The sequence below is a fragment of the Phyllobacterium calauticae genome, assembly GCF_019991125.1.
Taxonomy (GTDB): Bacteria; Pseudomonadota; Alphaproteobacteria; order Rhizobiales; family Rhizobiaceae; genus Phyllobacterium; species Phyllobacterium calauticae.
Genome location: NZ_JAGENB010000002.1, coordinates 855,077 through 969,484 on the forward strand (window position 1 = coordinate 855,077; position 114,408 = coordinate 969,484).

The 114,408-nt window shown below is 59.4% G+C and carries 108 protein-coding genes and 4 tRNA genes (2 of these 112 only partly in view); 62 read left to right on the top strand and 50 right to left on the bottom strand.

Annotated elements, in window-relative coordinates:
• Together J1W56_RS10060 and J1W56_RS10065 are read right to left on the bottom strand one after the other, a co-directional pair.
• Positions 1–21 carry the beginning of a LysE family transporter gene (locus J1W56_RS10060; protein WP_223613139.1) on the bottom strand. The gene continues 597 nt to the left of window position 1, outside the view, so the window shows 21 of its 618 coding nt (coding positions 1–21); the start codon lies at positions 19–21; the stop codon falls past the left edge of the window.
• 154 nt (positions 22–175) lie between these two features.
• Positions 176–250: transfer RNA gene (locus tag J1W56_RS10065), tRNA-Asn, on the bottom strand.
• A gap of 244 nt (positions 251–494) precedes the next feature.
• Between J1W56_RS10065 and J1W56_RS10070 the strand changes: the two genes are divergently transcribed.
• Entirely contained in the window at positions 495–740 is a 246-nt protein-coding gene (locus J1W56_RS10070; RefSeq protein ID WP_223613489.1) for a hypothetical protein, read from the top strand.
• A gap of 37 nt (positions 741–777) precedes the next feature.
• Here J1W56_RS10070 and J1W56_RS10075 read toward each other — a convergent pair whose 3' ends face one another.
• Complete coding sequence (locus J1W56_RS10075; RefSeq protein ID WP_223613140.1) at positions 778–1,674, bottom strand: LysR family transcriptional regulator; 897 nt, start codon at positions 1,672–1,674, stop codon at positions 778–780.
• A 117-nt stretch (positions 1,675–1,791) separates the two neighbouring features.
• Between J1W56_RS10075 and J1W56_RS10085 the strand changes: the two genes are divergently transcribed.
• From J1W56_RS10085 to J1W56_RS10100, 4 genes are all read left to right on the top strand, one after another.
• Complete coding sequence (locus tag J1W56_RS10085; RefSeq protein WP_319025534.1) at positions 1,792–2,520, top strand: GNAT family N-acetyltransferase; 729 nt, start codon at positions 1,792–1,794, stop codon at positions 2,518–2,520.
• A 215-nt stretch (positions 2,521–2,735) separates the two neighbouring features.
• A tRNA-Cys gene (locus tag J1W56_RS10090) sits at positions 2,736–2,809 on the top strand.
• A 279-nt stretch (positions 2,810–3,088) separates the two neighbouring features.
• Positions 3,089–3,427, top strand: a complete 339-nt coding sequence (locus tag J1W56_RS10095) for an ArsR/SmtB family transcription factor (RefSeq protein WP_404928127.1) — start codon at positions 3,089–3,091, stop codon at positions 3,425–3,427.
• Positions 3,424–3,915 (top strand): SRPBCC family protein, encoded by a 492-nt coding sequence (locus J1W56_RS10100; RefSeq protein ID WP_223613142.1) that lies wholly within the window; start codon positions 3,424–3,426, stop codon positions 3,913–3,915. The genes J1W56_RS10095 and J1W56_RS10100 overlap by 4 nt, the downstream gene beginning before the upstream one ends.
• 99 nt (positions 3,916–4,014) lie before the next feature.
• Here J1W56_RS10100 and J1W56_RS10105 read toward each other — a convergent pair whose 3' ends face one another.
• The 4 genes from J1W56_RS10105 to J1W56_RS10120 all read right to left on the bottom strand — a co-directional run bounded on the left by J1W56_RS10105 (position 4,015) and on the right by J1W56_RS10120 (position 6,675).
• Positions 4,015–4,764 (bottom strand): SDR family oxidoreductase, encoded by a 750-nt coding sequence (locus tag J1W56_RS10105; RefSeq protein ID WP_223613143.1) that lies wholly within the window; start codon positions 4,762–4,764, stop codon positions 4,015–4,017.
• 499 nt (positions 4,765–5,263) lie between these two features.
• Positions 5,264–5,425, bottom strand: a complete 162-nt coding sequence (locus J1W56_RS10110; RefSeq protein WP_223613144.1) for a hypothetical protein — start codon at positions 5,423–5,425, stop codon at positions 5,264–5,266.
• A gap of 217 nt (positions 5,426–5,642) precedes the next feature.
• On the bottom strand, positions 5,643–6,080 hold the full coding sequence (locus J1W56_RS10115; protein ID WP_223613145.1) for a hypothetical protein: 438 nt from the start codon (positions 6,078–6,080) through the stop codon (positions 5,643–5,645).
• Positions 6,081–6,123: 43 nt separating this feature from the next.
• The gene (locus J1W56_RS10120) at positions 6,124–6,675 is read right to left on the bottom strand and encodes a GGDEF domain-containing protein (RefSeq protein ID WP_223613146.1); all 552 of its coding nucleotides are present in this window, start codon (positions 6,673–6,675) and stop codon (positions 6,124–6,126) included.
• 573 nt (positions 6,676–7,248) lie between these two features.
• On the opposite strand from J1W56_RS10120, the gene J1W56_RS10125 reads away from it, so the two are divergent.
• The 3 genes from J1W56_RS10125 (at position 7,249) to J1W56_RS10135 (ending at position 10,507) form a co-directional block, all read left to right on the top strand.
• Entirely contained in the window at positions 7,249–7,923 is a 675-nt protein-coding gene (locus J1W56_RS10125) for a protein-L-isoaspartate O-methyltransferase family protein (RefSeq protein ID WP_223613147.1), read from the top strand.
• 160 nt (positions 7,924–8,083) lie between these two features.
• Complete coding sequence (locus J1W56_RS10130; RefSeq protein ID WP_223613148.1) at positions 8,084–9,463, top strand: TolC family outer membrane protein; 1,380 nt, start codon at positions 8,084–8,086, stop codon at positions 9,461–9,463.
• 216 nt (positions 9,464–9,679) lie between these two features.
• On the top strand, positions 9,680–10,507 hold the full coding sequence (locus tag J1W56_RS10135; protein ID WP_223613149.1) for a DUF2497 domain-containing protein: 828 nt from the start codon (positions 9,680–9,682) through the stop codon (positions 10,505–10,507).
• 14 nt (positions 10,508–10,521) lie between these two features.
• Here J1W56_RS10135 and J1W56_RS10140 read toward each other — a convergent pair whose 3' ends face one another.
• On the bottom strand, positions 10,522–10,863 hold the full coding sequence (locus tag J1W56_RS10140) for a hypothetical protein (protein WP_223613150.1): 342 nt from the start codon (positions 10,861–10,863) through the stop codon (positions 10,522–10,524).
• Between the two features lie 168 nt (positions 10,864–11,031).
• Between J1W56_RS10140 and J1W56_RS10145 the strand changes: the two genes are divergently transcribed.
• The 4 genes from J1W56_RS10145 (at position 11,032) to J1W56_RS10160 (ending at position 16,910) form a co-directional block, all read left to right on the top strand.
• Positions 11,032–13,818 (top strand): valine--tRNA ligase, encoded by a 2,787-nt coding sequence (locus J1W56_RS10145; RefSeq protein WP_223613151.1) that lies wholly within the window; start codon positions 11,032–11,034, stop codon positions 13,816–13,818.
• A 397-nt stretch (positions 13,819–14,215) separates the two neighbouring features.
• On the top strand, positions 14,216–15,505 hold the full coding sequence (locus J1W56_RS10150; protein ID WP_223613152.1) for an OmpP1/FadL family transporter: 1,290 nt from the start codon (positions 14,216–14,218) through the stop codon (positions 15,503–15,505).
• A 234-nt stretch (positions 15,506–15,739) separates the two neighbouring features.
• The gene (locus J1W56_RS10155) at positions 15,740–16,129 is read left to right on the top strand and encodes a hypothetical protein (protein ID WP_223613153.1); all 390 of its coding nucleotides are present in this window, start codon (positions 15,740–15,742) and stop codon (positions 16,127–16,129) included.
• Positions 16,116–16,910: a tetratricopeptide repeat protein gene (locus J1W56_RS10160; RefSeq protein WP_223613154.1), complete on the top strand. Its 795-nt coding sequence runs from the start codon at positions 16,116–16,118 to the stop codon at positions 16,908–16,910. Before J1W56_RS10155 ends, J1W56_RS10160 begins: the two co-directional genes overlap by 14 nt.
• A gap of 48 nt (positions 16,911–16,958) precedes the next feature.
• Here the strand turns inward: J1W56_RS10160 and xth are convergent, their stop codons facing one another.
• Both xth and erpA read right to left on the bottom strand, forming a co-directional pair.
• Entirely contained in the window at positions 16,959–17,738 is a 780-nt protein-coding gene (xth, locus tag J1W56_RS10165) for an exodeoxyribonuclease III (protein ID WP_223613155.1), read from the bottom strand.
• A gap of 52 nt (positions 17,739–17,790) precedes the next feature.
• Positions 17,791–18,126, bottom strand: coding sequence for an iron-sulfur cluster insertion protein ErpA (gene erpA / locus J1W56_RS10170; RefSeq protein WP_162800193.1), 336 nt, complete (start codon positions 18,124–18,126; stop codon positions 17,791–17,793).
• 159 nt (positions 18,127–18,285) lie between these two features.
• On the opposite strand from erpA, the gene J1W56_RS10175 reads away from it, so the two are divergent.
• The 13 genes from J1W56_RS10175 to J1W56_RS10235 all read left to right on the top strand — a co-directional run bounded on the left by J1W56_RS10175 (position 18,286) and on the right by J1W56_RS10235 (position 32,940).
• Positions 18,286–19,494, top strand: a complete 1,209-nt coding sequence (locus tag J1W56_RS10175) for a deoxyguanosinetriphosphate triphosphohydrolase (RefSeq protein ID WP_223613156.1) — start codon at positions 18,286–18,288, stop codon at positions 19,492–19,494.
• A 63-nt stretch (positions 19,495–19,557) separates the two neighbouring features.
• Complete coding sequence (argS, locus tag J1W56_RS10180) at positions 19,558–21,315, top strand: arginine--tRNA ligase (protein ID WP_223613157.1); 1,758 nt, start codon at positions 19,558–19,560, stop codon at positions 21,313–21,315.
• Positions 21,316–21,414: 99 nt separating this feature from the next.
• A complete protein-coding gene (locus J1W56_RS10185; protein ID WP_223613158.1) occupies positions 21,415–24,021 on the top strand; it encodes an SPOR domain-containing protein in 2,607 nt (868 codons plus the stop codon).
• A gap of 75 nt (positions 24,022–24,096) precedes the next feature.
• A complete protein-coding gene (gene nagZ / locus J1W56_RS10190) occupies positions 24,097–25,116 on the top strand; it encodes a beta-N-acetylhexosaminidase (RefSeq protein ID WP_223613159.1) in 1,020 nt (339 codons plus the stop codon).
• Positions 25,117–25,174: 58 nt separating this feature from the next.
• Positions 25,175–26,005 carry a segregation and condensation protein A gene (locus tag J1W56_RS10195; protein ID WP_223613491.1) on the top strand — a complete coding sequence of 277 codons (831 nt, stop codon included), beginning with the start codon at positions 25,175–25,177 and terminating at the stop codon, positions 26,003–26,005.
• Positions 25,998–26,729, top strand: coding sequence for an SMC-Scp complex subunit ScpB (gene scpB / locus J1W56_RS10200; RefSeq protein WP_223613160.1), 732 nt, complete (start codon positions 25,998–26,000; stop codon positions 26,727–26,729). Before J1W56_RS10195 ends, scpB begins: the two co-directional genes overlap by 8 nt.
• Positions 26,730–26,919: 190 nt before the next feature.
• A complete protein-coding gene (locus J1W56_RS10205; protein WP_223613161.1) occupies positions 26,920–27,141 on the top strand; it encodes a twin-arginine translocase TatA/TatE family subunit in 222 nt (73 codons plus the stop codon).
• A 64-nt stretch (positions 27,142–27,205) separates the two neighbouring features.
• Entirely contained in the window at positions 27,206–27,856 is a 651-nt protein-coding gene (gene tatB, locus J1W56_RS10210; RefSeq protein ID WP_223613162.1) for a Sec-independent protein translocase protein TatB, read from the top strand.
• A complete protein-coding gene (gene tatC, locus J1W56_RS10215; RefSeq protein WP_105732590.1) occupies positions 27,853–28,683 on the top strand; it encodes a twin-arginine translocase subunit TatC in 831 nt (276 codons plus the stop codon). The genes tatB and tatC overlap by 4 nt, the downstream gene beginning before the upstream one ends.
• A gap of 69 nt (positions 28,684–28,752) precedes the next feature.
• Complete coding sequence (serS, locus tag J1W56_RS10220) at positions 28,753–30,036, top strand: serine--tRNA ligase (RefSeq protein WP_223613163.1); 1,284 nt, start codon at positions 28,753–28,755, stop codon at positions 30,034–30,036.
• A gap of 9 nt (positions 30,037–30,045) precedes the next feature.
• Positions 30,046–30,804, top strand: a complete 759-nt coding sequence (gene surE, locus J1W56_RS10225) for a 5'/3'-nucleotidase SurE (protein ID WP_223613164.1) — start codon at positions 30,046–30,048, stop codon at positions 30,802–30,804.
• Positions 30,801–31,454, top strand: coding sequence for a protein-L-isoaspartate(D-aspartate) O-methyltransferase (locus J1W56_RS10230; protein ID WP_223613165.1), 654 nt, complete (start codon positions 30,801–30,803; stop codon positions 31,452–31,454). Before surE ends, J1W56_RS10230 begins: the two co-directional genes overlap by 4 nt.
• A 145-nt stretch (positions 31,455–31,599) precedes the next feature.
• Positions 31,600–32,940, top strand: a complete 1,341-nt coding sequence (locus J1W56_RS10235) for a M23 family metallopeptidase (RefSeq protein WP_223613166.1) — start codon at positions 31,600–31,602, stop codon at positions 32,938–32,940.
• A 56-nt stretch (positions 32,941–32,996) separates the two neighbouring features.
• Here J1W56_RS10235 and J1W56_RS10240 read toward each other — a convergent pair whose 3' ends face one another.
• Positions 32,997–33,860 (bottom strand): ATP-binding protein, encoded by an 864-nt coding sequence (locus J1W56_RS10240; protein WP_223613167.1) that lies wholly within the window; start codon positions 33,858–33,860, stop codon positions 32,997–32,999.
• A 163-nt stretch (positions 33,861–34,023) separates the two neighbouring features.
• Between J1W56_RS10240 and yajC the strand changes: the two genes are divergently transcribed.
• The 4 genes from yajC to J1W56_RS10260 are packed head-to-tail and all read left to right on the top strand — an operon-like array spanning position 34,024 to position 37,938.
• Complete coding sequence (yajC, locus tag J1W56_RS10245; RefSeq protein ID WP_223613168.1) at positions 34,024–34,362, top strand: preprotein translocase subunit YajC; 339 nt, start codon at positions 34,024–34,026, stop codon at positions 34,360–34,362.
• A 56-nt stretch (positions 34,363–34,418) separates the two neighbouring features.
• Entirely contained in the window at positions 34,419–36,680 is a 2,262-nt protein-coding gene (gene secD, locus J1W56_RS10250) for a protein translocase subunit SecD (protein WP_223613169.1), read from the top strand.
• Between the two features lie 4 nt (positions 36,681–36,684).
• Positions 36,685–37,074, top strand: coding sequence for an Mth938-like domain-containing protein (locus tag J1W56_RS10255; RefSeq protein WP_223613492.1), 390 nt, complete (start codon positions 36,685–36,687; stop codon positions 37,072–37,074).
• A 27-nt stretch (positions 37,075–37,101) separates the two neighbouring features.
• Positions 37,102–37,938 carry a phytoene/squalene synthase family protein gene (locus J1W56_RS10260; protein WP_223613170.1) on the top strand — a complete coding sequence of 279 codons (837 nt, stop codon included), beginning with the start codon at positions 37,102–37,104 and terminating at the stop codon, positions 37,936–37,938.
• A gap of 134 nt (positions 37,939–38,072) precedes the next feature.
• Here the strand turns inward: J1W56_RS10260 and trmFO are convergent, their stop codons facing one another.
• The 3 genes from trmFO to J1W56_RS10275 all read right to left on the bottom strand — a co-directional run bounded on the left by trmFO (position 38,073) and on the right by J1W56_RS10275 (position 40,952).
• Positions 38,073–39,482 (bottom strand): methylenetetrahydrofolate--tRNA-(uracil(54)-C(5))-methyltransferase (FADH(2)-oxidizing) TrmFO, encoded by a 1,410-nt coding sequence (trmFO, locus tag J1W56_RS10265; RefSeq protein ID WP_223613171.1) that lies wholly within the window; start codon positions 39,480–39,482, stop codon positions 38,073–38,075.
• An 81-nt stretch (positions 39,483–39,563) separates the two neighbouring features.
• On the bottom strand, positions 39,564–40,508 hold the full coding sequence (locus tag J1W56_RS10270) for an aldo/keto reductase (protein WP_223613172.1): 945 nt from the start codon (positions 40,506–40,508) through the stop codon (positions 39,564–39,566).
• Positions 40,509–40,805: 297 nt separating this feature from the next.
• Complete coding sequence (locus J1W56_RS10275; RefSeq protein ID WP_091878374.1) at positions 40,806–40,952, bottom strand: DUF1127 domain-containing protein; 147 nt, start codon at positions 40,950–40,952, stop codon at positions 40,806–40,808.
• A 269-nt stretch (positions 40,953–41,221) separates the two neighbouring features.
• On the opposite strand from J1W56_RS10275, the gene J1W56_RS10280 reads away from it, so the two are divergent.
• Entirely contained in the window at positions 41,222–42,334 is a 1,113-nt protein-coding gene (locus tag J1W56_RS10280; RefSeq protein WP_223613173.1) for a DUF2157 domain-containing protein, read from the top strand.
• A complete protein-coding gene (locus J1W56_RS10285) occupies positions 42,331–42,888 on the top strand; it encodes a GDYXXLXY domain-containing protein (protein WP_223613174.1) in 558 nt (185 codons plus the stop codon). Before J1W56_RS10280 ends, J1W56_RS10285 begins: the two co-directional genes overlap by 4 nt.
• Before the next feature lie 62 nt (positions 42,889–42,950).
• On the opposite strand, the gene J1W56_RS10290 is transcribed toward J1W56_RS10285, so the two are convergent.
• The 4 genes from J1W56_RS10290 to J1W56_RS10305 form a co-directional block, all read right to left on the bottom strand.
• Positions 42,951–43,033 (bottom strand) — tRNA-Leu (locus J1W56_RS10290).
• 89 nt (positions 43,034–43,122) lie between these two features.
• Complete coding sequence (locus tag J1W56_RS10295; protein ID WP_223613175.1) at positions 43,123–45,204, bottom strand: prolyl oligopeptidase family serine peptidase; 2,082 nt, start codon at positions 45,202–45,204, stop codon at positions 43,123–43,125.
• 142 nt (positions 45,205–45,346) lie between these two features.
• The gene (locus J1W56_RS10300) at positions 45,347–48,520 is read right to left on the bottom strand and encodes an efflux RND transporter permease subunit (RefSeq protein WP_223613176.1); all 3,174 of its coding nucleotides are present in this window, start codon (positions 48,518–48,520) and stop codon (positions 45,347–45,349) included.
• Positions 48,517–49,623 (bottom strand): efflux RND transporter periplasmic adaptor subunit, encoded by a 1,107-nt coding sequence (locus tag J1W56_RS10305; RefSeq protein ID WP_223613493.1) that lies wholly within the window; start codon positions 49,621–49,623, stop codon positions 48,517–48,519. The genes J1W56_RS10300 and J1W56_RS10305 overlap by 4 nt, the downstream gene beginning before the upstream one ends.
• A gap of 696 nt (positions 49,624–50,319) precedes the next feature.
• Here J1W56_RS10305 and tig point away from each other — a divergent pair.
• Entirely contained in the window at positions 50,320–51,744 is a 1,425-nt protein-coding gene (gene tig / locus J1W56_RS10310; RefSeq protein WP_223613177.1) for a trigger factor, read from the top strand.
• 117 nt (positions 51,745–51,861) lie between these two features.
• Positions 51,862–52,506, top strand: a complete 645-nt coding sequence (locus J1W56_RS10315; RefSeq protein ID WP_223613178.1) for an HD domain-containing protein — start codon at positions 51,862–51,864, stop codon at positions 52,504–52,506.
• A gap of 6 nt (positions 52,507–52,512) precedes the next feature.
• On the opposite strand, the gene J1W56_RS10320 is transcribed toward J1W56_RS10315, so the two are convergent.
• From J1W56_RS10320 to phaC, 9 genes are all read right to left on the bottom strand, one after another.
• The gene (locus J1W56_RS10320; protein WP_223613179.1) at positions 52,513–53,229 is read right to left on the bottom strand and encodes a 3-keto-5-aminohexanoate cleavage protein; all 717 of its coding nucleotides are present in this window, start codon (positions 53,227–53,229) and stop codon (positions 52,513–52,515) included.
• A gap of 80 nt (positions 53,230–53,309) precedes the next feature.
• Positions 53,310–54,143 carry an AraC family transcriptional regulator gene (locus tag J1W56_RS10325; RefSeq protein ID WP_223613180.1) on the bottom strand — a complete coding sequence of 278 codons (834 nt, stop codon included), beginning with the start codon at positions 54,141–54,143 and terminating at the stop codon, positions 53,310–53,312.
• A gap of 84 nt (positions 54,144–54,227) precedes the next feature.
• A complete protein-coding gene (gene radC, locus J1W56_RS10330; protein ID WP_223613181.1) occupies positions 54,228–55,019 on the bottom strand; it encodes a RadC family protein in 792 nt (263 codons plus the stop codon).
• A 14-nt stretch (positions 55,020–55,033) separates the two neighbouring features.
• Positions 55,034–55,864 (bottom strand): type I methionyl aminopeptidase, encoded by an 831-nt coding sequence (gene map / locus J1W56_RS10335; protein WP_223613182.1) that lies wholly within the window; start codon positions 55,862–55,864, stop codon positions 55,034–55,036.
• A gap of 18 nt (positions 55,865–55,882) precedes the next feature.
• Positions 55,883–56,584, bottom strand: a complete 702-nt coding sequence (gene sfsA / locus J1W56_RS10340) for a DNA/RNA nuclease SfsA (RefSeq protein WP_223613183.1) — start codon at positions 56,582–56,584, stop codon at positions 55,883–55,885.
• Between the two features lie 56 nt (positions 56,585–56,640).
• On the bottom strand, positions 56,641–56,763 hold the full coding sequence (locus J1W56_RS25975; RefSeq protein ID WP_264319114.1) for a hypothetical protein: 123 nt from the start codon (positions 56,761–56,763) through the stop codon (positions 56,641–56,643).
• Positions 56,764–57,448: 685 nt separating this feature from the next.
• Positions 57,449–57,523 (bottom strand) — tRNA-Glu (locus J1W56_RS10345).
• A 145-nt stretch (positions 57,524–57,668) separates the two neighbouring features.
• The gene (locus J1W56_RS10350) at positions 57,669–58,895 is read right to left on the bottom strand and encodes a YcbK family protein (protein WP_223613184.1); all 1,227 of its coding nucleotides are present in this window, start codon (positions 58,893–58,895) and stop codon (positions 57,669–57,671) included.
• A gap of 322 nt (positions 58,896–59,217) precedes the next feature.
• Positions 59,218–61,038, bottom strand: coding sequence for a class I poly(R)-hydroxyalkanoic acid synthase (gene phaC, locus J1W56_RS10355; protein ID WP_223613185.1), 1,821 nt, complete (start codon positions 61,036–61,038; stop codon positions 59,218–59,220).
• A gap of 248 nt (positions 61,039–61,286) precedes the next feature.
• On the opposite strand from phaC, the gene J1W56_RS10360 reads away from it, so the two are divergent.
• The 7 genes from J1W56_RS10360 (at position 61,287) to J1W56_RS10390 (ending at position 69,628) form a co-directional block, all read left to right on the top strand.
• Positions 61,287–61,631, top strand: a complete 345-nt coding sequence (locus tag J1W56_RS10360; RefSeq protein WP_223613186.1) for a flagellar basal body L-ring protein FlgH — start codon at positions 61,287–61,289, stop codon at positions 61,629–61,631.
• Positions 61,632–61,817: 186 nt separating this feature from the next.
• Complete coding sequence (locus J1W56_RS10365) at positions 61,818–63,035, top strand: LL-diaminopimelate aminotransferase (RefSeq protein ID WP_223613187.1); 1,218 nt, start codon at positions 61,818–61,820, stop codon at positions 63,033–63,035.
• 74 nt (positions 63,036–63,109) lie between these two features.
• On the top strand, positions 63,110–64,426 hold the full coding sequence (locus J1W56_RS10370) for a homoserine dehydrogenase (protein WP_223613188.1): 1,317 nt from the start codon (positions 63,110–63,112) through the stop codon (positions 64,424–64,426).
• 214 nt (positions 64,427–64,640) lie between these two features.
• Complete coding sequence (gene glpX, locus J1W56_RS10375; protein ID WP_223613189.1) at positions 64,641–65,630, top strand: class II fructose-bisphosphatase; 990 nt, start codon at positions 64,641–64,643, stop codon at positions 65,628–65,630.
• A gap of 151 nt (positions 65,631–65,781) precedes the next feature.
• On the top strand, positions 65,782–66,423 hold the full coding sequence (locus tag J1W56_RS10380) for a hypothetical protein (protein WP_223613190.1): 642 nt from the start codon (positions 65,782–65,784) through the stop codon (positions 66,421–66,423).
• Between the two features lie 71 nt (positions 66,424–66,494).
• Positions 66,495–68,285 carry a single-stranded-DNA-specific exonuclease RecJ gene (recJ, locus tag J1W56_RS10385; RefSeq protein ID WP_223613191.1) on the top strand — a complete coding sequence of 597 codons (1,791 nt, stop codon included), beginning with the start codon at positions 66,495–66,497 and terminating at the stop codon, positions 68,283–68,285.
• Between the two features lie 98 nt (positions 68,286–68,383).
• The gene (locus J1W56_RS10390) at positions 68,384–69,628 is read left to right on the top strand and encodes a Y-family DNA polymerase (RefSeq protein ID WP_223613192.1); all 1,245 of its coding nucleotides are present in this window, start codon (positions 68,384–68,386) and stop codon (positions 69,626–69,628) included.
• Positions 69,629–69,703: 75 nt separating this feature from the next.
• Here the strand turns inward: J1W56_RS10390 and J1W56_RS10395 are convergent, their stop codons facing one another.
• From J1W56_RS10395 to J1W56_RS10420, 6 genes are all read right to left on the bottom strand, one after another.
• A complete protein-coding gene (locus tag J1W56_RS10395) occupies positions 69,704–69,961 on the bottom strand; it encodes a YjhX family toxin (RefSeq protein ID WP_223613193.1) in 258 nt (85 codons plus the stop codon).
• 211 nt (positions 69,962–70,172) lie between these two features.
• The gene (locus tag J1W56_RS10400; RefSeq protein ID WP_223613194.1) at positions 70,173–70,796 is read right to left on the bottom strand and encodes an ATP-dependent Clp protease proteolytic subunit; all 624 of its coding nucleotides are present in this window, start codon (positions 70,794–70,796) and stop codon (positions 70,173–70,175) included.
• A gap of 36 nt (positions 70,797–70,832) precedes the next feature.
• Positions 70,833–71,213, bottom strand: a complete 381-nt coding sequence (locus J1W56_RS10405) for an SRPBCC family protein (RefSeq protein ID WP_223613195.1) — start codon at positions 71,211–71,213, stop codon at positions 70,833–70,835.
• The gene (locus J1W56_RS10410) at positions 71,210–71,524 is read right to left on the bottom strand and encodes an ArsR/SmtB family transcription factor (RefSeq protein WP_223613196.1); all 315 of its coding nucleotides are present in this window, start codon (positions 71,522–71,524) and stop codon (positions 71,210–71,212) included. The genes J1W56_RS10405 and J1W56_RS10410 overlap by 4 nt, the downstream gene beginning before the upstream one ends.
• Before the next feature lie 137 nt (positions 71,525–71,661).
• Positions 71,662–72,147 (bottom strand): anthrone oxygenase family protein, encoded by a 486-nt coding sequence (locus J1W56_RS10415; RefSeq protein ID WP_223613197.1) that lies wholly within the window; start codon positions 72,145–72,147, stop codon positions 71,662–71,664.
• Between the two features lies 1 nt (position 72,148).
• A complete protein-coding gene (locus J1W56_RS10420) occupies positions 72,149–73,009 on the bottom strand; it encodes a Rossmann-fold NAD(P)-binding domain-containing protein (RefSeq protein WP_223613198.1) in 861 nt (286 codons plus the stop codon).
• Positions 73,010–73,116: 107 nt separating this feature from the next.
• Between J1W56_RS10420 and J1W56_RS10425 the strand changes: the two genes are divergently transcribed.
• A complete protein-coding gene (locus J1W56_RS10425) occupies positions 73,117–73,764 on the top strand; it encodes a TetR/AcrR family transcriptional regulator (RefSeq protein WP_223613199.1) in 648 nt (215 codons plus the stop codon).
• 630 nt (positions 73,765–74,394) lie between these two features.
• Here the strand turns inward: J1W56_RS10425 and J1W56_RS10430 are convergent.
• Positions 74,395–75,030, bottom strand: coding sequence for a cysteine hydrolase family protein (locus J1W56_RS10430; protein WP_223613200.1), 636 nt, complete (start codon positions 75,028–75,030; stop codon positions 74,395–74,397).
• A gap of 201 nt (positions 75,031–75,231) precedes the next feature.
• On the opposite strand from J1W56_RS10430, the gene gatB reads away from it, so the two are divergent.
• From gatB to J1W56_RS10455, 5 genes are all read left to right on the top strand, one after another.
• Positions 75,232–76,734: an Asp-tRNA(Asn)/Glu-tRNA(Gln) amidotransferase subunit GatB gene (gene gatB, locus J1W56_RS10435; RefSeq protein ID WP_223613201.1), complete on the top strand. Its 1,503-nt coding sequence runs from the start codon at positions 75,232–75,234 to the stop codon at positions 76,732–76,734.
• Positions 76,735–76,737: 3 nt separating this feature from the next.
• Positions 76,738–77,247 carry a GNAT family N-acetyltransferase gene (locus tag J1W56_RS10440; RefSeq protein WP_223613202.1) on the top strand — a complete coding sequence of 170 codons (510 nt, stop codon included), beginning with the start codon at positions 76,738–76,740 and terminating at the stop codon, positions 77,245–77,247.
• Positions 77,244–77,732, top strand: a complete 489-nt coding sequence (locus tag J1W56_RS10445; RefSeq protein ID WP_223613203.1) for a GNAT family N-acetyltransferase — start codon at positions 77,244–77,246, stop codon at positions 77,730–77,732. Before J1W56_RS10440 ends, J1W56_RS10445 begins: the two co-directional genes overlap by 4 nt.
• A 70-nt stretch (positions 77,733–77,802) precedes the next feature.
• Positions 77,803–78,201: an NADH:ubiquinone oxidoreductase subunit NDUFA12 gene (locus J1W56_RS10450; RefSeq protein ID WP_223613204.1), complete on the top strand. Its 399-nt coding sequence runs from the start codon at positions 77,803–77,805 to the stop codon at positions 78,199–78,201.
• An 84-nt stretch (positions 78,202–78,285) separates the two neighbouring features.
• Positions 78,286–78,723 (top strand): DUF2155 domain-containing protein, encoded by a 438-nt coding sequence (locus J1W56_RS10455; protein WP_404928114.1) that lies wholly within the window; start codon positions 78,286–78,288, stop codon positions 78,721–78,723.
• Positions 78,724–78,767: 44 nt separating this feature from the next.
• On the opposite strand, the gene J1W56_RS10460 is transcribed toward J1W56_RS10455, so the two are convergent.
• The 8 genes from J1W56_RS10460 to J1W56_RS10495 form a co-directional block, all read right to left on the bottom strand.
• Positions 78,768–79,175 carry a VOC family protein gene (locus J1W56_RS10460; protein WP_223613205.1) on the bottom strand — a complete coding sequence of 136 codons (408 nt, stop codon included), beginning with the start codon at positions 79,173–79,175 and terminating at the stop codon, positions 78,768–78,770.
• Between the two features lie 159 nt (positions 79,176–79,334).
• Entirely contained in the window at positions 79,335–79,949 is a 615-nt protein-coding gene (gene aat, locus J1W56_RS10465) for a leucyl/phenylalanyl-tRNA--protein transferase (RefSeq protein WP_404928115.1), read from the bottom strand.
• Entirely contained in the window at positions 79,946–81,310 is a 1,365-nt protein-coding gene (accC, locus tag J1W56_RS10470) for an acetyl-CoA carboxylase biotin carboxylase subunit (RefSeq protein WP_223613206.1), read from the bottom strand. Before accC ends, aat begins: the two co-directional genes overlap by 4 nt.
• A 12-nt stretch (positions 81,311–81,322) precedes the next feature.
• Positions 81,323–81,793: an acetyl-CoA carboxylase biotin carboxyl carrier protein gene (gene accB / locus J1W56_RS10475; protein WP_223613207.1), complete on the bottom strand. Its 471-nt coding sequence runs from the start codon at positions 81,791–81,793 to the stop codon at positions 81,323–81,325.
• Positions 81,794–81,831: 38 nt separating this feature from the next.
• On the bottom strand, positions 81,832–82,275 hold the full coding sequence (gene aroQ / locus J1W56_RS10480) for a type II 3-dehydroquinate dehydratase (RefSeq protein ID WP_105732638.1): 444 nt from the start codon (positions 82,273–82,275) through the stop codon (positions 81,832–81,834).
• Between the two features lie 239 nt (positions 82,276–82,514).
• Positions 82,515–83,303, bottom strand: a complete 789-nt coding sequence (locus J1W56_RS10485) for a DsbA family protein (protein ID WP_223613208.1) — start codon at positions 83,301–83,303, stop codon at positions 82,515–82,517.
• A 52-nt stretch (positions 83,304–83,355) separates the two neighbouring features.
• Positions 83,356–84,750 carry a M48 family metalloprotease gene (locus J1W56_RS10490; protein WP_374042643.1) on the bottom strand — a complete coding sequence of 465 codons (1,395 nt, stop codon included), beginning with the start codon at positions 84,748–84,750 and terminating at the stop codon, positions 83,356–83,358.
• 185 nt (positions 84,751–84,935) lie between these two features.
• The gene (locus tag J1W56_RS10495; protein WP_223613210.1) at positions 84,936–87,863 is read right to left on the bottom strand and encodes an Rne/Rng family ribonuclease; all 2,928 of its coding nucleotides are present in this window, start codon (positions 87,861–87,863) and stop codon (positions 84,936–84,938) included.
• 767 nt (positions 87,864–88,630) lie between these two features.
• Between J1W56_RS10495 and J1W56_RS10500 the strand changes: the two genes are divergently transcribed.
• The 5 genes from J1W56_RS10500 to J1W56_RS10520 all read left to right on the top strand — a co-directional run bounded on the left by J1W56_RS10500 (position 88,631) and on the right by J1W56_RS10520 (position 95,308).
• Positions 88,631–89,899: an N-acetylmuramoyl-L-alanine amidase gene (locus J1W56_RS10500; RefSeq protein ID WP_223613211.1), complete on the top strand. Its 1,269-nt coding sequence runs from the start codon at positions 88,631–88,633 to the stop codon at positions 89,897–89,899.
• 289 nt (positions 89,900–90,188) lie between these two features.
• Positions 90,189–92,648, top strand: a complete 2,460-nt coding sequence (locus tag J1W56_RS10505) for a penicillin-binding protein 1A (protein WP_223613212.1) — start codon at positions 90,189–90,191, stop codon at positions 92,646–92,648.
• A gap of 113 nt (positions 92,649–92,761) precedes the next feature.
• Positions 92,762–93,890 (top strand): peptide chain release factor 2 gene (gene prfB / locus J1W56_RS10510; RefSeq protein ID WP_223613213.1). Its coding sequence is split into 2 segments (ribosomal slippage): positions 92,762–92,830 and positions 92,832–93,890, totalling 1,128 coding nucleotides; the frame shifts between segments, so codons are not numbered across the junction.
• A 244-nt stretch (positions 93,891–94,134) separates the two neighbouring features.
• A complete protein-coding gene (locus J1W56_RS10515) occupies positions 94,135–94,578 on the top strand; it encodes a hypothetical protein (RefSeq protein WP_223613214.1) in 444 nt (147 codons plus the stop codon).
• A 163-nt stretch (positions 94,579–94,741) separates the two neighbouring features.
• Positions 94,742–95,308 carry a GNAT family N-acetyltransferase gene (locus J1W56_RS10520; protein WP_223613215.1) on the top strand — a complete coding sequence of 189 codons (567 nt, stop codon included), beginning with the start codon at positions 94,742–94,744 and terminating at the stop codon, positions 95,306–95,308.
• On the opposite strand, the gene J1W56_RS10525 is transcribed toward J1W56_RS10520, so the two are convergent.
• The 3 genes from J1W56_RS10525 to bcp all read right to left on the bottom strand — a co-directional run bounded on the left by J1W56_RS10525 (position 95,275) and on the right by bcp (position 97,548).
• Entirely contained in the window at positions 95,275–95,598 is a 324-nt protein-coding gene (locus J1W56_RS10525) for a nucleoside triphosphate pyrophosphohydrolase family protein (protein ID WP_223613216.1), read from the bottom strand. The genes J1W56_RS10520 and J1W56_RS10525 overlap by 34 nt on opposite strands.
• A gap of 83 nt (positions 95,599–95,681) precedes the next feature.
• Positions 95,682–96,974, bottom strand: a complete 1,293-nt coding sequence (locus tag J1W56_RS10530) for a M23 family metallopeptidase (RefSeq protein WP_223613217.1) — start codon at positions 96,972–96,974, stop codon at positions 95,682–95,684.
• A gap of 106 nt (positions 96,975–97,080) precedes the next feature.
• The gene (gene bcp / locus J1W56_RS10535; RefSeq protein ID WP_223613218.1) at positions 97,081–97,548 is read right to left on the bottom strand and encodes a thioredoxin-dependent thiol peroxidase; all 468 of its coding nucleotides are present in this window, start codon (positions 97,546–97,548) and stop codon (positions 97,081–97,083) included.
• 208 nt (positions 97,549–97,756) lie between these two features.
• Here bcp and J1W56_RS10540 point away from each other — a divergent pair, with 208 nt between their 5' ends.
• The gene (locus J1W56_RS10540; RefSeq protein ID WP_223613219.1) at positions 97,757–101,095 is read left to right on the top strand and encodes a YhdP family protein; all 3,339 of its coding nucleotides are present in this window, start codon (positions 97,757–97,759) and stop codon (positions 101,093–101,095) included.
• A gap of 165 nt (positions 101,096–101,260) precedes the next feature.
• On the opposite strand, the gene tyrS is transcribed toward J1W56_RS10540, so the two are convergent.
• Complete coding sequence (gene tyrS, locus J1W56_RS10545; protein ID WP_223613220.1) at positions 101,261–102,514, bottom strand: tyrosine--tRNA ligase; 1,254 nt, start codon at positions 102,512–102,514, stop codon at positions 101,261–101,263.
• Between the two features lie 109 nt (positions 102,515–102,623).
• Between tyrS and J1W56_RS10550 the strand changes: the two genes are divergently transcribed.
• A complete protein-coding gene (locus tag J1W56_RS10550) occupies positions 102,624–103,754 on the top strand; it encodes an anhydro-N-acetylmuramic acid kinase (protein ID WP_223613221.1) in 1,131 nt (376 codons plus the stop codon).
• Positions 103,755–103,802: 48 nt separating this feature from the next.
• Here the strand turns inward: J1W56_RS10550 and J1W56_RS10555 are convergent, their stop codons facing one another.
• Positions 103,803–104,546: an alpha/beta hydrolase gene (locus tag J1W56_RS10555; protein WP_342588452.1), complete on the bottom strand. Its 744-nt coding sequence runs from the start codon at positions 104,544–104,546 to the stop codon at positions 103,803–103,805.
• Between the two features lie 138 nt (positions 104,547–104,684).
• Here J1W56_RS10555 and J1W56_RS10560 point away from each other — a divergent pair, with 138 nt between their 5' ends.
• The 7 genes from J1W56_RS10560 to J1W56_RS10590 all read left to right on the top strand — a co-directional run bounded on the left by J1W56_RS10560 (position 104,685) and on the right by J1W56_RS10590 (position 111,822).
• The gene (locus tag J1W56_RS10560) at positions 104,685–105,860 is read left to right on the top strand and encodes a cysteine desulfurase family protein (protein WP_223613222.1); all 1,176 of its coding nucleotides are present in this window, start codon (positions 104,685–104,687) and stop codon (positions 105,858–105,860) included.
• Positions 105,861–106,028: 168 nt separating this feature from the next.
• Positions 106,029–107,558 (top strand): Fe-S cluster assembly protein SufB, encoded by a 1,530-nt coding sequence (sufB, locus tag J1W56_RS10565; RefSeq protein ID WP_223613223.1) that lies wholly within the window; start codon positions 106,029–106,031, stop codon positions 107,556–107,558.
• 93 nt (positions 107,559–107,651) lie between these two features.
• Positions 107,652–108,407, top strand: coding sequence for a Fe-S cluster assembly ATPase SufC (gene sufC / locus J1W56_RS10570; protein WP_223613224.1), 756 nt, complete (start codon positions 107,652–107,654; stop codon positions 108,405–108,407).
• Positions 108,408–108,418: 11 nt separating this feature from the next.
• Positions 108,419–109,690 (top strand): Fe-S cluster assembly protein SufD, encoded by a 1,272-nt coding sequence (gene sufD / locus J1W56_RS10575; protein ID WP_223613225.1) that lies wholly within the window; start codon positions 108,419–108,421, stop codon positions 109,688–109,690.
• 78 nt (positions 109,691–109,768) lie between these two features.
• A complete protein-coding gene (locus tag J1W56_RS10580) occupies positions 109,769–111,010 on the top strand; it encodes a cysteine desulfurase (RefSeq protein ID WP_223613226.1) in 1,242 nt (413 codons plus the stop codon).
• The gene (locus J1W56_RS10585) at positions 111,010–111,423 is read left to right on the top strand and encodes an SUF system Fe-S cluster assembly protein (RefSeq protein ID WP_404928116.1); all 414 of its coding nucleotides are present in this window, start codon (positions 111,010–111,012) and stop codon (positions 111,421–111,423) included. The genes J1W56_RS10580 and J1W56_RS10585 overlap by 1 nt, the downstream gene beginning before the upstream one ends.
• A gap of 144 nt (positions 111,424–111,567) precedes the next feature.
• Complete coding sequence (locus tag J1W56_RS10590) at positions 111,568–111,822, top strand: hypothetical protein (protein ID WP_223613228.1); 255 nt, start codon at positions 111,568–111,570, stop codon at positions 111,820–111,822.
• Positions 111,823–111,829: 7 nt separating this feature from the next.
• On the opposite strand, the gene J1W56_RS10595 is transcribed toward J1W56_RS10590, so the two are convergent.
• Entirely contained in the window at positions 111,830–112,435 is a 606-nt protein-coding gene (locus tag J1W56_RS10595) for a hypothetical protein (protein ID WP_223613229.1), read from the bottom strand.
• Positions 112,436–112,560: 125 nt separating this feature from the next.
• On the opposite strand from J1W56_RS10595, the gene sufA reads away from it, so the two are divergent.
• Positions 112,561–112,935 (top strand): Fe-S cluster assembly scaffold SufA, encoded by a 375-nt coding sequence (gene sufA, locus J1W56_RS10600; protein WP_223613230.1) that lies wholly within the window; start codon positions 112,561–112,563, stop codon positions 112,933–112,935.
• 79 nt (positions 112,936–113,014) lie between these two features.
• A complete protein-coding gene (locus J1W56_RS10605) occupies positions 113,015–113,338 on the top strand; it encodes a TfoX/Sxy family protein (protein WP_223613231.1) in 324 nt (107 codons plus the stop codon).
• A 37-nt stretch (positions 113,339–113,375) separates the two neighbouring features.
• Here J1W56_RS10605 and J1W56_RS10610 read toward each other — a convergent pair whose 3' ends face one another.
• Positions 113,376–113,777, bottom strand: a complete 402-nt coding sequence (locus J1W56_RS10610) for an NUDIX domain-containing protein (protein WP_223613232.1) — start codon at positions 113,775–113,777, stop codon at positions 113,376–113,378.
• A gap of 9 nt (positions 113,778–113,786) precedes the next feature.
• Positions 113,787–114,408, bottom strand: the final stretch of a protein-coding gene (locus tag J1W56_RS10615; protein ID WP_223613233.1) for a DEAD/DEAH box helicase. 908 nt of this gene lie beyond the right edge of the window; 622 of the gene's 1,530 nt are visible here — the last part of the coding sequence; its start codon lies beyond the right edge, outside the window; it ends in the stop codon at positions 113,787–113,789.

Genomic DNA, 114,408 nt, shown 5'->3' on the forward strand with positions numbered 1-114,408 from the left:
GGCAACGGTGAGCAGGAACATAATGTCTCCACGGGGATGTTTGGCTTGGCTATTCATAGCACTGATTGGCTTCCGGCCGTAAGAGCATTGGCAGCGCTGGCGCACGATGACCACAGGCGGGAAGGCAGAAAAGCAAAAGGCTCAGCAGCGTCAGCTGCTAAGCCTTTGAGGTGACTGGCTCCCCGGGCCGGATTCGAACCAGCGACCAACCGGTTAACAGCCGGTTGCTCTACCACTGAGCTACCGGGGAAGAGCTACTCAGTCATCAGCGAAGTGGCCTATAGCAAAAGGGTTTCGCTTTTGCAAAGGACCATTTCGTTTTTTTTCATCTAATGTGCACAACAAATGATGACATGCCGCTTTTGCATTCCTACATCCGGGGTCTGTTGAACACGGAAAGGACGAGCAACCGCGTGACCGAACGCCCCGAAAACGCCAGTAATCATGGGCCTAATGCTGCCCACGAGCATTCTGCCGCGCCAAAGCGCCGGCATATGCGCATCTTTGGCCGCCATGTGCCCATTCCACAATCGGTGGCAATGCGTCGCACGCTCGGCGGCGCGCTCATTGCCGGGGGAACACTCGGTTTTCTGCCGATTCTGGGTTTTTGGATGATTCCGCTGGGGCTTGTGGTGCTGTCACATGATTCTGCGCTGGTCCGGCGCAAGCGCCGGCAGCTGGAAGTGAAGTTTGGCCGCCGCTGGAAAGGCAGCCGGGCTGCGGCGAACAGCAAAGCCTGATTCGCCTGGAACCAGCATGCCCTTGCGAGGCTGTCCGTCAGAGGCGTCGGCGCGTCCCGGCTTCGGTGATGGCGGCGATCAGTGCGCGCAGACCGCGTGTGACCGTCTTGTCCTGGCGAATGATCAGCGCGAGTTCCCGGTGCAGGTGCGGCATCAGCGGACGCACGGTAAAAGGCCGCCGCTGTTCCGGGTCTCGCACCGACATGGCGGGCAAGATGGCCCATCCCAGCCCCGCTCGCACCAGTTCCTTGATGGCCTCGACGCTGCCCAGCGACATGACCGGCTGCAGGCTTACACCACTTTGTTCGAACCAGCGGTCGATGATCCGCCGGGTATTGCCTGACGGTTCAAACAGAATCAGCGGATTCTTCGACAGTTCCGCCGCCGTCACCTCCGGCGGCATGACCACGCCGGCGGGGGCGACGGCAACGAATTCGTCGCGCAGGATCGATTTTATTTCCAGCATCCGGCCCGAGGCGGGCATCGTCACCAGCGCAATGTCGAGCACATTGTCCTCCACCGCCTTGACCATGTCCGGCGTGTTGCCGGTGCTGACGGTGATATCCAGCGACGGAAACCCTTGCCGCAGGCTGCGCAGGAGCGGCGGGAGCAGATAGATGCAGGCCGTGGCTCCGGTTCCCAGCCGCACCCGCCCGATGGTCTCGGTCGTGTATCTGGCCATGGCATCCAGGGCGCCCGAAACCTCCCTGTTGATACGCCCCGCATGGGCAAGAAGCTCGGTACCGGCGGCAGTGGGGGTGGCTTTGCGGCCGATTCGTTCGATCAGGCGGACGCCAAGCCGCTTTTCCAGCTGGCGCACCTGCAGGCTCACAGCCGGTTGGCTGATGTTCAGCCGGTCGGCGGCGGCGGAAAAGCTGCCGAGCTCGATGACTTCGACGAAGGTGGCCAGTTGATCGAGGCTGAGGGAAGACACAAAGCTTTCCTTATAGTTCGTATAGGCGTTCAAAGCTTCTTTTATATCTCCTCAGATGCAGAATGCCACCGGGTTCCTTGGCAAACAGGGGCAAAAACCAGGCGCAGGAGACAGGATGTGAGCATTCGAGCAGGCAGAATCCGCACAATATTGCATCGGGTGGACTGCTATCTCACGGCCGCGCCACAATCGCGACGCCATCAGCTTGAGGCGCTGCGGGAGCTCGAGCCCCACTTGCTGCGGGATATCGGCCTGACGCCGACCGATGTCCGGCGCGGAAAACCGGAGAATCATTCATTGGATAATCAATTGCTTGCAGAAAAAACCTCGCCTCTTGATTCCGCCTCCGTGCATGTGCGCACTGCGGAAGACCGCGATATGATGCCGATACAGGCCATCTATGCCTATCACGTGCTCAATGGCATCGCTTCCTTTGAACTGGAGGTGCCTGCGGTGGACGAGATGGCGGCGCGCAGGGCGGGCGTGCTCGCTGCGGGGCTGCCGTATCTGGTGGCCGAAGCGAATGGACGCGTCGTGGGCTACTGCTATGCAACGCTCTACCGGCCACGCGCTGCCTACCGCTTCACGGTGGAAGATTCGGTTTATATCGCCAACGGCATGGCCGGCCACGGGATAGGGTCGCTGCTGCTCGGCGAGCTGATCCGGCGGTGCGAGGCGGGCAATTGGCGGCAGATGGTGGCCATCATCGGCAATAGCGGCAATACGGGGTCGCTGAAGCTGCACGAGCGGCTTGGTTTCGAGCCGGTCGGCACGCTGCGCTCCGCCGGCTTCAAGTTCGGCCAATGGGTCGACACGGTGCTGATGCAAAGGCCGCTGGGGGGGTGACGGGACTTCTCCGGCTTAGAATGGGTGCCAGTGTGCGAGCGCCGATGAACCAGAATGGGTATGCGGCGGCGGCATTGCCGATTCGTTGGATCACGACGATGTTTCGAATTGCGGTCGCGCGAGGATTTTGTCCGGAATGACTTGACGCCGCTGGCTTCGTCTCATAGAGAACGGCACCGGAGATTCACAGGATTGTGTCTTGTCTCCAGTGACGAGGCCTCGTGGCGGAGTGGTTACGCAGAGGACTGCAAATCCTTGCACCCCGGTTCGATTCCGGGCGAGGCCTCCAATACTTCCAGCCACTTCGCTATTTATTTGCTCCTGCTGATTTTTTCGGCAGGTGAGGCAGTTCGTTCCCGATTTCACCCCAGCTGATCCTTGAAGCGACCCGTCATGCTGTTTCGAACACCGCCCCGTGCAGGGCGGCTTTTGAATGACGCAATACTAAGGGATTGACCTAAGTTTTGATCCGACCTATAACCCGTTTCCATTCAGATGGACACGGGTGCTTTCAAAGGAGGGGGCCATGATACCACAGACCGGCGGCGGCATGCCGCCACGCCAGCCCATGCCCGATCCGGCTGTCGTGGATCATATTTTCCGCGCGCTGTCTGACGCGACGCGGCGTGATGTGCTCGAACGGCTTACCGTCCGCCCCGCTTCGGTATCCGAGCTCGCAGCGCCCTACGGCATGGCGCTGCCGTCCTTCGTCGAGCACCTGAAAGTGCTGGAGGGAAGTGGCCTGGTACGGTCACACAAGACCGGACGCGTCCGGACCTACGAACTCGAGGCGGAACGGCTCAAGCTTGCGGAAGACTGGCTTGGGCGCCAGCGCGTGCTGTGGAAACGCCGCCTCGATCAACTGGACAGCTATCTCATGAAACTCAAGGAGGAGGAATCCAAATGAAGCTACCCGACATCACGATCAATCCCAAACTCGATCTCGTGCTTGAACGCGACCTCGACGTCCCGGTGGAGCTCGTATGGCGCGCCTGGACGACACCGGAGCATCTGCGCCAGTGGTTCGCGCCAAAACCATGGACGATCACGGCCTGTGACATTGACCTGCGGCCCGGCGGGACGGTCAATTTCACGATGCGCTCGCCCGATGGCCAAGAGTATCCGAATACCCATTGCTATCTGGAAGTGAAACCGCACGAACGACTGGTCATCACCGACGCGCTGATCGGCGGTTACCGGCCGTCAGCCAATCCGTTTTTCACAGCCACACTGGACCTGGCGCGCAACGGAAACGGCACGCTCTACCGTGCGATTGCCATTCATGGTGATGAATCCAACCGCAAGAAGCATGAAGAGATGGGTTTTCACGAAGGCTGGGGCACCGTGGTCAGCCAGATGGTGGAATACATCAAGACCGGACGCATGCACTCCTGAGGGAGTTTTGACCATATCGGCGTTCACAGGGCCGCGAGCAGTACGCGGCCCGGCTTTCATGAGATGCCGGGCCTCTCGTTTCAATCTCCTGCAGGTGCCTTAAGACGGGTTCATTGCGGCAAAAGTCTCCTCGTAGCGGCCCTCCCGCTCCGCCGAGCGCCGGGCACGGTCGCGTTCGACCAGAACTTCGCCTCTCGGATGGTTTTCCGCCTCCAGCAATTGCATGACCTCGGTTACATAGGCGGCAACCGGCATGGCGCGGGGATCGGATGCCTGCCGGTCGCCGGTCAATTCCGTCTGGACATAAGGCGGCGCCAGCTCAAGCACGCAGACCGGAATATTGCGGAGTTGGTGACGCAGCGACTGCAGCCACGAGTGCAGGAAGGCCTTGCTGGCGCAATAGGTCGGAAAGTCTGCGCGGGGAATGAAGGCGAGGTTTGAACTGGTCGCGAGGATCGTCGCGCCGGGCCGGGTTTTAAGCAGCGGCAGGAACGCCGCCGTCACGCGCAGCACGCCCAGGATGTTCGTCTCGACGATCGACTGAGCGGCCGAAATGTCCCAGTCATCCGTCGTCATGACCTCCGGCCGCGAGATGCCGGCATTCGCGATGAGCATGTTAAGCGCGGGAAAGCGCGTGCGAACCTCGCTGACAAGATGAGCCAACGAGTCCGGATCACCGAGATCAAGCGGGAGTCCCACCAGACCCGGCCGGGCGGCTGTAATCTCTTCAAGCAGAGATACGCGCCGCCCCGTGATGATGACGCGGTTGCCGCGGTCGTGGAACGCTTCAGCCAGTGCGCGCCCGATGCCGCTGGTGCCGCCGGTGATGAGGATCGTATTGCCAGTCATTTGCATATCATGTTGCTCCTTGGGTTCAATCCGGACGCGAGGCCGACGGTTTGACCGTGTCCCGGCCTCTGTCTCGAGGTGTTGGCGCCCATGGGAGAAAGGGTTTTGCCGAACGGCTCCCCGTTGCTCGGACCGCACGACATTACGCCACAGCATGCCCGATGCCGGGAACACAGCTGGAGCCGTCGAACGGCGGGAAATGGGAGGTGGGAAAACGATGTCATACCATAAGCGCCTCTTGGATCGAGAACTCCCTGCTGGGATCCTCTCGACAAAGGACGCGTTGGATGACGGTAACGCCTACGACAGCTGGCTGCACGCGCAACTGTAATTTGCCAACTAGGCCCGCATACCGTGCTTGTCAAGACACTGCTGGACGCCTGGCATGCGGATGCTCGCTCCTCGGATAGCACATTGCGGTATCTGGCCCGCATGCCGGCAAAGCAAAACCCGCACGGCCATTGCTGCGGGCCATGCGGGTTCGATCCAAAAGACGGGGTTATTGAGGGAAGGCGCCGGGAACCAGATCTGCGGGGCGACTGGACGCAGCGATCGGTTGGGATTCGCTTGCGGATTTGTTCTTGGCCAAAGCCTCGCGAAGCAACTGCCATTCGCGCTCGTGGCGCTGGTAGACTTCCTGTGGAACGGTCTTGATCGTCATTCTCTCATGCTCCGAATTGAATTGCCGGACGTGATAACGATCCAAATAGGCAAGAGTTCCGCAGTTCAAATCAACAATTGCGACGGTCTATTACAAAATTAGCGGAGATGACGGAGATTTTAATTTCAATTTTCAACAAGTGATGTGATGCCATTTGCACTCCACTGCAAAATGGTCAGTAAAATCGATTTAAAGTATTGTTACTGCACCGCTTATTTCAGTTTTCATCATCTGATGAGAGCGCATTGCGGATATTTTCCGCCTCTGAATCTTTGAACGCCGGGAATATATCATTGCCGATCAGGCTGTGGATTTCGCGCAGATACGGGCGCGCAGTCGCGGTCTGGCCGAGGGCGAGATAAGACCGCGCGATGGAAAGCGATGCCAGCGGTTGTCCGTGGCCGAGGCACCATTGACGGGCAATTTCGGATGTTGCGATGCTTTCGTCATATTGATCGACGTCGAAGAGCGCGGCGCCATAGCCGCTTTTGATCCAGAAGTTGATATCTGTCCCTTGCAGATGCTCGTCCGCGATGCGCGAAGCCTTTTCCCAGTGTTTGACCGCGTGCAGATGGTCGCCGGCTGCGCCGAGACGAATGCCTTCATTGGCCTGATCGAAAGCTTCCCGTTCCCTTGGGTGCATGGAGTGGGTCATTGCTGGAGCACCCCTATGAAAGCTGCCGGGCCGGTGCGCACAGCTAACTGGAGCGGCGTTCGGAATAGCGGCGATAGACACCTCTGCCGGCGTTCTTGGCGATGTAGAGCGCCGCATCGCCACACCAGAGCAGGCTCTCCGGCGTCTGCCCGTCACGCGGGGCCAGAGCCGCGCCGATCGTTGCGGTTATCCGGATCGGGGCATCGCCGCCCAAATCATAGGGCTGCGAGATCGATCCGATGATCCGGTCGGCAACGCGGGCAGTTTCTTCAGACGTTACCTGGACCAGCACAATTGCAAACTCGTCGCCACCAAGACGATACACAACATCGTTCTTGCGCAGACAGGACTGAAGCCGGTCAGCAACCAGTTTTAGAAGATTATCGCCTTCGCTGCGGCCATGTTGTTCATTGATGATCTTGAAGTTGTCAATATCGATGCAGAGAATGGCAAATTCAATGCGGTCAACGAAGTCACTTTCGCCGTACGATGCGCAAAGACTATCAAGATGTTCTTCGAGCGCATCCCTGTCGGCCAGTCCGGTGAGTTCGTCGTGACTGACGGGGAAATCGCCTAGTCCTTTGAAATCAATCATTTACGCATAATTCCTATCGCCGCTTACCGATTCCTTCTGCCTGCTTGTGACAATGGCAGGTGCTTGCTGTCAGTTCAATAACAGAATTGGGTGCATGCGTGAGCGGAAAACAATGGCAAGGTAAATAAAACTGACTTTACTTTCGCTACTTTACCACGAATTTTCGATCAATTCGACACCTCTTTCTTGCGCTGCAACAGGACACCCTCTTTCAATGCCGCGCGGGGCCAATCCTGCGGTTGCCGGGCCTTTGCCGGGGGGTATCGGTCGTTGCGAATCTCATGTCCGCCACGGTGAAAGAATCGCCTGATTACAGGCTGTTGCCGGTGATTTGCCCGTGAAAAAATGCGACAAGAGTTGCACAAAGATTACGCTGCGCGAGAAAGATGCGATATTTGCGTGCAAATGGCCCGTGTGTTGCCTCGCCACGGCAGACATTGATTGACGGTGGCTTAATTTTTTGCCACATCCTGTCCTAAATTATTGCTTCTGCTGAAATCATCCAGCAGGAGCCAGTTACGCGCTTGCAAGCGCTCTGTGTTGCAAGTGCCTTGCCAGGAAAGCTTGTGGACCATGACGCTGAACTTTGAAGATCTTCGCATCAAGATGGTCGACAATCAGTTGCGTACGACTGATGTGACCGACAAACCGTTGCTTCAGGCCTTCCTCGATGTTCCCCGTGAAAAATTCGTGCCAAGCGTCCGTCAGCCACTCGCCTATATCGACGAGGATGTTCTGGTGTTGGGTGCAACCGCGGAATCGGGTGCGCGTTACCTGATGCAGCCTTCGCCTTTCGCCAAGCTTGTGCAATTGGCCAATGTCCAGCCCGAGGATGTGGTTCTCGATGTCGGTTGCGCAACCGGATACTCGGCCGGGGTGCTTTCGCGCATCGCCGGATCGGTGATCGCGATTGAAAACGACCAGACTCTTGCCGAGCAGGCGACTGCCACATTGGCGCAGCTTGGTTATGATAATGTGGTGGTGGTTAGCACGCCGCTGCAAAAAGGGTATGCTGCGGAAGCGCCCTATGATGTGATTCTGTTTGAGGGTGGCATTGATCATGTTCCTGGTCCATTGTTTGACCAGCTGAAGGATGGGGGACGCCTCGTTGCCGTTGAAGGCGCGGGCAATTCCGGTCAGGCCATGATTTATGTCAAGAATGACGGGGTAGTATCGGGCCGTCCTGCTTTCAACTCTGCCGTGAAGCCGCTTCCCGGTTTTGAGAGGGTGCCTGAGTTCGAGTTTTGAGTGTCGCACATGAGACAAAAGTGCAACGGTTGACCACTTTGTTCGCATATCGAAAAATGTGCCGGTGGGTCATCTTGCAAATTGAAAGCGAATGAACGACATGTGGTCGAACCAATCGGTTCGGTCTGGGGTTTCCAAGTTTTAGAGAATGAAGGGGTTTATGGTGTTCATACCGGGTAAGCGAGTACTCACCGCAGCACTGCTGTCGGCGACGGTCTTGACCTCTGCGCCTTCAATGGCAGAAACGATCTTTGGCGCGATGTCCAAGGCGTATGACAACAATTCGACCCTCAATGCTGATCGCGCCGGTGTGCGGGTGACGGATGAGGGCGTTGCGATCGCCAAATCCGGCTATCGCCCGACAGTTTCGGCGACAGCCGGTTTGACGGCTACGTCACGCCGAATTGATGGGGGCAACACCAGCAACTCGAATGTCGGTACGTTCGGCATCTCCCTCAATCAGACGCTGTTTGACGGTTTCCAGACCAAGAACAACGTCGCGTCGGCCAAGACCCAGGTTCTGGCCGCCCGTGAAAACCTGCGCAACAACACACAGAATCTGCTGTTCAGCGCTGCACAGGCCTATATGGATGTGTACATGTTCCGGCAGATTGTGGTTCTGCGTCAGAAAAACCTGGAATTCCTTGACGAGCAGCTGCGCGCCGCCCGTGCGCGTTTCGATGTCGGTGAAGGCACCCGCACGGACGTTGCCCAGGCCGAAGCACAGAAGGCCTCGGCAGTGGCCACGTTGAACGTCGCCCGTTCAGACGTCAAAACCGCTGAAGCCACCTATATCCAGATTGTCGGTGCAGCGCCGACAGGGCTGAAGCCAGCGAGCATTGCCTCAAAGCACCTGCCGAAATCGATGGACTCCGCCTTTGCCATTGCAGCAAAGGATCATCCGGGAATTCTCGCAACGCAGTACGCTCTTGACGCCGCGGGCTATTCGGTGAAGTCGAATGAAGGCGCCTTGCTGCCGCAGATCGGCCTGAGCGGCGGTGTGACCCGCACGGATGTGTTTTCGGGCAATGACTCGTCGCAGAACGACGGAACGGCAGCATCGGCCGGCATTACGCTGACCATTCCGATCTATAGCGGCGGCCGTACGCCGGCACTTGTCCGTCAGGCCAAGGAAACCGCCGCACAGCGCCGGATCGAAGTGGATGTGACCCGCGACAGCGTGCGTCAGGCGATTGCCAAGGCATGGTCGCAGCTGGAAGCCGCCAAGGCATCCATTGTTGCACAGAAAGCCGTGATCTCGGCTGCCCAGCTCGCCTTGAACGGCGTCATCGAGGAACGCAAGGTTGGTCAGCGCACCACGCTCGATGTCTTGAACCAGCAGGCTCAGGTTTTGTCCGGGCAGATTGCCCTGGCTCAGGCTGAACATGACAGTGTTGTCACAAGCTATGCCGTTCTGCTTGCGGTCGGCCGCCTGCTGCCGGAACAGATCGGCCTGCAGGTCGCCCAATACAAGCCGGAAGAGCATTACGACGCCGTCAAGGACAAGTGGTTCGGATTGCGCACGCCGGACGGCCGCTAGGCCTCGAACCTGTTGTTGGAACTATTCCCATGCCGCCGGTGTCATCACGCCGGCGGCATTTTCACGCGCGGATGGCCGGTTGCGTGCCGTTCCAGAAAAGTCTGTGGGTTAGGCCGTATTCTCCGCCGCAGGGATTCTCAAAGACAATGTAAGCCTCTACACTGAATGCAGATTCGTTGCTCGGCAGCGAAACAAGATGTAGTAGGCGAGAGTATCATGGCACAATCCTCCAGCGTGGCGCGTGAACCTTCTATGGAAGAGATTCTCGCCTCGATCCGTCGTATCATTGAAGAGAGTGATACAACGCGGACAGAGGCTGGTGTGCCGACGCCGGTCAATTCCGATGTTCCAGTTCCTGCCAGCGCAATCCAGACGCCGCTTTACGCCCATGATGCAAGCGAAGAGGAGGCGGAATTGCCGCCGCGCGAAGGCATTGCCGTTTCGCATCCGCTGCCGCATGCCTACGAAGCGCCATTGGGCAGGCCGTTCTCGTCGCTGCAGTCCAAGCTTGTCGAGCGCGAAGCGGTCGTAACGCCGCCGGAACCGCAGCCGGAGGTATTGAAGGCCCCGTTTGCCCCCGAGCCCGTCATTGACGAACCGGCGGATTATGCCGTGCCCGAGCCCGAGGCTTTTGCAGCGCCTGAACCTTTGATTGAAATTCAAACGCCTGTTGTCCCCGTGCCGCCGCAGATACCGGTTGTCGAACGGGAGGCTCAGGCCGAAGCATTGGATCCGGCGCCGGAAGTCGAACCGGTTGTACCGGCACCTGAAGCATCCGAGGCTGCCATCGGCGACGAGGTTTCTCTCGATCTCGAGCGTGCGCTGGAGCCGATCCTGTCGGAAGCGACGGAACGTCAGGTCAGTGCCGCGTTTGACGATCTTTCCTTTGCCGTACAGCACGAGCAGCGCCGGTCCTTCGATGACATCGCGCAGGAAATCATGCGGCCCTTGCTGCAGGACTGGCTCGACAACAATCTTCCCAATCTGGTCGAGCGGCTGGTGCGTGAGGAAATCGAGCGCGTGGCGCGGGGCGCCAAGCGCTGATTTCATTCCAGCGGCTATCTGCCCTGAATCACCTTGAACGCACCCGGCGTAAGGTTGCCATTGCTCACGGAATTGACATCAGCACGGGTGAGCTTGCCGCTGACAATGCCTTGAACCAGTCGTTTGCACAGGATCGTTGGCATGCTCGAAACGCTCAGTCCTGATATGACGGCTATGTTCTGGCGACTTTTCATCGGCATGTTGCCGAACATATTGGAGCAGTGTCCTATTTCGGCTTTTTGCCTCTCGGGTTTTGCCAGGAGGCCTTGTACTTCCTTATACCGGCCTTCAGATACCCCGCAGCCAGCCAGAATTGTCACAGCAGTGCATGCTGCGATGAGCTTGTAAAATTTCATGCTTTCCCCCTGAACAGTCGGCGATGTGCGACAGTTCATTCGGTAGCGTCCCGATCTTCTAAGTCAAGATTGCATCGTCGACATTCGCCAAGTCATCATTGACTTATGTCCAGCCATTCGGTTTACACCGTAGCTAACCTTTTTCCGCAAAAATGACGGACTATTCGCATGCTTGAGAAGACCTATGATGCCGCGGCCATAGAGCCGAAGATCGCAGAACGCTGGGATGACGCTGGCGCATTCAAGGCCGGAGCCGGTTCGAAGCCCGGCGCGGATCCCTTCGCCATCGTCATTCCGCCGCCGAACGTGACCGGTTCGCTGCACATGGGCCATGCGCTGAACAACACGATTCAGGACATTCTCGTGCGCTTCGAGCGTATGCGCGGCAAGAACGTGCTGTGGCAGCCGGGCATGGACCATGCGGGTATTGCGACGCAGATGGTTGTCGAGCGCCAGCTGATGGAGCGCCAGCAGCCGGGCCGCCGCGCCATGGGCCGCGAGAAGTTCGTGGAGCGGGTGTGGGAATGGAAATCCGAGTCCGGCGGCATCATTGCCGGCCAGTTGAAGCGTCTGGGCGCGTCCTGCGACTGGTCGCGCGAACGCTTCACCATGGACGAGGGGCTGTCGAAGGCGGTTCTGGAAGTTTTCGTGACGCTCTACAAGCAGGGGCTGATCTACAAGGACAAGCGGCTGGTCAATTGGGATCCGAAGCTGCTGACCGCAATTTCAGACATTGAAGTCGAGCAGCGCGAAATCAAGGGCCATCTCTGGCATTTCCGCTATCCGCTCGAGAACGTGGCTTTCGATCCGGAAAACCCGCATACCTATATCGTTGTTGCGACCACCCGGCCGGAAACCATGCTGGGCGATACGGGCGTTGCCGTTAATCCGGCCGATGAGCGCTATCATGCCGTCCTCGATAATAATGTCCTGCTGCCGCTGGTTGGCCGTCTCATCCCCATCGTTGCGGATGATTACGCTGATCCGGAAGCCGGGTCTGGCGCGGTCAAGATCACACCCGCGCATGACTTCAACGATGCGGAAGTCGGCAAGCGCAACGATCTGCGGCAGATCAATATTCTCAATACCGACGCCTCGATCTTCTTGAAGGATAACAACGACTTCCTCGAAGGATTGGAGAAATCGAGTCATCTCGATCAGCTGATTCATGCGCTCGATGGCAAGGATCGCTTTGCTGCGCGCAAGCTGATTGTCGCGATGATGGAAGAGGGCGGCTATCTCGAAAAGATAGAAGATCACACGCATATGGTCCCGCATGGCGACCGCGGTGACGTGCCGATCGAGCCTTATCTCACGGACCAGTGGTATGTGAACGCGGCGGAACTGGCCAAACCAGCCATTGCCAGCGTGCGCGAGGGCCGCACCAATTTTGTGCCGAAGAACTGGGAAAAGACCTATTTCGAGTGGATGGAAAACATCCAGCCCTGGACGATTTCCCGCCAGCTCTGGTGGGGGCATCAGATTCCGGCGTGGTATGGCCCGGATGGCCAGGTCTTCGTTGAAAAGACTGAGGAAGAAGCGCTCAGCGCTGCGATTCAGCATTATCTGGCGCATGAGGGGCCGATGAAGGCCCATGTGCAGAACCTTCTCGAAGACCTGAAACCCGGCGATATTCTCACGCGCGACGAAGACGTGCTCGACACCTGGTTCTCGTCGGCGCTGTGGCCGTTCTCGACGCTGGGCTGGCCGGACAAGACACCGGAGCTTGCCACCTATTATCAGACCGATGTGCTGGTCACCGGTTTTGACATCATCTTCTTCTGGGTCGCCCGCATGATGATGATGGGCCTGCATTTCATGAACGAGGAGCCGTTCCACACCGTCTATGTCCACGCGCTGGTGCGCGACAAGAACGGCGCCAAGATGTCGAAGTCGAAAGGCAACGTCATCGATCCCCTGGATCTGATCGACGAATATGGCGCCGATGCCCTGCGGTTCACGCTTGCCATCATGGCGGCACAGGGCCGCGACGTGAAGCTCGATCCGAGCCGCATTGCCGGATATCGCAATTTCGGGACAAAACTCTGGAATTCGACACGTTTCGCCGAGATGAACGGCGTTGCGCGCAATCCGGCTTTCCGGCCGCAGGACGCAAAGCTCACGGTCAACCGCTGGATATTGACGGAGCTGACCAATGCGGTGCGCGACGTCACCGACGGCATCACGAGCTATCGCTTCAACGAAGCCGCCGGTGCGGCATACCGGTTCGTCTGGAATCAGTTCTGCGACTGGTACATTGAATTGCTGAAGCCGGTGTTCAATGGCGAGGATGCGGAAGCCAAGGCGGAAGCACAGGCCTGCGCCGCTTATGTCCTCGATGAAATCTACAAGCTGCTGCATCCGTTCATGCCGTTCATGACGGAAGAGCTCTGGGCGCATACGGCCGGCGAGGGACAAATGCGCGATACCTTGCTTTGCCATGCCGGCTGGCCGGAGCCGGATTTCCTCGACGGGGAAGCCGCTGCGGATATCAACTGGCTGATCGATCTGGTGACGGGCATCCGTTCGGTCCGGGCAGAAATGAATGTTCCTGCCTCTGCCACGGCGCCGCTGGTGGTCGTCGGGGCGCGTGACGTGACCAAGGAGCGATTGGTGCGCCATGAAGCTTCGATCAAATGGCGCGCGCGTGTTGAAACGATCGAGCTCGCCGATGAAGCCCCCAAGGGCTCGGCGCAGTTTGTTATCGGCGAGGCGACGGCATGCCTGCCGCTTGGCAGCCTGATCGACGTGAAGGCGGAAGTTGCCCGCCTTGGCAAGGAAGCCGGGAAAATCAACGAGGAAATCGACAAGATCGGCAAGAAGCTTGGCAATGAAAAATTTGTTGCCAATGCAAAGCCGGAAATTGTCGAGGCGGAGCGCGAGCGGCTGGTCGAGCTGCAGGCATCCATCGAAAAGATTACAACGGCTATACGTCGCGTCAGCGAAGCCGGCTGATCAAACTAATCATTTTGGGCTAATTGATTCTCAATTTGATTGAATTATTCCGTGCTCCCCTTGAATGACGGGGGAGCACACCCCATTTTCGACAGTCATTCGCCCCAATTCGGTCATTTTTGGCCGCCGTTGCATTTGAGCAACATTGCCGTTTTTTTGCTGAAAATCAGCTGTTTCCGACCTCAAGCAAGGGTCTGCCGCTGAAAAAATCAGGGAAACCCTGGCGAAAAGTCACGAAATTTCGATGTTTTAAAAATTTGTGCTTCGGACCTGTTCACAAGCCCTCTCGCAAACAAGTTGCACGATTCGCCCGCTTTGTTACCTATTACGTATTGGTAACAATTTTGCTGGACTTTGATCGCGGGTTCAGAGGTTTTCAGGTCTCGGGGAGGACTTAATGACTAAGACTATTTCCACAATCATCGGCAGCGCGCTTCTTTTGACAAGTGTTGCTACTGCTGCACAGGCCGGGGGTCTTGAGCGCGGTGGTTACAACTGGGACCTTCTTTTCAGCGAAGAGCGTTTTGTGACCGAAGGTGGCGTGATTTACGTTATGCCTGATCGCAAGATCAAGAATGCCAAGGACACATCCGTTACCAAAAACCCTGGTAAGGATGGATTGGATAACGAGAACTACAAAAAATCCACAGCAAGCGAGACGCCTGACTATACCGTTTTCAAATATGGTGCGAAGGTCGGCATCACCCCTGATCTGGACTGCCTGGGCACATACAGCCAGCCTTGGGGCGTTCACACTAAGCCGGGCTCAAAATGGGCTGGCGACAACTCAAACATCGAAACCAAGATCAATTCTGACGACTGGGGTCTGACCTGCTCCTACAAGTTCCACATTACGGACAAGGGTTCGCTGCGCATCATCGGCGGCGTTTCCTATCAGGAGCTCGATGGCTTCAAGACGCGTATGGTGAACGGTCTAGTTCCGCTTGCAACAAATGGCGCCCTGGATGGCACCGGCAGGCTGAACCTGAGTGCTGACGGCGTCGGCTGGCGCGTTGGTGCTGCTTATGAAATCCCTGAAATCGCGTTCCGTGCCAGCCTTATGTACAATGCGGCTGTTGACCTCGGCGAAATCGGCGGCACGCTCGATCTGACCCAACTGCCCAAAACGCCTACGAACCCGCTTTCCGGCCGGATCACGGACGTTTATGGCACTGCTACGATGCCGCAGTCCGTTGAACTCAAGCTTCAGACCGGTATTGCACCGAACTGGCTGGCCTATGGCTCGGTCAAGTGGGTCGACTGGAGCGTTCTCGACGTTATCGCCTTCTGCCCCACCGCAACCAAGGGCAAGGTTGCCTGCGGAGCATCGTCTCCGGTCCGCGCAACGTCGCTTGACCTGATGTTCCAGGACGGCTGGACGGTTACAGGTGGTGTTGGTCACAAGTTCAACGATCAGTGGAGCGGTCAGCTGCAGGTCAGCTGGGACAAGGGCACGACAACCGGCCTGACTACGCAGACAGACACCTACCTTCTGTCCGGCGGTCTCGCATACTCGCCGAACAAGAATGTTGAACTTCGTTTGGGCGGCGCTATCGGCATCCTCAAGTCCGGATCCTACGGCCCGACGAAGTGCACAGGCAACCAGCCTTGTGGTGTGGATGCTTCCTATGACTTCGGCAACGATCTCGTCACCGCCGTATCGCTTTCCGGCAAGATGAAATTCTGATCCGACCAGGATCGAACAGAAAAGCCCGGTATTCGTACCGGGCTTTTTCAGTATTTGGACGTTGGTTTATTGTGCACTGCAATGCCGGCAATCCGAAAGTAAGAGTTTCTCCATTACGTTTTGTGACGATTCAGCAACACTTCTGAGCGATGATTTGCAAGGCGGAGGCAAGGGGCAATTTTGCCCATTTTGCGCCACAAACCCGGAGCACCTCGATAGGGCGGCGACCGATAAGTGGTTGAAGAAATGTCGTGCAATGGTGCCGATGTTCCGCCCGGGGCAATGATGGACGCAAAACCGATCTTACTGGCTTACACCAACAGCCTTTATGCGATGTCGGAACTGACGCGCTGCCCCGACGATTCCATTTTTGCAGGCACATCCCATTCCCTGGTATCTGGCCGTACTATTGCCGGAAAGCGGTCAAACGATCGCTGGAATGATGCGTCATATTCATCGTCAACAACATCCGCAGCGCAAACGATATGCGCTCAAAACGGGGTGGCAGGCGGCGTTTTCGCCGGTGTCGCCGTCAATCGTGTCCTGACAGGGGGTGCCGGGCGCAGCAAGGCTGCGACGCATCCGGTCCGGGCAAAGGAAGTGTATTGCCATGCTCATTGTTGATCGCTTCGCCGCTCCGTTTTTCGGGATCGGGCTTGCTTTGAGTGTCATGACGCTGCCCTGCCACGCGTTCGACACCAGCAATGAGATGAACGAGGATTCCAGTCCTTTCGCCCTCTTCAAGTTCGGATTTTCCGCCTACAAGAAGGGCGACAAGGATGAAGCCGTCAAGGCGTTGAGGTTTGCCGCGGAAAAGGGCCATCAGGGCGCCAACTGGAAGCTCGGCCGCATGTATGCGGAAGGCGACGGCGTCAAGGAAGATGACTACGAAGCCTACAAGATGTTCGAGCAGGTCGTGCACGAGGGCGCCGAACAGGGCACGCAGAACGAGAGTTATGTTGCCGATGCGCTCGTGGCCCTTGCCGGTTATGTGAAACGCGGCATCCCGAACTCACCGATCAAGTCCAATCCGAGCGCCGCGCGCGATCTCTATCTGCAGGCCGCCTCGAATTTCGGCGACTCCGATGCACAGTTCGAACTCGGCAAGATGCTGATGAAGGGTGAGGGCGGCCAGCCGAATCCCAATCAGGCGGCGCGATGGTTCCGCCTTTCGGCCCAGAAGGGCCATGCCGGTGCGCAGGCCATGCTGGGCAATCTGCTGTTCCAGGCCGGAAAGACCGTGCGCGGGCTGGCCATGATGACCGCCGCATTCGAGCGGGCATCCAAACAGGATCGCGTCTGGATCGGCGATATTCAGGAACAGGCGTTTTCCATTGCCAACGAGGCCGATCGCCGGACGGCCATCGTGCTTGCCGAAGACATTATCAAAACGGGCGATTTCTGATCGGGAAGAGCCAGCCTGAGCTGACCCGGTAGGGTCTTCAGCCGCAAATCATGCCAAGGCGATTGCCACAGGGACGTGATCCGACGGCTTTTCCCAGGCGCGGACATGTTTTTCGATGCTGGCGGAGGTGAGACGATTGGCGGCCTCGGGCGACAGCATCAGGTAGTCGATGCGGATGCCATTGTTCTTCTGCCAGGCTCCGGCCTGATAATCCCAGAATGTATATGTCCCCGCCTCATCCGTGACGGCACGGGTCGCATCGGTGAAGCCGAGGTTTTCCAGCCGGCGCAGTGCCTGGCGCGATTCCGGCTGGAACAGCGCGTCATTCAGCCATGCTTCGGGGTGTTTGGCGTCCTTCGGCTGGGCAATGACATTGTAGTCGCCCGCCAGGACAAGCGGTTCTTCCAGGGCAAGCCGGTCTTCCGCCCAACGTTCCAGACGCTCCATCCAGCGCAGCTTGTAGGGAAATTTTTCCGTATCGATGGGATTGCCATTGGGCAGATACAGCGAAACAACGCGAATGGCGCCGGTTTCCGTCGAAAATACCGCTTCGATGAAGCGCGACTGCTCGTCGGTATCCTCGCCGGGCAGGCCGCGGATTACTTCGTCCGGGCTCTTCTTCGACAGGATGGCAACGCCATTGAAGCCCTTCTGGCCGTGGGTTTCGACGTGATAGCCGAGGGCTTCGATCTCGGCTCGCGGAAATTGCTCGTCGACGGACTTGATTTCCTGCAGGCAGACGATGTCCGGATTGGATTCCCGCAGCCACGCTGTCAGAACTTCGATCCGCGCTTTCACACCATTGATGTTCCAGGTGACAATTTTCATGGGAAACAACGACTTTGCTGAGTTTTTGATTGCGCGAAATCTGAAACGCCGGTCAGACGGAAAAACTGGTTCCGCAGCCGCAGGACGAGGTGGCGTTGGGATTGCGGATCTGGAAAGACTGTCCCATCAGGTCATCGACAAAGTCGATTTCGGAACCGCCGATATAGGGCAGGGATATCGAATCGATCAGCACCTTTGCGCCGAGTTTCTCGATGACGATGTCATCGGCGTCCTGCGCATCGACCAGATCATATTTGTAGGAAAAGCCCGAGCAGCCGCCGCCTTCGACGGAAATGCGCAGGGCGGTCTTCTCGGGATCGGACTTCAGAATTGCCGAAATGCGCTTGGCAGCAGCATCGGATACGGAAACATTCATTGCATCGCTCATTTCTTCACGCTCCAAATGCGAACCAGTTCGCAGCGCTCCGGCTTAAGTTGACATTGCCATGTCACACCTTGCCATTCATCATACACCATAGCTAAGAATTGGCGACCGCGAAGTCAACGACCGGCGCGGCCGCAAAGTGGGAAGGCATTCAATTCAATCATGTCGATGCAGGGAATTGGCTTCGGATACAGGGAGAGGGCGCCCTATGCCTGCGATCCGCAACGCAGTCGCGGTCGCCTCGTACCGGAAAATGAGAGTCCGACACGCACGGTTTTCCAGCGTGATCGCGACCGCATCATCCATTCCACCGCCTTTCGGCGCCTGAAGCACAAGACACAGGTGTTCATCGCCCATGAGGGGGATCACTACCGCACCCGGCTGACCCACACGATCGAAGTGGCGCAGATTGCCCGGGCATTGGCACGGTCGATGCGGCTCGATGAAGATCTGGCCGAGGCGATTGCCCTGGTGCATGACTTCGGTCACACGCCGTTCGGCCATACGGGCGAAGATGCGCTCAACGAAAAAATGAAGGAGTTTGGCGGGTTCGACCACAATGCCCAGTCATTGCGTATCGTGACCAGCCTTGAAAGGCGCTATGCGGAGTTCGACGGGCTGAACCTGACCTGGGAGACGCTTGAAGGGCTGGTGAAGCACAACGGTCCGCTGACGGGAGCGGATGGCGTGGGACTGAAGCACCCCGTGCCGGCCGCCATTGTCGAGTACAACAGCCAATATGACCTCGAACTCAGCCGTTATGCCTCGCTTGAGGCGCAGTGCGCGGCAATTGCCGATGATATCGCCTACAACGCGCATGATATAGACGATGGCCTGCGTTCCGGGCTGCTGTCGCTGGAGGCATTGGAGGAGGTTCCGCTGACGGGCGACATCCTGCGCGCAGTGCGGCTGAAATATCCTGTTCTCGATGATGTCCGTACATCGCACGAAATCGTGCGGCGGCAGATCACCATCATGGTCGAAGACGTTATCCGCACGGCCCAAACCAACATCGAAGCGCTGCAACCGCAATGCGTGGACGATATTCACAATGCCGGACGCATGCTGATCGGGTTTTCCGCTGCCATGCGTGACAAGGAAAAACGGCTGAAATCATTCCTTTACAAGAATCTCTATTTCCACGAGAGCGTCATCCGCATCAGAAAGTCCGCCGATCAGATCGTGCGTGATTTGTTCGATGCCTATATGGCCGACGAGCAGACGATGCCGGAAGGCTGGCGCGAGGGGCCAAAACACGACGGTTTGGCGCCGCGCGCACGGCTTGTGGCGGATTTCCTGGCGGGCATGACCGACACTTATGCTGTGCGCGAGCATCGCCGCTTGTTTGACCATACGCCCGAATTGGCTTAAGCGAAGGGCCAATCGCGGTCACACGACCGCACCAACGTGAAAAACCCGATCGAGTATAACGTCATGAACATCTTCGCCGATTTCGATGCGCGGATTAAAAAAGCCCTGCAAGCGCTTGAATTGAAAACCATTGATGGCGCCGATGTGGATCTGTCCCGCGTTGGCGTTGAGCCGCCGCGCGATCCGAGTCACGGTGATATCGCAACGAATGCCGCGATGGTTCTGTCGAAAGCCGTTGGCCAAAACCCGCGCGAACTGGCGATCCGGATCGGCGACGCGCTGAAAAATGACCCGGAGGTCGGCTCTGTTGACGTTGCCGGACCGGGTTTTATCAACCTGCGCTTGAAGGATACGTACTGGCACGGGCAACTGGCCGGCATGCTGGGCGCCGGTCTCGACTATGGCCGGTCGAAGCTGGGCTATGGCCATAGGGTCAATGTCGAGTTCGTTTCAGCCAATCCGACCGGGCCGATGCATGTGGGGCATTGCCGGGGCGCCGTTGTCGGCGATGCCCTGGCCAATCTCCTGTCCTTCGCCGGTTACGACGTGACCAAGGAATATTATATCAACGATGCGGGCGCGCAGATCGATGTGCTTGCCAATTCGGTGATGCTGCGTTACCGCGAAGCGCTGGGTGAGCATATCGGCGAGATTCCGGCTGGCCTTTATCCCGGCGACTATCTTGTTCCGGTCGGGCAGGCGCTTGCCGCCGATTACGGTACGAAACTTCTGGCAATGCCGGAAGAAGAGGCAACCGCAATCATCAAGGACCGGACCATTGATGCCATGATGGTGATGATCCGCGACGATCTTGCCTCGCTCAACGTGCATCACGATGTGTTTTTCTCCGAGCGGACGCTGCATGCGGACAACGCCAAGCAGATCAGGTCGGCGATCAATGACCTGACGCTGAAGGGACATGTGTACAAGGGCAAGCTGCCGCCGCCCAAGGGCCAGCTGCCGGAGGACTGGGAAGATCGCGAGCAGACCCTGTTCCGTTCGACCGACGTGGGTGACGATATCGACCGGCCTTTGGTGAAGTCTGACGGACAGTTCACCTATTTTGCCGCCGACGTTGCCTATTTCAAGGACAAGTACGACCGGCACTTCGATGAGATGATCTATGTGCTCGGGGCCGATCATGGCGGGTACGTCAAGCGGCTTGAATCGCTGGCACGCGCTGTTTCCGGCGGTACGGCCAAGCTGACGGTTCTCATCTGCCAGCTCGTCAAGCTCTATCGCAATGGCGAGCCGGTGCGCATGTCGAAACGCTCGGGCGAATTCGTCACCCTGCGCGATGTGGTGGAAGAAGTCGGGCGCGATCCCGTCCGGTTCATGATGCTGTACCGGAAGAATGACGCGCCGCTGGATTTCGACTTCGCCAAGGTCACCGAACATTCCAAGGACAATCCGGTCTTCTACGTCCAGTATGCCTCCGCGCGGTGCCATTCCGTGTTCCGGCAGGCGATCGAACAGCTTGGGCTGGGCGAAGAATCACTGGCGGCCAGTGCCCAGCACTTCGGTTTGCTGACGGACGAAAGCGAAATTGCGCTCATCCGCAAGCTTGCCGAATACCCGCGTTTGATTGAAACGGCGGCCGTCCATCAGGAGCCGCACCGCCTTGCTTTCTACCTCTACGACCTGGCAAGTTCGCTGCACGCGCAGTGGAATAAGGGGACCGAAAACGCGGACTTACGTTTTATTAAGGTTAACGATCCAAACTTGTCCCAAGCCAGGCTAGGGCTGGTGCAGGTTGTTTCTAAGGTTTTGGCGTCCGGATTGTCTATCATTGGTGCGGACGCCCCAACCGAAATGCGCTGAAAGGCGCGGAAATCCTGTCAACTTTTGCCCACATTGCGCTGGTATGGCCAATGCGTGACGTCTTTTGACGTCCATAGTTGAGAGTACAGGATTAACGCCATGGCGGACAACTATCTTCAGCGTTCTCACCGGCAGGATGATTCGCGATTCGGTAATGACGACCCTCTGATGGAGCTTTCCCGTATCATGGGAACGCCTGTCGAAGAGGAGCACGCGGCAACCGGATCGGGCGAGGATCTTGCTATGGATCTGGAGCGCGAGCTCATGGGCGATTTTGAGGAGCATCCTCAGCGTGCCGCCCCGGCGGCAGCCCCGGAGCCCGTGCACAGTCATGCTGAGCCGGATCGGTTTGCTCACTTCGATCTTCAGGATGCGGTGGAACGGGAATTGATGTCGAATGCGGATTATGCGCATGCCGCAGCCGAGCCCGTCGCGATCTATGAGGAACCCGACTACGCCGACTACGAGCCGGACGCCGTTTATGCCGACGGCGAAACGGGCGAGGGGCGCGATGGGCACGAGCCTGTCAGCTTTGTACCCGAACCGGCGCAGCCGGAACGCGCTGTCGTTGCGGCGCCGTCCTTAAGCCTTGAAGATGAACTTGAGACGCTTCTTGCCGGTGCGGCGAAGCCTGTGGTTCAGCGTTCGGCAAACGCTTCCTGGGGTTATGGTTCGCAAGCGCCGGTCATCGGCCGTACGGAAGCTGCTCCCATTATCAGCCGCGCAACCTCCTATGCGCCGTCCGTCACCCAGCCGGTGGCCGAGGCGAAGCCGGCCTATGTGCCGGAACCTGCGGCCTATCAGGCCGCGCCTGTCCCGGCTTCGGCTGCTTACGCGCCGGCTCCGGTGCACGAAGAGGCGGCAGCGGTCCAGGGCGATCCGCTTGAAGATTTCGACACGGAAGAACTGATGGCCGCCTTCGACGATTTCGAAGTGCCGCTGGATGTGGAAGACGAAGCTGTTCCGGCGCACGCGCTGGAAGCAGAGCTGCCCCGTTACCAGAGCCCCGTGCATTCCTATGCGGCCGTTCGCGAGCCGGAGCTTGCTCCCGTTGCGCCCTTGGCTGCTGTAGAAACCCACCATCTGCCGGAGCCGCAGGATTTGAGCGGCTATGCGGATGAGCTGGATCGCGCGGCCTCGTCAATCTCCTCTGCGCCCGATGTTCACACCGTGGCGGTCACCGAGAACCGGGTCGAGTACACGGAGTCGCTCGATCTGCCTGAAGTGCACTACGAAGACGATGTTCCGCAGCACAATGGCCTGGGCGAGCTTGAAACCGAATTTGCTGAAGTCTTCGGCTCGATCGAGGCTGATGATACCCGTGCGGCCTATACGGCACCGCAGGAGGAGCCGCAGCAACCGGCGCCAGCCGCGAAGGATGAATATGCCGATATTTTTGCCGATGTCTTCGGCAATGAGGCTGAGCAGGGACATTATACCCCGGCAAACTATGCGGCTGCCGGAGCCGGTGTCGCCGCAGCGGCGGCTGTCGGAGTAGCTGCTGCCAGCGCGCATCAGTCCCGCCCGGTTGCCAGCAGCTACAGCAACGGTCCTGAAGACGACATGGATTTTGGCTACGATCCAAAACGCGACGATGTCGGCATGGCTGCAACGACCTATGCCCAGCCGATGAGCCGCAAACGCAGCTTCGTTGTACCGGGTGCCGTAGCGGCAGCCGTTCTTCTCGCCGTTTCCGGTGCCGTTGCCTATAAATGGACCAGCGGATCGGGTGGCGCGCCTGTGGTGATCATGGCCGACAAAACCCCGATCAAGGTTCAGCCGGAAAGCGCGGCGAACACGACTGCGCCTGTCCAGGACAAGATCGTTTATGAAAAGGGTGCGACGGCGGATACATCGCCGCCAAAGCAGCAGCAGCTTGTCACGACCCAGGAAAAACCGGTCGATCTGACTGCCGATACGGATGAGGATATTGCCGGGACCAAGGCCGAGGAGAGGGTCGATCCCGCCGCTGCGAACATGGCTTCGAGCGAGGAGCAGGCCCAGCCGAACGGCGCCATCGCACCGCGCAAGGTTCAGACCATGGTCGTGAAGCCCGATGGTACAATGGTAGCCGCCATTCCGCAGGCTGCCGATCCCGTCGCTTCGGGTCCTGCCGCCGCGCCCATGGCGCGTCCCGCCCCGGCGGCTCCGGCACCGGTCAGCGCGATGCCCGACGGCAACGATCAGATCGGCTCGCTTGCGGCAGCCAGCAATCCTGCAACGCCAAAACCGGCGGTTGAGCCCCTGGTTGCCAAGCCGCAGGCTCCGGCAACCGGCAAGCTGCCGGCCAAGGCGGTCGAGACGAGGAAGATCACGGCAGAGACGGTTGCCTCCGTTGCGCCGAAGAATGTCCCGATTGTCGACTCCCGTCCGGCCGATCAGCCCTTGAACGTTGTTGATCGCGTCGCGCCGCAAAAGCCGGCCGGTCAGCCGCAGCAGCAGGTTGCTTCTGCCGTGGCACCGGGCACTTATCTGATCCAGGTTGCTTCGCAGCCGACGGCGGAAGGCGCGCAGAAGACCTATGCTTCGCTCGCCCAGCGCTATCCCGGCGTGATCGCCGGTCGCGGTGTCGATATCAAGCAGGCCGAGATTGCCGGCAAGGGTACATTCTACCGTGTTCGTATCCCGGCCGGTACAAAGGACGCTGCAGTCAATCTGTGCACCAAGTTCAAGTCGGCGGGCGGCAGCTGCTTCGTGACGCAGTAAGCCCGCCACATAACCAGACAAAGGCGGCCAATGGCCGCCTTTTCCTTTTTTGCATCACCGCAGTAGACTTTACCCATGAGCGAATCAAAAGCATGGATTGCCGGCACGTCCGGTCTGAAACTGACCCCCGACGAAATCGCGTTCTTCCGCGATGAACGCCCGTGGGGTTTTATCTTGTTTGCCCGCAATGTCAGCGAAGCGGCACAGGTCGAGGATCTGACGGCGCATCTGCGCGATCTGGTGCGGCGTGACGAAGCCCCGGTGCTGATCGATCAGGAAGGCGGGCGGGTGCAGCGTCTGCGGCCGCCGCTGGCGCCCAATTATCCCGCCGGATCGGCGCTGGGTGCCCTGTTCAAGCAGGACGAGGAGGCGGGATTGCGCGCGGCCTGGCTGCTTTCGCGCCTTCACGCGTTCGATCTCATGAAACTCGGCGTCAATGTCGATTGTCTTCCGGTTCTCGATGTTCCGGTTGAGGGCGCCAACGAGGTCATCGGCAGCCGTGCGTACGGCAAGCATCCGGAAATTGTCACGGCGATGGGCAAGGCTGCGGCCGAAGGTCTTCTGGCGGGCGGCATGCTGCCTGTGATGAAGCACATTCCCGGCCATGGCCGCGCATTTGCCGACACCCATCACGAATTGCCGACCGTGACAACGCCGCTCGACGAATTGGCGGAACACGACTTTGCCCCGTTCCAGGCTCTTGCGCATCTGCCCATGGCGATGAGCGCCCATGTCATCTTCTCGGCCATCGACCCGAAGCATCCGGCGACGACATCCGGCAAGGTTGTGGAAGAGATCATTCGCGGCCATATCGGCTTTGACGGGCTGCTGATGAGCGACGACGTGTCGATGAACGCACTTTCTGGGGATTATTTTGACCGGACCAAAGCAATCTTTGCGGCGGGCCTCGATATCGTGCTTCACTGCCACGGCATTATGGAACAGATGACGGCGGTTGCTTCCTGCACACCCGAGCTGAACGGCAAGGCGCTGGAGCGGGCACAGCGGGCAATCCAATATGCGAGAAAGCCGGATGCTTCGGATGAAGCGGAAATCCGGGAAGAATTCCAGCGTTTCTTCGAAGCGGTGGCATAGAAGCGAGAGAGAGTTGACGGCGACGGAACAGAAAACGAATGGCAAGACCACGGCACCCATGGAGGCGCTGTGGGAAAGTGCATCCGATCGCGGTGTCAGCGAGCCATCGCTTCTGATCGACATCAAGGGTTTTGAAGGCCCTCTCGATCTGCTTCTGCATCTGGCGCGCAACCAGCGGGTCGATCTGGCCCGCATTTCCGTGCTTGCCCTTGTCGAGCAGTATCTGATCTTCATCCGTCAGGCCCAAGCGCTGCGGCTGGAGCTTGCCGCCGACTATCTGGTCATGGCGGCCTGGCTGACCTACCTCAAGTCCAAGCTGCTGATCCCGAAGACCCCCGGCGACGAGGGCGAGAGCGGCGAGGAGCTGGCGGCGACGCTGCAATTCCGCTTGAAGCGGCTGGAAGCCATGCGCGATGCGGCCACGAAGCTGGTCAACCGCAATCGCCTTGGCCGTGATGTCTTTGCCCGCGGCATGCCCGAAGCCGTCATTGTCGATCAGACCAACATCTATTCGGCAACGCTGTACGAACTCCTGACCGCCTATGCCTCGCAGCGGCAGAAGCAGGCGATTTCCCACGTACAGATCGCGCGCCGCAGCGTCTGGTCACTGAAGGAAGCACGTACCATTCTCATGCGCCTCGTCGGCGAGATGAAAGACTGGACCGCATTGGATCAATACCTTCTCGACTTCATCGCGTCGCCCAGCGAGCGCGCCACCGTGCTTGCCAGCTCCTTTGCCGCCAGCCTTGAAATGGTGCGGGAAGGGCATATGGAAATCCAGCAGACCGGTGCGTTCAAGCCGATTTTCCTGCGGGATCGTCCGCCAAGGCCGGCCGAAAAGACGGATCAGCCGCCGCTGACAACGATGAGGGACGTGGTCAATGGCTGAAACCGGTCCTCTGCATATCCAGCCCGACAACGATGAAAGCGACAACCGCGAGGCGGACTGGAAATCGACGATCTCCGTATCCGATGCGTTGCGCATGGCCGAGGCCATCCTGTTTGCCTCAGCCGAGCCGGTGACGGTGAGGGCGCTGGAGGAGCGGCTGCCGTCCGGGATCGACGTTCCGGCACTGCTCGGCGAGTTGCAGTCGGTGTATTCCAAGCGCGGCATCAATCTCCTGCAGGTTGGCGGCGCATGGGCCTTCCGCACCGCAGCCGATCTTGCCTTCCTGATGAACCGCGAGGCGGTGCAGCAGAAGAAGCTTTCGCGCGCCGCACTCGAAGTGCTCGCCGTGATTGCCTATCACCAGCCGGTGACGCGGGCGGAGCTTGAAGATATTCGCGGTGTGGAGACGTCAAAGGGCACGCTGGATGTGCTGATGGAGACGGGCTGGATCAAGTTCCGCGGGCGCCGGCGCACGCCGGGGCGGCCGATCACCTATGGCACGACATCCTCGTTCCTCGATCATTTCGGCCTGCAGGAAGTGCGCGATCTGCCGGGGATCGACGAATTGCGCGGCGCCGGACTGTTGTCCGCGCGCATGCCCGCCAATTTCGCCATTCCCATCCCGGTCAATGATCCCGATGAATTGACCGAAGACGAAGATCCGTTGACCGATATCGATCTGGAAGAACTTGGACTTTTGACGCCGCGTGTAGAACACGATTGAATTTTTATTTGCCATATTTGTGCGCAATGGTGGCGCAGACGATGCCGGTTCGGAAAATTCGTGCTGAAGATTTCAATTCGCACTTGCGCCGAACTTACATGAATGTGAAACAACAATATGCACTTGTGTTTGAAAAGCACGGGGAAAAGGCATAGATGAGCTCAAACTGTTGAGCGAATGCGAGGGTAAAATGGGTAGTTTTTCAATCTGGCACTGGCTGATCGTATTGGCGATCGTGCTTCTGGTTTTTGGTCGCGGCAAGATTCCCGAACTGATGGGCGACGTTGCCAAGGGTATCAAGAACTTCAAGAGCGGCATGGCCGATGATGATGCGGCTGACAATTCCAAGACGATCGATAATCAGCCGAACCAGCCGGTGAATTCCGTCAAGGAAAAGACAACGAAGTCCTGAGCGGCTTGATTTAGTTTTTTCCTGCGCGGGGCTTTGCTGTCTCGCTGCGGCCGGAGCATGATGAATGTTTGATGTTGGTTGGTCGGAAATCCTGGTGATCGTGATCGTTGTGATCGTGGTGGTCGGGCCAAAAGATTTGCCGAAAATGCTGCGCGCCTTTGGCAAGGCGACGGCCAAATTTCGCGCGACTGCGGGTGACTTCCGGCGTCAATTCGATGAAGCCCTCAAAGAGGCCGAGCTCGATGACGTGCGCGATATCATCAACGATGCCAAAAGCCTCGATCCGCGCAACGATATCCGCAAGGTTTTCGATCCCGTCCGCACGATTGGCGAGGAAATCCGCTCAAGCCTGAAGGATGGCGGTACGACCGGCAAAGACAACATTGCCGTACCCGATCCCTCCGCTCCCGGCGCGACGCAGCTGCAGCCGCAGACGATGGAGCCCGTCGCTCCGCTGATGACGGCCGCGGCGCCAAAGAAAACCAGCCGGGCCAGCAAGCCCAAGGCTGCGGCTGAGACGCCGGCTTCCGCCGCTGTATCCGGGAAGGCGGCACCAGCCAAGGCAACGGCCAAGGCCGCTGCGCCTGCCAAAGTTGCGGCCAAGTCATCTGCCGCCAAAACACCGGCCGAAGCGCCTGCACAGACTGCACCAGCAAAACGAACGGCCAAGCCGCGCGCCAAGGCCAAAGCTGGCGATACGGGGACAAAATCTTGAGCAAGACCGACGACGACATTGATAAGAGCTCGGCCCCGCTGATCGAACACCTCATCGAATTGCGCCGCCGGCTGATCTGGGCATTGGTGGCGTTTTTCGTGGCTTTCCTGATCTGCTTCCATTTTGGCCGGCAGTTGTTCAATGTTCTGGTCATCCCGTATCAGTGGGCCGTGTCCTGGGCCGGCTTTGATCCGGCAAAGGCGCAATTGATCTATACGGCGCCGCAGGAGTTTTTCTTCACGCAGGTCAAGATCGCCATGTTCGGCGGCATTGTTCTGGCCTTTCCCGTCATTGCCTCGCAGATTTATAAGTTTGTCGCGCCGGGTCTGTACAAGAATGAACGGATGGCATTTCTGCCATTCCTGATCGCGTCGCCGGTGTTGTTCCTGATGGGCGGCGCACTGGTGTTCTTCTTTTTCACCCCCATGGTGATGTGGTTCTTCCTTGCCATGCAGCAGACAGGCGGCGCTGGCGAAGTGCAGATTTCGCTTTTGCCCAAGGTTTCGGAATATCTGAGCCTGATCATGACGCTGATTTTCGCGTTTGGCTTGGTGTTCCAGTTGCCGGTGGTGACATCGCTGCTCGCGCGGGTTGGGCTTGTCAGCTATGAAGGCCTGCGCTCGAAGCGCAAATACGCCATCGTCATTGCCTTTATCGTCGCGGCGGTGATCACACCGCCGGACCCCCTCAGCCAAATCGGTCTTGCACTCCCGACGATCCTTCTCTACGAGGTTTCCATCTGGATGGCGCGTCTGATCGAGAAAAAGCGTGAGGCAGCTGAAGCCGAAGCACAATCAGGGTCCAGCGATAGCGATATCTCGTCCTGACGCAGCTCCAGCTTTCGCCGGACAATCACGTCCTCAATCCAACGAACACTTCAAGACGGCTTTATTACCATGCTCGACATCAAATGGATCCGCGAGAATCCTCAGGCGCTTGACGCAGCTTTGGCGAAACGGAGCGTCGAGCCGCAGTCGTCCCGCCTGATCGAGCTGGATGAAAAGCGTCGACAGCATATTGCCAAACTGCAGGACGCGCAGGAACGCCGCAACGCCGCCTCCAAGGAGATCGGCAAGGCCATGGGCGCCAAGGACCAGGCCACGGCCGACCGTCTGAAGGCCGAAGTCGCCGAAATCAAGGTCTTCCTGCAGAGTGCTGAAGAAGAAGAGCGCCAGCTCGACCGTGCGTTGAACGATGCGCTGGCTGTGCTTCCCAATCTTCCCCTCGACAGTGTCCCGGTCGGCAAGGACGAGGGCGGCAACGTCGAGACGCGCCGCGTCGGTCATCTCAAGAACTTCTCCTTTGAACCCAAGGAGCATTTCGAGATTGGCGAAAACCTTGGCTACATGGATTTCGAGCGTGCAGCAAAGCTGTCCGGCAGCCGGTTTACCGTTCTGAAGAGCCAGCTGGCGCGGCTGGAGCGTGCTCTCGGCCAGTTCATGATCGATCTGCACACGACCGAGCATGGCTATACCGAGGTCAATCCGCCGCTTCTGGTCAATGCGGATGTGCTTTATGGCACCGGCCAGCTGCCGAAGTTCGAAGAGGATCTCTTCAAGACAACCGATGGCCGCTATCTCATTCCAACGGCCGAGGTGCCGCTGACCAATCTGGTGCGCGAAGAAATCCTCGACATTCGCGATTTGCCGATCCGGATGACGGCGCTGACAGCCTGCTTCCGCTCCGAGGCCGGTTCGGCCGGCCGCGACACGCGCGGCATGCTGCGCCAGCACCAGTTCATGAAGGTCGAGCTGGTGTCGGTGACCGATGCCGAGAGCTCCATTGCCGAGCACGAGCGCATGACCGCCTGCGCCGAGGAAGTGCTGAAGCGCCTCGACCTGTCGTTCCGCACGATGACGCTGTGCACGGGCGACATGGGCTTTGGCGCGCAGAAGACCTACGATCTGGAAGTCTGGCTTCCCGGCCAGAAGGCCTATCGCGAAATCTCCAGCTGCTCCGTCTGCGGTGATTTCCAGGCACGCCGCATGAATGCGCGCTACCGGCCGGAAGGGGAGAAATCGACGCGTTTCGTCCACACGCTCAACGGTTCCGGTACCGCAGTCGGGCGTGCACTGATTGCTGTTGTCGAAAATTATCAGAACGAGGACGGCAGTGTCACAGTTCCTGAAGCACTTGTGCCATACATGGGTGGACTGAAACGAATCGAAAAAGCTGCATAGGAGAGGGCGATGCGCATTCTGCTGACCAACGATGATGGTATTCATGCGGAAGGTCTGGCTGTTCTGGAACGTATCGCCCGCCAGCTTTCCGACGATGTCTGGGTGATCGCGCCCGAAACCGACCAAAGCGGTCTGGCCCATTCGCTGACGCTGTCGACGCCGCTGCGCCTGCGCGAGATCGATGATCGGCACTACGCCGTTCGCGGTACGCCGACGGACTGCGTGATCATGGGCGTCAAGCATCTGATGCCCGAGCCGCCCGACCTGATCCTGTCGGGTGTCAATTCCGGCTCGAATACCGCCGATGATGTCACCTATTCCGGCACCGTTGCCGCGGCCATCGAGGGCACGCTCCTTGGCATCAACTCCATTGCCCTGTCGCAGGAATACAATCTCGATGGCGGGACACGCGTCCTGCCATGGGACATCGTCGAACAGCGCGCACCGGCGCTCCTAAAAAAGCTTCTGGCCGTCACGCTGGCCAAGGGCGTGCTTCTCAATGTGAATTTCCCGAGCTGCAGCGGCGGGGAACTGGCCGGTGTCCGCGTCACGGCGCAGGGCAAGCTATCCCATGGATTGACGATTGAAGAGCGGCAGGACGGACGCGGCCTGCCATATTACTGGCTGCGCTACGGCCGCGGCAAGGATGAGCCGGCGGAAAACAGCGATGTTGCCGCCATCCGCAAAAACTACATCTCCGTGACGCCGCTTCAACTCGATCTGACAGCGCACGAGATGCGCCAGACCCTGGAGGATGCGTTCGCATGAAGCCTGCACTTTCAGAACGGGAGGGCTTTGCCGCCTTCGTCCTGCGGATGCGGTCTTTGGGAATGACGGACCAGCGGCTCATGACGGCTTTTGAGGCGACGTCCCGCATGGCCTTTGTTTCCGGCAATCTGGGAACGCTGGCCTATGGCGACCGGATGCTGCCGATCGAATGCGGCGAGTTCATGGAAGGGCTGGACCTGCAGGCGCGCCTGATCAAGGCCCTCGATCTTGAGCCGGCGCACCGCGTTCTGGAAATCGGCACGGGCACCGGCTTTACCGCTGCCATCATGGCCCGGCTCGCCGGCCGGGTCCTGTCCATCGAGCGCTATCGTACTCTGGTTGAACTTGCGCAGCAGCGCCACCAGACGTTGAAGATCGAAAATATCTTCATCAAACATGCCGATGGCAAGCTTGGCCTGACCCATGACGGGCCGTTTGACCGCATTGTCGTCTGGGCGGCTTTTGAAAGCATGCCGCGCCAGTTCGTCGAGCTTCTGTCGTCCAATGGCGTCATGATTGCCCCGATCGGTCCGGTTGACGGCAAGCAGGTGGTGTCGCGCCTGTCGAAGATCGGGAGCCGTTTCGAGCGCGAGGATATGATGCCCGCGCGCTTTTTACCGCTGCTTGACGGTGTTGCCACAGCCCTTTGACACGGACGTTCTGCCGCAGGACAGGCGCAACCCTTTACGGGTTTGGTGAATCTTTTACAAATTTTCTGCTCGTTTTAACGGTCGAGTAACATTAACGCGGTTTAATAGCTCCATATTCTTGTATTGAGTACGGGCGGGATAAGCGATGCGTTTGAGTGTACTAGACAAAGCGTCACGGCGGCTGGCACTGAATGCCAGCATTCTCATGATTGCCGGTTTGGCTGCAGGCTGCAGCTCCGGAGTATCGCGCTTTACCAGTGCTGACTTCAGCTCCGGCTATAGCGACAACCAGCGTGCGATCATTCAACCGCAGAATGCGGGTGCAAGGGGTTACACGCCTCCAGTCGATGCAAGCTATACGGCGTCGGTCAACCGCAATGCGGTTCCAGCCGCGGGCGGTGTCCAGCGCGGTGCCTTGCCGCCGGTTGGCGCGGTCAGCGCCTCGACACTGCCGCCGGTCTCCTCGCAGCCGGCACGTCAGCTCGCCAACACCGCGCCCGTCCGCCAACAGGTGGCGTCGGTCCAGCCCATGGGCAATGTGCAGGCTCCGCCGCTTGCCGCGCCAGCCGGAACGCTGAAGACACCGGACGGCCGCGAAGCGCGCATGCCGACCAAGCCGGCGACGCCGGGACAGGCATCCGCCAATACGGCAGCCATTCTTCCGCAGGCCCCGCAGGTCAAGGACCGGAACGGCGCGGCAACGACGACGGCAAACAATACGACGCCACCCAGCCATTCCGGCTCCTATACGGTTCAGGGCGGCGACACGCTGCATGCCATTGCCCGCAAGACGGGCACCAATGTCGAGGCCATCAAGCAGGCCAACAACATGAAAGAGGGCACCGTTCGGGTCGGCCAGTCGCTGGTCATTCCGGCGTCGAGTGCCTCGCTGGCGCAGAATGTCGCCAACAACATGAAGTCGAAGGGTTCCGTCGATCAGGTGAAGACCGCCGCGACGCCGCCAGTCGAACAGCCAAAGGTTGTTGCAAGCACGGCACCGACTGCAGCGATTGCTGTGCCGCAGGCTGACAGCCAGGCAAAGCCTTACACGCCGCCGCAGGCGAGCGAAAAGGTGATCGACGATGCGGAGAAGGATGTTGCATCGGCACCGTCCGCCACCGGTGCGTCGCAGATGCGCTGGCCGGTTCGCGGCCGCGTTGTCGCCAATTACGGCAAGGGTAATGACGGTATCGACATTTCGGTTCCCGAGGGCACGCCGATCAAGGCCGCTGAAAACGGCGTGGTCATCTACTCCGGCGATGGCCTGAAGGAGTTCGGCAACACCGTTCTCGTGCGCCACGACAATGGTCTGGTCACGGTTTACGGCAATGCGAGCAAGCTGAACGTGCAGCGCGGCCAGAAGGTGAAGCGCGGTGAGGAACTTGGCCGGTCGGGCATGACAGGCAATGCGACATCGCCAAAGCTGCACTTCGAGGTGCGCAAGAACTCGACACCGGTCGATCCGTCGAAGTATCTGGAATCCTGATCAGATCAGGTTCAAATCAAAAGGCCCGTGCAGTGATGCGCGGGCCTTTTTGCTTGTCAGAGCTTCTTGCCGAGCCGTCCGGCCAGGTCCTGCGTGAACTGCCAGGCAACGCGGCCGGAGCGTGAGCCGCGGGTGGTCGACCATTCCAGCGCTTCCGCATGCAGCTGCTCCTTCTGCATCGGCAGATCGAAATGCGCGGCATAGCCGTCGATCATCGAGAGATAGTCGTCCTGGCTGCATTTGTGGAACCCCAGCCACAGGCCGAAGCGATCCGACAGGGACACTTTTTCCTCAACGGCTTCGGACGGATTGATGGCCGTCGAGCGCTCGTTCTCGATCATGTCGCGCGGCAACAGATGCCGGCGGTTCGAGGTGGCGTAGAAGATGACGTTGTCGGGACGGCCTTCGACGCCGCCTTCCAGCGCGGCCTTCAAGGACTTGTAGGACGTATCGTCATGGTCGAAGGAAAGATCGTCGCAGAACAGGATGAAACGATATTTCGTGTCTTTGATGGCCGCCATCAGGGAGGGGAGGCTGTCGATGTCCTCGCGATGGATCTCAACCAGCTTGAGCGTACCGGTATCGTCAGGCGCGGCAATGTTGACGGAGGCGTGGACGGCCTTCACCAGGGACGACTTGCCCATGCCGCGCGCGCCCCACAGAAGCACGTTGTTGGCCTGCAATCCGTCGGCAAAGCGCTTGGTGTTGTCGAAAAGAATATCGCGGACGCGATCGACCCCGCGAATGAGCGAAATATCGACCCGATTGACCTTTCTGACGGGGTCGAAGGCAAGCTTGTCCGGGTTCCAGACAAAGCAATCCGCCGCGTCGAGATCGACGGGTTGCGGTTTTGGCGGTGCCATGCGCTCCAGCACTGCAATCAGACGGTCAAGTTTATCTGTCAGCAATTCCTCGGACATTCTTATCAAGCCTTTGTTTTTTCTGCGTTCAAGCCACTATCATGTTGATGGGAAATCGAAAAGCGCGGTACGGGATTTTGCACGGTTGCTTTTCCCATTCCAAACATTGTATTGCGCAGGCTCTATAAACTTTCAAACACGTATTACTCTGGAGATTGTCTCTATGTTCGTAACTCCCGCATATGCACAGACAACAGGTATCGGTGGTGCGCCGGAAATGCTGATGAGCATCCTGCCATTCATCCTGATTTTCGTGATCATGTACTTCCTGATCATCCGCCCGCAGCGCACGCAGATGAAGAAGCGCGAAGAGCAGCTCAAGAACATCCGTCGCGGTGATACGATCATCACCGGCGGTTTCGTTGCCAAGGTGACGAAGGTGTTCGATGACAGCGGTGAACTCGAGGTCGAAATCGGCGAGGGCGTCAAGGCCCGCGTCATCCGCGCATTGGTGTCCGACGTGCGCATCAAAGGTGAACCGGTTGCCGATAACAAGAAATAAGTCATAGTGACAGGGCGGCATCAGGCCGCCCTGTTGATTCTTGAGGTCGGGACTGCATGCTCTATTTTAGCCGCTGGAAGACACTTCTCATCTGGGCCGTTGTTCTGGTCGGCGTGATCCTGGCTCTGCCAAATCTCTTTACCCCCATCCAGTTGGCGAACCTGCCCAACTGGCTGCCGAAGAAGCAGCTTGCCCTCGGACTGGATCTGGAAGGCGGCTCGCGCATCCGGCTGCAGGTCGACAAGGACAAGCTGGCGCAGACCGGCGCGGCCATCGAGGTGATGAACCGCCGTCTCAGCGAGCTCGGCTACACCAATCCGAATGTGGAAAGCCAGAGAAGCGGGCGTGTGCTGGTCGAGGTTTCGGGTCTGTATGACTCGCAGCTGCTCAAGGATATTCTGAGCCTGACCGGCCAGCTGAGCTTCCGCATGATCGATACCTCCGTGCCGGTGCAGCAGGCGATCGACGGCACGCCGCCGGAAGGCTCCGACGTTGTCTATTCCTTTGACGATCCGCCCGTGGCCTACCTCGTCAAGAAGGAGGCCATCGTCACCAACCAGAATTTCGTCGGGGCGCAGGCGGGTGTCGATACGGCCACCCAGCAGCCCGTCATCACCTTCAAGCTGGACAGCGCGGGCGCGGACCGGTTCTCCCGGGCGACCAAGGAAAACATCGGAAAGTCCTTTGCCATCGTGCTTGACGATCAGGTGCTGTCGGCACCGGTGATCAGCGAAGCCATTCCCGGCGATACGGGCCAGATCACCGGTAATTTCGACCTGTCCGGCGCCAGCAACCTTGCCATCGTCATGCGTGCCGGCGCATTGCCAGCACCTGTCACCGTGATTGAAGAACGTTCTGTCGGTACCGATCTAGGCGCCGCTGCCGTGTCTGCAGGCAAGATCGCCGCGCTCATCGGCGCCGGTCTCGTCATCCTGTTCATGCTGCTGACCTACGGCCTGCTGGGCGTGATTGCGAGTATCGCGCTTGTTGTCAACATCGTCCTGATCCTGGCGGTTCTGACCGTGTTCGACGTACCGCTCAGCCTTGCCGGCGTTGCCGGTATCGTCCTGACCATCGGCATGGCGGTGGACTCCAACGTTCTGATCTACGAGCGCATTCGCGAAGATCGGCGCGCCGGCTTTTCGGTCATCCAGGCCATCGACTCCGGGTTTGCCCGGGCGCAGGCCACGATCGTCGATGCCAATGTGACAACGCTGATCGCCGCGCTCGTCCTGTTCATCCTGGGTACCGGGCCCGTGCATGGCTTCGCCGTGACCGTCACCATCGGTATTGTCACCACGCTGTTCACCACATTCACGCTGACGCGCTGGATGGTGTCCGCCTGGGTGCAGTGGTCGAAGCCCAAGGAAGTGCCGCGTGCACCGCTGAAGCTCATTCCCAACAACACCAGGATTCCGTTCATGCGGCTGCGGGGGCTGACGCTGGGTTTCTCCGCGTTGTCGAGCGTTGCCGTCATCGTGCTGTTCCTTGTCGTCGGCATGAATTTCGGCATCGATTTCAAGGGCGGCACCATGGTTGAGATCGCCTCCAATGAAGGGCCCATCGATCTGGACGATGTCTATAGCCGGCTGGATGACCTGAACATCGGCGATGTGAAGATCGAACCGTTCAAATCGGACAGCCGGGCGCTGATTACGGTCGGCAGCCAGCGCGAGGGCGAAAACGCCGAGCAGACCGTCGGTGTCAAAATCCGCGGCGAGCTTGATCAGGATTATGAATTCCGCCGGGTGGATGTCATTGGCCCGACCGTATCGGGCGAGCTTGCCAAGGCCGGCGGACTGGCGGTCGCGCTCTCCCTGGTGGCGATCTTCGCCTATGTCTGGTTCCGCTTCGAATGGCACTTTGCCCTTGGCGCAATCATTGCGACCATTCATGACGTGGTGCTGCTGCTGGGCATGTTCATTGTCTTCCAGATGGAGTTCAATCTGTGGAGCATTGCGGCGCTTCTGGCCATTGTCGGTTATTCACTCAACGATACGGTGGTGATTTACGACCGCGTCCGGGAAAACCTGCGGCGGCATGGCAACAGCGTTTCGCTGTCGGCGGTTCTCGATGCCTCGATCAACCAGACATTGTCGCGCACCATCCTGACCTCGCTGGCCACCTTCCTCGCGCTGGTCGTGCTCTATGCCTATGGCGGCGATGATGTCCGCTCCTTTGCGCTGACCATCGCGGTCGGCATTGTCGTTGCGACCTATTCGTCGATCTTCGTTGCTGGACCCTTGCTGATGCTGTTCGGGCTCAAGGGGCGCGATGTGATCGATGATGCTCATCCCGCCAGGCAGGGCGGGGCATAACGCCGTGGCCAAGGGGATAGAAATCCGCGACGCGCATTTTCCGGGCCGTGCACCCATTGACGCCTATGGCAATGGCGGGTTCCGGTTTGCCGACATGTCGCATCGCGGGTCCATCCTGTGCCTGCCATCGGGTATCCATGGCTGGGCGCCGAAGATCGAGACCGCGCTGACGGCGGAGGATCTGGCGCTTGTGCTCGAGCAGGCGGCCGATATCGAGATTCTGCTGGTGGGAACGGGCACCGAATTGCGCCGTCTGCCGCAGGCCCTGCGTGACGTGCTGCGCGAGCATCGCATTTCCTCCGATCCCATGAGCACCGGCGCGGCCGTGCGCACCTATAATGTTCTGCTGGCGGAAGACCGCGCCGTCGCTGCGGCACTGATTGCAGTGGATTAAACCGGCGGTTCTCTGTATCTCAGCCCCATGAACGCGAACCAGACCCACTGCCTGCAATTGCTGCGCGATGCCGATCCCGACCGCTACCTCTCGGTGCTTTATGCGCCGGAGGACAAACGGGGTGCCTTGGCCGCCCTTTACGCCTTCAATGTCGAGATCGCCCGCATCCGTGACCTGATCCACGATCCGCTGCCGGGCGAGGTGCGTCTGCAGTGGTGGCGTGACCTGATCAACGGTACCGAGCATGGCGAGGCCGTCGGCAATCCGGTGGCGGCGGCCCTGCTGGAGGCGATCAAGGCCCATAATCTGCCGCGCGCCGCCTTCGACAATTACTGTGAAGCCCGCATTTTCGATCTCTATGACGATCCCATGCCCAGCCGCAACGATCTTGAGGGCTATTGCGGCGAGACGGCCTCGGCCTTGATCCAGCTTGCCTCTCTTGTGCTGGATGCGGAAAAGGCGCCCGCCCATGCGGATATAGCGGGCCATGCGGGGGTTGCCCAGGCCATTACCGGCCTTCTGCGTCTCCTGCCGCTGCACCGCCGGCGCGGACAGGTCTATATCCCGGCCGACATCCTGTCCGCCGTCGGCTGCAGTGCCGAAACAGTGCTTGAGGGCGCCGACAAGGACGCGGTCAAGCGCGCCATCGATGCGATGACGGCGCTGGCGGAAGATCATCTCGGGAAATATGAAGCCGGCGCAAAATCGCTCCCCGCCGCTTTGCGTCCGGCCTATCTGCCGGTAAGCCTGACCAGAACCTATCTGAAGGGGATCAGGGCCAGTGGCGCTGCCGCAGCCGATGAAACAGCGGTAATTTCACCGTTGAAGCGCCAGTGGGTGATGCTCAGGGCGTCGATGCGCTAGCCTTGGATGGCATTAGCGTGGTGCGTGGTTCGACAAGCTCACCATGAGGGAATCCGGTGCATTGCAAAATGCAACATCCCTCATGGTGAGCTTGTCGAACCACGCACACCATAGAATGCAACAAGCTGCGCTCGTTACTCCGCAGCCTCGGCCACCGCAGGCAGGCCCAGCCATGCCCGGCAATCCGCAAGTGCACGAGCGCTCATGGCCCGTTTCTTGGCGTTGGTCTTTTCCTTGCCGCGCAGCCGTTTGCCTTCCGACTTCGGCGCCTCAATCGGCGGGAACAGGCCGAAATTGACATTCATCGGCTGGAAGGAGCGCTTGCCGGGTTCTTCATCACTGACGATGTGACCGCCGGTGATGTGTCCGAGCAGCGCGCCAAAGGCCGTGGTGAGCGGCGGCGGTGTCAAAACATGTCCGAGACGCTCGGCGGCGGCGAACCGCCCGGCAAGCAGGCCGATGGCCGCCGATTCCACATAGCCTTCACAACCGGTGATCTGCCCGGCAAAGCGCAGGCCCGGGCGGGATTTCAGCTGCAGCGTCGGGTCGAGCAGGATGGGCGAATTCAGGTATGTATTGCGGTGCAGGCCGCCCAGCCGCGCGAATTCCGCATTCTCGAGGCCGGGGATCATCCGGAAAATCTCGGTCTGCGCCCCGTATTTCAGCTTCGTCTGGAAGCCGACCATGTTGTAGAGCGTGCCGAGCGCATTGTCCTGCCGCAGCTGCACGACGGCATAGGCCTTGACCGTGGGGTTGTGCTCATTGGTCAGGCCCATCGGCTTCATCGGGCCGTGGCGCAGGGTTTCGACGCCGCGTTCGGCCATGACTTCGATGGGCAGGCAGCCGTCGAAATAGGGCGTGCCTTCCCATTGCTTGAATTCCGTCTTGTCGCCGGCAATCAGCGCCTGCACGAAAGCCTCATACTGCTCCCTGGTCATGGGGCAGTTGATATAATCCTTGCCGGTGCCGCCGGGGCCAACCTTGTCGTAGCGCGACTGGAACCAGCAGGTGTTCATGTCGATGCTGTCGAAATGCACGATGGGTGCAATGGCATCGAAAAAGGCGAGGGCATCGGCGCCGGTCTGCCTGCCGATGGCTTCGGCCAGCGACGGTGCCGTCAATGGCCCGGTGGCGATGATGACCTTGTCCCAATCTTCAGGGGGCAGGCCGGTGATCTCTTCGCGCTCGATGGTGATCAGCGGGTGCGCTTCCAGCCTGGCCGTCACAGCCTGGGCAAAACCATCGCGGTCCACGGCGAGCGCGCCGCCTGCTGGAACCTGATGTGAATCGGCCGAGGCCATGATCAGCGAATTGGCGAGGCGCATCTCCGCATGCAGCACGCCGACGGCATTGGTTTGCGCATCATCGGAGCGGAAGGAATTGGAGCAGACGAGCTCGGCGAGATCCTGCGTCTTGTGCGCGTCCGTGCCGCGAACGGGACGCATCTCGTGCAGGATGACGGGAATGCCTGCTTCGGCGAGTTGCCATGCAGCTTCGGAACCGGCGAGACCGCCGCCAATGATATGTACGGGTGTGTTTGACATAGCACCCCAATAAACCGTTTGGCGTCCGGCTTCAATGGTGCAAAAGCCGCTGCGGATGATCCGCAGCGGCTTGCCGGTGTGTCAGGCGCTGGCTTTGTCGAGTTCGGCGATGTCCGCCTTGTCGAGCGTCAGGGATGCCGCCTTGATCAGGCTTTCCAGTTGTTGCAGCGATGTGGCGCTGGCGATGGGGGCGGTGACGCCCTGGCGTGCGATAATCCAGGCCAGGGCAACCTCGGCCTGCTTGGCGCCATGTTTGGCCGCAACCGCGTCCAGCGCTTCCAGGATGCGGTAGCCGCGCGCATTGAGATAGGCTTTGACACCGCTGCCGCGCTGGCTCTGTCCAAGATCGGATTCGCTGCGGTATTTGCCGGAGAGAAACCCGCGCGCGAGGCTGAAATAGGTGATGACGCCGATGTCCTCGGCCATGCACAGGTCGCGCAGCGCGCCGTCATAGCCGGCGCGGTCATAGAGATTGTATTCCGGCTGGAGCACGTCATAGCGCGGCAGGCCATCCGCCTTGGCGGTGTCGAGCGCCGCGCGCAGCTGTTCCGCATCGAAATTGGACGCGCCGATGGATTTGACCTTGCCGGCTTTCAGCAGCTTGTCATAGGCGGCAAGCGATTCCGCGTGGGGTGTGGCCGGATCTGGCCAATGGGAGAGGTAGAGGTCGATGGCGTCCACCTGCAGGCGTTTCAGCGATGCTTCGACGGCCTCGGCGATATTGGCGGCCTTGAGGTTCTTGCCCTTGCCCATGTCGCCGCCGACCTTGGTGATGATGATCATCCTGTCGCGCGTGCCGCGGAATTTCATCCACTCGCCGATGATGGTTTCCGATTCACCGCCGCTGTTTCCGGGCACCCAGCTTGAATAGACATTGGCCGTATCGACCGTGTTGAGGCCCGCATCGGCAAAGCGGTCAAGCAGGTCAAAGGAGGTTTTCTTGTCAGCGGTCCAGCCGAAGACGTTGCCGCCGAAAACCAGCGGAGCAATCGACAGGCCTGTGCGGCCAAGAGGGCGTTTTTGCATGGTAAGTCTCCCGGGGAGGATGTGAAGGGGGACTCAGACTGTAGAACTCCAGGGTGCATGTTTCCAGCCCGGCTTTGACCCGAATGGTCGCAGGCATGGATCGCAACAGGAGGCGATTTGAAAAGGGAGGCGGTGAGCAGATGTCTCGAACCGCATACCCCGGAAACAACAACACCCACCGCGGGAGGAGGTGCGGTGGGTGCCGTTTTGTAAAGACCGGCTGGGAGGAGGAGTGCCGGCCTTTGATCGCGGGGGCTCTGGGAGGAGGATGAACCCCGGCGATATTCTGTTATGCGATTAGCGTACTGCGGACTTCTTGGCGACGAACGGGATGTCCGAGCGGGAGATGCCCAGGTCGTTCAGTTCGCGGGTCGACAGACGGTTCAGCTCGGAAACCGTGTCACGATAACGGCGCCAGTTGCTGTAGGAGCGGATAAGGTTCATTTCATTCACCATTCGGTTCAGTTGTTTCGTTGATCACTCTTGATCGTTGACCTGAAGATAGTGGATGCCTTGGCGAATGTGCAGAGCCAAGTTTGCAGATCAGCTATGCGTATGTTGCATTGCATCATTAATCGATTTTAATTGCTGCGTCGCACAAACGTCATCTTCATGGCCTTTGGCCCGAATCCGGCTGCAATTGCGTTTTCAATGTGGCTGGCCTTATCAGGGGCGGAGCCCTAATCTTACAGCTCGAGTCGGGAGCAGAATGCATGATAGTCGGTTTTACCCTGCGCAAGCACATTGCACGGTGGCAGCGTGACGGGTTGATCGATGACGCCACGGCGGACCGCCTGCGCGCTGATATCGCCGGGCAGGGCCCGGGTTTCGGGCTGGGCAATGTCCTGGCCATACTGGGCGTCATTCTCCTCGGCGCGGCGCTGCTGTCGCTGATTGCCGCCAATTGGGAAGCCATGCCGCGCCTTGTTCGCGTCGGCTTGATCTTTGCCGTGCTCTGGTGCGGTTATCTCGGCGGCGCGTGGCGGGCGAACAAGGGCGACAGGATTTTCAGTGAGGCGCTCTATCTCCTGGGCGCCATCGCCTTTGGTGCCGGGATCGCACTGGTCGGCCAGATGTATCATCTGTCGGGTGACGTGGCGTCCGCTGCGCTGCTCTGGGCGGGCGGGACGGTTGTCGCCGCGCTGGCGTTGCGCTCGTCGACACTCGTCTCCACCAGCATCGTGATTGCCGGTTTCTATCTCGTGGCCAGCCTGGAACCGGAAACGGCATCGCGCCTGTCCTATGTCTGGATCATCCCGGTCTTTGCGGTGATTGCGGCAGGCCTGATCTGGTATACGGGCGCGCAGGTGGCCCGGCACTTTCTCGCCGTTCTTGTGCTGCTCTTTGTCTGTATCGTTCACTTCGACCGGGATGCCGGCGTCGTGCTATGGATGACGCTGATTGCCGGGCTCGGCCTGTTTCTGCTGGACGCACTGCATCCGGCTGTGCTGGACCGCGCGACCGGATGGAGCATCAGTCTCGGCGCCTACGGATTTCTGGCGGTGCAGATGGTGCTGCTGATTTTCCAGTTCAACGACCACATCTTTGCCCAGACTCGCGATGTCATGACGGGTATTGTCATCCTTGCCGTGGCGATCGCCGGTCTGGCCTTGTCGGGACACCGCAATCTTGCCATACGGTGGAGCGCCTATGGGCTGTTTTCGCTGGAGGTTCTCTATATCGCGTTCGAGACCATCGGCACGATGATCGGTACCGCTGGCTTCTTCCTGACCGTCGGCGTGCTCGTCCTGCTGCTTGCTGTGTTCGTTATCCGGATGGAACGCCGTCTTCACAGGAAGAGTCTGGTGAAGGGTGCAGCATCATGAAAACAAAGTATTTTTTGCTGCCGGCTTTGATCGTTGCGCTGCTGCAGTCGGGCGCGCTTTATGCCATGATAGAAAAGCACGCGATGATCCTGCGCCACGGCACAATGATCACGCTGGCCACGCAGCCGGTCGATCCGCGCGACCTGTTGCGCGGCGAATATGTGCGGCTTGGCTACGGGATTTCGTCTGTTGAAGCCGACAAGGTGAGCGGTACGAAGCCGGATACAGCAGGCCTTGCCGACATCTATGTCACGCTGAAAGAGGGCGCGGATGGCCGGTGGGGTTTCACCGGTGCCTCCTGGCAGAAACGCCAGGATTTGGCGGCTGGCGAAGTCCAGATGCATGGCCAGACGATGATGGGTGCCATGGGCGTCTTTGCGGTGCAGTACGGCATCGAACGCTATTATCTCCCCGAAGGATGGGGCCGTGCGGTCGAGAAGGTGCAGAGTGAACGCGGGGTCGATGCGGTGATTGCCGTCTCCAGCGCGGGCGAAGCTCAGATTCGTTCGCTCAAGTACAATGGACGCCTGCTTTACCAGGAACCGGCCTACTGAACAGCCGTCATCGCGCAGCTTTGAAAAAGCCCGTCAACATATTGAAATATGTGTAGAAAGAGTGGTGCGGATAGAGGGACTCGAACCCCCACGGTCTCCCGCCAGAACCTAAATCTGGTGCGTCTACCAATTTCGCCATATCCGCAGATGAGGGCCGTATCCGGCCCTCAAGCACCGGTCTCTATATCACCCTCTTCTCAGGGGTCAAAGGAAAAAGCCGCCGCTTGAACAGGATTACGCCGGCGTCCAGCCGATCGCATCCCGCAGGAAGGCGTAGCCGAGCGCAATGAAGCTGGCGCGCTCCCTGTTGTCCTTGCCATAGCCGTGTCCGCCCGCCTCGGGCTCGTAGAAAGAGGCGGTGTAGCCGAGTTCCTGCAGCTTTGCCGCCATCTTGCGGGCGTGTCCGGGGTGCACGCGGTCATCCCTCCGGGTCGTTGCGATCAGGATCGGCGGATAGGGCCGGCCGGGCACAGCCGCGTGATAGGCCGACATTTCCTTCAGAAAAGCCCAATCCTCCGGCTTGTCCGGGTCGCCATATTCGTCGACCCAGCTCGCCCCGGCGAGAAGCTTGTTGTAGCGGCGCATGTCGATCAGCGGAATGGTGCAGAACAGGGCGCCGAAGCGTTCGGGATAACGCGTCAGCATGTTGGAAATCAGCAGGCCGCCATTGGAACCGCCTTCCGCCGCGATACGGCCCGGCCGCGTGACGCCGCGCCGCACCAGATCGGCGGCAATGGCGGCAAAATCATCATGCGAGAGCTTTTTGCCTGCCCGGCGCCCCGCGTCGTGCCATGCGGTGCCGAATTCGCCGCCGCCGCGCAGATTGGCGACCACGCTTGTGCCGCCGCGCTCGAGCCACAACTTGCCAACGGATGCACTGTAATAGGGCTCCATCGACACGCCAAATCCGCCGTAACCGGTCATGTGCACCGGTGCATCGCCGGTTTCACCCTTGGGTCCGATCTGCGTATAGGGGATCGACTCGCCATCGCTGGAGATCGCCTCATGCCGCGTGACGACAAGCCCGGTCGCGTCGAAGACCGCAGGGCTTTGTTTGAGCAGCGTGGGGGCAGCCAGTGTGTTGGGCTCGGCAATGTCGAGGAGCAGGACCTGCGCCGGGGTTATCGGGTCCTGCGCGGCGACGAGCAGTTCGCCATTGGCGTGGATGTCCTCGACATCCAGCGACCAGATATGAACGATGCCCTCGGTAGGCACGACCGAAATGGGCTTTTTTGCCCATTTGCCAAGCGCAGGCTCGAAAATCTCGAAGCGCGGCGCGAGATTGTCGAGATAGGAGACGACCAGCTTCTTGTCATTCCAGAAGAACCCCTGCAGGGCGCGGCGCGGACCCGGTTCGAACAGAACCTGAAAATCACGCTCGCCGGCAAGAAATGCCTGGAGCGAAATGCCGAGGAGCGTGTCGGCGGGGTAGGTGACGCCGGCGACGGTCCAGTCTTCCCTCGGCTTGACCGTCAGCCACTGGTCGTAGGAATTCCACCATGCCGTTGCCGGCACGTCCACGCGCTGCCCGGGTCCGCTGCGATCGCCCAGCCAGCCAGCGGTTTCAAAGAAGGAATGCTGCTCGACAAACCAGAGGCGCTCGCTGCCGCTGCTGTGATCAATGTCGACACCGGCGGCCATGGAATCCGCGGCGCATTCGAAAATCACCGGCGCAGCCAGCGGATCGGTCCCGCGTCGCCACAGGCGGACGGTGCGCGCATAGCCGGATTGCGTGGCCATGCCCTCGCCAAGGGCGCTCGATATCAGCACCGTATCGCGGTCGAGCCAGCCGAGGCCACCCTTCGCTTCGGGGAGGTTGAAGCCGTTTTCGATGAACCGCAGCGTGTGCAGGTCGAACTCGCGGTTGACAACCGCATCGCTGCCGCCGCGCGACAGGGAGAGAATGGCCCGTTGCCGCTTCTCCGGTTCGATCTGCGCGCCCGCCCAGATCCAGTCGTCATTTTCGGCTGTGGCCAAGGCATCGATATCGAGCAGAAGTTCCCATTCCGGCTCGGGCGTCTTGTAGGATGTCATGGTGGTCCGGCGCCACAGGCCGCGCGGGTTCTTCTCATCCTGCCAGAGGTTGTAGAGATAATCGCCGCGCCGTCCGACCATCGGGATCTTGTCCGGCCGGTTCAAAATGGCGGTCAGGACATCGCGGTCATGCTCGAACTGCCGGCCGCCGAAGCGCTGCATGGTTGCGGCGGATTGCTTCTCCACCCATGCAAGCGGCTTTGCGCCATCGATTTCTTCGAGCCAGATGCGCGGATCGTCATCGGGAGCATCGATGGTCGGGCGAATATCCTGATTGGTCATGAGCGTCACTTTCCCTTGGAATCTGCCGCGCAGTGTCTTGAAAGCGCGGTGTTTTGCAATGCCTTACACCGTCAAATTCGGCATCCATGAAAAATCGCGCCGGTGATAAGCCGGCGCGATCCTTGTGTCGGGCGTTTCAAGCCTAGTGGGCCGGGGCTTCTTCCGCCGGCTTTTCAACCGGTGCCTTCTTGCGTCCGAATGAACGGAGCGCAACGTAGAACACCGGCGTCAGGAACAGGCCGAAGAAGGTCACGCCAAGCATGCCGGAGAACACAGCCGTGCCGAGTGACTGGCGCATTTCCGCGCCGGGACCCTGGGCAATCATCAGCGGCACGACACCGAAGATGAAGGCAAAGGCGGTCATCAGGATCGGGCGAAGCCGCAGACGGCTGGCTTCGATGGCGGCTTCGACAGGCGTTGCGCCTTCCGCCTGATGCTGGCGGGCGAATTCCACGATCAGGATCGCGTTCTTCGCCGCCAGACCAATCAGGACGACAAGGCCGATCTGCGTCAGGATGTTGTTGTCCATCCCGCGCAGGAACACGCCGATCAGCGCGGCCAGAACCGCCAGCGGCACGATCAGGATGATCGCCAGCGGCAGCACCCAGCTTTCATACTGTGCGGCAAGGGCGAGGAAGACGAACACCACGGACAGTCCGAAGATCAGGATCGCCGTGTTTCCGGTCTGCCGTTCCTGAAGCGCCAGTTCCGTCCACTGGAATGTCGTTCCGCTGGGCAGTGTCTTGGTGGCAAGGGCCTCCATCTTGTCGAGCGCCGTACCGGTGGAAACCCCGGGCGCGGCATTGCCCTGCAGCGGCACCGATACATACATGTTGTATCGCTGCACCAGCGAGGGGCCGTTGGTGTCCTTGATGTTGATCAGCGTGCCCAACGGAACCAGCGCACCCGTTGCCGAGCGTACTTTCAGGGCAAGGATGTCGGTTCGATCGAGCCGGTATTGCTGGTCGGCCTGCGCCCGCACCTGATAGACGCGGCCGAAGGCATTGAAGTCATTGACATAGGAGGTGCCAAGGTTGGTTGAAAGCGCCTCGAAAATATTGGGAATGGGCACGTTCAATGCCTGTGCCTTGTCACGGTCCACCTCGAGGAAATATTGCGGGCTATTGGCGGAGAACGTGGTGTAGACGCCGGTCAGCCCCGGGGTCTGGTTGGCTTCGCCCATCATCTGATAGGCCAATCCCAGGACGCGGCGCATATCGGAGCTGTCGCGGTCGAGGAGCTGCATCTTGAAGCCGCCGGCATTGCCGACGCCGCGGATCGGCGGCGGCGGCACGGCGATGATGAAGGCCTCCTGGATGCTTTGCAGGCTGCCATAGACCTGGCCGATGATGGAATTGGCCGTTTGTCCGTTCTTGATCCGCTCCGCGAACGGCTGGAACGGAACGAACACCACGCCGGAATTCGACGCATTGGTAAACGTCGCACCGTTGAACCCGGCAAAGGCAATGGCATTGCGCACGCCCGGAATGCCCTTGATGATCTTCGACGCCTTTTCGATCACCGCGTCCGTGCGGGCGAGAGAAGCACCGTCGGGCAGCTGGACGACGACGATGGCATAGCCCTGATCCATCGGCGGCACAAAGCCGCGCGGGATCGTGACCGCCATGAACCAGGTGGCGACCAGCAGCCCCGCGAACACCAGCAGGGAGGCGAGGAGGCCGATGGTCGATCCGACGAGATGCCGGACGATCCAGGAATAGCCGTTCGCCATCTTGTCGAAGCCGGTGTTGAAGCCATTGGCCAAGGCCCGGCCAGCCCGCGCCAGAGGGTTTTTGGAGACCGCATGGTCATGCGGGCGCAACACAATTGCCGCCAGGGCAGGAGAGAGCGTCAGCGAGTTGATGGCCGAAATGGCTGTTGCTGCCGAGATGGTCACGGCGAACTGGATGTAGAACTGGCCCGATATGCCGGGAATGAACGCCGTTGGGGCGAACACCGCGATCAGCACCAGTGAAATGGCGATAACGGCGGTTCCAACCTCGTCCATGGTCGTGTGCGAGGCCTGTTTCGGGCTCATGCCCGCCGCAAGGTTTCGCTCGACGTTCTCCACCACCACGATGGCGTCGTCCACCACGATACCGATGGCGAGGACCAGGCCGAACAGGGTAAGCATGTTCAGCGAGAAGCCAAAGGCCGAGAGGATGGCAAAGGTGCCGATCAATGAGACCGGGATGGCCACGATCGGGATGATCGCCGTCCGCCAGGATTGCAGGAAGACGAGAACGACCAGCGCGACGAGAATCACGGCTTCGAAGATCGTCTTGTAAACGTCGGAGATCGATTCCGCGATGAACTCCGTCGGATCATAGACGATGTCGTATTTCAGGCCCGGAGGGAAATCCTTGGAGAGTTCCTCCATGGTGGACCGGATGGATGCCGCCGCCGCAAGGGCATTGGTGCCCGGACGGCTGAAGATACCCAGCGCAACGGCAGGACTGCCGTCGAGGTAACTGTTGGTCACATAATCCTTGGCGCCGAGTTCGATGCGGGCGACGTCCTGCAACTGTACGAGACGGCCATTGCCGCTTGTTTTGACGATGACATAACGGAATTGCCGCGCATCGCTGAACCGGCCCTGCATGGTGACCGTGTACTGGAAGGCGCTTGTGCCCGGTGTGGGCGGCCCGCCAATGGCACCGCCATTGACCTGCACGTTCTGGTCGCGCAGTGCCTGAACCACATCAGCCGATGTCATGGAGTAGGCGGCGAGTTTCTGCGGATCGAGCCAGATGCGCATGGAATACTGCCGCTCGCCGAAGATGGTGACTTCGCCGACGCCGTCGAGCCGCAACAGCACGTCGCGGATGCGGGTGTTGGCGTAGTTGGACGCATAGAGCTGGTCGTAACGGTTGTCGGGCGAAAGCACATGCACGACCATCATCAGGTCGGGCGAACTTTTCGTCGTGGTGATGCCGTTGCGCTGCACGTCCTGCGGCAATTGCGGTACGGCAATGGCGACGCGGTTCTGTACCAGAACCTGTGCCTTGTCGAGATCGGTGCCGAGCTTGAAGGTGATGGTCAGCGCCATCGAACCATCGGCGGTCGAGTAGGAAGACATGTAGAGCATGTCCTCGACGCCGTTGATCTGCTGTTCGATGGGGGTGGCGACCGTATTGGCAATGGTTTCGGCATCGGCGCCGGGATAGGCGGTGCGCACGACAATGGTTGGCGGCGCGATTTCCGGATACTGGGCGACGGGGAGCTGGGTGTAGGCTATCCCGCCGACAATCAGCAGCACAATCGACAGGACGGATGCGAAGATCGGCCTGTCGATGAAAAAATGCGCAAATCTCATTGGCCCGCCTCCGCAGCCTTCACCTCCGGCGGAAGCTGGATAATGTCGGCCTTGACCTTGATACCCGGGCGAATCCGCATCAGGCCGTTGACCACGATGGTCTCGTCACCGGTCAGGCCGCTGCGGATCACCCGATAACCGTAGAGTTTGGGGCCAAGACGCACGGGCTTGGTCGTGACCGAGTTGTCCGCATTGAGGACATAGACAACCCGCTCGTTCTGATCGGAGCCAACCGCTTCGTCGGGCACGAGAATACCCTTATAGGTGTTGGAGGCGGCCACTTCGACCCGGCCGAACAGTCCGGGCTGCAGCACGAAATCCGGATTGTTGAAGCGGGCACGCACCCGCATCGTTCCGGTGGCATCATCGAGCCGGTTTTCGGCAAAATCGAGCTTGCCCTTGAACGGCGGCTGGTTGGAATCGGTCAGCCGCACCGTCACTTCGAGGCCGCCGCCGCCTTCCTGCAGATTACTGCCGTTTTCGCGGGCGGTCTTGGCATAGGACAGGAGGTTGCGCTCATCCACGTCGAAATAGAAATCGATCGGATCGAGCGAAACGATGGTCGTCAGGATGGTGTTGTTGGCATTGACGAGATTGCCGACGGAAATGAGCCTGCGGTCGATGCGGCCATCCTGCGGCGCCGTGATCTGCGTGTAGTTCAGATTGAGCTGGGCCGCATCGACGGCGGCCTGGGCGCCGGCCACGCTGGCCTGACCGGCCAGATAGGCGCGGCGCTGGTCATCCAGTGTGGATACGGACAGGGTGCCGCTGCCGGTCAGCGACTGGGTGCGCTTGAACTGGGCCTCCGCATAGGTTTCCGTTGTTTTGGCCACTTCCAGCGCGGACTGGGCCTGCGCCAGGGCGGATATGTAGGGGCGCTGGTCGATGGTGAAGAGCGGATCGCCCTTCTTGACCAACGAGCCATCCTTGAAATGCACCGTATCGAGGTAGCCATCGATGCGCGCGCGCACCGAGACCTGGTCGACGGCTTCGAAGCGGCCGATGAACTCATCGCTGTCGATCACGTCGCGGACGACAGGCTTGGCTGCCGTGACGGTTGGAGGCGGGGGCGCATTCTGCGCCAGCGCCGGAGAGGCTGCCATGAGCGCGATTGCAAAGCCGATTTTGAAGGTAGAGAGAGAATTCCGTGACAAGGGCAGGCCTCCATGACGATCAGACTTCCAGGCGTCTCGGGGATGCCTGGGCACCGCCGTCAGCGCGGGTGATTCATCGTACGGCTACGGGTCAGGTGATGCGCTGACCAGAACAGCTGGAATGCTGGCGCCGCAGACAAACAAGTCAATTTCTCAGATTGTATCGATTTAGTATTTAGTTTCGATAGGGACCAGCGCAAGGGCAGTTCCAAATTCCGTTGAGGCATATTTCCAGTTGGCTATCGATGGTCCCCACACCGGGAAGATTTGCACAGTTGCACATCGTTGTCATCAGGCAAATATTTCACGTGTTGTTGTGATCATGAAAGTGCCTGACTTGCCGTGCAGAAGTTTGCCCGACCCTGAGGCTGTGCCATTGATTTTTGTACGCAGTGCAAGTAAATGGAGCCACCAATCGGTAAGGGTGCAATTTCTTGCGCGGCTCTGTGACAGGTTCTGTGATATGAATTGTGTCACAAAAAATGAGCTGAAAGAGAAATAAAGCAATAAAATCAACGTGGATGGTGAGGGCATGGCTCGCCCCATCTGCACCAGAAGCCACGATGGCAGACAGTTTTTCTCCCGCAATTTGGCTCACAGGCCGGCGACGGCGGGACAAATGTTAAAAAAAGTGAAGGTTTGGACATGCAGGTTACTGAAACGCTCAATGAAGGGCTGAAGCGCGAGATCAAGGTCGTCGTTCCGGCCAAGGATCTGGAAGCAAAGCTTTCCGAACGCCTCCAAGGTGCCAGCGCCAAGGCGCGCATCAACGGCTTCCGCCCCGGCAAAGTGCCGCTCAATCACCTGCGCAAGATGTACGGCAAGTCGTTCATGGCTGAAGTCGTCAACGAGATTCTCAGCGATTCCTCGCGCACGATCCTTGCGGAGCGCAACGAAAAGTCGGCGACCCAGCCGGAAGTTGCGATGACGGAAGACGAGAAGGAAGCGGACAAGGTTCTGAACGGCGAAGCCGATTTCGAATTCACGCTGAACTACGAAGTCCTGCCGGTTATCGAACTCAAGGACGCTTCCAAGATCAGCGTCACGCGCGAAGTGGTCGATGTGACCGACGCGGAAGTTGAAGAGCAGGTCAAGCGCGTTGCCAGCTCCGCCCAGACGTTCGAGCCCAAGAAGGGCAAGGCCGAATCCGGCGACCGCGTCACCATGGACTATCTCGGCAAGATCGACGGCGTGCCGTTCGATGGCGGCGCCGATACCGATGCGACCCTGATCCTCGGCTCCGGCCAGTTCATTCCCGGCTTCGAAGATCAGCTGATCGGCACCAAGGCTGGCGACGAGAAGCAGATCAAGGTTACGTTCCCGGCTGAATACGGTGCAGCGCACCTCGCCGGCAAGGATGCGACCTTCGACATCACCGTCAAGGAAATCGGCAAGCCCGGCGAACTCGAAATCAACGACGAGACCGCGAAGAAGCTCGGCATCGAGAGCGCCGACCGTCTGCGTCAGGTTATCCGCGAGCAGATCGAAAGCCAGTATGGCTCGTTCACCCGCCAGAAGGTTAAGCGTCAGATTCTCGACGCGCTCGACGGCGAGTACAAGTTCGAATCGCCGGAACGCCTGATCAATGCCGAGTTCAACAACATCTGGGCACAGATCGGCCAGGACCTCGCACAGGCCGGCAAGACATTCGAAGACGAAGAGACAACGGAAGAAGAAGCGCGCGAAGAATATCGCAAGCTGGCTGAACGCCGCGTTCGTCTTGGCCTCGTTCTCTCCGAAATCGGCAACAAGGCCGGCATCGAAGTGACCGAAGAGGAACTGCAGCGCGCCGTTTACGATCAGGTTCGCCAGTATCCGGGCCAGGAACAGCAGATCTATGAATTCTTCCGCAAGACTCCGGAAGCAATCAACAATCTGCGCGCTCCGATCTTCGAAGAAAAGGTTGTCGATCACCTTCTCACCTCCATCAACGTCACCGACAAGAAGGTGACGAAGGAAGAGCTGATGGCTGAAGACGAGTCGGATGAAAAGTCCGGCGAAGCCAAGAAGCCTGCCAAGAAGGCAGCGCCGAAGAAGGCCGCCAAGAAGAAGACCGAAGACGAAGCGTAAGCTTTTGTCTCTCTGATTGAAAAGGCCGCTTTCGAGCGGCCTTTTTCATTTCTGGTGCGCGGTAATTGCGGGGCAGAGTATGCTGCGGGTCTAACTGATTCCGCAGAGATTTCGCCGATGTCCATTGCTGCCTTTGCGCCGTTCGAGGCGCTTGCCGAACACCTTCTGCCTCATGCAATCGATGGTATGAGTGATGGGTCGCATGACCTGTCTCATCTCTTGCGTGTGTGGAAAAATGCAACAGCAATTCATAACGAGGAGGGTGGGGACAGCGAAATACTGGCCGCAGCGACAATCCTGCATGACTGCGTTGCCGTCGAAAAGAATTCACCCCATCGCGCGCAGGCCTCGCGGTTGGCTGCTGAAAAAGCATCGAAGCTTCTTGCCAATATTGGCTGGCAATCCCCGCGCGTTGCTGCCACAGCGCACGCCATCGAGGCACACAGCTTTTCGGCAAACATCCCTCCACGCACCTTGGAGGCGAAAATCCTGCAGGATGCGGATCGTCTGGATGCCATTGGCATGGTTGGCGCTGCACGATGTTTCTACATCGCAGGCCGTATGGGGAGTGGGCTATATGATCCCTGGGACCCCATGGCAACGGACCGTAACCTCGATGACAAGAGCTTTGCCATCGATCATTTTGAGGTCAAGCTTTTCAAGTTGAGTGCGGGGTTCAATACGGTCAGGGGTGCGCAGATCGCCAAGGTGCGACAGGAGCGGCTCCGCCGGTTCCTGGGCGAGTTTCTTGATGAGATATGAACGATCTCAGCGAGACACCAGGTCGAGCGCGGCGCGGATCAAATCGGCATTGCCTTTAGCCATTTGTCCCGACGGCAGGAGATTGCCGTCTTCCAGGCCGATACGGCTGTCAAAGCCCTTGGCCCTGGCTTCGCCGTAGATGGGCCAGACACTGGCTTCATCGCCATGCATGAGGATAGGCAGTGTATGGCCTGCCTTGCGCAGAACCGCCTGAATACCATCGGCGGCCCGCAATCCCTCATCGATGTCCTGCTCGTTGATTTCGATCAGCACACGCAAGCATTTTGCCGCATCCTTCAGGCCGACAAAGCGCTGCGCATCGCTGACGGACCAGAGCCCCGCTTCGACGCCGATACCCCTGCCGAGAATGTGCGCAATCACATCCTCAGCGTCCTCTTCGATCAGGTTGATCGAGACGTAGTCGGGCAGGGTCGTCCAGCGGTGCATGGGTTCCTGCCGCGAAAGGCCGCCGGGAGGGATGCGCCAATGGGTGGAAAGGCCGACAGGAATGCCCGGCACGGCCGAACGAACAGCCTGCAGGGTCTCGGTAACATAATCCGGCTCCAGCGTTTCCATTCCATCCGGTCCGCGCGGGTGGATATGCAGCTCGCGGGCGCCAGCGGCCACGGCAAGCGCGGCGTCCCTTGCAATTTCCGAGGCTGTAAAGGGGAGCGCAGGGTGAAAATCCCGCATGCGCCCGCCATTCAGGCAAGCCTGCAACATGGTGGTGTCTCCGCTATGACGGCTCCATCATAGCGGATTTCCTCCTGACAGCACCCCGTCAGTATGGATTCGATGCCGGTTCAGGCCTTGATCGGAATCCAGATCTCCATTCCGCCATTGCCGGTCCGCGGGTCGAATTCCGGACCATAACGTTCGAAATTGGGTGCATCGGCCAGGACATGGCCGGATTCCGGCAACCATTTGCCCCAGATGGTCATGATCGTGCTGCGAATGGTCGAAATATGGTCGCGATGCGAAAACACCAGATAGGTTTGCGCCGGAATGCGCAGCCGAGCGAACTCCTGCGGGATGTCAGAGAAATCGGCAACCTCGGTGCCCGCGATGTAATCAAAATTCTGGGCGTCATCGCTGTTACAGCAGACGCCGTAGGCGATATCGCCGATCTGGCCGGTGATATGGCCGAAATAGGGGTTGAAACGCTGCCATTGCGCCGGAATGCCGCTGCTGGTTTCGCAGGTGTATCGTTCGCCTATGCCGGCGACCAGCATTGGTTTGCCGTTCGCGATGCGCGGCTCTTCGATATCGGTGATAAACTTTTCGTCCATTTTCATCGGCTCCACCAATGGGATGTTACGGGTATGGCGCTGTGCGCGGACCTGTTCGGGCGTCAGGCCGAACTGATCGCGGAACGCCCGCGTGAATGCCTCATGGGAGCTGTAGCCGGCATCGAGCGCGACGCTGAGAATATCCGGAGCACCTTCGCACAGGGATTTTGCTGCCTCGGTCAACCGGCGGCCACGGATGTGACTGCTGACCGAGCGGCCGGCAAAAATGCCGAAGGCGCGGGACATGTGAAACCGTGACAGGCCCGCCACATCGGCGATATCGTCGAGGGTGATCTCCTCGGCGAAATGACCCTCCACATACCAGATCGCTTTTTCAACCGAATTCATGCAACTCTCCATTGGGGCACGGCATACCAATACACATCGTCGGCGGCGTGCATTTGATCGCGATTGCGGTTCGGCCGGCCTGGGTTAGAAGAGTTTCATGCCCTTCAGGCTGGCATGGCCGTTCTTGCCGATGATGATGTGATCGTGAACAATGATTCCCATCTGTTCGCCGATGCTGGCAATGGTCTTTGTCATCTCTATATCGGCTCTGGACGGTGTCGGGTCGCCCGAGGGGTGATTATGGACAAGGATGATGGCACTCGCCGACAATTGCAGTGCGCGGGATATTATCTCGCGGGGATAGACGGGTGTATGGTCGACGGTGCCCACCTGTTGCACCTCGTCGGCAATTAGCGTGTTTTTCTTGTCGAGAAAGAGGATGCGCAGCTGCTCGCGTGATTCATGCGCCATGGCTGCGGTGCAATAGTCGATCAGTTCGCTCCATGAGCCGAGCATCGTGCGTTCGCCCATGCCGCTGCGCATGGCCCTGTGGGCAAGGGCGGCGATGAATTTGAGATCAAAGGCCACGGTCGGGCCGCAGCCCTTTACCTCCCGCAGCAGGTGTTCCGGCGCGCCCAGCACCTCCGCCAGACTGCCGAAGCGGGCCAGAAGCGCCTTGGCCAGCGGCTTGGTGTCGCCTTGTCGTATCGGGCGGTACAGCAGCATTTCCAGCATTTCATAATCGGCAAAGCCCTGATGGCCGACTTTCTGGAAACGCTCTTTCATCCGCTCGCGGTGGCCGGTGTAGTGCGGTTCCGCGGCCTGGCTGGCAGCGTTGGCTGTATCGGCGGTTTTCTCAACACCAGGTTGTTTCTGCAGCGATTTTGGTGAGGGCTCTTTGAGGAAGAAAGTCTTGGGTGGCTCGTCTTCGCTCATGGGGCCCTGCGTTCCTAATCGAGTTTCAAACCCGGAGCGAACAGGCCTGCGGGTGAAAGGGTGAAGACTTCGCAACCGTCCTTGGTGACGCCGACCGTATGTTCATACTGTGCTGTCAGCGAACGATCGCGGGTGACGGCCGTCCAGCCATCGGCGAGGACTTTCACATGCGGGCGGCCGAGATTGATCATCGGCTCGATGGTGAAGATCATGCCTTCGCGCAGTTCAACGCCCTCATTGGGTGTGCCGTAATGCAGAATGTTCGGTGCGTCGTGGAAAAGCTGGCCGACACCGTGGCCGCAGAAGTCGCGAACGACGGAGCAGCGCTCCGCTTCGGCATAGTTCTGGATGGCGGCGCCGATAGCGCCGGTCCGGGCGCCGGGGCGAACGGCCGCAATGCCGCGCATCAGGCTTTCATGCGTCACTTCCATCAGGCGTTCGGCGGCGCGCTTGATTTCGCCCACGGGATACATGCGGCTGGAATCGCCGTGCCAGCCATCGAGTATGTAGGTGACATCGATATTGACGATATCGCCTTCGCGCAGCGGCTTGTCATCAGGGATACCATGGCAGACGACGTGATTGATCGACGTGCAGGACGATTTCGTGTAGCCGCGATAGTTGAGGGTTGCGGGCAGGGCACCGTGATCCGCGCCGAATTCGAAGACAAAGCGGTCGATGGTATTGGTGGTCACACCCGGCTCAACCAGACCGGCGAGCTCGTCCAGGCAACGTGCCGTGAGCTGGCAGGCCTTGCGCATGGCGGCGAAGCCTTCGGGGCCGTGAAGCCTGATCTGTCCGGTGTTCTTCAGGGGCGCTGTCTGCGCATCGAGATAGGTGACCATGGTGCTTTCCGCTTGGCGTCAATCAATAATGGGTATCGCAGTTGTTGCAGCAATGCCCGAAGGCGTGATGTGGCATCTTATTGCGTAAGCTTCAACCCCGCGGCGCATCGCCCGCTCGAACGCCCTTGCGTAAACCGGGTCTAGGTCGCCGCAGATTCGCAAGCGGTCGCAGTCATCGCGCTGGATCACATAAAGCATGACACCACGGTGACCATTCTCAACCATGTTGCCAAGCTCGTCCAGATGTTTTGCGCCGCGGGCGGTCGGAGAATCGGGAAATTCCGCGAGATTTGCCGTGCGGGAGAAGTGCACGTTCTTCACTTCGACATAGGCCGTCGGCCGTTCCGGATCGGTCAGCAAAATGTCGATGCGGGAATTCACGCCATATTTCTGCTCGCGCTTGAGCGCGCCATAACCGCCAAGGGTCGGCAGAAGCCCCGCCACAATGGCTTCCTCGGCGATCCGGTTGGGCAGGCCCGTGTTGATGCCGACCAGCGTGCCCTGCGCTTCGACGATCTGCAGCGTATGGGCATATTTGCGCTTGCCGTCATCGGACAAGGACAGCCAGACGCGGATGCCGGGATCGGTCAGCCCGAGCATGGAGCCGGTATTGGGTACGGAACTGGTGATCGGGCTGCCATCATCGAGGATGATATCGGCAAGAAAGCGCTTGTAACGCTGGACCAGTCGGCCGGTGACGAGAGGGGCAGGGAAAATCATCCGCGAGATCTACCCGACCGGAGAAGGCCGGACAATCGCAAATCGCGCCTGAGACGTCAGGACAGGCCCTGAACCGTCCTGATCACATCGGCCAGGGACAGATTGGCCATGAGCATGGCAGCCGTCGCAGCAAGGCCGGCCAGAAAGAACGTCACTGTTATCTTCGTTTGTCTGCTCATGAATATGTTTTCCTGCATGATGACATAGGATGGGAAAAACATGCTTAGATTGTGGCTCGTCTGTGCTTATTCGCAGGCACTGAACCGAGACCGAAGGCGGCGGATAGGTCAGGCCGCAGACAAAAAAGGCCTGCCTTGGGAAAGGCAGGCAAATTTGCTCTGGGGTGGGAGAATTCGGGTTGGTTTGGAGGTTAAACCGAACCCTACTGCCGGAGATCGGAATCTCAGCAGTGATTGATGATAGGTCAGGTCAGGTATGGAGCCTCATAACTTTCTTTAACAGCCGGTGACAAAGCTTGAACATGCAGGTCTGTTATCATCGTCTGTGCTGTCTCATCCTGTATGCGCCTGCCCACGGCGGGTGAAACGCATAGGAGGAGACATGATGAACTGTAAGTTTTTCGTACCCGTTCTAGCGGTCGCTGCGTTCACATTGGCAGCTTGCGACAACAAGCCATCTGAGGGCGGCAGCAAGCCGCCTGCGACCACCCAGGAGCCCGCAAAACCCGGCGCAGCTCCAACCACTCCGGCACCGGAACCGGCAAAGCCGGCCCCTGCCAACTAGCTGTAAGGACCAAAGACAGCGCGGCCGGCTCTTGCGGGGGCTGGCCGTTTTGCATGAAAGGATGAAGCGCAGGCGTATGAGCCGGCTTCTGCAATATGCTGATTTTACAGGGAGAAAGCCTGGTACGCCCAAGGGGAATCGAACCCCTGTTTGCGCCGTGAAAGGGCGCCGTCCTAACCGCTAGACGATGGGCGCCTGCAGGTAAGCGGCTTATAGTGAAACAGTTTTTCGACTGCAACCCCATATTTCATTCTTTTTTGGGAAAAGTGAAAATTCTTCGCGGGGCTGTGCACAAATGCAGTGCGCATGGGCGGCCGCGAACGGCCGCAATTAATCCGGATCAGCCGCGACGGCTGCCGCAGCGCCAGTTCCAGTCGCGAGTCGGGCCAATATCCACGTGGACCGATTCGGTATAGCAATAGGTGCCAACGCCGCCGCGACCCGGCATTGTCCGGGCAAAATTCGCCAGATCCCACTTGGAAACGCCGGGAACCTGGATATCCGCCGCCGCGCAGGACATGTGAAGCGAGGCCTTGGCGCCGTTCACGAGTCGGTTGTAAGGCGGGCTGCGATAGCCTGACGTCACGATCACCGATTTGCCGAAGCGGCGTTCGATCGTTTTCAGCATGCCGACCAGTTGCGGTTTCAGGCAGGCGACATCCACGCTTTCGCGCTGAACCTTGAGCCCATTGGGGGCCAGCCGTGCAAGTCCGGCCGCCGAAGCCAGAATCACCGGCGCGGCGGCTGATTCGTCGTCGTCCTGATAGAGACTGTCGCGCTGCATGATCTGGATACCGCCATTGGGGCGCACGCCGGGCAGGGACGACAGATGTTCGGTCGGCCGGTAGTTCGACGGCGAAGGCAACCCTGCGGCGCTGGCCACCTGTACCGGGGCATTGCCGCTGATGGCCTTGAGCTGTGCCTGCGCCTTGGGCTGAATGACGGCCACCTGACGTTTCGACGCGGCAGCACCGGCATTGTTGGCAAAGAGGCGCACCAGCAAGCCATTGTCCTTGTCGGATGCCGGTGCATGCGCTGCCGGTTTGGCTTCGGGAACGGTGATTGTCTGCCCGGCACCGGCTGATGCAACCTGTGCCGCCTTGGCTTCCGCGTCCGCCTTGGCTGGCTTTGCGCCGGTTTCCGGAGCGGCATGCGATTCGGCTGCTTGCGGTTGCTCGACCGTTTCAGGCGCCGCGCTTCCGAACAGCGATGTCTTTACCGGCGGCTTTACCACCGCGGGCGCGAAGGCTGTGACGTGCTGCCCGGTTTCCGCCGTCGTTTTGGCTGCGGCCTCAGCGGCGGCTGCCTCCTTCGGCGATTGCGGATGGGCGGCAACCGTTTTGCCCTGTTCCGCCGACGCGGCGGCCTGATTGGCTGCTTTGGCGGCGTTTGTCTCGGCGCCGCCCGCAAGAGCCAGTGCTTCGGGTGATGCTTTTTCCGATCCGGCTGCCGGAATCGCATTCGCATTGGCGCTGGCTGTCGCGGTGCTTGTGGTGGCTGAGGCGACGTTGAGGACGGAGCCGGCAGTCGGTGCCGATCCTGTCGACGTGCAGGATGCTGTCGCCATCGCAAAAATCGTTACGAAGCAAATAGCGGTGCTCGCCCGGAAGGCTGCTACTGAGGCTGACAGCTTGTTCAACGATTCCCCCGTCTCGTCTTTTCCGGCTCTTGCAATGGTTCAGTCCAATCCGCTTTGAGATGAGCAGGATGCTCGCGAAGTTTAGTTGAAGTGCAAGAACACCGGCAGAGAGAGCGCAAAGTTAACGATTTTTAAACGTCTCCACAAGCTCCGGGCTATAGCCAGAATGAGGCGAAAACGTGATTGGCCACCTTCCTGCCATGGTTTTCACGACCAGGATAGGCTCAAAAGCCAGCAAAACAGCGAATTTTTACACGCGGATGCGCACGTAGGTTCCCGGCGCCTCGCCGAGAATTTCCGAACCGTTTTCACCGGGCTGGCGGGCGGGAACGCGCGCGTCGTCCTGCGATTCGATCCATTTTTGCCAATGATTCCACCAGGATCCGGGATGTTCCGACGTGTTGGTGAGCCATTCGTCGAACGCGCCGACGGGCGAACCGCCGGTCCAATACTGGTACTTGTTCTTGGCGGGCGGATTGACCACGCCGGCGATATGGCCGGAGCCGGCCAGGACATAGGTGACGTCGCCGCCGAAATATTTGCAGCCGGTGAAAACCGACAGTGCCGGCGCAATATGGTCTTCCTTGGCGGCGAGATTGTAGATGGGGATTTTGACATCGCCCAGTGACAGGTTTTGCCCGGCGAGCTTCATCATCCCGCGCACCAGATTGTTGTCGAGATAGCAGTTGCGCAGGTAGTAGGAATGGTTGGCCGCACTCATCCGCGTGGCATCGGCATTCCAGTAGAGAAGGTCGAATGGGACAGGATCGCGGCCGCGCATGTAATTGTTGACGACATAGGGCCAGATCAGGTCGCCGGAACGCAGCATGTTGAAGGCCGTCGCCATGCGCGTGCCGTCCAGATAGCCTTCGGCGGACATGGCGGCTTCCAGGGCGCGAATCTGATCCTCGTCGACGAAAACCTTGAGATCGCCCGCATAGGTGAAATCGACCTGCGTGGTGAAAAGGGTCGCGCTCCGGATCCTGTTTTCGCCTTCCTGGGCAAAAAGGGCGAGGGCGGCGCTCAGAAGCGTTCCGCCGACGCAGTAGCCGATGGCATTGACGGCTTTTTCGCCCGTTGCGTTCTCGATGGTGTCGAGGCCGAAGCGCAGGCCCTCATTGATGTAGGCGGTCCAGTCCTTCATGGCGTGACGGTGGTCCGGATTGACCCAGGAAATCACGAACACGGTGTGTCCCTGGTCGATGGCCCATTTGATGAAGGATTTTTCCGCGTTCAGATCGAGAATATAGAATTTGTTGATCCACGGCGGGCAGATCAGCAGCGGGCGTTTCAGCACATCCGGTGTCGAGGGTTCATACTGGATGATTTCGGCGACATCGCTGCGCGCGATAACCTTGCCGGGGGTGGTCGCGACATTTTCACCGAGGGCGAACTTGGTCATATCCGATTGCCGCAGGCGCAGGTCGCCGCCGCCGGCAACGATGTCTTCCGCCAGCATCTTCATACCCTTGACCAGATTCTCGCCATTGCTGGCGACCGTTTCCTTGTAGAGTTCCGGATTGGTCAGCAGGAAGTTGCTGGGCGATATCGCCGTGGTCAGCTGCTTGACGTAGAACGCCGCCTTGTGGCGCGTGTGATCGTCGAGGCCTTCGGCATGGGTGACCAGTTCGCCGGCCCAGTTTGCCGTGACGAGATAGGCCTGCTTGAGGAAGTCGAAGAAAGCGTTCCTGCCCCAGTCCTCGTCGGCGAAGCGCTTGTCGCCCTTGTCGGGCTTGACGACGTCATCGACCTGTTCGCCGCTCATGCGGCGGATGGAATTGGACCAGATGGCCATATAGCTGGCGAACAGCTTGGTCTGCGCCTCCAGCGCGCGACCCGGTTCGGACAGCCAGTATTCGGAAACACGCGAGAGGGTTTTCACCACATCGGTGACGGGATCGGCGATCGTGTCGCGCTTCAAACCTTTTTCACGCGGCTCGACCCAGGCAGAGGCGGCCTTGCCGGCCTGTTCGATCATATGGGCGACATTGCGCGCGAAAGCTTCCGGATCCTTGATGACATATTTGTCGAGGTTCGGCGTTTTTGCACTCTTGTCGCCCGGATTGTCCATATATGCACTCCTCCCGCCGATCCTCCCGATCAGCATAATAGACATGATACCACAAGTCAGAGCAACGGACATTCAATTGCGGTCATTGTGCAGGAAAGATCACGGCCTTGTCACCATCTTCGCAGATTGTATTCCCATGGGAGAAACGGAATTGAACCCATTTGAATGTCGGTTGCTCTAATGCTATCCCTCTAACGTGCATTTCATATCACTATGATGAATATCGATTCCGGCAGTCAGGACAAACAATGAATATCTCGGTCAAAACCATCATCCGCTTCTCGGTTGGCGCCGTTCTGATTGCCGGTTTGAGCGCCTGCGCGAACACTCCGCCCGAGCCCATGTCGAATTCGCCCCTGACCGGTCCTGTCAACACCGGCACCTTTCCGGTTTTCACGCCCGATCCGAAGGGCGAGACCGCACAGCTGACGCCGCAGCAGAAGGACGATCTGCAGAAGAAGCTGGTGGCGGCCAAAGGCGGTCAGGGCAATGCCACCGCCGATCCGGCAGCCGTTGCCCGGCGCCAGGCCGAGATGAAGAAGCTGGTCCAGCAGCAGCAGGACGATTTGAAGGCTATTGAAAGCGGGCAATAGCCCATTGCCGGCAAGGTCATGAAGACACCACGAATGGGTGTCTTGCTCAGGAGAATCCCGGGCTGGATGGCATGACGGCGATTGACCCGGCGCGCAACGCGCGGTGTCAATGATCGCTCGACCGCCGTACAGTTTGGGTGTATAGCGCACCCGCACATTGAACCCATTTTTACCGGACCCAAACCTATGGAAGAATTTCATAAAGTTCGCCGCCTGCCACCTTACGTTTTTGAACAGGTCAATCGCCTGAAGGCGAGCGCGCGAGCGGCCGGTGCGGACATTATCGATCTGGGTATGGGCAATCCTGACCTGCCGACGCCGCAGGGCATTGTCGACAAGCTGTGCGAGGCCGTCCAGGACCCGCGCACCCACCGCTATTCCTCATCGAAAGGCATTCCCGGTCTGCGCCGTGCCCAGGCCGCCTATTATGAGCGGCGTTTCGGCGTGAAGCTCAATCCCGACACGCAGGTCGTGGCGACCCTTGGCTCCAAGGAAGGTTTTGCCAACATGGCGCAGGCGATCACCGCGCCCGGCGATGTCGTGCTGTGCCCTGATCCGACCTATCCGATCCATGCGTTCGGCTTCATCATGTCCGGCGGCGTCATCCGTTCGATCCCGGCGATGCCCGATGACCAGTTCATTCCGGCGCTGGAACGCGGTATCCGCCATTCGATCCCCAAACCCTTGGCGCTGATCCTCAACTACCCCTCCAATCCGACCGCCCATGTGGCATCGCTGGATTTCTACAAGGATGTGGTTGCCTTCGCCCGCAAGAATGAAATCATCATTCTGTCGGATTTGGCCTATTCCGAGATTTATTTCGACGACGCGCCGCCTCCGTCCGTCCTGCAGGTGCCGGGCGCGATCGATGTTGCCGTGGAGTTTACCTCCATGTCGAAGACATTCTCGATGCCGGGCTGGCGCATGGGCTTTGCCGTCGGCAATGAACGCCTGATCTCGGCGCTCACCCGGGTCAAGTCCTATCTCGATTATGGCGCGTTCACGCCCATTCAGGTTGCCGCTGCCGCTGCCTTGAATGGCGATGGTTCCGACATTGCGGAAGTGCGTGCGGTCTACAAGCATCGCCGTGATGTCCTTGTCGACAGTTTCGCCCGTGCCGGATGGGATATCCCGTCACCGGCGGCGACGATGTTTGCCTGGGCGCCGATCCCGGAAAAGTTCCGCGCCCTCGGTTCGCTGGAGTTCTCCAAGCTTTTGATCGAGCACGCGGATGTCGCCGTGGCGCCCGGCATCGGCTTCGGCGAGCATGGCGATGACTATATCCGCATCGCGCTGGTCGAGAACGAACATCGCATTCGTCAGGCAGCCCGCAACCTCAAGCGGTTCCTTGCAACGGCGGATGAAAAGCTGCACAACGTCATTCCGTTGAACGCACGCCGCTGAGCGGCATGCCGACATCGGAATTCGCGGCGCCGTCGGGCGCCGCTTCAGGCTAAAACACTTCAGGGAAATGAACGATGAGTGATGCGCTGCGCGTGGGAATCGCCGGACTGGGCACTGTTGGTGCCTCGGTCCTGAAAATTTTGCGGGACAAGGGCGAGATGCTCACCCGTCAGTGCGGCAAGGAAATCATCGTCACCGCCGTGTCCGCCCGTGATGCCAAGCGGGATCGCGGCGTGGACTTCTCGTCGGCCACATGGTTCGACGATCCGGTCGCCCTGGCCAAGTCGAACAATATCGACGTGTTCATCGAACTGATCGGTGGTGACGAGGGTCCGGCGCGCGCTGCCGTCGAGGCGGCGCTGAAATCCGGCCGCCACGTGGTTACCGCCAACAAGGCGCTTCTTGCCAAGCATGGCGTGTCTCTTGCCAAAATTGCCGAGGAGAAGGGCGTCCTGCTCAACTTCGAAGCGGCGGTGGCTGGCGGCATTCCCGTCATCAAGGCTTTGCGCGAGTCCCTGACGGGCAACACCGTGTCGCGCGTCTACGGCATCATGAACGGCACCTGCAACTACATCCTGACGCGGATGTGGGACGAGGGGATCTCCTTCGAGGATTGCCTCGCCGATGCCCAGCGTCTCGGCTATGCGGAAGCCGATCCGACATTCGATATCGAGGGTAACGACACCGCGCACAAGCTGGCGATCCTGACCAGCCTTGCCTTCGGCACGCAGATTGCCGCCGATGACATTTATCTCGAAGGGATCAGCAATATCTCGCTGGCCGATATCAAGGCCGCCGATGAACTTGGCTACCGCATCAAGCTGCTTGGCGTTGCGCTGAAGACAGACAGCGGCATCGAGCAGCGTGTGCATCCGACCATGGTGCCGGTCGAATCGGTGATTGCGCAGGTGCATGGCGTGACCAATGCTGTCGCTATCGAAACCGATCTTCTCGGCGAACTGCTGTTGTCGGGTCCGGGCGCCGGTGGTGCCGCCACGGCATCCGCCGTCATCGGTGATCTCGCCGACATCGCCAAGAGCCGTCCGGGCTTCCAGCATGGCCCCGTCTTCGGGACGCCGGCAAAATCGCTGGCGCCCTACAAGCGCGCCAAAATGCGCTCGCACGAGGGCGGATACTTCATCCGTCTGACCGTGCATGACCGCGCCGGCGTTTTTGCGGCGATTGCCAAGCGTATGGCCGACAATGACATTTCGCTGGAATCCATCGTCCAGCGTCAGAGTGCGGAAAGCCACCCGGATGCGACCAAGACAGTCATCCTCGTCACGCACGAAACCACCGAGGCGGCTGTCAAGAAGGCGCTTGAGGGCATCGTGAAGGATGGTCATTCCACGGACAAGCCGCAGATGATCCGCATCGAACGCGCCGGCTGACACAGCCGGCCCATGACCGTTTGTAAAAGGCTTGTATTGCTTCGTGAACGGCCGCTACCCCGTTTAATCGATTAGCTTTTTCGGTGAAGGCACTTTCCTGCCGGCGGGGTCTTGCCGCTGCTCTGCGACTTTGACAAAAGGTTTGCACAGCAATGCTAGGAAGTACCCTGTTGATCCGCAAAAGGGTAATTCCCACACGAACGCAGGATAGATTATGCCGAAAACTTCTGACCAGACTTCGATGGGCCTCGACCGTATTTTGACCCTTGAGCTCGTCCGCGTGACCGAGCGTGCCGCCGTTGCCGCTGCCCGTCTGCGCGGGCGCGGCGATGAAATGGCTGCCGATCAGGCTGCCGTGGATGCCATGCGTCAGGAACTCAATCGTCTTCCCATCAGCGGTACCGTGGTGATCGGCGAGGGCGAGCGCGACGAAGCGCCGATGCTCTACATCGGTGAAGAAGTCGGCACGCGCACAGGCCCCGAGGTCGATATCGCGCTCGATCCGCTTGAAGGCACCACCATCTGCGCCAAGAACCTGCCCAACTCACTCGCCGTGATCGCGATTGCCGAAAAGGGCAACCTGCTTTACGCACCCGACGTCTACATGGAAAAGATTGCCGTCGGACCGGGCTATCCCGCCGGCATCATCCAGCTCGATGCGCCTGCGGCGGAAAACATTGCGGCTGTGGCCAAGGCCAAGGGCGTTCCGATCAATGAGATCACCGCCTGCATCATGGACCGCCCGCGCCATGCGCGCCTGATCGAGGAAGTGCGCGCAACCGGCGCCTCCATCCGCCTCATCGGTGATGGCGATGTTGCCGGGGTGATCCACACCACCGATCCCGATGAAACCGGCATCGATATCTACATCGGCATCGGCGGTGCACCGGAAGGCGTTCTTGCCGCAGCGGCTCTGCGCTGCATCGGTGGCCAGATGCAGGGCCGGTTGCAGCTCAACAGCGACGACAAGATTGCCCGCGCCGCCAAGATGGGCATCAGCGATCCGAAGAAGATCTACACCATGGAAGAAATGGCCAAGGGCGACGTGCTGTTCGCAGCCACGGGTGTCACCGACGGCAATATGCTGTCCGGCGTGAAATTCGCCCGCGACTATATCCAGACCCACACGATCGTCATGCGTTCGCATTCGCAGACCGTGCGCGAGATCAAGGCGAAACACCAGGACATGACAAAATTCCAGTAAGAACTGGTATTTGAAACACTTTTTGCCCTGCAGTTCCTTCGGGCTGCAGGGCATTTTGTTAACTGCGTTAATGGCTCAATAGGAAATGCCCTATTGAGGCCATGCTTTTTGAGGTATTTTCAGAGCGGGAGTTCAGATCGGTGGAACAGCCATGAATATCCGAACGAAAATAACCGGTTGCCTTGTATCAACGCTCGTTCTTCTGGGCTCGCTGAACGGTGCTTTTGCGCAGGATCCTTACCTTGATCTCATTCAAGGCTATCGCTCCAATTCGATTGCCGACCGGTTTCCGCAGATGGTCGGACCCTTTACCCTCGTCAAACACAGCGTCAATCCGCAGGATTTCAGCGTGACGGCCGAATATGAAGCCGTTGACGCCAGGGCGACGGTGACGATGGCTGGCGTCAGGGCCAGCAACAAGGATGCCGCCTATCCGATCAAGGACGGTCCCGACGATCCCGTTGTGCGCGATCTCTTTGAAAAGGCCACCCAGTACCATTCGACCCAGCCCGGCGAAATCGCGGTGCAGACAACGCTGCCCTACAGCGCAGGCCGGGCAATGCCGTGCGTCACCGCGGATGCGGCACAGGAGAAGCACGCCTTCCTGGTCTGTGTGATCGGCATGCACAGCCGCTATCTGCTGATCCAGCCCGTTGCCAATTACGCCAAGGGCAGCAAGGATGCGGCCGAGCGCAGCCTTGCCGATTTCGCGACCTCGATTGCCACGACGATGAATGATCTGGGGGCACCGGCGGTCAATGGTCAGGTCGCACCCGCGACAGCCCCGCAGTAATTGCGCGTTTGTGCACCGGATTGATCGTTCGGAGCATTGCATTCGGCGCGGCCGGATGATTGAACCCTTGCATGGCACCAGAACGGCTTTTCCTCGGCATTGAACATTCTGCAACCGGTCTGAAATGGGTTGACCGGCTGGGACCGCGTGAAGCCAATATCGCGCTCGCCATGGCGCAGAACCATGGTTTTCCAGATCTCGTCACCCGCGTTCTCGCCGGGCGCGGCGTCGGGGTGGACGATGCGCCCGCTTTCATGGATCCGACCATCAAAGGCCTGATGCCCGATCCCGCATCGCTGACCGATATGGAAAAAGCGGCCGGTCGTATCGCGCAGGCCATCGGCAAACACGAGAAGGTGGCGATTTTCGGCGATTACGATGTGGATGGCGCCTGTTCATCGGCCATTCTCTCGCGTTTTCTCAGCCATTACGGTGTTGCCAACCATATCTATATTCCCGACCGGATTTTCGAGGGGTACGGGCCCAATCCGCAGGCCATGCGCGAACTGGCGCAAAATGGCGCTTCCCTGATCGTGACGGTGGATTGCGGCACCAACAGTGCGGCGGCCATCGAGGCTGCGCGCGAGGCGGGTGCCGACGTGGTCGTCCTCGACCATCATCAGGTCGGCGGCGAACTGCCGGCTGCCGCCACGGCGGTGGTCAATCCCAACCGCGAGGACGATTTGTCGGGGCAGGGCCATCTTTGCGCGGCAGGGGTGGTGTTCCTCACCCTGGTGCAGGTTCTGCGCACGTTGCGCGCGCAGCGCATTGCGACGGGAACGCTGGCGCCTGATCTGTTGTCGATGCTCGATCTGGTGGCGCTTGCCACCGTGTGCGATGTGGTGCCGCTGAAGGAGCTGAACCGCGCCTTCGTGGTCAAGGGGCTGCTGGTGGCGCGGGCGCAACAGAATGCCGGGCTGGCCGCCCTGGCGCGGGTTTCGCGCATCGGCGAACCGCTCAGCGCCTTTCATTTCGGCTATCTCATCGGTCCGCGCATCAATGCGGGCGGGCGCATCGGCGATGCCGGGCTCGGCGCGCGGCTGCTGACGCTGGACGATCCGAACGAGGCGGCGCGGATTGCCGCCGAGCTTGACCGGCTCAACACAGAGCGGCAGGCGATGGAAACCGTGATGCTGGAGCAGGCGGAAGCCGAAGCGATGCTGGAAATGTCGAGCGGTGGCGGACCCGCCGTTCTGGTGACGGCCAGCGACGATTGGCACCCGGGCATTGTCGGCCTGATCGCGGCGCGGCTGAAGGAACGGGCCCGGCGCCCGGTCTTTGCCATCGCCTTCAACGTCAACGGCACCGGCAGCGGTTCCGGCCGTTCGATCAGCGGGTTTGATCTGGGAAAACTGGTGCGCAGCGCCGTTGATGCCGGGCTGCTGGTCAAAGGCGGCGGCCATGCCATGGCGGCTGGTATCACGGTGGAGCGCGGCAAGATGGGCGCGCTGCGGGCGTTCTTCGAGGAGCAGGCGGCCGAAATGGTCGGCCAGCTGCGCGAGAACCAGTCATTGGCCATTGACGGCGCGCTCAGCGCATCCGGCGCAACGGTGCCGCTCTACGAGACCATGGAGCGGGCCGGGCCGTTTGGTTCCGGCCACCCGCAGCCGGTGCTGGTGCTGCCGCACCACCGGCTTGTCGATGCCCGCACCGTCGGGACGAACCATGTCAAGGCGACGCTGGCGGGCGCAGACGGCAAGCGTATCAACGCGATTGCGTTTCGTGCAACGGGCGGGCCGCTGGGTGATTTTCTGTTCGGCAATCTCGGCCAGTCCATGCATGTGGCGGGTAATCTGGCCTTGAACCACTGGAACGGCTCGACAACCACCCAGTTCCGCATCATGGATGCCGCGCGGGCTTGACCGTGTGTCAGCAGGGATAGCGGCATTTCCTGATTCAGTTTGCATTGAACGGTTGCATGTTCTATTTTTGTTCTCATTCTGCAGCGAGAACAGAACCCATGCGTAAACCGACCCATCTGGAAAAGCTCTATCTGGATTTCGACAGCTTTTTTGCCAGCGCCGAGCAGCAGCTCAATCCGGCGCTGCGCAACCGGCCCATCGCGGTGGTGCCGCTGGATTCGCCGCATACAAGCGTCATTGCCGCCAGCCGCGAGGCAAAACCCTTCGGCATCAAGACGGGCACCTCTGTGCGCGATGCCCGTGCGCTCTGCCCGGATATCGTGTTTCTCGAAGCGCGGCCCGATGTCTATGTGAAGATGCACAACCAGATTCTGTCGACCATCGAGACCTGCGTGCCGATTGCCGCCGTGCGCTCGATTGACGAGGTGGCGTGCACGCTGCTGGCCTCCGAGGCCAGGGACCCGCAGGGATTGGCGACGCGCATCAAGCGGGCGCTGCACGATGAAATGGGCGCGGTGCTGACCTGTTCGATCGGCGTTTCCCTCAACGAGCTTCTTGCCAAGATCGCCGCTGAAATGGACAAGCCCGATGGCTGCGTGGTGCTGGATCATGATGACCTGCCGGGACGGCTGTTCGACCTCAGGTTGAAGGATCTGCCCGGTATCTCCAAGGGAATGGAACAGCGCCTGGGGCAGTCCGGCGTGATCGACGTGCGTGGTCTCTGGGCGCTGGCGCCCAAACATGCCCGCGCGATCTGGAACAGTGTCGAGGGCGAGCGTTTTGTTGCGGCGCTGCATGGTTACGCCGTGGAAAAGCCGGAGACCGTCAAACGCATGTTCGGCCACGGCCGCAATCTGCCGCCGGATTGGCGGGCGCCGGACAGGGTGCTGCAATGCGCGCGGCTGCTGTGCCTCAGCGCCGCGCGGCGTTTGCGCCGGTCGCATTACCGTGCCGGAGCGCTCAGCTATACCGTCGGGACACGCTGGGATAGCCGCGTGACGGTGGAAGGCCAGTTTCGCCCGGCGCGGGATGATCACAGTTTTCTCAATTGTCTCAATGATTTGCATGAGAAATTGATCAAGGCAGGTGAAATGAAGAAGGTCAGTTCGGTCACCGTCGTGCTGCATGATCTTTCCGGCGAGACGGAAGCAAGCCTTGATCTGTTCGACACGCGAGGGATGACCGAGCAGCGCGGCCAATGGGAACGCGTTTCGGACCTGCTCGACAGGGTGCGCGTGCGCCATGGCTCCAAGGCGCTCAATCTCGGGCTGACGACCGGACCCGGCAATTATATCGGCTCCAAGATTGCCTTTGGCCGGATTCCGGAACCGGAAGATTTTTGAAAATATAACGTGATGGTCTTTCCTGCCTTGCGGGAGTGAGCGGCGGCACCTGACGGTGCCGCTGCCCGGTTTGTTTTACCGGTTGTCGAGCTCCGAGCGCACCAGTTGCAGGCCGCGCCGGGTCACCCGGTAAGGGCCGCCGCCGGAGGAGGCGATGGCCTTTTTCTGTTTGAGTTTGCGGAAGAGCCTGAGGTCGCAGGCTGTGTAGCGGGCACCATCGCGGGTCAGGCAGATGATATCCGTGATGGCCTTGCGCTCATCTTTTTCAAGCAAGATTTTGCCGCCCTGGGCAAGCAGGTGAAGTATGCGCTGTTCGTCGCGCGAAATATCCATTGATCCAAGTCCTGGGAAAACGGGCAAAAGCCCATGAGAACACGTCCGCTGCCAAAGAACTTTGGCGCGGGGCTCCTGTTTTCACGCCCCAACCTTCAAAGAAGCTGGGGCTTTAGAGGGACTCAGACTGATTAGACATAAACACTCCATCGGTGTGGACGAGCCGTATAAAAGAAGAAAACGGCGATGTCAAAGTCGATGTGGCCCGTCGTCAGGCACTGGGAAGCTGCAAGGGGCTGCCGTCGCGTTTGCTGATGATCGTGTCGACGAGGCCCCAGTCGAGGCCTTCCTGCGCTGTCATGAAATGGTCGCGATCGAGGGTTTTCTCGACCTCTTCCACCGTGCGGCCGCAATGCTCGGCATAGAGCCGGGTCATGCGCTGCTTGACCACCGCCATTTCCTGCGCCTGAATGAAAATATCCGAGGCCTGTCCCTGAAACCCGCCGAGCGGCTGGTGCACATGCAGGCTCGAATTGGGCAGGGCGGCGCGGTGGCCGGGTTCGCCCGCCATCAGCAGGAATGAACCCATGGAGCGCGCCGTGCCCATGCACAGCGTGGCGACCGGGCAGGTGATGAACTGCATCGTGTCGTAGATGGCAAGGCCCGCCGTGATGACGCCGCCGGGCGAGTTGATGTACATGGAGATGGGCTTTTTCGGATTTTCGGATTCAAGAAACAGCAATTGCGCGCAGATCAGCGCCGCCATGCCGTCCTCCACCTGACCGTTAAGAAAGACGATCCTTTCCCGCAGCAGGCGGGAAAAAATATCGAATGACCGTTCACCACGGCTGGATTGTTCCACGACCATAGGGACGAGCTGCATCATGTCGCGCATGGCGAACACTCCTTCATCAATTGAATTTCTGTGCGTTTAAGCGGCGAGGCGCATGGTGGTCGGCGGCACGTTGCCATTGGCGGCAGTGCGGCCAACCGGCTTCGCCAGGGCGACCGGTTCATGCACGATGCTGAAAATGGTGCCGCCCGAACCATTGGGGTTGAGCCGGAAGGTGACGATGCTGTCAGCCACGGCATCATCCTCTTCGCGCATGGAATAACGCACGAAACGTTCCGTATCGGCTTCGATCATTTCAAGCGAAATGCGCGGTGGCTCCTGCGGCGCCTGCGGGTCGGGCAGCAGCCAGCGGGCAACGAATTCCGGTACGGTCAGCGCGCGCCAGACTTTTGACGGCGCGGCATCCAGATCATATTCATAACGCAGTGCGGTATCGGCTTGCGCTGTTTCGCTGGTCATTGATCCATTTCCCTCAAAAGCTGTTTCAACTCATCGACGCGCTGCGGCCAGAAGGCGCGGTAGCGGTGGAGCCATTGGTGCAGTTGCGCCAGGCCGTCGGGATTGACCCGGTAGTGAACGTGGCGGCCCGACTTCTGCTCGGCGACAAGGCCGGCGGAGCGCAAGACGGCCAGATGCTGCGACATGGCGGGCTGTGAAAGGGAAAAACCCTCGCGCAGCTCGGTCGCATTCTTCTCGCCATCGGCCAGCCGTTCGAACACGGCGCGGCGGGTGGGGTCGGCAAGGGCCTTGAATATATCGACTTCGGACATGCCGATACATAAGCATAGACTTATGTTAGTCGCAAGCGTGATTTTTTACAGATGCCGGAAATGAAAATCCGGCCGTGGGGACGGCCGGGTTCGATTGTCTGGGCAGAGCGGATAAACGTTTCAGCTTACCGGATGCTTCATGCCTGCGACTGCTGGGCGAAAGCGAAGATGAAGGCGGCGAGGGCTGCGAAATTTGCCACTGTCCGCACATGGTTCCACGGCAGCCAGTCATTCAGATAGGTCGTCCATGCACTGGCGCCTTCGGCGCTTGTCGGGCTGACCGCAGCCAGCGTGTCATTGAGCGGCACGTTGAACACCATGGTGACAATGATGGTGCCAACAAGGAAAAGCACGCTGCCGGCCAGCAGCGCCAGCGACCCGGATTCACCCCAGCGCATGACACTGACCACGCCGAGGACGACACAGATCGCCGCGGTGCCGAAAAAGGCCAGCGTGAACGAGAAATTCAGGATCGTCACGTTGATCGAATTCATCGCGGCGATACCCTGTTCGGCTGGCAGTTTGGCCAGCGCGGTCATGACGAAGCTTGAAAAGGCGAAGAACAACCCTGCCATCAGGCCGCTTCCCAGGGCGGCCAAAAGGGTGAGAATAGGTAGCCACATGTTACTGTCCCTCCGAAATATCCGACCAGATGCCGGTCGCTGCTGTTTCCTGAACGTAGTGCGAGAAGTCACGCGGGGCGCGGCCCAGCGCCCGTTGCACGCCATCGGCGAGGTATTCGTTGCGCCCGTCAAGCACCTGGGTGAAGAGTTCATTGAGCAGGCCGACGATTTCAGGCGGAAGCTGTTCCTGCGCCAACCCCTGCGAGAATTGTTCCGGCGTGATCGTCACATAGCGAATATCGCGTTTCACGGCGCTGGCGATTTCTTCCGTCGCTTGCGCAAAAGTCAAGAGACGCGGCCCCGTGACTTCATAGAGCTGGCCGATATGACGATCGTCGGTCAGCGCTGCCGCCACCACATCGGCAATATCGTTCGCATCGATGAACGGCTCGCCCACATCGCCGACCGGCAGGGCGAGTTCGCCGGCAAGAATGGAGGCCAGCATGACGTTTTCGCTGAAATTCTGGGCAAACCAGCTGGCGCGGACGATGGTCCAGTCGGCGCCGCAATCCTGAAATGCCTTTTCGGCACGCTGGGCTTCATGTTCGCCGCGCCCCGACAGGAGCACGAGCCGTTTCACGCAATTGTCCACGGCAAGCCGCGTGAACGCCTCGACGGTTTGTGTCGCACCGGGAATGGCAATGTCCGGATAATAGGTGATGTAGGCGGCTTTGGCGCCGTCAAGCACGGGAAGCCAGGTATTGCGGTCTTCCCAGTCAAAGGCCGGGTTGCCGCTGCGCGAACCGATGCGCACGGGCAGGTTCCGCGCCGTGAGCCGTTCCGCCACACGGCGTCCGGTCTTGCCCGTACCGCCGACGATAAGAATGGGTTTTGCTGTCGACATGCTGCTGCTGCTGGTCATGGTGATCTCCCTTGTAAAAATATGAGTAATACTCACATTTGCAATATGTGATAAATCCTCATATTCTGCGAGTCAAGCGGAATTTGAGAACCTTGGAGATCCTGCCCATGAACGAGATTGCGTCTGTTGTGCCTGCCTCCGGCGACAGGGAAGCCACCATGCCGCGCAAGGAGCCGACGCAGCGGCGCAGCAGGGAGAGGGTGGAGCGTATTCTGTCCTGCGCCTCGACGCTCATCGCCACGGGCGGCAGCGACGCCATGCGCATGAGCGATGTGGCGCAGATGGCGGAAATATCGATCGGGTCGCTCTACCAGTATTTTCCGGACAAGGGATCGATCATCCGGACGCTGGCGGAAAGGTATAATGCACTGGGGCGCGAATGCATTGCTGATGCACTGCAAAACGTCAGTGATATGAATGGCTTGCAGTCATCTTTTGCAGAACTGATCGATACGTATCACGCGATGTTTCTGGCCGAACCCGTCATGCGCGACATCTGGTCGGGAACGCAGGCGGACAAGGCGCTGCGCGATATCGATCTGCATGACAGCCGCCTGAATGGCGCCGTGCTTGCCGAGGCGCGTTTGCGCATCAACCCGGCGGCGGACAGGGCGACGCTCGAAAGCTCCAGCTTCCTGATCATGCAGCTGGGCCAAGCCACCATGCATCTGGCGATTTCCGTCGACCGCAGGGAAGGCGATGCGCTTGTCGAAACGTTCAAGCGGATGGTGCTGCGGGAAATGCTGGCGGGCTAGGCGATTTGGAGGGCATTTGCATTGTTCGTGGTGCGTGGTTCGACAAGCTCACCATGAGGGAAGTTTGTGGGCTGCAATCAAACCACCTCCCTCATGGTGAGCTTGTCGAACCACGCACCGCAGTTTTGCCACCCCAAATAAAAATCACACCAACTTATCCAACACTTGCAAACCTCCTTTATTCTCATCCCTGTCCTTTCCGGCGGGAATGCTTCCGGAAACTTTCGAAAGTCGGGAAAGGATCGGCGCTTCGGCTTCACAGGGAGGAAAACCTGTGCGGCCGGGGAGGTTTGGCTCAATGGTTGCGCATTGGGCAAAAACCCTCAAAAACGCCGGGGCGGGTGGTCCCCAGGATCGCAAGCATTGCATACCACATACCCCAAGACCCGCGTTCCAGGGACCGCCCGTCTTTCCCACCTTTCAACGGCCAGACGCGAAAGCGGGCGTGGCAACGGAGAAGAGCGTTGCAGAACAATCATGCGTGGTTCGACAGGCTCACCATGAGGGAAGTCGAGGATTGCAGGGAGCACTATTCTGCAACGTTTGTGACCAACCTTGCACCAAACCACCTCCCTCATGGTGAGCTTGTCGAACCACGAACCACGAACCACGCACTTGATATCCCTTGGTCTATCGAACCGCTGCAGAGAGTTCCCCGACCGTGCACAGCATCGCGTCGCCCATATAGGCCAGGTTGGCCATTGACCGCTCCGCCGCTTCCGCGTGGCCGCCGCCGCAGGCATCGGTCAGGACGACGGGGATGAAGCCAAGATCGGCGCCGTGACGAACCGTCGGATCAATGCCGATTTCCGTGGCGATACCGCAGATGATGAAACTCTTGAGACCGCAGTCGCGCATGGCGATGGCCAGCGGCGTGCCTTCGAACGCCGAGAACGTGATCTTGTCGAGAATGGCTTCGTCATCGCGAACGGCCAGTTCCGGGGCAAGTGCAAAGCCGGGACTGTCGCGCAGGAACCATGGCTCGACATTTTGAGCGGATGATTGGCGCTGCCACGCCATCATCTGCTTGTATTGAAATACGCCAGCCATTTTCTTGGGCAGGGACATATGGCGCATGAAAAAGATGCGGATACCGGCGGACCGGGCGATATCGAGGGTTTGCAGCACCTTTTCCAGAATGGCGCCGCCGTCCTGCATCTGCCGCAATATGCCGACCTGCATGTCATAGACGACCAGCGCCGTTGTTTCGGGCCTGATCGTTTCGGCAAGGGTTTCGGGGATGGCAAGGCCATAAATGTTCTGCATCGGTGTCCTCCGAATGTGTCGGGCGATCCGCTCCCGATCACCGCTGCCTGGAATCGAGCCTAGCATTGCTGCGCCGGAAAAACAGGCCGAAGCGGCGCATTTCCGCAATCGCGCGGCTTCAGGATGGAGAAACACTTGCCTCACGGGGCTGTTTCGACTAGCCAGTAGACAGACAAATTTAGCCAGGAATGACAGCCCAGCATGACTCTCGTTGATACCCGTACGCCCGAACCCAAGCGTTTCATTTCCGGTGCCACAGGCGACTGGGAAATTGTCGTTGGCATGGAAGTGCATGCGCAGGTCACATCCAATTCGAAGCTGTTCTCCGGCGCTTCCACGACATTCGGTGCCGAACCCAACGAAAATGTATCGCTGGTCGATGCCGCCATGCCCGGCATGCTGCCTGTCATCAACGAATGGTGCGTGCGCCAGGCGATTCGCACCGGTCTTGGCCTGAAGGCGCAGATCAACCTGAAATCGGTCTTTGACCGGAAGAACTATTTTTATCCGGATCTGCCGCAGGGTTACCAGATTTCGCAGTTCAAACAGCCCATCGTCGGCGAAGGCACGATGATCATTTCGGTCGGTCCTGACAACAAGGGGCAGTTCGAGGATATCGAGATCGGCATCGAGCGTCTGCATCTGGAACAAGACGCCGGAAAATCCCTGCATGACCAGAACCCGACCATGTCCTACGTGGACCTCAACCGCTCTGGCGTGGCGCTGATGGAAATCGTCTCCAAGCCGGACATGCGCTCGGCCGACGAAGCCAAGGCGTACCTCACCAAGATGCGCACCATCGTGCGCTATCTCGGCACCTGCGACGGCAACATGGACGAAGGCTCCATGCGTGCCGACGTCAACGTCTCGGTGCGCAAACCAGGCGGGGAATTCGGAACGCGGTGCGAGATCAAGAACGTCAACTCCATCCGCTTCGTCGGGCAGGCGATCGACTATGAAGCCCGCCGGCAGGTCGCCATTCTGGAGGATGGCGGATCGATCGATCAGGAGACACGCCTGTTCGACCCGGTGAAGGGTGAGACGCGCTCCATGCGCTCCAAGGAAGAAGCGCATGACTATCGCTATTTCCCGGATCCCGACCTTCTGCCCCTCGAATTCGAGCAGTCCTATGTCGATGAGCTGCGGGCCGACCTTCCGGAGCTGCCGGATGACAAGAAGGCGCGGCTTGTTTCAGTGCTCGGCCTTTCCGTCTACGACGCCTCCATTCTGGTGACGGAAAAGGCGATTGCCGATTATTTCGAAGCGGTGGCCGAAGGCCGCGACGGCAAGCTTGCCGCCAACTGGGTGATCAACGATCTGCTCGGCGCGCTGAACAAGGCCGGCAAGGGCATCGAAGAGTCGCCCGTGTCGCCGGATCAGCTCGGCTGTATTATCGACCTGATCAGGGAAGGCACGATTTCCGGCAAGATCGCCAAGGACCTGTTCGAGCTTGTCTGGAACGAGGGCGGCGATCCGCGCGCGCTGGTCGAAGAGCGCGGCATGAAGCAGGTAACCGATACCGGTGCGATTGAAAAAGCCGTGGATGATGTCATTGCCGCGAATCCTGATAAGGTCGAGCAGGCGAAGGCAAAGCCCACCATGGCCGGCTGGTTTGTCGGGCAGGTGATGAAGTCCACTGGTGGCAAGGCAAATCCGCAGGCTGTCAGCGATCTGGTCAAGGCAAAACTCGGGATTGTCGATTAAAGCATGTGGATTCGAAGCGCGACGAAGGACGATCTGGCAACTGTCCGTGAATTGCTCGTAGAGACTTGGCACGCCACCTATGACGATGTCTACGGCGTCGAAAAGGTCAATGCGGTCACCAATCGCTACCACTCGCTGGATGCCTTGAAAAAGCAGCTGGCAAAACCCTATTCCGAGTTCATTCTTGCCGATGATGGCGCCGACCTCTACGGCATGGCCTATGCCTCGCAAAAGGATCACAAGCTGGCGCTGCTCAACCAGCTCTATGTGCATCCGGAAAAGCAGAGCAACGGCGTGGGTTCGCTGCTGCTTGCGGAAGTGGAAAGCGCTTTCCCCGGCGTGTTCATGCTGCAGCTCGAAGTGATCGAATCGAACCAGAAGGCCCGCCGCTTCTATGAAAGCCGGGGCTTTGATCTGACCGGCGCGCGGACGGACAATTGGGGCGAAGCCAATTCCGGTATTTCCGTGCTGGTCATGGAAAAATCCCTGTCAGGCTATGAGCTTGCACCGTGACCTCTGCCGCTGAGCCCGTTTTTCGCCGTGCCGAGCGCGCGGACTTGCCGGCGCTGATTGCGATTTTCGCCGAGGATGTGCTCGGCGGCCATGGTGACACGACTGATCCCGAATTTTTCCCGCACTATGAGCGCGCCTTCGATGCGATCCAAGCCAGCAATTGCGACGAGCTGATTGTCGGCGTGCTGGGCGGTGAAGTCGTTGCCACGGCGCAGGTGACGTTCACCACGACATTGCCCAGCCGCGGCACCACCAACATGACCATCGGCGCGGTGCAGACGCGCAGCGACCTGCGCGGCAAGGGGATCGGCGCCAAGCTGATCCAGCATTGCGTTGCGCTGGGCAAGGCACGCGGCGTGGGGCTGATCCAATTGATGTCGAACGCCAAGCGCGTGGATGCGCATCGGTTCTATGAAAGGCTGGGGTTCAAGAAGAGCCATGCCGGTTTCAAAATGCTCGTGGAAGCCGTGCCAGCGGCAACTTGACCCTTGCTATCGCCCGGCGATACGGCCATAACCCGAAGAGTTGAACGACATAGTTCGAAGCAGGATTGCAATGAAGACCTTCCTTTTACAGTTTTTCACCTGGTGGAACAGTCAGACGATCGGTACGCGCGTCTTTACCTGGCGCAAGGGTACGAAAGTCGGCGAGGACGAGTTCGGCAATGTCTATTACGAAGGCACGCAGGATTCCGAAGGCCGCACGCGCCGCTGGGTGATCTACAAGGGCTATGCGGAAGCGTCGGCCATTCCTGCAGGCTGGCACGGCTGGATCCATCATCGTGCCGAAACGCCGCCATCGCGTGAAACCTACAAGGCGCATGCCTGGGAAAAGACCCACCAGCCGAACCTGACCGGTTCCGCCGCTGCCTACCGTCCGAAGGGCTCCATTGCCCATGGCGACAATCGTCCTGCGGTAACGGGCGATTATGATGCGTGGACACCGGGATCCTGAGCGGATTTTCTTCTGCCACAATTGGCGATTATCGACGGGCTGGTATGAAACTGTCCCGTCAGCCTGAACACAGCCGGAATTGAAATGATCCGTCCCAACTTGTCCTTTCTGTTCCAGAACAAAGCCCGTCTTCTCGCGGCCGGTTTGATGGCTGTCGGCCTTTGCGCACCGGCGCATGCCGCCGACGACAAGATTTCCAATCCGATCGCTGTTTTTTCCGGGCTCGACAAGATCACCGGACGAATCACCTCGTTTGACGTCTATATCGACGAGACGGTTCAGTTCGGCGCGCTGCAGCTGACGCCGCGTGTTTGCTACACGCGTCCGGATACGGAAACACCGAAAACCGATACCTTTGTCGAAGTGGATGAAATCACCCTCGACCGCAAGATCCGCAAGATTTTCTCGGGCTGGATGTTTGCCGACAGCCCCGGTCTCAATGCCGTCGAGCATCCCGTGTACGACGTCTGGCTCAAAGGCTGCAAGCAGTCCTCGGATGTTCCCGCGCCAGCCAAAAGCTGATCGATCCCGGCACTTGAGCACCGGGATCAACTGCCCAAACCAGATTACATCGGTTTGGCGTGGTTGATGATCCAGGGTGTGCCGAAACGGTCCACCAGCATGCCGAAGCGTATCGCCCAGGAGGTTTCGCCGATAGGCATGGTGACGTTGCCGCCCTCGCTCAATGCGCCGTAGATTCTGTCGGCTTCTTCCGGGGAGTCGAGATGAAGGGCAACCTGCAGACCCTGCATTTTCTGGAAGTATGGCGGCGGTGAATCAGAACCCATCAACGCATTGTCGCCTACAGTCATATGGACGTGCATGATCAGATGTTCCGACCCGGGCATCTGGGCTCCTTCCGGCATATCGCCGAAACGGGCCATGAACTGGATCTTGCCGTTCAGAACCTTCTCGTAGAATTTGAATGCTTCTTCGCATTGTCCGTCAAAATTCAGATAGGCATTGATTTTCATAACAGTTCTCCTCGCATGGATTGGGTCTTCCCGTCCAAGGACGTATGGAGAGATCACAACCCGACACTGTTCATCAGAAAAATATTCGGCCGGTCTGCTCCCGTCGACAGTTACGGCCAGGGGCACAATACTACAGATTCACACGAGGACTATGACGTTTCAAAACTCTGCTGACTGCGCCAGGGCATTGTCGAGCATCTTCTGGTATTGCCGTCGCGGAACTTCAACAGCCCCGAAGCTTTCCAGATGGGTTGTGGTGAACTGGGTGTCGAGCAGGGTAAAGCCCTTTTCGATCAAATGGCTGACCAGATGAACGAGGCAGACTTTCGACGCATCGCGCTGGCGCGAGAACATGCTTTCGCCGAAAAATGCCGATCCGAGCGAGATGCCGTAAAGGCCGCCGACAAGCCGATCCTCCTGCCACGCTTCGACCGTATGGCAGTGGCCGAGGGCAAACAGCTTGCCATAGGCGTCGCGGATGGGTTGGTTGATCCAGGTGCGGGCGCGCTCGCCGCTGCCGCTGGCGCAGCCGTCGATCACGCCGGTAAAGTCCGTATCGAAACGGATATCGAAGCGCCCCTGGCGGATGGTTTTGCGCAGGCTGTGCGAAACGTGAAAATTCTCGAAGGGGATGATGCCGCGCCGTTCCGGACGAACCCAGAAGATTTCCGGGTTGTCAGCCTCTTCGGCCATGGGAAAGACCCCGGTTGCATAGGCACGCAGCAGCAACTCGGGGTCTATTTTGAAGGTCTCTGCCGGGTCCTTGCCCGTCATGCCTCTTCTTCGGCAATAGCGGTATCGCCGGCCAGATATTTTTCGAGCCAATGGATATCGTAGTCGCCGTTGGCGATATCAGGATTGTTGATCAGGTCCTGAAACAGCGGCAGGGTCGTCTTGATGCCATCCACCACGAATTCATCCAGCGCCCGGCGCAGGCGCATCAGGCATTCCACGCGGTTGCGGCCATGCACGATCAGCTTGCCGATGAGGCTGTCGTAATAGGGCGGAATCTTGTAGCCGGTATAGACGCCGGAATCGACACGGATGCCGAGGCCGCCTGGTGTGTGGTAATGGGTGATCTTGCCGGGCGAGGGTGCAAAGGTGCGGGGATCTTCCGCATTGATGCGGCACTCGATGGCATGGCCATGGAAGCGGATCTCATCCTGGGTGACGGAGAGACCGCCGCCGGAGGCAACACGGATCTGTTCATGCACGAGATCGATGCCGGTGATGGCTTCGGTGACCGGATGCTCCACCTGCAGGCGGGTGTTCATTTCGATGAAATAGAACTCGCCGTTTTCGTAGAGGAACTCGATCGTACCGGCGCCGCGATAACCCATATCGGCCATGGCGTTGGCGCAGATCATGCCGATGCGGTCGCGCGCATCCGCATTCAGAGCGGGGGAATTGGCCTCTTCCCAGACCTTCTGGTGCCGGCGCTGCAACGAGCAGTCGCGTTCGCCCAAATGCACGGCCTTGCCCATGCCGTCGCCCATCACCTGAACTTCGATGTGACGCGGCTTCTGCAGGTATTTTTCGATGTAGACGGCGTCGTCGCCAAAGGCTGCGCCGGCTTCGGAGCGGGCAGTCGACAGGGCGATGGACAATTCGTCTTCGCTCAGCGCCACCTTCATGCCGCGTCCGCCACCACCGGCCGAAGCCTTGATGATCACGGGATAGCCGATTTCGGCGGCGATGCGCGCGGCTTCCTTGTCATCGGTCACGCCGCCATCGGAGCCGGGAACGACGGGGATGCCCAGGCGCTTTGCGGTGCGCTTGGCTTCGATCTTGTCACCCATGATGCGGATATGCGCTGCGGTGGGGCCAATGAAGGTGATGCCGTGCGCTTCGAGGATTTCCGCGAACTTGGCATTCTCGGACAGGAAACCGTAGCCGGGATGGATGGCATCGGCGCCGGTGATTTCGCAGGCGGCAACGATCTGGTGAATATTCAGATAGCTTTCGCGCGAAGGGGGCGGTCCAATGCAGACGCTTTCATCCGCCAGGCGGACATGCATGGCGTCGGCGTCGGCGGTCGAATGGACCGCGACAGTCTGAATGCCGAGCTCCTTGCAGGCGCGCAGGACGCGCAGGGCAATTTCGCCGCGGTTGGCTATGAGAATTTTCTGAAACATCACGCTCTCGATTTATTCGATCACAACTAGCAATTCGCCGTATTCGACCGGCTGGCTGTCCTCGATGAGAATGGCCGTGACGGTACCGGCGCGCGGCGATGGAATCTGGTTCATCGTCTTCATTGCCTCGATGATCATCAGCGTCTGGCCTTCCTTGACCTTCGAACCGACTTCGATGAAGGCGCGGGCGCCCGGCGCCGGGGAGAGGTAGGCCGTGCCGACCATCGGCGAGGGAACCGCATTCTTGGACGGATCACCGGCAGGCTTGGCGGCATCGGCCGGCACCGCGGATGGCGCAGCGATGGCGGCGGGAGCCTGCGCATAGACGGCCTGCGGTGCCGCAGCCTGCATCGTGATCTGCCGCGATACGCGAATACGCAGGTCGCCCTGTTCGATCTCGATATCGGTAAGATCCGTCTCGTTCAGAATTTCTGCGAGATCGCGGATCATGACCTTGTCGATCCCGTTGTTTCTGCTAGCCATGCTTTTTCAAGCCCCTTATTTCTGTTCGGCAGCCCTTGTTATTGCGGTGCCGCTGCTTTGACGAGTGCGCGCAAGCCCATCACATAGCCATCCACTCCGAAGCCACATATCACCCCTTTGGCCAAAGGGGAAACGTAGGAGTGATGGCGGAATGACTCGCGCGCGTGAATATTGGACAGATGAACTTCCACCAGCGTGACGGCAGCCGCGCGGATGGCATCATGCAATGCGATTGATGTATGCGTATAGGCAGCCGGATTGATCAGGACAGCGGCGTTTTTCTCGCCTGCCTCCTGAATCCACGAAACCAGATCACCCTCATGATTGGACTGGCGGAATTCGATCCCGGCGCCGAGCTTTTCCGCCTCGGCACGGCAGAGAGCCTCGATATCGCTCAACGTGGAAGCGCCATAGATTCCCGGCTCACGCTTTCCCAGCATGTTCAGGTTCGGGCCATTGAGGACAAAGATCAGCTGTTTCATACCATACCGGACATAATGACGGGTTTCGGAACCCGATGACGGGTCCCATATAGAGCAATGGATAGCCAAATGGAACTAGTTCTCTTTTCCGGATGGCGAAGCAATCCACAAGGAAGGTAGCAGGTCCGATGTTTCTCCACCGGACGAAACTGCCTGACAAAGCGCGTGTTCGCCAGCCGAAAAATCACGCGATTGCCTGTCCGCAAATGGTTTCTGCAGTCATTGGCATGAATGCAGCGCTATTTGTTGCGAATATGGCTAATTTTTTCCGCCAGTGCATCGGCACCGAGGGCACCCGGAACCACCTCGTTGCCGATGATGTAGGACGGTGTGCCATTGATGTTCAGGGCGTTGGCGAGGTCGTAGTTCTGCTGGAAGGCCTGGGCGATATCAGGTGACTTCATCTTTTCGCGGATCGCTTTCTCGTTTCCGCCGAGCTTGACCGCAATCTGCATCGCCGCGTCTTCGGTGGCGCGGCCGTCACGGCCGAGGAGGTCGCGGTGGAATTCCAGATATTTTTCCGGCATCAAGGCCTTGAACGCCTTGGCGACAATGTGGGCCTTGGTGGAGTCGGGTCCCAGAATCGGGAATTCCTTCATCACGAAGCGCAGCTTCGGGTCGCTCTTGAGCAGGGCGTCCATGTCGGGCAGGGCGCGCTTGCAGTAGCCGCAATTGTAGTCGAAGAACTCGACGACGGTGACATCGCCCTTGGGATTGCCGAAGACGGCGTCGAGCGACGAGTTGAACAGCTTGTCGTGGTTCTGACTGATGACCTGACCCTGCGCCTGCTGCTGCGAGGCCTCCTGCTTGGCGCTGAGTGCCGCCTGCGCTTCAAGCAGCACTTCCGGGTTCTTGATCAGGTAATCCTTGATAATGGCCTCAACTTCGGCGCGGTTGACGGTGGAGGACATGGCGGGCTGCGGCGTTGCAGCCGTGCTGGTCTGTGCCATGACAGCCTGTTGGCTGAAACCGAGTGCGGCCAGGACCGCGAGGCCTGCGGATGCACTTACCAGAGCGACTTTTTTCATAACGTCATGTCCTTGTTTGTATCGGTGTTGGCAAAAAGCAGGATGATCATGCTCAATTGCGCTTGGAATTGATGATGTCCTGGGCGCGAACCCAGTCTGGCGATCCCTTTGCAAGGGCGCGCTGGGCTCGAATGGCGAAGATCTGTGCGTCCTGGATCTTGCCGGAATAGTATTTTTCCTCAGCTGCGGCGAGGTCCGAACGCGGTCCGTCGCCAAGCTGGCCATAGGCCTGCGCCAGATAGCCGTAGCCGTCGGGGAATTCGCGGTCCCGGTCGATCCCGGCCTGAATTTCCTTGATCGAAGCCTTCAGGTTGGCCGGCGTGCCGCTCAGCATCAGCGCGCGGCCATAGGCCATGCGGATCAGGCCCGATTTGCGCGGATCAAGCGTGCTGGCCTTCTGGTAGGCCGCCGCTGCCTCCATCACCTTGTTCTGCTTCAGGAGGATTTCGCCGCGCATTTCGTGAAAGTAGGGATTCTTCGGCTGCTCGCGGATGAGCGCATCGATCTTTCCGAGTGCTTCCTGCGACGAGCCGTTGAGGTAGGTGGCGATGGCATTGCCGTAACGGGCGCCGATATTGTTCGGGTCCTTGCGGAAGTTCTGCAGCACGCTGGCGCCGCCGCCGGTATAGGCGGCGATCTTGCCGCGCATCAGATCATGGCGCTGTTGCAGCGCAGGACTGTCCGTCTTGTCGAAATAGGGGCTGGCGCGGGCGAGCGTTTCCAGGTTGGCAATGCGCTCGCGCGGCATGGGATGGCTGATGCGGTAGGGATCGGTGCGCGTGCCGCTGAGCGACAGGGCATTGGAGAAACGCTCGAATGTCGTCAGCATGCCCTTCGCCGATTGCCCGGTATTGGCGAGATAGGTGATTGCCGAGCGATCCGCTGCCATTTCTTCGGTGCGCTGATAGCTGAGCAGGCTGCGCATGGCCATCTCCGTACCGCCCATGGCCACGCCTGTCCCTGCCTGCGCCATGCCGCCTTGCTTGGTCGCGGCCCCTGCAACGGCTGCACCGAGGCCAAGCAGCCCGGCAACAACCGCCATGGTCTTGGCGTGCGCCATCTGCTCGCGCAACTGGAACTGGTGTCCGCCCGCCAGGTGCCCGGTTTCATGGGCCAGCACCCCGATGATCTCATTGGGTGTTTCGGCCTGCAGCAGCGCCCCGGTGTTGATGAAAATACGCCGGCCATCCACAAACGCGTTGAAACTGCTGTTGTTGACGAGAACGATGCGAATGGCGCGTTTGCCCAGACCCGCCGTGTTGATGATCGGCGTTGCGTAGTCGGTCACCAGCGCTTCGATTTCAGCATCGCGGACGATGGGAACGTTGGACTGTGCCGCAGCGATGCTCGTCTGGACCAGGCTGACAGCGCCCGCAACGAGAGCCGCGACCGTGCTGCGCGCCATGGCAGTCAACGATTGACGGGAAATGATCTGTCGAACTGTCATCATGGCTTATTCGTATCGAAGTCGGTCTTTGAAGGAAAGAGAAGCAAACCGTGTTCTCTTTTTTGTGAGATGGCGGATTATTCCGGCAAATCTGAGGCCCGGCTTAAGGATAGCGCGGGCCTTGATAAAGAAGAACCGGCAAAGATGCCGGTTCTCCAGTTCAGTTATCCACGCGTTTCTGGCTCTCAGAAGAAACCCTTCTTCTGCCACCAGCCGCGCTTCGGCGACGCTTCGCCGTCCTTCTTGTCCTTGGGAGAGGTGGAGGTGACGACTGGCGTGCTGTTTTCCACCTTTGCCGGTTCCGCCTTTGCGGGGGCAGCGGGTTCCGGCTGGATTTCCGCCGGAGCGGCAGCTGGCGCCTCCGCCTCGACTGCTGGCGCAGGCTCGGCAACCGTTTCCTCGGCAACCGCCTTCTTGGCGGTCTTGCGCGGTGCGCGTTTCGGCTTGGCTGGAGCCTCGGCTTCGGCTTCGACGGGCGCAGCCTCTGCTGTGGCTTCTGCGACCGGCTCGGCTCCCGCCTTGGCGCGCGGCTTGCGGCGGGAAGGCTTCTTGGCCGGAGCGTCTTCGGCAACCGCCGGTTCCGCTTCAACCACGGTGTCTGCAACGACAACCGTCTCTTCAACCGCAGTCGCCTTGGTTTCAACGGCCGCTGGCTTGCTGAAATCCGGCAGAGGGATGGTCACGAAGACCGGTTCCGCATCGGGCACGGATTTGGCAGCGATCTCCTGATCATCGCCATCTTCCGGACGACGGTTCTTGCGTCCGCCGCGACGGCCGCGCCGGCGCTTCTTGCGGCGTTCGTTCTCTTCCTCGCGGGCTTTGGCTGCTGCTGCATCCTCGCCTTCGACGGCCGGAACATCCGCATCATCACCATCGGTGTCACCGCGCACGGCCTGGCCGGGCTCACCGGCTGCCGCTTCCTGGCGGTCACGACCGCCGCGCCGCCGCCGCTTGCGCCGGCGTTTGCGGGATGATTCGTCCTGATCGCCCGTGCGGGCGGTTTCACCGGGCTGTGCTTCGCTGTCGGCGTCTTCGTCGATATCCTCGATCACCGGATCGGTCTCGTCGAAGTCGTCGACGATGCCAAGTGCCGGCGTTTCAGTCAGCGGAACAATCGGACCAAGCGCAATGGAACCCTTGTCGATGGCGAAATGCTGCGCACCCACGCTCTCGTCGGCCTCGATGCTGATCGTCAGGCCAAAACGCGCTTCCAGATCAGCAAGGTTCTGACGCTTGTGGTTGAGCACATAGAGCGCCGTTGCAACCGTGGTGCGAACGATGATGTTGTTCTGCGAATGACGTAGCAGATATTCCTCGATCGAACGCATGACATGCAGCGCGATGGAGGAGGCGGAGCGCACATGGCCGGTGCCGCCGCAATGCGAGCAGATCTGCGTGGTGCTTTCCAGCACGCTGGCGCGGATGCGCTGGCGCGACATTTCAAGCAGGCCGAAGTGGGAAATGCGGCCGACCTGAATGCGGGCGCGATCGTCCTTCAGGCAATCCTTCAGGCGCTTTTCCACCGCACGGTTGTTGCGGTTTTCTTCCATGTCGATGAAGTCGATGACGATCAGACCGGCAAGATCGCGCAACCGCAACTGGCGCGCGACTTCATCTGCCGCTTCAAGATTCGTCTGCAAGGCCGTATCTTCAATCGAATGTTCGCGTGTCGACCGTCCGGAGTTGACGTCGATCGCCACCAGAGCTTCCGTCTGGTTGATGATGATGTAACCGCCGGATTTCAGCGTCACCTGCGGCTGCAGCATGCGGTCGAGCTGCGCTTCGATGCCGTTGCGCGCAAAGATCGGCGTCAGTTCGCGATAGGGCTGCACCACCTTGGCATGGCTCGGCATGAGCATGCGCATGAAGTCCTTGGCCTCGCGGTAACCGTTTTCACCGGCGACGAGCACTTCCGTGATGTCCTTGTTGTAGAGATCGCGGATGGAGCGCTTGATCAGGCTGCCTTCCTCGTAGACGAGGGTCGGCGCACTGGAGGCGAGGGTGAGGCTGCGGACATTTTCCCACAGGCGCATCAGATACTCGTAATCGCGCTTCACTTCCGGCTTGGTGCGCATTGCACCGGCCGTGCGCAGGATCACACCCATGCCCTTGGGCACTTCGAGGTCCTTGACGATATCCTTCAGCCGCTTGCGGTCCTGGATGCTGGTGATCTTGCGCGAAATACCGCCGCCACGCGCGGTGTTCGGCATCAGGACCGAATAACGGCCGGCGAGCGAAAGATACGTGGTCAGGGCAGCGCCCTTGTTGCCGCGCTCTTCCTTGACAACCTGAACCAGCAGGATCTGCCGGCGCTTGATCACGTCCTGGATGTTGTACTGGCGGCGCTGGAAGCGCTGATGCGTCGGAACTTCTTCCATGGCATCTTCGGCACCGATGGAATCGACTTCATCGAGCTCGTCATGCGGCTCTTCCTTGTCGTCCTGCGCCCGGCGCTTCGACCGGCGCGGCTGGTGGTCGCCGTCGTCGGCCCTTTCAGCGGCATCCGTGGCAGCGTCAGCCGCATCGTTGGTGTCAATGACAACGGCTTCCGAAATGACATCGGCGTCGATGGCGGCGGCAAGTGTCTGCCCGCCATTGTTTTCGGAAGAGGGGTTCTCATCCGATGCAGCCTGCTCTGATGATTCGTGGCTGTCGCCAGCTTCATCGGCGGCAGCGTTCTCGTCATCCGCCGAATCGAGCTTGACCGATTCGTCGCCCTGGCGCGTGCCGCGACGGCTGCGGCGGCGATTGCGCTGTCCGCGATCGTTGCGATCGCGGGTGCGCTGCTCGCCGGCTGCTTCCTCGTGGTCTTCGTCCTGGCTGGCTGCCTCGGCTTCCGCGTCGATCAGGGCCTGACGATCCGCCATCGGAATCTGGTAGTAGTCAGGATGAATTTCGCTGAACGCGAGAAAGCCATGGCGATTGCCGCCATATTCAACGAAAGCTGCCTGAAGCGATGGTTCTACACGTGTGACACGCGCGAGATAGATATTGCCTTTGATCTGTTTCTTGTGTTCCGACTCAAAGTCAAATTCTTCAATCCGGTTGCCGCGAACCACGACAACGCGCGTTTCCTCCTGGTGGGAGGCGTCGATTAGCATTTTGTCCGACATTATGATTCTTCTCCCCGGCTGAAACGCACAAAACGCGGGACAACCGGGACGCCCATAGGGGTGCCGGAGCCGCGGTTTCACATTTGCCGGATATATTAAGGTTCGCAGAAACAGACAGACACGGCATCACGCGGTGTTGCTTTTCAGCACCCGCGGCTTTCAAGCCGGTAATAGTCACGCCTGTGTCAAACATTTCTGTTCCTGACGAAACGACCTCTACGAATGGCATGCTCTGAAGCATTGCCGACCCGTTACTGCGCCGTGCGTCTTTTCGGACGCACAGAGGCGCAGTAACAACTAAGATTGCGCATAATCCTTATCCAAAAATCGAAAATGATCTTTGGGGTTATGCGGTAACACCCTCGAAAGGGCTGGCTCGACGCGCCTTGTCTGCGCCATCTGCCGTTCACACAAAGCGCAGCCGACATTCCCTGTCTGCTCACGCCAAATTCTTTTCCGGTTACCACAGCGATGCTTCGCTTCTGCCACTCCGTGTCTCTGCCTTCAGTGTCAGCCGGCCAATTGCCGTGACATAGCGAGCATGATTCCGGATGGCGGAAAGTAACCCACCTTTGCTTTTAGGAGGTGTGTCGCGTTATGACAAGGCCTTCTTCATAATCGTGTCATCGCTATGGCACAGAAGTGGCGGTCACGATAACAGCGGGATAACGGGGATAGGCGGTTAATAAGATTAAATTAACCACGACGAGTTACCTATCATTCACATATAATGTGGCTCCGTCTGATACGAAATAGCACCAGAGGGGATGATTGCCCGGCACGCGCCGGCGTCCATCTGCAATGACATGAATGTGATCTGCCGGTTTTTGGTAACAGTCTTTCTGGTCTCGGTTGCTGTCGCGCAATCCGGCCAGGGCGCGGTTGCGGCCGATGAACTGGCGGCGTTGACCTATCAGGCGGCTGGCGACGAACTGCGCACCCGCGTCGTGATCAATTTCGACCATGAGCCGGAGGTGTCGACGCTGCTGCTGGGCGAGCCGCATCGTCTGGTGATCGATTTGCCGAAAGCCGTCTTTGCCTTTGACAAGAAATCACTGGAGCCGCGCGGACTGATCGACAATGTGCGCTACGGGATGATCAGCGATGCCCGTTCGCGGCTGATCTTTACCATGAAGGGCCCGTTCAGTGTCGAACGCGTCGACGTGCTCAAGAATGACAACAGTCCCGGCTATCGCCTTGTGGCCGATCTTGTCGCCTCGTCGGACCGGCAGTTTGCCGATGCCATCAAAAACCAGAATGCACCCACCGCATCAACGCAGGTTGGCCCCAAGGGCGACCGTGTTGCCAGTACGGTGCCGCTGGAAGTCAGCAAGGCGCCGAAACCGTTCACCGTCGTCGTGGATGCGGGGCATGGCGGTATAGACAGCGGCGCGGAAAGCACCGGCGGCATCATGGAAAAAGACGTCACCCTGATGTTCGCACGCGAGCTGCGCGATCAGTTGAGCAAGATTCCCGGCCTGCGGATCGAGATGACGCGTGACAGCGACGAATTCCTGCGCCTGCCGGAACGCGTGCGCATTGCCCGGCAATATGAGGCTGATCTGTTTATCTCGGTGCACGCCGATACGATCAACCAGCGCAACATTCGCGGCGCGACGGTCTATACGGTTTCCGACAAGGCGTCCGATGCCGCATCGCGCGCCATGGCCGACCGCGAAAACAAGGCCGATGCGGTTGCCGGCGTTGCCTTTGACAATGAGACGCCGGAAATTGCCGATATTCTCATGGATCTGACCCGGCGCGAGACGCATACATTCTCGCTCAGTTTCGCCAAGGGCGTGGTGCGGGCCCTCAAGGGCGATGTGAACATGATCAACAATCCGCACCGTTTCGCCGGGTTCCAGGTGTTGCGGGCGCCCGATGTGCCGTCCGTGCTGGTTGAAATCGGCTATTTGTCCAATGACGAAGACGCAAAACTGATGCTCGACCCGGCATGGCGGACCCATGTGGCGGAACGGCTTGCTGCAGCCGTTGGCGAATTTTCAGGAAAAAAGACAGCAGGCGCATCGAATTGACAGTTTCCGACAGCGTTTATGCAACGATTGACCATCAGACAGTTCGCGGAGCCTAATATACTTGTCTGTGCGTTGCCGAAACTCCACAATTGGTATTTAAATTGTGCGCAGAACCGGGTTGTCCTTGCCTTTGTCACATTTGTCGCTCAATTGCGTCACTGAATTTGCCGGGCGTTGTGTAATCCGGTTGGAGTACCGGGAAACTGCTTCCCGGAGTGCGATTTGCATTGACCAAGATCGTGCATCGATTATCGACATGCCAAATGGATGAAACGGGTTCCGGATACAAATGATACGCTTGATCGGATATTTTTTCGGAATCGGTACCGTCGTCGCGCTGCTGGCCGCGGGCGGTGCAGCGCTCTACGTGGTCAAAGTATCCAAAGACCTGCCCGATTATGAAGTTCTGGCCAAGTACGAGCCGCCTGTCATGACGCGCATTCACGCGTCCGATGGAGCGCTGATGGCTGAATTCGCCAGGCAGCGCCGCCTCTATCTGCCGATCCAGGCCATTCCGGACCGGGTGAAGGCCGCATTCGTGTCGGCGGAAGACAAGAACTTCTATCAGCATCCGGGCATTGACATCAGCGGCCTTGCCCGCGCCGTTATCGTCAACGTGCAGAATTGGGGTTCGCGCCGCCCGGTTGGTGCGTCCACCATTACCCAGCAGGTGGCGAAGAACTTCCTCCTGTCGTCCGACCAGACGATGGGTCGCAAGGTGAAGGAAGCCATCCTGTCCTTCCGCATCGAGCAGGCCTATTCGAAGGACCGCATTCTCGAACTTTACCTCAACGAAATTTTCTTCGGGCTCAATTCCTACGGTATCGCCGGTGCGGCGCTGACCTATTACAACAAGTCGGTCAATGAGCTTACCATCGCCGAGGCGGCCTATCTGGCTGCGCTGCCCAAGGGGCCGTCCAACTATCATCCGTTCCGCCAGACGGAGCGGGCGCTCGAACGCCGCAACTGGGTGATCGACCGCATGGCCGAGAACGGCTACATCACGACGGACGAAGCCAAGACGGCCAAGGCCGAACCACTCGGTGTTACGCCGCGCCATACCGGCAACTACCTGTTCGCGTCTGAATATTTCACGGAAGAAGTCCGTCGCCAGATCATCGGCAAGTACGGTGAAAACGCGCTCTATGAGGGCGGGTTGTCCGTGCGCACCACACTTGACCCCAAGATGCAGGTGCAGGCCCGCGCCGCCCTGCAGCACGGATTGTTCAAGTATGACGAAGCCAAGGGCTACCGCGGCCCGTACAAGACGATTTCCACCATCGGCGACTGGGGTATTCCTCTGGCCGAGATCAAGGCGTTTTCCGATGTTCCGGACTGGCAGCTCGCGGTCATTCTCGAGGTGACGCCAACACAGGCCGTCATCGGCCTGCAGCCCGAGCGCAACGATGCCAACAGCCTGGTTGCCGCGCGCAAGAAGGGCACGATTGCCGCCGCCGATATCAAATGGGCCATGAATCTCTACAAGGATGGCAGGCGCACATCGGCGAAATCACTGGAGGGCGTGTTCAAGCCTGGTGACGTGGTGTTCGTGCAGAAGAAGGAAGGCAGCGATACGGCCTTCGATCTGCACCAGGTGCCGGGAATCGAAGGCGCGATGGTTGCCATGGACCCGCATACCGGCCGCGTGCTCGCGATGGTCGGCGGCTTCTCCTTCGCCGAATCGGAATTCAACCGCGCCACGCAGGCCATGCGCCAGCCGGGTTCCTCCTTCAAACCGTTCGTCTATTCGGCCGCGCTGGACAATGGCTACACCCCGGCATCGGTGGTGCTGGATGGCCCGATCTCGATCGACCAGGGCGGCAGTCTCGGCATTTGGGCACCGAAGAACTATGGCGGCAAGTTTGCCGGCCCGTCCACCCTGCGCTACGGCATCGAGCAGTCGCGCAACCTGATGACGGTGCGTCTGGCGCAGGACATGGGCATGAAGCTCGTTGCCGAATATGCCGAACGGTTCGGCATCTATGACAAGATGCTGCCGGTTCTGGCCATGGCGCTCGGGTCGGGCGAAACCACGGTGATGCGCATGGTGACGGGCTATTCGATCATCGCCAATGGCGGACGCAAGATCACGCCATCGATCATCGACCGCGTGCAGGACCGTTACGGCAAGACCATCTTCAAGCACGATGAACGCAAATGCGACAACTGCTCTGCCGAGGACTGGAAGAACCAGCCGGAGCCGGAGCTGGTCGACGACCGCGATCAGGTGCTCGACCCGATGACCGCCTACCAGATCACGTCGATGATGGAAGGCGTCATCCAACGCGGTACGGCAACCATCCTGAAGAGCCTCAACCGTCCGATCGCCGGCAAGACCGGTACGACGAACGACGAGAAGGACGCCTGGTTCATCGGCTTCACGCCGGACCTCGTTGTCGGCCTCTATCTCGGCTACGACACGCCGACGCCCATGGGCCATGGCGGCACCGGCGGCGGCCTTGCGACCCCGGTCTTCAAGGACTTCATGGATGCTGCCATGAAGGGCCAGCGTTCGGTTGACTTCCGCGTGCCGGAAGGCATGACCGTTGTGGCGATTGACCGCAAGACCGGCATGCGCGCCACCGAAGGCCAGCCGAACGTGATCATGGAAGCCTTCAAGCCGGGCACGGGCCCCGCGGACAGCTATTCCGTCATTGGCGCGAATTCCTTCTCCGAGGGCGCGCCCATGGAGGTGCAGTCTCCGAACGTCAACAGGGTCATTCAGGGCGGCGGCGGCGGACTTTTCTGACCGATCGAGCCTGCGAACTTTCGTAAAGTCTGAAGACTTTACATCGCGCGGACCAGTGAATATGGTCCGCCGCAATTCGAAAACAATGCAAAAGCAGAAGGAACGGACAGCCAATGCGCGCTGAAATCGAGACGCTGGTCGACGAGATCAAGCAGGCCATAAGCCTGCTGAGGAGGCATCTTTGACTGGGATACGTCAATCAAACGCCTTGGCTATCTGAACCAGCTTGCCGAAGATCCAGCGCTGTGGAATAACGCGCAGGAAGCCCAGAAGCTCATGCGCGAGCGCCAGCAGCTGGAAGACGGTATCAACTCCATTCGCACGCTCAGCCAGTCGCTCGAAGACAATATCGAGCTGATCGCCATGGGCGACGAAGAGGGCGATAAGTCCATCGTCACCGAGGCGGAAGAAGCCATTCGCGCCATCAAGGTGGAAGTGGACCGGCGCCAGATCGATACGCTGCTGTCGGGCGAAGCCGACGCCAATGACACCTATGTCGAAGTGCATTCGGGGGCAGGCGGCACGGAAAGCCAGGATTGGGCATCGATGCTGCTGCGCATGTACACGCGCTGGGCCGACCGCAAGGGCATGAAGGTCGAGCTGCTCGAAATCCATGACGGCGAAGAGGCGGGCATCAAGTCGGCCACCATCCTGATCAAGGGCCACAATGCCTATGGTCTGATGAAGACCGAATCGGGCGTGCACCGGCTGGTGCGCATCTCGCCGTATGATTCCAATGCGCGGCGGCATACATCCTTCTCCAGCATCTGGGTCTATCCCGTCGTCGATGACAATATCGAGATCGCGGTGACGGAATCGGATGTGCGCATCGATACCTATCGCGCGTCGGGTGCCGGCGGCCAGCACGTCAACACCACCGACTCGGCGGTGCGCATCACGCATATCGCAACCGGTATCGTCGTGCAGTGCCAGGCGGAACGCTCGCAGCACAAGAACCGTGCGACGGCATGGTCGATGCTGCGCGCGCGGCTCTACGAAGCGGAACTGGAAAAGCGCGAGCAGGCGGCCGATGCCATTTCCGCCTCCAAGACGGATATCGGCTGGGGGCACCAGATCCGCTCCTACGTCCTGCAGCCCTATCAGCTGGTCAAGGATTTGCGCACCGGTGTCGAAAGCACCAGCCCTCAGGATGTGCTCGACGGCGACGTCGACATGTTCATGGAAGCAGCCCTGGCGCACCGCGTGCACGGCAGCGATGTGGAAGTGCAGGATATCGCCTAGTCCAGGCGTATTGTCTGAACAAAAATCCCCGGCAGGAGATGTCCTGCCGGGGATTTTATATTGGCCAACCAATTTTTCCCGATATTTTGTTCAGGTTATTTGTTTCGAAATCTTTTTTCTGGTTTTGAAAATATTTGTATAATTTCGATTTGGGTTTTAATTACAATAATTTGGATATTGCTGTTGAGTATCTTCCTATATAGCTTCGCCGCGTCCGGGGTGGACTGTAATACTTGGGGGAAATATGAAACGGATTGCTGTCGGTCTTATGTCGTTGTTTGTCACCGCATGTGCGACAACGAGTGAAATGCCATTGGCACAGAATATGGTGCGGCTTGACACGCAGGCAAGCGGACTGCTGTTTGTAGGCAGTGCTCCCGCCATAACCATGAAGAAGGCCGCTGAAGCGACCTTAAGACGGGGGTACACCCATTTCCGCTTGGAACAAGCTTCAACGTCACAAGGTGAAAGACTAGCCGGAATACAGACGTGGGGTTCGGGTACCGCCAACGCAAATCTGTACGGCAACACCGCCTATGGCACCTACACGAGACAGGGATTTGCAACACCAGTCTATGCGCCAACGGCAAATGTTGGGGTTACCGTCGTTATGTTTCGAGCAAAAGAAGCAGGTGCACGTGGTGCATTTGACGCCAATGATGTTCTGAAGAAGCAAGGTAAGTTGTAGGGCAAACTTTGCAGTACAAAACCCGCTATCTGCGGGTTTTGTACTTTCTGGGCGTGAATCCAAGACGTGGCGACAGTTGGGTTGCTCATAGCTACCGGATAGCAACGATGAAACTGTCACGGACCTTTGGTAGGAACCGGGTGAACAAGCCGGGACAGCCTTCGTGATCACTTTTGACAACGTATATCTGCGCGCCTTTCGCCCTGATGAAGTGGAAACGCTACGGGCCATCGAAAGGTCTGCTCGTTCACGCTATGCAGAACTGGATGGTTTTGCCGCGGTTGTACAGGCATCGCCGATAGCGCCGGAGCGCTTTCTGAGCGGCGAGACCGTGGTTGCCGAAATCAATGGAAAAGCGTGCGGCTATGTGTTGATGCAGCCACTCGATGGAATGATGTACATTGCCAACATCATGGTCGAGCCTGCAGCGTCCGGCAGAGGCGTCGGAGCAAGGCTTCTGGCGTCGGTTCAAAGCCGGGCAACGGAACTGAACCTTTCCGCAATCGCGCTCACCACGTTCAAATCACCCCGCTGGAATGGGCCGTGGTTTCGCAAAGCTGGTTTTACCCGCATGCCGGAAGACCGGATCGGTGATGGGTTGGCTGCGATCCTTTTGCGCCATGCCACGTTTCTGGACATGAGCACGCGGGAGACACTGTGGAAGAAGCTCGGCGGCAAACATCCGGGCGGCTTGGCTCAATCCCTGCCGTCTGCTTTGTCCCAAGGATAAAACTGCCATTTTCGTTTGATTGCGGCGTGCAGGTCGAGCCCGTTCTGATCGGTAAAGAGGATGATATGGCCGAACAGATCAGCGGCTTCATCGGCAAGGTCCTGCCGGAGTTCTGCTTCTGATCGGCCCTTGTGTCGCGCACGTCCGTGAAGCTTGTTCCAGACCTGGGTCAGTTCGCCGATTTCCTCGTGCATCTTCAGGACGAACCAGTCGCGGTCTCTCTTGATGCCATGCAGCTCCGCATAGCCTGCGGATGCTCTTTCAAATTGCGCGGCCAGTGATCGAAGCATCATTTCCCTCATCGCGAACATATATGTTCACGATATGTTCGATACCTTTCCCTGTCAATTGTGAAAGCTCAAAAGACTGGTGTTTAAAGTTCGGCCGCGACTTCGCGACCTATCGTCAGGAAGCTGGCGGGATTGATCGCGCTGCCGTTCCGGCGCACCTCGTAGTGGAGATGCGGGCCGGTCGAGCGCCCGGTGCTGCCGACCTTGCCGACGACGTCGCCGATCTTGATTTTTTGGCCGGGGGTGACGAGAATCTGGCTCATGTGGCCGTAGCGCGTGGAGAGGCCGTTGCCGTGGTCGACCTCCACCATATTGCCATAGCCGCCATTGTAGCCCGCTTCGGTGACCGTGCCGTTGGCTGTCGCGCGCACCGACGAGCCGCTCATGGCGCGAAAGTCGATGCCGGAGTGGAACGCCATCGAGCCGATGATCGGGTCCTTGCGCACGCCGAACGTACTGGAAACCGGCATGCCGGGGACCGGATTGGAAATCGGGATGGATTTGGCAAGAGCCTTGGCGCCTTCCAGCCGTTCGAGCGCCTGATCAAGATCGTTCAGCTTGGCGTCAAACGGGGCAATGCTGCCGGCGGGAATGAACGGGCCGCCCGTATCCGACTTTTCATCCAGAACGGGTTTCACCCCGGTTGCGGCAAGCGCTTCCATGATCTTGTCGGCATTCTCGTAGGCCGTATTGGACAGCGCCTGCATCTGGGCGATCTGTTTGGTCTCGATATCCGTCAGCGAGGTATTGACCGATTTCAGCAGCAGTTCGGCCTTGTCGACGCTCTTGCGCGGCCTGTCATCGCGCGGTGCCGGTTTGCGGGTCACGCTGGTCGGACCGGTGATGATCGGATCGATGCCATAGAAAGCGTCATCATCGTTCGATTTGACGATATCCTGGCCGTTGCTGTCCATCGGCGCATTGCTGTCCGCCTCGGGCGGAATGGCAGCGCCGGCATGTTCTGCCCGCTGCAGCATGGGCGCAAGCTTGGCGTGGCGTTCCGTAAGGGATTTCTGTCGCTGGATGAGTTCGGCGACCTTGCCTTCCATCGCCTGCTGGTCGAGCAGCTGGCGGCTGGTGACCTGGTCGAGCTGGGTGCGCAGGCTGGCGATGCGGTCTTCATAGGCCTGCTGCAGCCGCGCCTGACGCGCGACGCTGCCATTGATCAGGTCATCGCGGAAAACCAGATAGGAGGTGGCAATGAGGTAGGTGCCGGCCAGCGCAAAGGCCAGTGTGCCGCCAAGGATGGCGGCCCAGGGGCGCAGGGTGAAATGACGGATCGTTTCGCCCCGCGCGATGATGATCGTGTGGGGTTCCTGCTGGTTGCTGAAGATGGGGGAGTGTTTTGCCTTCTTCATGGCCGCTTCGCTCGTCATTTTGCAGCTTCAATTTATAGAAGGCATTACACCCCGTTATGGTTAACAAATCCTGACGGAGCGCCGATTTTCCATCAATTTCAGGTAGAAAGCGGTTGAGCTCGATCTAGAGAGCCCTGGTTGCTTCGAGAACTTCGGCCGCGTGATTGGGAACCTTCACCTTGTTCCATATTTTTGCGATCCTGCCGTTCGAATCGATCAGGAAGGTGGTGCGTTCAACGCCCATATATTTGCGGCCATACATGCTTTTTTCGGCCCACACGCCATAGGCTTCCAGAATGGTCTTCTGCTCATCGGCGACCAGATCCACCTTGAGATCGTACTTCGTCTTGAACTTGTCGTGCTTCTTGGTCGGATCGGGCGACATGCCGATGACATTGGCTCCCAGTTTGTCGAATTCCGGCTTCAGCCCGGAAAACTCGATGGCTTCCTGGGTGCAGCCGCTCGTATCATCCTTGGGATAGAAATAGAGAACGACAGGTTTCCCGCGCAATTCAGCCAGGGAAAGCGTTCCACCGCCGTCGCGGGGAAGGGTGAAATCCGGGGCAGAACTGCCGATATCGAGCGTTGTCATAGGAAAGCCTTTCTTTCATCATTGAATGCGCGCCTCAGTTAGGCAACTATAAGAGAGGCACGGGAATCGTCTACGGTTTCCCACATGATTCCTCAATTGGCTTGGGAATTTGACAGAGAAACCGAAAAGAGTCCGTTTTACAAAGCGGGACTTTCTAAAATTTCATCATTACCCCTCTGCGGTCGAGCAAGGCGAGGTGCCCGTGGCCATGCCCGCGCGCCGCTCGCGGTTTCGCTTCGCCTGCGGGGCACTTGCGTCATTCCTGATTCTCCTTGTGGTTCTGGCCGGAATAGCTTTTGTCGTCCTGCGGGTGGGTATCGGCGGCGAGGCCCTGACCCAGCGCGCGCAGACCGCGCTCAAATCCGTTGTCGGTCCCGACACAGACGCGACGATCCAGTCGGCGCAAATTTCCCTCGACCAGCGTAAGCACGTCGCGCTCGAGGCGCGCAACGTCAATATTTCGGACGTCAAGCGCGGGGTGGAGATCAAGAATATCCGTTCCGTGCGCATTGGTCTGGCCACCCTGCCGTTGCTGCAGGGCGACGTCAAAGTGCAGAGCCTTGAACTCACCGGCGCGCAGATCACAGTTGGTGCCAGCCAGGAGCCGTTCGATTTCATGTCGATCGTGCCGCAGGATGATCGCGGACTCGTCAACCTCGACGGTGTGTCCCAACTCATTTTCACCGGATTGCAAAATGCCGTTTCGCTGCTGGATCAGCGGGAAACCCGTGACATCACGGTTGCCGATACACGCTTTGATTTCACCGTTGCGGGCCGGCCGGAAAACCTGCGTATCATCCATCTGGAACTGACGGAAACCGGCGGCCCCGTTGCCATCAAGGGGACGGTGGAATGGCGGGGAAAGGTCATCGACGTCTCGGCACAGGTCAAGCGCGCGGCCCTTGGCGCCAGGATCGATTCATTCTCGTTGGCGATCAGCAAGATTCCGCTGATCGGCAAACAGGGTGAAGCACCTGTTCCCGATGCCGATGGCATAAAGCCGGATACGTCCTATCTCGCCTATAACAATGAAGCTGAAATCAGGCTGGACGGGGTTGCAGCCGTGGCCGCCACACCCATGCGGATCTCCGGTTCGCTCAATGTGAGCGAAGGACCGGTGAGCATCGGCAATGTGGAGGATATGGGTGCCGGTGCCCAGATCAATTTCGAGCATGTTTTCGGTACTGAAAAGGTCGAGATTACGCCGTCAGCCATCCATTTCGGCGGTTTCAAAGGGGTTGTCGAGGGGGCGGTCGGACCCGAACCGCTGCCGGAGGATGCGACGGCTGTCGCTGCCGTTGCCAATCCCGGCTATCGTTTTGAACTGATCACGCAGGAAGCCGTTTCCGCTCCGGCCGATTCGAGCGAGCCGCCGCTCGCCTTCAATGCCCGCATTGCCGGCCGGTTTGCGCCTGGGGAGGCCAAGCTGGACATTTCCGAGATTGCCGTGCGCGCCGATGGCGAAAGCGAACTTTACGGGCAGGGCAGTGTGGTGTTCGGCAAGGGTTCGCCAGCAATGACATTGGCGCTGCGCATACCGAAAATGCCCACCGCACAGGTGAAGCAGCTCTGGCCGATCTGGGTGGCGACCGGCGCGCGCCGCTGGGTGCTCGACAATCTGTTCGGCGGCGATGTCAGGGACAGCCGGGTGGACGTGATGTTTGCCGCCGGCCGTTTCGACGGTCCGGGCAAGCCGCCACCGCTGACGGCGGACGAAGTGCAGGTCGATTTCAACGTGCAGAACACGCGTTTCGATATTGTCGGCGATCTGCCGCCCATTCGCGATGCGGATGGCGCGATCAGCGTGCGCGGCGCCTATACCACGATCAAGCTGCTGAAGGGCTCGGCGTTTACGCCCGGCAACCGGGAAGCGCATATTGTGGACGGCACGCTGATCATCCCGTGGGGCCCGCAGCGTCCGGTGCTGTCGGAGCTTGATCTGAATATTGCCGGCGACGCTTCGGCCATCGCCGAAATCGCCGGTTTCAAACCGATCAATGCGGTGAAAGGCGTGCCCTTTGCACCGGCTGATATCAGCGGCGATGTGAAAACCCATGTCCTCGTGACATTTCCGGTCACCCGCCATGCGCCGGAGGGAAGCCTGCAATGGTCGGCGGAGATCGCCCTGAACGGCGTGAACCTTGCCAAAAAGGTCGATGGCCAGACCATAACCAATGCCAACGGGACGCTGAACGTCAACGACACCGAGGCGAATATCGATGTCAAAGCGCAGCTGAATGGCGTGCCGGCCGATATCACCATGTTCGAGCCGCTCGGCAGCAATCCGGCCAAGCGCAAACAGTCGGTTTCCCTGCAGCTGGACGACAAGACGCGCAACACGCTGTTCCCAAGTCTCGATCCGTTCATATCCGGCCCGATCAGCATCAATATCGACAAGTCGGCGGACGGCTCGCAGGTCGCTGTCGCGGATTTGTCCAAGGCCGAGGTCAAGCTGGCGCAACTCGGCTGGACCAAGGGCGCAGGGGTGAAGGCCACCGCCAAGTTCAGCCTGCAGCAGGATGCGGACAATATCAGCGTGCGCAATCTCGATGTCGCCGGAGAGACGTTCCGGCTGCGCGGGGACATCTCCGTGGTCAAGGGCGATCTGGTATCCGCGGATTTCAGCCAGGTCAGTCTCAACCGGACGGATGACATCGCCGTCAAAATATCGCGCACCGGCTATGGCTACCGGGCCGACGTGAAGGGGAAATCCTTCGATGCGCGGTCGCTGCTGAACCAGGTGACCGACAAGAAGCAGGCAGGCGACAGCAATGACAAGAAGCGGATTCTGGTCAATGCCGATATCGACGATGTCCAGGGCTTCTATTCCGAAAGTTTCGGCAATGTCTCGCTGTCCTATGAGGGCGTCGGTTCGCATGTCTCGGGCCTTGCCTTCAACGCCGTGACCAAATCCGGCCAGAAGGTGATCGCAACGGACAGTTCGGAAAGCGGTGCCCGTTCCGTCAGCCTGCAGTCGAAGGATGCGGGTGCCGTGCTTCGTTTCACCGGCTTTTATGACAAGATGCAGGGCGGCAGCATTCTTGTCGCACTGGATTCGAAGGGGGATGGCCCCCTGCGCGGGCAGATCGATGCGCGCGACTTCACCCTCGTCAACGAGCCCAGGCTGGCCAGTCTCGTGTCGTCCTCGCCGAATGGCACGAGCCTCAACGATGCGGTGAAAAAGAACATCGATGTGTCGGTGGTGACCTTCGAGCGCGGCTTTTCGCAAATCGAAAAGGGCAAGAACTACATCAATCTTGCCAATGGCGTGGTCCGCGGTTCGACCATCGGCACCACCTTCCAGGGCGTGCTCAGCGATCCCCAGGGCAACATGGCGCTGACGGGCACCTTCATGCCTGCCTATGGCATCAACCGCATCTTTGGCGAATTGCCCGTCCTCGGCCTTCTGCTTGGCAATGGACGGGATCGCGGCCTGATCGGCATCACCTACAAGTTGCAGGGGCCGATCAAGCAACCGCAGATCATCGTCAATCCGATTTCGGTGATCGCACCGGGCATTTTCCGGTCGATTTTCGAGTTTCAGTGAGAAGCTCTGGTAGTAGAATCATTGTGCGTGGTTCGACAAGCTCACCATGAGGGATGGAGTCGGCTGCAGGGAGCTAAGTTCTGCAACGTTTGTGGTGATCTTGCACCAAACCACCTCCCTCATGGTGAGCTTGTCGAACCACGCACAACGCTGAAGCCGAATGGCTTAGATCGGACGAACGAGAATGTGCTTCTTCTTGCCCAGCGACAGCTTGACGATGCCGTCGCCTGTCACGTCAGCGGTCGAAACCTGCGCCTTTTCATCGGAAACGCTGGCGTCGTTCACCCGGACCGCACCGCCCTGAATGTGACGGCGGGCCTCGCCATTCGAACCGGCAAGGCCGGCTTTGACCAGCAGCGTCAGGATGCCGATGCCGCCCTCGAGCTCGCCCGTGGCGATGTCGATGGATGGCAGGTTGGCAGCCAGCGCGCCTTCCTCGAAGGTCGTGCGGGCGGTTTCTGCGGCCATGGTGGCGGCTTCACGGCCATGAACGATAGCGGTGGCTTCGGTCGCGAGGACTTTCTTCGCCTCGTTGATTTCCGAACCGCCAAGTGCTTCCAGCCGGGCAATTTCATCGAGCGGCAGGCGCGTGAAGATTTTCAGGAAGCGGCCGACATCGGCATCTTCCGTGTTGCGCCAGTACTGCCAGAAATCATAGGGGCTGAAGACATCTTCGTTGAGCCAGACCGCGCCGGTGGCCGATTTGCCCATCTTGGCACCCGAACTGGTGGTCAAAAGCGGTGTGGTCAGGGCGTAGAGCTGCGGCGTTCCCATGCGGTGACCGAGATCGACGCCGTTGATGATGTTGCCCCACTGGTCCGAACCGCCCATCTGCAGCACGCAGCCATGGCGGCGGTTGAGCTCGACGAAATCGTAACCCTGCATGATCATGTAGTTGAATTCGAGGAAGGAGAGGGACTGCTCCCGGTCCAGCCGCAGCTTGACGCTGTCGAATGACAGCATGCGGTTGACGGAGAAGTGACGGCCGACCTCGCGCAGGAACTCGACATAGCCCAGTCCCATCAGCCAATCGGCATTGTTGACGAGGAAAGCATCGGTCGGGCTATCACCAAAGCGCAGGATGCGGGCGAAAATCCGCTTGATGCCTTCGATGTTCGTGTTGATCGCCTCGGGTGTCAGCAGCTTGCGCTGTTCGTCGCGGAAAGAGGGGTCGCCCACCATCGAGGTGCCGCCGCCCATCAGCGCAATCGGCCGGTGGCCGGTTTCCTGCAGCCAGTACAGCATGGTCGCGGAAATGAGATTGCCGATGTGCAGGCTCGTCGCCGTCGCATCATAGCCGACATAGGCTGTCACTGTCTCCTTGGCGAAAAGCGCATCCAGACCGGCCTCGTCGGAGACCTGATGGATGAAGCCGCGCGTGGAAAGCGTGTGCAGAAAGTCGGATTTGAAGGCAGACATGAGTTTTTCCTGAAACTTTACGTAGGGAAGCGTCCGGCATGAAGAACGTGCCGAACAAGACGTGGCCGTTTAACATCATTCGGGGCCGAATCACAAGAAAGGGTGTGACGTGACAGCGACAAGGCGGGCAATTGGCCTGATGAGCGGAACATCCATGGATGGAATCGACATCGCGCTCATCGAAACCGACGGCAGAAACGCGGTGCAGCGCGGACCTTCGGGCTTCGTCGCCTATGACCCGGCATTCCGGCGGCAGATCGAGGCAGGGCTCGAGGATGCCAAATCCATCCGCAAGCGCGATCAGCGCCCCGGCGGTCTTGCCGCCATCGAACAGGAACTGACGCGGCGACATGGCGAGGCGGTGCTCGGCTTCCTCTCGGATTATAAGTTAAGCACTGATGCCATTGATATTATTGGTTTTCATGGTCAGACCGTTCTGCATCGCCCGCAGGAACAGCTGACCGTCCAGCTGGGTGACGGGCGGTTGCTGGCCGATATGACAGGCATTCCCGTTGTCCATGACATGCGCGCCAACGATATGGTGCATGGCGGGCAAGGGGCGCCGCTGGTTCCGGTCTATCATCAGGCACTCGCGGCAAGGGTTCCGGTCGAGCTTGGCAGGGGCAAGCCGGTCGTGTTCGTCAATATTGGCGGTATTTCCAACGTCACGATCGTTTCGGCGACAGGGGATCCCGTCGCCTTCGATACCGGGCCCGGCAACACGCTGATCGACCAGTGGGTCGCCGACAAGGTGGGAATCGCCTATGATGCGGGCGGTATGATTGCCAGCGAAGGCCAGGTGCTGGCCGGCGCCGTGGCGCGCTATATGGCAAAGCCGTTTTTCGCGCTGAAGCCGCCGAAATCGCTCGACCGCAATGATTTCACGCTTGAGGACCTTGGCAATCCGGAACTGGCCGATGGCGCCCGTACGCTCGCCAGGGTGACCGCCGATGCCATTCTCCAAGCCGGCGCCTATGCGCCGGAACAACCGGCGCTCTGGGTGATCTGCGGCGGCGGGCGCAAGAATGCGACCGTCATGGCCGATCTTGTGGAGGGCGCGGTCAAATCGGGTGCTGCTGTGATTGCCGCCGAGGAATTGGGACTGAACGGCGATTCGATGGAGGCGGAGGCCTGGGCCTATCTCGCCGTGCGGGCCCTCGATGGCCTGCCGCTGACATTTCCGACCACAACGGGTTGCGATGCGGCTGTTTCGGGCGGGGTGGTGAGCCCCAACAAATAGGGGCTTCACCGTAATCTATAGCTGCAACAACGTCGTGCAGCGCGTTTTTTAACGCAGACGTTTCGGCTTGGCTTCGACCAGCTCGCCGTTCAGGCGGCGGTCGAGATATTCGGAGCATTCGCCGATGACTTCATCGGTCATCCCCGTGAAGAAGTGATTGGCGCCGACCATCGTCTTCTGCGTGATGGTGATGCCCTTCTGGGTCTTCAGCTTGTCGACCAGTCCCTGCACATCCTTGGCCGGTGCAACCTTGTCCTGATCGCCATGAATGATCAGGCCGGATGAGGGGCAGGGTGCGAGGAACGAGAAATCATAGGTGTTCGGCTGTGGCGCGACCGAGATGAACCCTTCGATTTCCGGACGGCGCATCAGGAGCTGCATGCCGATCCACGCGCCGAAGGAATAGCCGGCGACCCAGCAGGTCTTGGAATCCGGATGCAGCGACTGCACCCAGTCAAGCGCACCGGCCGCGTCGGACAATTCACCCGAGCCATGGTCGAATTCGCCCTGGCTGCGGCCAATGCCACGGAAGTTGAACCGCAATGTCGTGAAGCCGCGCTGCTGGAACATGTAGAACAGATCGTAGACGATCTTGTTGTTCATGGTGCCGCCAAACTGCGGATGCGGGTGCAGGACAATCGCTATCGGTGCATTTTTTTCCATCGAAGGCTGATAACGGCCCTCAAGACGCCCCGCAGGTCCATTGAAAATTACTTCAGGCATGTGTACTCCACTCTTCGCCACAGGGCGTCTGTCGATCAGCCGGACTTGACGGCGATCAACAGCACCCATAAAACCAGTTTAGAACCGTTCAAAACTGGTGTAGGATTTTGTCTCGAAGCGGCTTCATAGGCCGGTCCGAGGTTGAATTTCAAGAAAATTGCGCTTTTTGCCAGCGCTGAGTTCAAAAGAACAGGAATCACGACAGGTATGGCCCAAAAACGCGCCTATCTCGACTACAACGCCAGTGCGCCGCTTCTTGCGGCAGCGCGCGATGCTGTGGTCGATGCTTTGGCGCAAACGGGCAATCCATCGTCCGTTCATCAGGAAGGCCGTGCTTCAAAAGCCATTCTCGAACGCGCCCGCCGCGACGTGGCTGCTCTTGTGAATGCCAAACCTGATCATGTGTTCTTTACATCGGGTGCGACCGAGGCTGCTTCAACCCTTCTGACGCCACATTATATGATGGGACGGGCGCCTGTGCGGCTGTCGCGGCTTTATGTCAGCGCCAGCGAGCACCCTTGCGTGCTGGCGGGCGGGCAGTTTGCCGCCGACCAGATCGATACGGTTCCGGTGGATCGCAACGGACTGCTCGATCTTGAGCGGCTGCGTACGCTGCTGGCGGCCCATGACAAGGGCGAAGGTCTGCCGCTGGTCGCCGTGCAGGCCGCCAACAACGAGACCGGCGTCTTGCAGCCCATCGATGAAATCGGCAGGCTTGTCAAAGCGTTCGGTGGCTTTTTTGTCGTCGATGCGGTGCAGGCGGCCGGGCGGATTCCTCTCGATATTGCAACGGCTTGCGCTGATTATCTCATTCTCTCGTCGCACAAGATCGGCGGTCCGAAGGGCGTAGGCGCCATCATTGCGGTTTCCGATCTGGTCATGCCCAAGGCGCTGGTGCGCGGCGGCGGACAGGAAAAGGGCCACCGTGCCGGGACGGAAGCCTTGCCTGTTATAGCGGGTTTCGGCGCTGCGGCGCGGGTTGCCCGCGAACAGCTGCTGGCTGGCGGCTGGGGGCTTGCCAACCGGCAGCGGATCGAGGACGGCATCCGGGCGATCGCACCCGATGCGGTGATTTATGGCGATGCGGCGGGGCGGCTCGCCAATACGACCTTCTTCAGCCTGACAGATATGAAGGCGGAAACCGTGCAAATCGCTTTCGATCTGGCGGGAATTGCGCTATCGGCAGGCTCTGCCTGTTCTTCGGGAAAAGTCGGGCCAAGCCATGTGCTTGCGGCCATGGGATTTGGCGATGGAACCGGGGGCCTGCGGGTCTCCACAACGCCGGAAACCACGCAGGACGAAATTGCGCTTTTCCTTGAGGCGCTGACAAAAATTGTCGCGCGGCGGGACCGGACGAAGCCGGTTTCTGCCGATGCGGCGTGAATTATCGCAGATATCGACAATAAATAGTCGATAAATGCAAAAGAATCCGGTGAATACCGGTGTTAAATCGTGCGATTGCACACTACATTGAGGCAAATATTCAAGACGACACACGCCTTGACGTTTGCAACTGCGGGACCTTGAATCCCGCGAGGATGGAGAACGCCAATGCCTGCCGTGCAGGAAACTATTGATCAGGTCCGCACCCTGGACGTGGACCAGTACAAGTATGGCTTTGAGACCCTTATCGAAATGGATAAGGCGCCAAAGGGCCTCAGCGAAGACATTATCCGCTTTATTTCGGCCAAGAAGAATGAGCCGGAATGGATGCTGGAATGGCGTCTGAAAGCCTATGAACGCTGGCTGACGATGGAAGAGCCCACATGGGCGCGGGTGAACTACCCGAAAATCGATTTCCAGGACATGGTCTATTATGCCGGGCCGAAGAATCAGACCGGACCGACATCGCTTGCCGAGGTCGATCCCGAGCTGCTGCGCACCTATGAGAAGCTGGGAATTCCGCTGAAAGAGCAGGAAATCCTTGCGGGCGTGCGCAAGATGGGCGAACCGAGCCCTTCGGACGAAGACGAAGAAGCCAGCGACAATGTCTACAAGTCCGGCCGCGTGGCGGTGGATGCCGTGTTCGACAGCGTGTCCGTGGTTACGACCTTCAAGGCTGAACTGGCCAAGGCCGGCGTCATTTTCTGCTCGATCTCCGAAGCGATCCGCGAACATCCGGAACTGGTCAAGAAGTACTTGGCGTCCGTGGTGCCGGTTTCCGACAACTTCTATGCGACGCTGAATTCGGCTGTCTTCACGGACGGCTCCTTCGTCTACGTGCCGAAGGGTGTCCGCTGCCCGATGGAACTGTCGACCTATTTCCGCATCAACGAGCGGGATACCGGTCAGTTCGAACGCACGCTGATCATCGCCGAAGAGGGCGCCTATGTGTCCTATCTCGAAGGCTGCACTGCGCCGCAGCGCGACGAAAACCAGCTGCACGCGGCTGTCGTGGAACTGATTGCCCTGGACGATGCCGAGATCAAGTACTCGACCGTGCAGAACTGGTTCCCCGGCGATGCGGAAGGCAAGGGCGGCATCTACAATTTCGTCACCAAGCGTGGCGATTGCCGCGGCGTCAATTCCAAGATCTCCTGGACGCAGGTCGAAACCGGTTCGGCGATCACCTGGAAATATCCGTCGGTGATCCTGCGCGGCGACAATTCACGCGGCGAGTTCTACTCGATTGCCGTTTCGAATGGTCATCAGCAGATCGACAGCGGCACCAAGATGCTGCACCTCGGCAAGAACACGTCGAGCCGCATCATCTCCAAGGGTATTTCGGCGGGCAAGTCGAACAACACCTATCGCGGTCAGGTTTCCGCGCACCGCAAGGCGGAGAATGCGCGCAACTTCACCCAGTGCGACTCGCTGCTGATCGGCAATGATTGCGGTGCGCATACGGTGCCTTACATCGAGGCGAAGAACGCCACGGCGCAGTTCGAGCACGAAGCCACCACCTCCAAGATTTCCGAAGATGCGCTGTTCTATGTGATGCAGCGCGGCATTCCGGAAGAGGAGGCGATTGCGCTGATCGTCAACGGCTTCGTCAAGGAAGTCATTCAGGAACTGCCGATGGAGTTTGCCGTGGAAGCGCAGAAACTCATCGGCATCAGCCTCGAAGGCTCAGTCGGATAGCCATGGGACGGCCATCATCGGCCCGTCACTCGCCAAACAAGATTATTGTTGGGATCGCCGAGGCTGATCCCGAGGAATTCAAAGGGTAATAGAATGCTGGAAATCAGAAACCTTCATGCGAAGATCGCAGATACGGACACCGAAATCATTCGCGGCCTGAACCTCACGGTCAAGGCGGGCGAAGTGGCGGCCATCATGGGACCGAACGGTTCCGGCAAGTCGACGCTGTCCTATATTCTTGCGGGCCGCGAAGACTACGAAGTCACCGCGGGTGACATCCTTTACAACGGTGAGTCCATTCTGGAACTCGACCCGTCCGAGCGCGCCGCCAAGGGCATCTTCCTGGCATTCCAGTACCCGATGGAAATACCCGGCGTTGCCACGATGGAATTTTTGAAAGTGGCGATGAACTCGCAGCGCAAGGCGCGCGGCGAAGAGCCGCTGAAAATCCCGGAATTCATTGCCCGGGTGAAGACGGCGGCCGCCTCGCTCGACATGGATATCGCCATGCTGAAGCGTCCGCTCAATGTCGGTTTTTCCGGTGGCGAGAAGAAGCGTGCGGAAATCCTGCAGATGAAACTGCTGGAGCCGAAGCTGTGCGTGCTGGATGAAACAGATTCGGGCCTCGATATCGATGCGCTGAAGATCGTTTCCGATGGCGTCAATGCACTGCGTTCGCCCGACCGTGCCGTGATCGTCATCACCCACTATCAGCGCCTGCTCGACTATATCGTTCCGGACAGCGTGCACGTTCTCTACAAGGGACAGGTCATCAAGTCAGGCGACAAGAACCTTGCCCTCCATCTCGAAGAGAACGGCTACGCCGATATCATCGGCGAGGCAGCCTGAGGAGCGACGTCATGAATGTTCATACAGGACGCCAGCCGACAAGCGCAGAAGCGGCGCTGGTCGACTCCTTCGTCGACCGGATGGGCGAACTGCCCGGCGATGCGGAAATCGTCAGCGCGCGTGACAATGCCATCGAGGCATTGAAGACGCAGGGTCTGCCGTCACGCCGCGTCGAAGCCTGGCATTATACCGATCTGCGCACGCTTCTGCGCAGTGTCGCCGCCTATGATGGCACGGCGGGCACCAATGCCTTGCCGGCGGTCATCCCGGGGTCGGCGGTTGCAACGGTTTCCAACGGTGTGGCGCTGACATCGCCGCGGGTCGCCGGTGTCGAATTCGCCAAGTACAGCGACAGACTGGCTGACGGATCGGTGATCCGCGATCTCGCCATTCGTGGCGGTGACGATGCGATCGGCCAGATCAACGCAGCTTACGTGACCGACGGCTGGGCCGTCTCCATTGCCGATGGCACGGAGCTTCAGGCGCCGCTGGAACTGCAGAATGCGCAGGCGCGCGGACAGGGCCACGTGCGCTTTGCCGTCAAATTCGGCAAGGGCAGCAAGGCAACCGTGATCGAACGCCAGACAGGCGGCGCGGGCGAGGGCTTCTCGACCAGTGTCAGCAACGTCACCGTTGCCGACGATGCGCAGATCGTCTGGATCATCCTGCGCGAGCAGGGTGTCGACGCAACGCAGCTTGCCCAGTTCACCGCGACCATCGGCACCAATGCCAAGCTGACGCTCTATATCGTCAATGCCGGCGGCAAGCTGGTGCGCCAGGAAGTGCATGTGCTGTCGAAGGGCGAAGGCTCCGACTTCCAGTTGCGCGGCGTCAACCTGCTCGGCGGCGACAGCCACACGGACGTGACGATGACGCTCGGCCACCTCGTCGAGAATACCACGTCGGTGCAGATCATCCGCAATGTGGTGACGGACCGCGCGCGCGGCGTTTTCCAGGGACAGATCAAGGTCAACAAGATCGCCCAGAAGACCGATGCGCGCATGGCCTGCAACACCCTGTTGTTGTCGGATGACGGCGAATTCGATGCCAAGCCGGAACTGGAAATCTTTGCCGACGACGTGGCCTGCGGCCATGGGGCGACGGTGACCGAGATCGACGGAAACCACCTGTTCTATCTGCAGGCGCGCGGTATCCCGGAAAGCGATGCACGCGGCCTGCTGATCAAGGCATTCGTGGCTGAGATCATCGAAGAACTGGAAAGCGAACCACTGGTCGAGGCTCTGGAAGCCATTCTCGACAAGTGGCTGGCGGCGCATGTCTGATCGTTTGCCTGCCGGCTGGTCCGGCGGGCACAATTTCAGGTGAAACACCCGACTGAAACGCAGGAAAGCGCGGGCAACATGGATACGAAGATCATTCGAAGCGGTTATGATGTCGAGGCGATCCGCCGCGATTTTCCCATCCTGTCGCGCGAAGTCTACGGCAAACCGCTGGTTTATCTCGACAACGGTGCCTCGGCGCAGAAACCGCAGGCGGTGATCGACGCGATCACCCATACCTATTCGAACGAATATGCCAATGTGCATCGCGGCCTGCATTTCCTGTCGAACGCGGCCACCGATGCCTATGAAAAGGCCCGCGAAAACGTTCGCCGTTTTCTGAACGCCGGTTCGGTCGATGAGATCGTCTTCACCAAATCGGCCACCGAGGCGATCAATACGGTTGCCTATGGCTATGGCATGCCGCATATCGGCGAGGGCGACGAGATCGTCCTGTCGATCATGGAGCACCATTCCAACATCGTTCCATGGCATTTCATCCGGGAACGGCAGGGCGCCAAGCTGGTCTGGGTTCCGGTCGACGAGCAGGGCGCGTTCCATATCGAGGAATTCGAGGCACGGCTGACGGAGCGCACCAAGCTGGTAGCCATCACCCATATGTCGAATGTGCTGGGGACCGTGACGCCGATCAAGGACATCGTCCGCATTGCCCATGCGCGCGGCATTCCGGTTCTGGTTGATGGCAGCCAGGGCGCCGTGCATCTGCCAGTCGACGTGCAGGATCTCGGCTGCGACTGGTATATTTTCACCGGGCACAAGATTTACGGTCCATCCGGTATCGGTGTTCTTTATGGCCGCAAGGAAAAGCTGGAAGCGATGCGCCCGTTCCAGGGTGGCGGCGAGATGATCGAAGAGGTGACGGAGGATATCGTTACCTACAATCACCCGCCGCACCGTTTCGAAGCCGGGACACCGCCGATTGCGCAGGCCATCGGTCTCGGCGCTGCCATCGAATATGTTGAGAAGATCGGCCGCGCCGCCATTCTCGCGCATGAGGAAGATCTGCGTGATTACGCACATGAGCGGCTGCGTGAGATCAATTCCCTGCGCATTTTTGGCGATGCCAAGGGCAAGGGCGCGATTATCTCCTTCGAGCTCGAAGGTATTCATGCGCACGATGTGTCCATGGTGATCGACCGGGCGGGTGTTGCCGTGCGCGCGGGCACACATTGTGCCCAGCCGCTCTTGAAACGGTTCGGCGTAACGTCCACATGCCGTGCATCGTTTGCGATGTACAATACGAGAGACGAGATCGATGTTCTCGCCGATGCGCTGGAAAAGGCGCGGAAATTCTTTGGGTGATGACCATGACCGACAAAGTCGAAACGCTGGAAAAAGACGAGACGCTGAAGCCGGATGCTTCCGCGGTGAGCGGCGCGGTTTCCGCTTCCGCCATTCCAGCCGATGAACTCGCCCGCATGACCGATGATATCATCGGCGCGCTGAAGACGGTCTATGATCCGGAAATTCCGGCGGATATCTATGAGCTTGGCCTCGTCTACAAGATCGACATTGAAGACGACCGCTCCGTCAAGATCGAGATGACCCTGACGGCGCCGGGCTGTCCGGTTGCCGGGGAAATGCCGGGCTGGGTGCAGGATGCGGTCAGCTCCGTCGAGGGCGTCAGCTTTGTCGATGTGTCCATGACTTTCGACCCACCGTGGACACCCGACCGCATGTCGGAAGAAGCGCAGGTCGCTGTCGGCTGGTACTGATCTGTTCCGGGTGCATTGCGCTTTCGGCTGATATCTTCTCCTAATGTCTAATTGTCAGATACGTCGCGGCTCGTCACTGTGGGGTGTCCCATGCCGCAGCGCGTGGGCCGCCGATTAACGGTACAGCCCCTCAGGAGGTCCGCGATGAGTGCTTTCTGGATCGTGCGCCTCGGTATGGCAGGTGTGATCTTCTTTGCGCTCAAAGCCGCGTGGCATTGGCAGGCATCGACTGTCGTTTTGACGCGAGCGGATATTGCCGGGCTGCTTGACGCCCGGTCGGCCATGGGTGTCGTTGCCGAGTCCGCGCTGGAACAGGCGCGGCAGAACGCCCGGGGTTCCAGGGCGGCTGCTTGGGCGGGCGTGCTGGCCGCCATCGTCGGCATCGCCAGCTGGTTTTGAAGCGCCCTCAGGGCGCTTCGCAGCCTTCCGGAACGCTTTGATCCAGCGGCTTTTCGAATTTCTGCAACGTGCCGTCGAGAATGGACAAGGGAACAAAGGGAACGCCCTGGATGGCGGCATTCGCCAGCCGGAGGCGGTAGCAACCGTTGTAGACGGTGTGTTTCCCGTCCTTCTGCGTCGATTCGATCGCCAGAGGCAGGCTCCAATAGGTGGAACCCGCCGCGCCCTCGCTTTCGGATTTGCCAAGGCGCAATTCCACCGAGACGGTGTTCTCGTACCCGGCCTGGAACTGCGGAAACGGCTGGCTATGGCCTTCCTCGGCATAGTAGCTGTAGGCGCGCGCATATTCCTGGCGATTGATGGCATTGTAATAGGATTTGACCAGTTGCTCCGGCGTGCTGCGGTCGTCGAGATAGTCCGGTACGGACTGATTGGGCGCTTCAGCCGTTTCCTTGGGGGCAGGTGCTTCCGGGGTGGCCTCGGCGGGCGCCGCTGCGGGCTTCGTTCCGGTTTCCTGCTTCGGCTCGGGCTTCTTGGTCTCCTGAGCAAGTGCAGGCGTCAGGTTCAGCGCCATACCGGCAAGGCTGGTGAGAATGAGATGGCGGTAATTCATGATTTCTGCCTTCTGCGTGCGGGTTTTTGGGACGGGACGAGTTTGAACACTTGCGGTGACGGTTGTGTAACACTAACTATGGTACAGACGGATCATTACACGATCCGAACCAAGAGAGATGAGAAATGGGTCGTTTTTCTGTCATGACGTTGACTGACGCTGCCGCTGCCCGCGTAAGCGAGATCGTGGCGACGCGCGAGAATGCGCTCGGCATTCGCGTCGGCATCAAGAAGGGCGGCTGCGCCGGCATGGAATATACCATCGACCTCGTCACCGAGGCCAAGCTTGGCGACGATATCGTTGAAAAGGAAGGCTCCAAGGTCTTCGTTGCGCCGGAAGCGGTGCTGTATCTCCTGGGAACGCAGATGGACTTTGAGGTCACGACCCTGCGCACGGGCTTTGTCTTCAACAATCCCAACCAGACGTCCGCCTGCGGCTGCGGTGAGTCGGTCGAACTGACACCGGCCAAGCCGGAAGCCCTGGCACCTGCCGCTTCCTGATTTTTCAGAATTCGCTATCCGGGACGGACGGAACGCTTTTTGGGCGTGACGTATTCCTGCGCGCCTGCAATAATCGGGCATGGACAATGACGCGATTCACGATCTGTTTTCCGGGCTGGGGCCTGTCACCATCAAACGCATGTTTGGCGGCAAGGGCATCTATCACAATGGCCTGATCATTGCGCTTGAGGTGGCCGACGAAATCCTGCTCAAGGCCGATGCGATTTCCGCGCCGGATTTCGAGGCGGCAGGCTGCCGACGCTGGAATTATGAAGGCAAGTCGAAGATCGTCAACATGCCGTATTGGTCCGTTCCTGCTGATGCGTTCGATGACCCTGACATTATGACCGAATGGGCGCGCAGGGCCTACGAGGCCTCGCTGCGCGTGGCAAGGCAGGCATAGACGTCGAGAACCGCGCTGTCGGGCTTCCACGGGCCTGTCAGGCCATTTGACGGATCAGGTCCAGGGCATGAACGGTGGGGAGTGTCAGTCTGTCCGGCAGCTTATCGAGTGGAAACCAGTCGATACCGCCGTGCTTGTCCGGTTCAAGCAGCTGCATTTCGCCGGAAAAGCTTTCCGCTTGAAACAGAACGCCGAACCAATGCTGCTTTTCATCATGAAAAAGCTGTTCGCTGAGGCCCAGCAATTTGATGTCGCCGGCTTCCAGCCCGGTTTCCTCCAGCGCCTCGCGCCGGATCGCCTGTTCGGCGGTTTCCAGAAAGTCGATCTTGCCGCCGGGAATGCCCCAGGCGCCGGTCTCCGGGCTTTTCTTGCGCTGTAACAAGAGGATGTGGCCGTCTCTTATGAAAACGATTCCGCATCCGACGCCCGGCGAATCCACACCAAAACCTCAGATTTTCGTGTCGATCAGCATGAAGGCAGGAATATCATCGCCAAAGCCGACCGGCGACGGTTCATTGTCGCCCCGGTCGCGGCGGTATTCGCGCTCACGTTCGCGCCGTGGTTGTTCCTGCTGAGCGGCAGGGCGGGCGCGGCGCTGTTCATTGTCAGCCTTGATTGCAGCCTTTTGCGGCTTCTCGGCCGTCTTCTTGACGGGCGCTTCGGCGACAACCGGCTGTTCGCCGGTTTCCTTGGCGCGCTCGGCGGCGGCAATGATGTCGATTTCCGACTGCGGGCGTTCGCGCTCGCGGCCGTCATTGCGCGGCTTGCGCTTGCTTTCGCTCTTGCCGCGGGCACTACGGCCACGGCGCGGCGCTTCGTCGGTTTCTTCCGAAACGGGCAGGGTGGTGAGATCGCCGTCATACCAGTTGATGTCTTCGCCGATCAGTTTTTCGATGGAGGCGAGATGTTTGACATCGGATGGCGTGACCAGCGTGAAAGCCTTGCCCGAGCGTCCGGCGCGGCCCGTGCGGCCAATGCGGTGGACATAATCTTCCGAATGGATCGGCACGTCGAAATTGAAGACGTGGCTGACGTCGGGAATATCGAGACCGCGGGCAGCCACATCGGAG

Bases quoted from the DNA above. Each gene is read 5' to 3' on its own strand.
- J1W56_RS10070 (WP_223613489.1), top strand. From the start codon at position 495: ATGCGCATCTTTGGCCGCCATGTGCCCATTCCACAATCGGTGGCAATG.
- J1W56_RS10095 (WP_404928127.1), top strand. From the start codon at position 3,089: ATGCCCGATCCGGCTGTCGTGGATCATATTTTCCGCGCGCTGTCTGAC.
- J1W56_RS10100 (WP_223613142.1), top strand. From the start codon at position 3,424: ATGAAGCTACCCGACATCACGATCAATCCCAAACTCGATCTCGTGCTT.
- J1W56_RS10105 (WP_223613143.1), bottom strand. From the start codon at position 4,764: ATGACTGGCAATACGATCCTCATCACCGGCGGCACCAGCGGCATCGGG.
- J1W56_RS10110 (WP_223613144.1), bottom strand. From the start codon at position 5,425: ATGACGATCAAGACCGTTCCACAGGAAGTCTACCAGCGCCACGAGCGC.
- J1W56_RS10115 (WP_223613145.1), bottom strand. From the start codon at position 6,080: ATGACCCACTCCATGCACCCAAGGGAACGGGAAGCTTTCGATCAGGCC.
- J1W56_RS10120 (WP_223613146.1), bottom strand. From the start codon at position 6,675: ATGATTGATTTCAAAGGACTAGGCGATTTCCCCGTCAGTCACGACGAA.
- J1W56_RS10125 (WP_223613147.1), top strand. From the start codon at position 7,249: ATGACGCTGAACTTTGAAGATCTTCGCATCAAGATGGTCGACAATCAG.
- J1W56_RS10130 (WP_223613148.1), top strand. From the start codon at position 8,084: ATGGTGTTCATACCGGGTAAGCGAGTACTCACCGCAGCACTGCTGTCG.
- J1W56_RS10135 (WP_223613149.1), top strand. From the start codon at position 9,680: ATGGCACAATCCTCCAGCGTGGCGCGTGAACCTTCTATGGAAGAGATT.
- J1W56_RS10140 (WP_223613150.1), bottom strand. From the start codon at position 10,863: ATGAAATTTTACAAGCTCATCGCAGCATGCACTGCTGTGACAATTCTG.
- J1W56_RS10145 (WP_223613151.1), top strand. From the start codon at position 11,032: ATGCTTGAGAAGACCTATGATGCCGCGGCCATAGAGCCGAAGATCGCA.
- J1W56_RS10150 (WP_223613152.1), top strand. From the start codon at position 14,216: ATGACTAAGACTATTTCCACAATCATCGGCAGCGCGCTTCTTTTGACA.
- J1W56_RS10160 (WP_223613154.1), top strand. From the start codon at position 16,116: ATGCTCATTGTTGATCGCTTCGCCGCTCCGTTTTTCGGGATCGGGCTT.
- xth (WP_223613155.1), bottom strand. From the start codon at position 17,738: ATGAAAATTGTCACCTGGAACATCAATGGTGTGAAAGCGCGGATCGAA.
- erpA (WP_162800193.1), bottom strand. From the start codon at position 18,126: ATGAGCGATGCAATGAATGTTTCCGTATCCGATGCTGCTGCCAAGCGC.
- J1W56_RS10175 (WP_223613156.1), top strand. From the start codon at position 18,286: ATGTCGATGCAGGGAATTGGCTTCGGATACAGGGAGAGGGCGCCCTAT.
- argS (WP_223613157.1), top strand. From the start codon at position 19,558: ATGAACATCTTCGCCGATTTCGATGCGCGGATTAAAAAAGCCCTGCAA.
- J1W56_RS10185 (WP_223613158.1), top strand. From the start codon at position 21,415: ATGGCGGACAACTATCTTCAGCGTTCTCACCGGCAGGATGATTCGCGA.
- nagZ (WP_223613159.1), top strand. From the start codon at position 24,097: ATGAGCGAATCAAAAGCATGGATTGCCGGCACGTCCGGTCTGAAACTG.
- J1W56_RS10195 (WP_223613491.1), top strand. From the start codon at position 25,175: ATGGAGGCGCTGTGGGAAAGTGCATCCGATCGCGGTGTCAGCGAGCCA.
- scpB (WP_223613160.1), top strand. From the start codon at position 25,998: ATGGCTGAAACCGGTCCTCTGCATATCCAGCCCGACAACGATGAAAGC.
- J1W56_RS10205 (WP_223613161.1), top strand. From the start codon at position 26,920: ATGGGTAGTTTTTCAATCTGGCACTGGCTGATCGTATTGGCGATCGTG.
- tatB (WP_223613162.1), top strand. From the start codon at position 27,206: ATGTTTGATGTTGGTTGGTCGGAAATCCTGGTGATCGTGATCGTTGTG.
- serS (WP_223613163.1), top strand. From the start codon at position 28,753: ATGCTCGACATCAAATGGATCCGCGAGAATCCTCAGGCGCTTGACGCA.
- surE (WP_223613164.1), top strand. From the start codon at position 30,046: ATGCGCATTCTGCTGACCAACGATGATGGTATTCATGCGGAAGGTCTG.
- J1W56_RS10230 (WP_223613165.1), top strand. From the start codon at position 30,801: ATGAAGCCTGCACTTTCAGAACGGGAGGGCTTTGCCGCCTTCGTCCTG.
- J1W56_RS10235 (WP_223613166.1), top strand. From the start codon at position 31,600: ATGCGTTTGAGTGTACTAGACAAAGCGTCACGGCGGCTGGCACTGAAT.
- J1W56_RS10240 (WP_223613167.1), bottom strand. From the start codon at position 33,860: ATGTCCGAGGAATTGCTGACAGATAAACTTGACCGTCTGATTGCAGTG.
- yajC (WP_223613168.1), top strand. From the start codon at position 34,024: ATGTTCGTAACTCCCGCATATGCACAGACAACAGGTATCGGTGGTGCG.
- secD (WP_223613169.1), top strand. From the start codon at position 34,419: ATGCTCTATTTTAGCCGCTGGAAGACACTTCTCATCTGGGCCGTTGTT.
- J1W56_RS10260 (WP_223613170.1), top strand. From the start codon at position 37,102: ATGAACGCGAACCAGACCCACTGCCTGCAATTGCTGCGCGATGCCGAT.
- trmFO (WP_223613171.1), bottom strand. From the start codon at position 39,482: ATGTCAAACACACCCGTACATATCATTGGCGGCGGTCTCGCCGGTTCC.
- J1W56_RS10270 (WP_223613172.1), bottom strand. From the start codon at position 40,508: ATGCAAAAACGCCCTCTTGGCCGCACAGGCCTGTCGATTGCTCCGCTG.
- J1W56_RS10275 (WP_091878374.1), bottom strand. From the start codon at position 40,952: ATGAACCTTATCCGCTCCTACAGCAACTGGCGCCGTTATCGTGACACG.
- J1W56_RS10280 (WP_223613173.1), top strand. From the start codon at position 41,222: ATGATAGTCGGTTTTACCCTGCGCAAGCACATTGCACGGTGGCAGCGT.
- J1W56_RS10285 (WP_223613174.1), top strand. From the start codon at position 42,331: ATGAAAACAAAGTATTTTTTGCTGCCGGCTTTGATCGTTGCGCTGCTG.
- J1W56_RS10295 (WP_223613175.1), bottom strand. From the start codon at position 45,204: ATGACCAATCAGGATATTCGCCCGACCATCGATGCTCCCGATGACGAT.
- J1W56_RS10300 (WP_223613176.1), bottom strand. From the start codon at position 48,520: ATGAGATTTGCGCATTTTTTCATCGACAGGCCGATCTTCGCATCCGTC.
- J1W56_RS10305 (WP_223613493.1), bottom strand. From the start codon at position 49,623: ATGGCAGCCTCTCCGGCGCTGGCGCAGAATGCGCCCCCGCCTCCAACC.
- tig (WP_223613177.1), top strand. From the start codon at position 50,320: ATGCAGGTTACTGAAACGCTCAATGAAGGGCTGAAGCGCGAGATCAAG.
- J1W56_RS10315 (WP_223613178.1), top strand. From the start codon at position 51,862: ATGTCCATTGCTGCCTTTGCGCCGTTCGAGGCGCTTGCCGAACACCTT.
- J1W56_RS10320 (WP_223613179.1), bottom strand. From the start codon at position 53,229: ATGTTGCAGGCTTGCCTGAATGGCGGGCGCATGCGGGATTTTCACCCT.
- J1W56_RS10325 (WP_223613180.1), bottom strand. From the start codon at position 54,143: ATGAATTCGGTTGAAAAAGCGATCTGGTATGTGGAGGGTCATTTCGCC.
- radC (WP_223613181.1), bottom strand. From the start codon at position 55,019: ATGAGCGAAGACGAGCCACCCAAGACTTTCTTCCTCAAAGAGCCCTCA.
- map (WP_223613182.1), bottom strand. From the start codon at position 55,864: ATGGTCACCTATCTCGATGCGCAGACAGCGCCCCTGAAGAACACCGGA.
- sfsA (WP_223613183.1), bottom strand. From the start codon at position 56,584: ATGATTTTCCCTGCCCCTCTCGTCACCGGCCGACTGGTCCAGCGTTAC.
- J1W56_RS25975 (WP_264319114.1), bottom strand. From the start codon at position 56,763: ATGAGCAGACAAACGAAGATAACAGTGACGTTCTTTCTGGCCGGCCTT.
- J1W56_RS10350 (WP_223613184.1), bottom strand. From the start codon at position 58,895: ATGGCGACAGCATCCTGCACGTCGACAGGATCGGCACCGACTGCCGGC.
- phaC (WP_223613185.1), bottom strand. From the start codon at position 61,038: ATGGACAATCCGGGCGACAAGAGTGCAAAAACGCCGAACCTCGACAAA.
- J1W56_RS10360 (WP_223613186.1), top strand. From the start codon at position 61,287: ATGAATATCTCGGTCAAAACCATCATCCGCTTCTCGGTTGGCGCCGTT.
- J1W56_RS10365 (WP_223613187.1), top strand. From the start codon at position 61,818: ATGGAAGAATTTCATAAAGTTCGCCGCCTGCCACCTTACGTTTTTGAA.
- J1W56_RS10370 (WP_223613188.1), top strand. From the start codon at position 63,110: ATGAGTGATGCGCTGCGCGTGGGAATCGCCGGACTGGGCACTGTTGGT.
- glpX (WP_223613189.1), top strand. From the start codon at position 64,641: ATGCCGAAAACTTCTGACCAGACTTCGATGGGCCTCGACCGTATTTTG.
- J1W56_RS10380 (WP_223613190.1), top strand. From the start codon at position 65,782: ATGAATATCCGAACGAAAATAACCGGTTGCCTTGTATCAACGCTCGTT.
- recJ (WP_223613191.1), top strand. From the start codon at position 66,495: ATGGCACCAGAACGGCTTTTCCTCGGCATTGAACATTCTGCAACCGGT.
- J1W56_RS10390 (WP_223613192.1), top strand. From the start codon at position 68,384: ATGCGTAAACCGACCCATCTGGAAAAGCTCTATCTGGATTTCGACAGC.
- J1W56_RS10395 (WP_223613193.1), bottom strand. From the start codon at position 69,961: ATGGATATTTCGCGCGACGAACAGCGCATACTTCACCTGCTTGCCCAG.
- J1W56_RS10400 (WP_223613194.1), bottom strand. From the start codon at position 70,796: ATGCGCGACATGATGCAGCTCGTCCCTATGGTCGTGGAACAATCCAGC.
- J1W56_RS10405 (WP_223613195.1), bottom strand. From the start codon at position 71,213: ATGACCAGCGAAACAGCGCAAGCCGATACCGCACTGCGTTATGAATAT.
- J1W56_RS10410 (WP_223613196.1), bottom strand. From the start codon at position 71,524: ATGTCCGAAGTCGATATATTCAAGGCCCTTGCCGACCCCACCCGCCGC.
- J1W56_RS10415 (WP_223613197.1), bottom strand. From the start codon at position 72,147: ATGTGGCTACCTATTCTCACCCTTTTGGCCGCCCTGGGAAGCGGCCTG.
- J1W56_RS10420 (WP_223613198.1), bottom strand. From the start codon at position 73,009: ATGACCAGCAGCAGCAGCATGTCGACAGCAAAACCCATTCTTATCGTC.
- J1W56_RS10425 (WP_223613199.1), top strand. From the start codon at position 73,117: ATGAACGAGATTGCGTCTGTTGTGCCTGCCTCCGGCGACAGGGAAGCC.
- J1W56_RS10430 (WP_223613200.1), bottom strand. From the start codon at position 75,030: ATGCAGAACATTTATGGCCTTGCCATCCCCGAAACCCTTGCCGAAACG.
- gatB (WP_223613201.1), top strand. From the start codon at position 75,232: ATGACTCTCGTTGATACCCGTACGCCCGAACCCAAGCGTTTCATTTCC.
- J1W56_RS10440 (WP_223613202.1), top strand. From the start codon at position 76,738: ATGTGGATTCGAAGCGCGACGAAGGACGATCTGGCAACTGTCCGTGAA.
- J1W56_RS10450 (WP_223613204.1), top strand. From the start codon at position 77,803: ATGAAGACCTTCCTTTTACAGTTTTTCACCTGGTGGAACAGTCAGACG.
- J1W56_RS10455 (WP_404928114.1), top strand. From the start codon at position 78,286: ATGATCCGTCCCAACTTGTCCTTTCTGTTCCAGAACAAAGCCCGTCTT.
- J1W56_RS10460 (WP_223613205.1), bottom strand. From the start codon at position 79,175: ATGAAAATCAATGCCTATCTGAATTTTGACGGACAATGCGAAGAAGCA.
- aat (WP_404928115.1), bottom strand. From the start codon at position 79,949: ATGACGGGCAAGGACCCGGCAGAGACCTTCAAAATAGACCCCGAGTTG.
- accC (WP_223613206.1), bottom strand. From the start codon at position 81,310: ATGTTTCAGAAAATTCTCATAGCCAACCGCGGCGAAATTGCCCTGCGC.
- accB (WP_223613207.1), bottom strand. From the start codon at position 81,793: ATGGCTAGCAGAAACAACGGGATCGACAAGGTCATGATCCGCGATCTC.
- aroQ (WP_105732638.1), bottom strand. From the start codon at position 82,275: ATGAAACAGCTGATCTTTGTCCTCAATGGCCCGAACCTGAACATGCTG.
- J1W56_RS10485 (WP_223613208.1), bottom strand. From the start codon at position 83,303: ATGAAAAAAGTCGCTCTGGTAAGTGCATCCGCAGGCCTCGCGGTCCTG.
- J1W56_RS10490 (WP_374042643.1), bottom strand. From the start codon at position 84,750: ATGACAGTTCGACAGATCATTTCCCGTCAATCGTTGACTGCCATGGCG.
- J1W56_RS10495 (WP_223613210.1), bottom strand. From the start codon at position 87,863: ATGTCGGACAAAATGCTAATCGACGCCTCCCACCAGGAGGAAACGCGC.
- J1W56_RS10500 (WP_223613211.1), top strand. From the start codon at position 88,631: ATGATTGCCCGGCACGCGCCGGCGTCCATCTGCAATGACATGAATGTG.
- J1W56_RS10505 (WP_223613212.1), top strand. From the start codon at position 90,189: ATGATACGCTTGATCGGATATTTTTTCGGAATCGGTACCGTCGTCGCG.
- J1W56_RS10515 (WP_223613214.1), top strand. From the start codon at position 94,135: ATGAAACGGATTGCTGTCGGTCTTATGTCGTTGTTTGTCACCGCATGT.
- J1W56_RS10525 (WP_223613216.1), bottom strand. From the start codon at position 95,598: ATGCTTCGATCACTGGCCGCGCAATTTGAAAGAGCATCCGCAGGCTAT.
- J1W56_RS10530 (WP_223613217.1), bottom strand. From the start codon at position 96,974: ATGACGAGCGAAGCGGCCATGAAGAAGGCAAAACACTCCCCCATCTTC.
- bcp (WP_223613218.1), bottom strand. From the start codon at position 97,548: ATGACAACGCTCGATATCGGCAGTTCTGCCCCGGATTTCACCCTTCCC.
- J1W56_RS10540 (WP_223613219.1), top strand. From the start codon at position 97,757: ATGCCCGCGCGCCGCTCGCGGTTTCGCTTCGCCTGCGGGGCACTTGCG.
- tyrS (WP_223613220.1), bottom strand. From the start codon at position 102,514: ATGTCTGCCTTCAAATCCGACTTTCTGCACACGCTTTCCACGCGCGGC.
- J1W56_RS10555 (WP_342588452.1), bottom strand. From the start codon at position 104,546: ATGGGTGCTGTTGATCGCCGTCAAGTCCGGCTGATCGACAGACGCCCT.
- J1W56_RS10560 (WP_223613222.1), top strand. From the start codon at position 104,685: ATGGCCCAAAAACGCGCCTATCTCGACTACAACGCCAGTGCGCCGCTT.
- sufB (WP_223613223.1), top strand. From the start codon at position 106,029: ATGCCTGCCGTGCAGGAAACTATTGATCAGGTCCGCACCCTGGACGTG.
- sufC (WP_223613224.1), top strand. From the start codon at position 107,652: ATGCTGGAAATCAGAAACCTTCATGCGAAGATCGCAGATACGGACACC.
- sufD (WP_223613225.1), top strand. From the start codon at position 108,419: ATGAATGTTCATACAGGACGCCAGCCGACAAGCGCAGAAGCGGCGCTG.
- J1W56_RS10580 (WP_223613226.1), top strand. From the start codon at position 109,769: ATGGATACGAAGATCATTCGAAGCGGTTATGATGTCGAGGCGATCCGC.
- J1W56_RS10585 (WP_404928116.1), top strand. From the start codon at position 111,010: ATGACCATGACCGACAAAGTCGAAACGCTGGAAAAAGACGAGACGCTG.
- J1W56_RS10590 (WP_223613228.1), top strand. From the start codon at position 111,568: ATGAGTGCTTTCTGGATCGTGCGCCTCGGTATGGCAGGTGTGATCTTC.
- J1W56_RS10595 (WP_223613229.1), bottom strand. From the start codon at position 112,435: ATGAATTACCGCCATCTCATTCTCACCAGCCTTGCCGGTATGGCGCTG.
- sufA (WP_223613230.1), top strand. From the start codon at position 112,561: ATGGGTCGTTTTTCTGTCATGACGTTGACTGACGCTGCCGCTGCCCGC.
- J1W56_RS10605 (WP_223613231.1), top strand. From the start codon at position 113,015: ATGGACAATGACGCGATTCACGATCTGTTTTCCGGGCTGGGGCCTGTC.